Below are 115,343 nucleotides of genomic sequence, written 5' to 3'. Positions count from 1 at the left end.
TTTTGGCGTACAGTCGTCTATCAATCTACGGAGTCTATTAAAAATGGACATTATGACAAGGGTAATTCACCGTTGCTTTAATAGATTTCAAACATAGAATATCGTATCAAAGCAAAAGGAGGTGATTTCAAATGGCCATCCTTTTACCGCAACAGATTTACAATTTGGATCCAAGTGTGGGCAAGTCGTACTACGAAGATCTGACTGGAGGAACCAATGCGAGTATTACGGTTAACAACTTTGGTCCGTTCGCAGTTGACCTGGTTGTTACTCGTGTGAATGCACCGGTAATCACGTATTTGATCCCTGCAGGCAACAGCCTTACACTGTCTGTAGACTTGCTGCTCGTCGCTGCGTTATTGACTAGTGCAGCTGGTGCATCTACGGGTACGATTCAAATTGCAACATCTGATTTCTAATGATGTAATGTACTTGTTGAACCTCTGTCGGACATCTTGTCGACAGGGGTTTTTCTTTTTTTTGATGAATAAACATAGATTTAAAGTAATATGGACTGTATAAGTTCAAATAATGAACTAATTTTACTTCAAGAAAGAAGGTGAGAATCTTGGTTATGAAAGCACTCTTAAGAGGTGGAATACCATTCGTCATTATGAGCATGATTGCTCTATTACTTTATTCTCAAGGGAAGTTTTCTGATGCTAAAGGTACATTTGTTGCAAGCCTAATCGCTCTTTTTATCGGTGCTGCATCCGTTATCTATAACATAGAACATTGGAGTTTGACTAAACAAAGCGCTGTTCATTTTATGGTGATGGTTGTAACAATTTATCCTATCCTTATACTAAGTGGCTGGTTTGCGATTACATCTGTAGCCGATGCATTTATAATTTTTTTGATTTTTGTTTTTGTTGGGCTCATTCTATGGTCTGCACTGTTTGCGTTAGCCAAAATTTTTTCTTGGTCATAATAAATGCGTATTACCATTAAACTTTAGTAGTGCTTTATACAGGTTTGTTTACTTTGGCAGTTATTCGATTAATCTAAGGTATAGACGGCACACAGACTTGTGTTGGCATACAGGAGGTTAGTCGATAATGAACAGAACCATTTTATTTGAAACCGAACGGCTGGAGTGTGCGACATGGAACGAAGGGGATCGTGCACTGGCATTTGCGCTTTGGGGCGATCATGAGGTTGCCAAATGGATTAGCAGTAATGGATCGCTGAGTGAGGATGAAGTAGAAGCGAGATTAACACAGGAGATTCAAAGGCAGAAGGAATCGGGGGTGCAGTATTGGCCTTTCTTTGAGAAAGAATCGGAGGTGTTTGTTGGTTGCTGCGGTCTGCGTCCGTATTCGCCAGAAGAGGATATCTATGAACTGGGATTTCATCTAACCCGGGATCACTGGGGGAAAGGGTATGCGCAGGAAGCTGCACAGGCGGTGATTAATTATGCGTTTGACGAAAAGAACGTGAAGGCACTGTTTGCCGGACATCATCCGGATAATGAAGTGTCACGTCATATCTTGATCAAGCTGGGATTCGAGTATACAGGTGATGAACGCTATGAACCCACCGGAAATATGCATCCATCATATATGCTGCGAAAATAAGCAACCCCTGACCAATGGAGGACAGGGGTTGCTTGTTAGGCGATGCTGAATAATACGGTTTTGGTTCCCACAAGTGTAGAGCCGCTGTTCACAAAATAATAGTTGGAGGCGGTATCCAGTGTTAAAGGTCCTGTCCAGGTAATCGTCCCAAATTGACTGCTGAATATGCCTGTTGGCGGGACGTCACTCAAGGCGAGTGTAACTGTCACATTGCCATTCATTGTGGAATTGGTAATGTGAGAGTATCCTCTAACGTTAATGGTACTGTCTGACACACTGTCTACCATGCGTTGAATATTCAAACCGGTATGGACCATGGTGTTGATGCGACTGTGATACAGGTACGTGTTCAGATTGCCCATATGACCGGATTGTACGATATTACCCACGACTCGGGCATTGAGCAGTTGAAACTCAATGGTTGTGAACGGGTCAACCGGAGCAACGTTCTGAAAAATGACATCACCGCTTATAATGGCCCCGTCAGTATAGTTGGTGTGTGTGCTGACGGACGTGCCGTCATTAAACGTTCCTATGACCGTAACAGGACGAGCATCAAATGCAGGCCCTTGAACCAGATAGACATCTTCTGCAGCCTGGCTCGTTTGGATCGTGACGTTGCGGGGGATGGAAGAAGCAAAGTTGGCCAGATCAGAGTTGCCCAGTTGCCATGGACCTAGACCCAGAAGCTGCACATGCCTTGCTGGTGGAATGACAATATCCTCATTGAAGGATGAATTGCCAGCAATGAGAATAATTAGACGGGCTCTCATGCCAAAAGTAACCGCAAGTGGACTATTTGTCGCTGCATCAATAGCAGCCTGGAGAGAATTAAAGGGATCAAAAGGTGATCCGGTGCCCGGTCCTGGAGCACTCGAATCAGCCCAGTAGATCGTCTGTCCCCACTCGAAGTTGGGAGTTCCGCCTTCAGCACCAAGTAACTCAGAAGTTACCAGTCGGTGGGCAGCGACCAATTGTCCAGTGTTATTTTTACCCCACATGGAGATTTCCGTTGAGCTTTCTGCCAAGCCGCCAGTGGTGAAAATAAACTCGAAGCCATTCAGGTTGCCATAGTAGTTCCGGGTGGCAACTGCATTGGGTCCAACTGTTATAGATTCCAGTACATATAAGGTACGTGTTCCGTCCAGAACATATCCTTCGATAAGAACATTTGAGGAGTTAACTGGATCGGCATTATCAATTTTGATCGTTACTGTCTGGGTGGCCCTTTGTCCAGTAAATACAGTGTTGTCAATGGGACCAGATGATATTGTAGCCATTATAATTCCCCCTTTAGAGTAATTCCTTCAAAACAATACGATGTGCTGTCGATAGTTGCCCAGTGTTGTTCTTGCCCCACACTGAAATTTCGGTTAACGCAGCTGCATCTCCACCCGTGGTAAATACATATTCGTATCCATTCAGGTTGGCGTAATAGGTTTGGGAGAAGACTTGTCCGGGATTCAGATTGACCGATTGTTGAACATATAATGTCCGCGTTCCATTAAGAGAATAACCTTCAATGAGTATATTGGACGTATTGATAGAATCGGTGTTGACCATTTTGATGGTGACTTGTTGCGTAGGCCTGCTGCCACCAGAGAGGTTATTCTCGATTGGGCCGGTAGAAAGGACTGCCATAGGTTCATCTCCTTTTTATGAATGTCTTTTCCTGAGAAAAGCTAGAATAGCATATGCTAGAGTAGACGAAATAGTTTGGACTGAGAGACATATGTACTGAAAGTAAAGAAGGTACTGAACCCCTGTCTCAAGAGGATGTATGTTTTCATGCTTTTTTTATTTCGCTTTCAGCTTCTATTAAGGTAGCGGAGGTATGATAACTCTTGTAAACCCCTTCTCGTGTTAAATAGATGTGTGAATGACCCCGCCGGGCGCCGGTGGGGTATTTTTTTTGTTTTATTTTCAAATAAACAAAACTAAACAAAAATAAATAAAAGATTATTTCTTTGTTTGTCATTGACTGTCAAAGATAAACAAAGGTATAATGAATGTGAAAAAAAGAACTTACTATGTGCGTGGCAAGCTTATGATTTTTAATATAAGGAGAGATTGATCATGAACGTGACCCTTACCAACGACAACACACTGGCTGCAGGTTTCGTTATTCCATTTGTTCGAGAGATGGCGGAGATTACACAGCATATGTGGAAGAATGGCTGGGATGAGCGCAATGGAGGCAATGTCAGCTATCTGCTGGAGGAAGAGGAAGTAGCCCAATATATCGATATCCATCATGTGATCCGTAAGATCAAACCGGCATTTTCGGTGCAGGAGCTGGCAGGCAAGTATTTTATCGTGACGGCATCGGGCAAATATTTCAAAAATGTACTCGCTGATCCCGAGAGCAATCTGGGATTGCTGCGTGTATCGCAAGATGGGCAGGAGCTGGAAGTGCTCTGGGGATTGAAGTCGGGGGCGAATCCAACCAGTGAATTACCTACGCATTTCATGAGCCATATTGAACGTCTGAAATTAGACCCGAACCATCGGGTTGTCATGCACAACCATGCCACTCATGTATTGGCCATGACGTTTATCCACGAATTGGATGAGGCCAAATTTACGAAGACCCTCTGGCAGATGTGCACCGAGTGTGTAGTTGTATTCCCGGATGGCATTGGCATTATTCCATGGATGATTCCTGGGTCGAACGAGATAGGCCGCGAAACGGCGGAGAAAATGAAAGAATACCACGCGGTCATCTGGCCGCAACATGGCATCTTTGGAACAGGTACAACGATTGACGAGGCTTTTGGTCTGATTGAGACCATTGAGAAGGCAGCACAGGTGTATATGCTGGTTGCTGGTCACGAGATCCGGCAGAGAATTACGGATGAGCAGCTGATCACCCTGGCGCAAGCGTTTGGTGTCACTCCTCGTCCCGGCATTCTCGGCAGCTAAATATAAGCTGAATAAGGGAGCTGCACAGGTCTGGACAAGGCAGATGCAGGGAAATTACATTGCTGTACAGTCAACGCATAGATCAAGGAAGTGGTCTTTGGTTCATTGAACCGAAGGTCATTTCCTTTTTTTTGACGAGCAAACGTCATTTTGGTTCAAAAAAGTTCAAATTGCTGAACAAGAATGGCTTTGTTATCGATTATTGAATCGTAGAATGCATTATCACACGCTGGCGAAATTCGGGTGAAATGACGTATTGTCAATGGCTCTGCGATTTTGCATAATAACAATGCTTCACAGATGAGAGATGGAAGGAAGTTATGATCATGCTTGGCAAAATGAAGAGAATCTTAATAGGCAAGCCAATGAAATCGGCTGAACTGGATGGAGAAAAATTGGGGAAATGGAAGGCGCTCGCCATCCTGTCCTCGGATGCCCTATCGTCCGTTGCCTACGGTACGGAACAGATTTTGCTGGTGCTCGTTGCGGCCGGATTCGCCGCCCTGTGGTACTCTGTTCCAATTTCGATCGCCGTGCTGGGATTACTCGTCATTTTAATTTTTTCCTATCGCCAGACGATATTTGCTTATCCAACAGGGGGCGGCGCTTATATCGTAGCCAAGGATAACCTGGGTACAACATCCAGTCTGATTGCCGGAGGATCTCTGCTGGTCGATTATATTCTGACCGTTGCGGTAAGTTCGTCCGCAGGCACGGATGCGATTACGTCGGCTTTTCCTATGCTGCATGACTACAGTGTTGTGATTGCACTCATTATGATTATTTTTCTAACGATTATGAATTTACGGGGAGTGACGGAGTCGGCGTCTGTGCTGGCGATCCCCATCTATCTGTTTATCTTTTCGATTGCGGTTCTGATTATCTCGGGCGGAGTCAAGTTTCTTGCCGGGGGGATGGAAGCAGCTGCACCTGAATTCGGAACAAGTCTATCCCATGTGAGTATGTTTTTGTTATTGAAAGCATTCAGCTCCGGCTGTTCTGCCTTGACTGGCGTGGAAGCGGTAAGTAACGCGATCCCGAACTTCAAGCAGCCCGCCGAGAAAAATGCCGCGGGTACGTTACTGCTTATGGGTTGTATATTGGGAGCCATGTTTATCGGCATCACCTTACTGGCTTATGGGTACGGGGTGAAGCCTGATCCCAAAGCAACGGTCATTTCCCAGATTGCTGAAGCGACATTTGGCAGGGGCACGATGTATTTTATCATCCAGGGTGTAACAGCTCTGATCCTGTTCCTGGCAGCCAACACAGCGTATTCGGCTTTTCCGCTGTTATCCTTCATGATGGCGAAGGACAAATACATGCCACATGCATTTATGGTCAGAGGAGATCGCCTTGGTTTCTCGAACGGCATCATTTTTCTTAGTGTGATGTCTGCGTTGCTGGTGGTCGGGTTCAAAGGAAATACGGAAAGCCTGATTCCGCTCTATGCGGTAGGGGTGTTCATTCCATTTACCCTGTCACAGCTCGGTATGATGATTCGTTGGATCAAAGTCAAACCATCTGGCTGGCAGATGAAATTGCTCGTGAATACGATCGGTATGCTGACTACATTATCGATCACCCTGATCTTTATTTTCACTAAGTTCACGCAGACATGGGTCATTTTTATCTTTTTGCCGGTTGTTGTCTATGTGTTCATGCGTATTCACCGTCACTATTGCAACATTGCCGATGAGCTGCGGATTGATATCCAGGTGGATAAGCCAGCCAAAAAAGGCAATACCATCATCATTCCCGTTGCAGGCATTACCCGGGTCGTCATGAATACGATCAGTTATGCGCAGACGATGTCGGATCACGTGGTCGCGCTGTATATTGGATTCGATGATGAGGCCATACGTAAGATGGAGCAGAAGTGGGAGGAGTGGAATCCAGGTGTTCGTCTGGTCGTGATCAAATCGAGATACCGCAGTATTATGGGGCCGCTGAAGAAATTCATTGATACCGTAGAGTGGAAAACGGCCGAGACCGATCACATCACCGTATTGATTCCGCAATTCATCACCAAGCACTGGTGGCAAAATGTACTGCACAACCAGACCAGCTTCATGATCCGGGCCTATCTGATCAATTACAAAGACGTGATTGTCACCACGGTGCCATATCATCTTAATCGTTAACTCGAACGGTTCAACGCTTCACCTCGTTTGGAAGATTTACAGATTAATGTAAAATGAGTCACGTTCTTTAATAGGTATACGTTCATATTCCATTAACACATCGAACCGCAGGGATATCTCCTTAAAGGAGAGTTCATGCGGTTTTTTTGTCGTGTAATCCGGTCTGGATACCGCTTTCTAATGGATGCACATTTACGTAAAGTCCCTTGTCCATGATTAACGTTACGTTGATTCAGAATGAATTTTGCTGTGACATTCGACGCTTACACTAGATAACGTGGTGCTGAAGTGGATGTAACCTTTCACACACACTGAATGCGTGAAACAAGGGGGAAGAAAATCCGATGAGTGAGCTTGATAACCGGATCAGCTTGCCCGCGGCCAAACGGCGTGTATCCGGTACGAGTGAGCGCCGGGCAACCTCGCTGCGTGTGCAGCGAATGCGGGAGAATCTGCTGGCCTATGGTTTCCTGGCACCATCGCTGCTTTTGTTTGCAGTGTTTCTGTTTTACCCGATGTTTAAGTCCATGTACCTCAGTCTGCATTCCACAGATCCGACGGGGCAGATTGCAGCTTATGTAGGACTGGATAACTTCAAGGCGGTGTTCCAATCGGGGCTGTTTATGCAAGGCATGAAAGTGACATTACTATTTGTCCTGTTTACAGTACCTACGGGTATGCTGGCCGCTCTGATTCTGGCTGCACTGACTCACAACCGTTTCAAGGGTATGCGTGTATTCCAATTTGTGTTCTCTCTGCCCGTGGTATTATCCGTCGGTTCGTCAGCCGTGATCTGGAAGTTTCTATTCCATCCGACCCTTGGCATGCTGAATTATCTGCTTGGCAAAGTAGGCATTGACCCAATCCCCTGGCTTACCAGCCCGGATTGGGCATTGATCTCGATTTCCATCATGACAATCTGGATGAACCTTGGATTCAACTACATTATTCTATCCAGTGGTTTGGCAGGCATCCCGGATGAGATTTACGAGAGCGCCAAGATGGACGGTGCAGGACCATTGCTGACGTTTCGCAAAATCTCGATGCCGCTCCTGTCACCAACGTTATTTTTTGTTACGGTCGTATCGATCATTGGCGCTTTTCAATCGTTCGGTCAGATCAACATTCTAACCCGGGGTGGCCCGATGGAGAGTACGAATGTGTTCGTCTATTCCATCTATCAGGAAGCTTTCGTTAATTTCCGCTTTGGTACAGGTAGTGCGCAGGCACTGATCCTGTTCGTGGTGATTATGCTGCTGACCCTGATCCAGTTCAAATGGGTGGAAAGGAAAGTGCATTACCAATGAGTGCGACATGGACCAAAACGCTGTTGTATGGACTACTGACAATCTGTGCAGCACTGGTACTGTATCCGGTGATGTACACCTTTTTCATGGCTGTGATGACGCCGGAAGATGCGAGCGCTTATCCGCCGCATATCATTCCGAATTCCATCGATCTGTCCAACTTTAGCGAAGTATTCGATATTGTTCCGATCGGTCGATTTATCGGCAATACCTTTTTTGTCGCAGGACTGACTACACTTGGTCAATTGATTACAGCGAGTATGGCAGCCTATGCTTTTGCGAAAATGCAGTTCAAAGGCAAAAACGTTATTTTCAGCATGTTTGTCGCTACGATGATGATTCCATGGGAAGTGACGATGATCCCGAATTACCTCACGGTTCGCAGCTGGGGCTGGCTGGATAGTTACCAGGGGCTTACGGTTCCATTTCTGGCAACGGCGTTTGGTACATTCCTGCTCAGACAGTTCTTCATGCAGCTGCCCAAGGAGTTGTTCGAAGCAGCGAGGATCGACGGTTGTGGTCATATTCGTTATTTCATATCGCATGTTCTGCCATTGTCCCGTCCGGCACTGGGTACACTGGCAATCTATTCATTCTTAAGCATGTACAATTCGTATCTCTGGCCGCTGCTGGTGACCAATACACCGGAGATGAGAACCGCACAGATCGGGATCTCCATGCTGGAGTTCCAGGAATCCACCGCGTGGAATCTGGTATTTGCCGGAACCGCAATGGTGATTCTACCATCCTTACTACTCCTGATCTTCGGGTTGAAACAGCTTGTCCGCGGAATGGCCGCAGGCGCATTGAAGGGGTAAGGACAGAAGGTTCTGCAAGTCAATAAGTGTAATGGAAGATCTGAAGGATTTGATCTTAAGTCTTTAATCTAAAGGTTCTGAACAAAAGGTTTTGAATAAAGATTTTGATTAAACCTTGTATCTTCGTACAAGGTCAAAGAACTGGATACCAGGAGCGAATAAAAGAGGCTCGTACTTCAAATAAGATGTTGAAATGAACGACGGTAGTAGTGGAGGGGACGAAATCGAATCTGAAGAAGCGGAGCGTTCGCCTTTATCCCCGGATTTTCCCCTTGAAAGAGGAATGAAAAGAAATCCGGGGATAACAGCGATCAAAAGAACGATTCGTAACCGTAACGGCCATACCGCGTCATCCCCAAGATTTTATGATTACGCGAGCCATATAAAAGGAGAGCGATTTCGGTTGAAAAAAAGAGGAACATTTGCATTAATGCTGGCAGCACTCATGTTGGTTATCTCAGCTTGCGGAACAAAAGCGGAATCAAGCAGCCCGGCGAGTGGAGCTCAAGCAGATGCCGCCGCAGCGGAAACAACACAATTGACATGGTGGCACTCCATGTCCGGGGCTGGGGAGAAAGCCATTAATCAGCTCGCCTCTGATTTTAACGCAAGTCATCCGGACATTCAGGTGAAGCCCATCTATCAAGGGAAGTACGATGAGAGTCTGAACAAACTCAAAGCATCCATGGGCTCAGACAGCGGTCCTGACATTATCCAGGTCTACGAGATCGGCAGCAAGTTCATGATTGATTCAGGCATGATTACGCCGGTACAACAGTTCATCGACAAGGATCAGTTCGATCTGTCCCAACTGGAGCCAAACATCATCCGATACTACACGATTGATGGCAAATTGAACGCCATGCCGTTTAACACATCCAACCCGATTCTGTATTACAACAAGGATATGTTCAAAGCAGCAGGTCTGGACCCGGAGAACCCGCCAAAGACGTATGAAGAGTTTGAGCAAGCTGCAAAAGCACTCGCAAAAGACGGAAAGCCGGGTGCATCCATGGCGATCTATGGCTGGTTTATGGAACAGTTCTTTGCAAACCAGAATGCAGATTATGTAAACAATGGTAACGGAAGAACAGAAGCCGCTACAGAGTCTCTGTTGAATTCCGAAGCAGGAGTGAAGACGTTAACGTGGTGGAAAAAGATGATCGACGAGAAAACCCTCTCCAATCTGGGACGTAGCACAGACGATACAACAGCAGCATTTACAGCTCAGCAGATTGGTATGACTCTGGATTCCACGGCTGGCCTGCGTAAAATCGTAGAAGGTTCAGGTGGCAAGTTTGAACTGGGAACAGGCTTCCTGCCTCGTCCAGTGGATGCCAAAGAAGGCGGCGTTGTGGTGGGTGGAGCAAGCTTGTACATTATGAATAACAAATCAGAAGCACAACAACAAGCGGCATGGGAATTCATCAAATACTTGGCTACACCAGAGGTACAAGCGAACTGGAGCGTTGCGACAGGATACTTCCCTATTACGACAGCAGCTTACAATGAGCAAGTATTAAAGGATAATATGGCGAAGTACCCGCAATTCCAGACAGCCGTCGATCAATTACACGCTTCCGCGGATTCGACAGCAACATCCGGGGCATTAATGGGTGTATTCCCTGAAGCGCGACAACTTGTCGAAGGAGCGATTGAAACGGTTCTGAATGGACAAGGTACACCACAAGAAGCATTGGATGCAGCAGCCAAACAAATTACCGACAAAATTGCGCAGTATAACAGTACGGTGAAGAAATAATTGTAGACTAACTCAAAATAAAGATGCGGCGATCATTCCTGATCGTCGTGTCTTTATGATTTTATGAATTTGACCCTGTGAGACTTAAGTTGGATTTTTCATGATGTATGGAGTCGTATGTGTCATCACAAAATGTCGAAAGAAGATATGCTTTACACTTTGTATGTTAGTTTAAATAACGCAAATTAGTTTTTTATGCACAGGCATGGTAGATATAAGGTTCAAAAAGTCACAATTAGTACCCGTTATTAGTCCTATATGACAGAGAATGATGTGATTTTGTTTATTTTTGTAATGTATATGTTCTATTTTCTTTCATAACGAAGAAATATTATTTACACAGGTCGCTTATTCAGTTATCTTATATTTGAACTAATGTACAAGCTGTCTGAACAAATGATTGTCAAGTTGAAAACATGGGGGTAGGACGAATGAACAACAAGCAAGTGAAACGTTGGGTTCAAGGGTTTCTGGTTTTCGTTCTTGTCGTTACAGGTGCAGCACCAATAGGCGGATTAAGTAGCACCGCATATGCTGAAGAGGAAAGTGTAGTAACGGAAGAGCCACAAACAAGTGATCAGGAGATCTCCATACCAGATGCTGTCCCAACTGAAGAGTTGTCAGACCAAGAGTCACCGACCAATGAAGATGATGTTTTTGATGGATCTGAAAGTGAGGAACCAGCTGAGACGGATAACTCAGAAGTGCAGGAGGCAGACGGGACTGGAATCATATCCATTGCAGATGCGCGAATACTTGCACCAAATACAAATGTAGCCGTCTCAGGTGTCGTAACGTACAGTGAACTCTCCGGAGAATTCACAAATTATTATATCCAAGACGAAGAAGCTGGCATTGTAGTCCGAGCGAAGAATCAAGTTGAGGTGGGGGATCGAATAGAAGTGTATGGTCCAATAACCCATTACAGCGGACTCGTCCAGATCGAGAAGGATAAGTCAGGTTTCACCGAAGGATACATCAAGGTAACTGAGCAAAATGTAACAATCCCCGAACCTAAAAATATGGTGTCCACAGACTTTGTAAGACCAGCAGATCAGAGTAACAAAGGTGCAGGCGAAAAGTATGAGGGAATGTTTGTCGAAGTAAGAGATATTCAGGTAACACGTGGTAGTAGTTCGACATTCTACGCTACGGATAGTGATGGTGCTGAGATTACGATTTATGCCAAAAACTCGCCTACCGCGCTAACTGTCGGCAAAACCTACGAATATGTGCAAGGTGTTCTGACCTTCAACAGTAATTACGGTTTAGAGATTTTGCCTAGAACAGCCGCAGATGTTGTAGAAAATAGCCTGTCTGTGATGGCAAGTGTTCCATCTGGCGGGATTCCCCGAAACAATGAAGTCACATTAACCTCTCCAGCCAAGGGTGCAATTGTACATTACACAATGGATAATACAGAGCCTACTTCTTCTTCCACCGTGTATAGTAGTCCAATAGTGATTGATCAAGACATCGTAATCAAGGCCGTTGCCATTCTTAATGGACAATCCAGTGCAGTGTACACCTTTACGTATCAAGTACTTCCTGATAAAGAAAACTTGCGTATCCATGATATTCAGGGCGCAGGACATACCTCTGTTTTTAACGGATACGATGTTAAGGATATCGAAGGCATTGTTACTTCCGTCGGTACAAGCAGTTTTTACATGCAAGAGCTCCCAGGTGAGATTGACGATGATGTTCGAACCTCCGAAGCCATTCAGGTATATAAACCGAGTCATGGGGTTATTGTTGGCAACCAGGTGAAGGTATCCGGCAAAGTTACGGAATATGGGGCGGTTAACGAATTAACCACCACGCAAATTACAGCAAATACTATTGTAAAAGTGTTAGATAAGGTCGATTTACCTGCACCTGTGAAGTTGGGTGTCAATGGACGAATCATTCCAACAGTGATTGACTCGGATTCTTTTGCAGAATTTAATCCCGAGACGGATGCTATAGACTTCTATGAAAGTTTGGAAGGCATGCGTGTTGAACTGGAAAAGCCTGAAATAATAGGTCCATACTCCAGTCAACCGGGTCTGGCCGTCGTTGTGGATAATGGTGAGAATAATCCACTTCGCACGCCTAATGGTGGTGTTATTCTGACCGATAACAAGAAAGGTGTAAATGAGAGTGATCTCAATCCGCAGCGTCTGTTTATCGGCAAGAAACCTTCCAAAGCAGTAAAAACAGGCGATAAGTTGGATGGTAACGTAATTGGAGTAATGACATATTCTAGTGGTAATTTCAAAGTGAGTCCTGAAGGGAATTTGCCAGTAGTTATCCCGGGAACGACGAAGCAAGCGACTACTTCCATTGAGAAAGCAGCAGACAAACTGACCATCGCCACGTTTAATGTGGAGAATTTCAGCAAAAAAGATGCAACTCGAGCCAATAAAATCGGCAAAATCATCGTGGGTAATCTGAAAACGCCAGACATCATTGGCATTATGGAAGTTCAGGATAACGATGGCGATGCCGACACAGGTACTACAGCAGCTAATGAGAGTTTTCAGACTCTAATTGATGCAATCAAAGCGAACAACGGACCAACATATCGATACAGTGAGATATCTCCGGAAAATAACAAGGATGGCGGAGCACCAGGTGCCAATATTCGTGTAGGATTTCTGTATCAACCGACTCGTGTATCGTTGGCTACTGGTATCGGAAAAGGAAATGCGACAACAGCGATCACAGTCAAAGCAGATGGCAGTCTCTCCAATAATCCGGGTCGCATTGCACCGGGTGACGAGGCGTTCGCCAGCTCTCGCAAACCGCTTGCCGCGGAATTTGAATTCAATGGTGAACGTGTAGTGGTGATTGCCAACCACTTCAATTCCAAAGGCGGAGACCTGAAACCGTTTGGAAGCATACAGCCTGCCACTCGAAGCAGTGAAGTTCAACGTGCGAAGCAAGCTGCATTGGTGAATGGCTTTGTGAAAGATTTACTGAACAAAGACCCTGAAGTAAATGTTGCTGTTCTCGGTGATTTCAATGACTTCCAATTCTCAAATACCTTGAACATTGTTGAGGGTAATGAACTGGACAATCTGGTAAACGAACTGCCAGAAAATCAGCGCTACTCCTATATCTATGACGGTAACTCTCAGACACTGGATCACATTCTGGTGAGTAAAAACCTGACGGAAACGGCAGCCATCGAAGTGGTGCATGTGAATGCCGATTTTGAGGCAGCGGATGGACGGGTGAGTGACCATGATCCACTACTCGCACAATTAAGTATCGGAGAGCCAGTGGAAGAAGGGGACTTCAACCTGCGCGTACTGCACACGAACGATACCCATGCGCATCTGGATAACATTCCGCGCCGAGTTACGGCAATCAAGGAAGCACGCAATGATAACACGTTGGTGCTGGATGCAGGAGACGTATTCTCAGGCACATTATACTTCAATCTGTTTAATGGTCTGGCTGATCTGGAGTTCATGAACATGATCGGATACGATGCCATGACGTTTGGTAATCATGAGTTTGATAAAGGTCCGAGCGTACTGAAAGAATATATTGAGAAAGCAGAATTCCCATTTGTGAGCGCCAATATTGATTATTCAAAAGATGCGAATTTGAGTGGTTTGTACAACAATAACATCGGGAATCCGGGTGAAAAAGCCGAGATCTATCCGGCGATTATTACGGAAGTGAATGGTGAACGAGTTGGTATTTTCGGACTGACGACACCGGACACAGTATCTCTTTCTTCACCGGGAGATGACTTGAAGTTTGTAGATTATAAAGCAAGTGCAAAAGCAACTGTACAGATGCTGCAAAATGAAGGTATCAATAAAATCATTGCTTTGACTCACTTAGGCTACTCAGAGGATCTGAAATTAGCTGAGGGCGTAGAAGGAATCGATATTGTGGTAGGTGGGCATTCACATACCATTCTGAAAGAACCGATTATGGTGGGCAGCCAGGATGAGCCGACATTGGTTGTACAAACTGGTGAATATGACGTATCTCTTGGTCAATTGGATGTTACGTTTAATGAAGCAGGTATATTGAAAAAGTGGAACGGCAAATTGCTGAGTCTGGATGCCAAAGATGCTAACGACCAATTCGTCTATGCTGATGATGTGGAAGCCGCTAACAAGCTGAAAGAATATGCTCCACTGTTGGAACAATTCAAGAAAACCGTTATTGGTAAAACGAATGTCTTCCTGGATGGAGAACGTGGTACTGTGCGGAAACAGGAAACCAATCTAGGAAACCTGATGACCGACGGCATGTTGGAGAAAGTGAAATCCATTGTGCAGGAGAATGATGTCAAAGGATACGTCGCGATCCAGAACGGCGGTGGCATTCGAGCCTCATTCCAGACAGGTGACATTACGCTGGGCAATCTCCTGACTGTGATGCCATTCGGGAATAATCTGTCTGCGTTGAAAATGACGGGCAAGGAAATCACAGCCGCGCTGGAAAATGGGGTTAGCGGAGTGGAAACGGGAGAAGGGCGCTTCCCGCAAGTGGCAGGCATGCGGTTCTACTACGATTCCACGAAACCAGGCGAAAAAATTGATGCCACAACCAACACCGTAACCCAAGTCGGTCAACGTGTAGTCAAAGTTCAGATTAAAAATGCAGATGGTACGTACTCGAATATCGATCCGAACGGGTATTATATCGTTGCTACCAATTCATTCATGGCTAACGGTGGAGACTTCTATCGTGCTATGAGAACGGCGAAAGATGATAATCGGTTCTACGAATTGAATCTGGTCGATTATGAAATCTTCCACGAACATCTGGACCGTGTAGGTACAGTTAATCAAGTGACAGAGGGACGCAGTACGGATCTGAAGGGCGCGCCACTCCCCGGGGACGGAAATGGAAGCAATCCTGGTAATGGTGGCGGCAATAATGGAAGTAATCCGGGCAGTGGTAACAGTGGTGGAGGGTCTACAACACCTACTCAGCCGGTAACTCCAACCACGCCGACTACACCAACGAACCCTACGAACCCAACTACGCCAGCCGTTCCTGGCAATGGAGGAGGTACGAACCCAACCACTCCGGTCGTAGACCTGAAAGATATCGGGAATCACTGGGTTACGGCTGCCATTGAGCAAGCCATTTCCCGGGGAATTGTGAACGGGTATCAAGATGGTAACTTCCGTCCAAATGCACCAGCCACACGTGCTGAATTCATTGTTATGCTGGCAAGAGCATTTGAACTTCCGGCCAGCAATAAGGCATTGACGTTTAAGGATGCTGCTGGCATACCTACGTGGGCGCAATCCTTTATTGCTCAGGCAGTGGAGCAAGGCATCATTAGCGGGTATACGGATGATACCTTCCGTTCATCGGGCAAAGTATCCCGTGTAGAGATGACGGTTATGCTCGTCAGAGCACTCGGTCTTCCGGTACAGTCCAATCCGGCACTCAGCTTTGCGGACGCAGATAAAGTACCAACATGGGCTGTTCCATATATCGCTGCTGCTTATGATGCAGGACTGGTGAAGGGAACGGGGCAAAATAGATTTAACCCACTTGCCGAAGCAACACGTGCTGAAGTGGTGACCTTGCTGTTGTCAGCAAGTGAATTGCAAAAGCAATAAACGCATATACAGACGGTTTAGAACAGCTCGCAGGCTTCCATCTGCGAGCTATTTTTTTACTAATTAATGCCTGTTCATTTTCACCAAGTGAAGGTATAGTAGACAGGATTATATTGAAGGAGTGTTGACGAAATGCAAGAACAACCCGTATTAATCGCACTATTTGCCATCGCGGCAGGAATTTTTAGTTTGCTCGGTGGTATCAACAATTGGGACTGGTTTATGAAGAGTTTTCGAGCAGGGATTTTTGTGAAGACCATTGGACGGCAGGGCGCAAGAGTGGTATATGGTATTCTCGGTGTTGTCATGATTGTCATTGGTGTATTACTGCTACTGATTGATAAAGTGTAGGAATAGAGAAGAATAGAGAAGAATAGAAAAGAAAAAATTTGTAGAGCCTGAGTACATAATTCAGTTTCACAGTCTTTAATGTAGAAGGTAACAATTAGTACGTCTAGCTTTATGCTTGAGATTTTCGAGACTAGTTAGGGTGTGGAGATTAGCATTTTAAAATGTCTTGAGCCCAACCCTTTATAATCTGGGGAAAGGGAGCCAATTTTTCTAAGGAACTCAGGACGCCTTATTTCGCCTTCAGCTCTTCTTTTTACAATGTAAGGTCCATCAGGCACGTTATTTACTGGAATCTCTAATAAAAAGAATGCAAATGACTGTTTTATTCTGATATAGGATGTCCCAGGTTCTTTAGATTACTGGAGTCACTTGATATCCTTGAATAAGGCATCTCCGATTCGTTACTCAAAAAGACCACCGAAAAATTTCGGTGGTCTTTTTACCAAATTAAGGTTTAACCATCTCAAACTGGTTTAATTATCTTTTAAATCTTCAATAGAGTTGATGTCCATATAGGTCGGTACAACCAGACCTGTTTTGGCACCGTCCATATTCGGACCGAGATCATCGATCTGATCCTTATACTTGTTGTAATAATCGGATGAAGTAAGTGGTAACCACGCAGCTGGGGTAGCATCTACATCACCATTGGCGATTCCAGTCCACATTGGACCGATTTCAACTTGAAGAGAAGTTACGTTGTAACCGAGTTTTTCCTTCAGAACATACTCCAGCAAGTTGGTACTTGCAATTTCGGAGTCCCAAGCTACATAACTTAGTTTGATGGGGTCACCATTCACTGGAGTTAGACCTTTGGTCCACTCAGCCACCTGGTCACTATGCTTTTCTGCATAAGCGGCAGCAGCTTGCTGAGCATCTTCTCCATTTTGAATAGCGATCATTATTTCACCCATCTCATCAGCTGTCCAAGAGAAGCGATCAAGGAATTCATAAGCGACAGGTTTGTCTTCCTTTAACCCTTTACGGGCAATGGTATGAATCTGTTCGGCTTCACCGTAGACGCCTTCTGGATCCTCCAGATATTTCAGATCATATGCGTTGAACATCCAATGTGGTGTCCAGCCAGTAACGATAACCGGTTCCTTATTTTTTACTGCTTTATCCAGCGTAGCTGTCATTGCGGCTCCTGAACCTTCAACCAGTTTCCAGTCAGACAAACCATATTTCTCAATGGCGCTTGCTGTAGATCTCATAATTCCGGCACCCGGATCGATACCGATAATTTGATGATTGACCTCTTTACCTACATTGGCACTTGCCGATGGAGTGGAGGTAGAAGCAGCCCCTGTCTCCAGATCTGCAATGGAATTTACATCCGTCATGTATTTAGGAACCACGAGGCCTGTACGTACACCCGTCATGTTGGCACCCAGGTCGTCGACCTGGTCTTTATAACGTTCCCAGTAGTCAGCGTGTGTCAATGGCAACCAAGCTGCTGGAGAGGCATCTACATCGCCTGAGGCAACACCTGTCCACATTGGCCCTGCTTCTACTTGCAGAGCGTTAACTTTGTAACCAAGTTCGTTTTCCATCACATATTTCAGCAAGTTGGTACTTGCGATTTCGGAATCCCAAGCCACATAGCTTAGTTTAAATGCATCACCGTTCACGGGAGTCAGACCTTTGGTCCACTCAGCAACCTGATCAGCATGCTTCTCGGCATATGCTTTAGCTGCTTCTTCAGGAGAGGTACCTTCCTGAATGGCAGTCATCATTTCACCCATTTCATCGGATGTCCACTTAAATCGGGACAGGAATTCATACGCAACAGGGTGATCTTCTTTCAGACCTTTACGGGCGATGGTATGAATTTCTTCCGCATCACCAAAAGATTTCTCTGGATCTTCCAAATATTTCAGGTCATATTTGTTGAACATCCAGTGTGGAGTCCAACCTGTAATGATGATAGGTTCTTCATTTTTGATTGCTTTGTCCAGCGTGGCCGTCATGGCTGCACCAGAGCCTTCAATCAGAGTCCAGTCAGTCAGCTTGTAGTCTTCAATCGCTTTTGCAGCGGACTTCATGATACCCGCCCCTGGATCAATACCAATAATCTGATAATTAACTTCTTTACCCACAGCGTTGGCTGCTGAATTGTTGCCACCAGCGGAAGTTGTGCCACCAACGAAGTATTGTGAGAAACCAGCGACAAGCACAAGGAATGTTGCCGCAGCCGTGATCCATGCTTTTTGCTTTGCTGTAACGCGTGAGGTCTTTTTGCGACCTGGCATAAACAGATTTTGTGTAAAACGGTCCAATACAATCGCGAGTACAACAACGGCAAGACCGGCTTCAAAACCTTTACCGATTTGCAGTTGGGTTACCGCACGATAGACTTCCGCACCAATACCTTGTGCACCGATCATGGATGCAATAACAACCATGGACAATGACAACATGATCGTCTGGTTAATACCGGACATCACGGTAGGCAAAGCAAGTGGAAGCTGTACTTTGAACAACTTCTGCATGGAGGTTGAGCCGAATGCATCGGCTGCTTCAACCAATTCGCCAGATACTTGTCTGATACCCAGATGAGTCAAACGAATCGTTGGTGGAATCGCAAAAATAACGGATGCGATAACACCTGGAACGACACCAAGGCTAAAGAATGTAACCGCAGGCAGCAAGTAGACAAATGCAGGCATTGTCTGCATGAAGTCAAGCAGCGGTGTGATTATGCGTGCTGCAGTTTTACTGTATGCCAGCCAGATTCCGACCGGAACACCAATCAGAATGGAGATTAATCCTGAAGTGATAACCAGGCCGAGTGTGTCCATGGATTGGGACCAGTACCCAAGGTTATCTACCAGCAAGAATCCAATCACCGTAAATAGTGTCAATGGGAGGCGACCGACGAGGAACGCTAGAACACCCAGTATCGCAATGAACAGAAGTGGATGGGGCAACATGAACAGCCCGGAGAAGAATCCGACTACTGCTTGAATAACAACAGAGATTACATTAAACAATCCGGAGAGCGAGGAGCTCATCCAGTCAACGATGGATTCAATCCACGATGCTAGTGGTATTTTGGGAATCATTCACAAGTTCCTCCTTTACTGCAACTTCACCGCTAAGTGCACCCAGCAGGGCACCGCGGACGATAACACCTTGCAGACGGCCATTCTCACCAACAACAGCGAGCGGCACATGGGCTGAACTTACCATTTCGAACAATTCATGAATCAGGGTCTCAGGCGCAACTGTAGGCCCGTCCGTGATCAGAATGTCGTTTAATACTTTATTTTCGCGCATCGCACGGGTAGCATCTTCAGCTGTGATGACACCAAGCAGTTTTTTCGAACGGTCAATGACAAACAGGTTGGAAATTCCGCGTTCGCGCATTAATTCGAGGGCAACACGAGGACCACGATCAAGTGTAATCGTTTCAGGGCGACGCATTACGTGGGATGCTGTAAGGACCTTGGACAGATCCACGTCTTCGACGAAGCGGGCCACGTATGAGTTGGCCGGTTGAATCATAATTTCTTCCGGTGTACCAATCTGCACAACTGCGCCGTCTTTCATGAGGGCAATACGATCGCCGATGCGCAGCGCTTCGTCCAAGTCATGGGTAATGAAAATAATCGTCTTTTTCATTTTATCCTGAAGCTCGATCAACTCATCTTGCATATCACGACGAATCAATGGATCAAGTGCACTGAAGGCTTCATCCATTAGTAGTACTTCCGGGTCATTGGCAAGTGCACGCGCCAAGCCAACACGTTGCTGCATCCCGCCACTGAGTTCATCTGGCATTTTGTCTTCCCAGCCTTTCAGGCCAACCAGCTCAAGTGAGGTTTTTGCCTTCTCCCGGCGAACTTCCTTATCTACTTTTTGTATTTCCAATCCATACTCCACATTATCAAGAACGGTACGGTGCGGGAATAACGCAAACTTTTGAAAGACCATGCTGATCGTTTTCCGGCGCACTTCGCGCAATTGTTCTTTGTTCATCTTGCGTAGATCCTTACCATGGACCAGGATTTCTCCGGATGTTGGCTCAATCAGACGATTGAACATCCGAACCAGTGTGGATTTACCACTCCCGGACAGCCCCATAATAACGAAAATTTCGCCTTCCTTAATATCCATGTTGACCCGGTTTACACCAACCGTTATCTGTTTTTCTTTGGCCAACTTTTCTTTGCCCCAACCTTGCTCCAGTAATTGTAGACCTTGCTCGGTTTGGGGTCCAAACAATTTACTTACGTTTTTCACTTCAAGTATGGTCATGTTTTCACCCCTTCTGATGTGTTGTGCACTTCGAACGGCTTTCAGCATCCATAAGCCCATACACTTATGCGCCCAGCCACGAAATCCGGTAATTGTTGCTTCGCTTCCCGTCTTTCTGGGTAACGTTTTTAATACTAACAATACTTAACCAGTATATCAACCGAATAAACAGTACATAATGTTTGTACAGTAAAAACTGTACAAAGTTTTTCGTCCATATACTCCGTCGTTCTCCTTATTTTGGCTAATAAGGCACCTTTACATTTGACATTGCTTTTCCTACAATAGAAAATGAGCTGAATTGGAGCTTGATTTTTTGGTTAAAAGATAGTCGTAGGCAATTGTAGCCTGGTAAAGTTCCCATTTTCATACATTGGGTGAAAGAAGCCCTCTGGCATATAGGATGTCCGGCCGGATGCTTTCCCATGTAAGCAGGACTTTTAAAGGTTTGCAATGATTTTGCCAAGACTGTGGAATGTTCAGAATGGAGGTTGCAAGCATGGGCTTGGACCATTTACAAGAGGAACAGCAAGCAACCGTGCTGAAGATTCGGAAACGCGTCATTGAAGCCATCGGACGTAATATGGATCTTTACGGTGTTACGCTGTCTACGGGACACTTATATGGATTGCTATTTTTTGCAGACAAACCAATGACCCTTGACGATATGGGACGGGAAATGGAAATGAGCAAAACGAGTATGAGTACAGGTGTACGAACACTGCTGGATTTGAAAATGGTAAACAAAGTGTGGAGCAAAGGCTCCAGAAAAGACCTATATGAAGTGGAATATGACTGGCATCAGACGTTTACGGATTATTTTGCGATCAAATGGAAAAAAGCCGTGGAGAGTAACCTTCAGATTCTGCGAAAATCAATTGAAGAAATGAATCGGTTAGTCGAAGATCTGGATGAACAGGCAGATGCAGAACTGATCCACATCCTGATGGAAGACAAACATAAGATTTTGCAAGCGGAAGCATACTACAAATGGTTGGATCGATTGATTGATACCATGGAAAATGAAGAGATATACAAACTTGTTCCGAAGGAAGAGATCCAGGAACATTCATAATTACATGCAAAGGGCCCTTTCCGATACAGGAGGGGCCCTTTGGTTTGTTATATATTCTTTCTATATATAAATGAAAGAATGCGATGGAAAAACTACACTCCACATCGTTTCAAGCTGATATTCACATTTAATGTCCAATCAGACCTGCATGAGGAAAGGCTACAGGCTGCTGTGAAATCTGTTGCAGTTCATTCAGTATCTGCATTTGGCCAGCCGGAGTCCAGCATAACTGTTGCCAATTCGAGATATCATGAACGCTACCTTGTAACACGGCAGGGGAACGATTCCAGGAAGCTGTTTGCTTCATGCGCCTGAACACCTTTTCACTGGCAGGCTCAAGCGAAGCACGGTGAATCAACAGGTAATCCGTGTCCAGCACGGGGATACTATCTGCTGCATAATCATACCGGGAGATGTCGGGAGATATAAGCTGGGCAGGGTGCAGTCCCAATTCTGCATACAACAAGTGATTTAATGGATGCTCGCCAGTTCCTTGTAAGCGAATGAACTGATTCGTGACCTCCATCAGAGCCAATCGTTTTTGTCCGAAATAGGATTGTAGGTTCAGGCTTGCTTCAAGCTTGCGAAACTCAAGTTCCTTGAAATTCAGCAACGCTTGTTTCTCGCGTCCGACCAGTTCGGCTATGCGAATATGGTTCTCCTTCCAGTCATCCGTGGATTCCAAGATGACGGTGGGAGCAATATTTTTCAGTCGATCGTAATAGGGCTTGTGGTAAAAGTCACTGATGATCAGGTCTGTCTTCGCCTGCCGAAGTTGATCTACTTGTCTGGTTAATCGGCGTTCATGTTCATATTCATCCGATTCCCGGTCAAAAACTCCTTCCAGCACAGCTACAGGACGCAATCCAAGCGAAGTCAGATTCTGATCGAATCCCATGATGGATGCCGTAGCTACGCGAAGTTGATCTCTTTTCATATATACGCTGGGAGCAATCCCCAAGGTTTGTTTGAATTTGCGGCTAAAATAATACTCGTTGCCATACCCGACAGATATCGCGACGTCTTTAAGGACACAATTTTCCGCTGTTAGCTGTTTTTTGGCTTCGTCTATACGTAAGCGATTCAGGTAATCGGTCGGCGACATGCCTTTGGCTTTCTTGAAGCTGCGTGAATAGGAGCTGGGTGTAAGACCGGCAATCTTGGCAAGCTGGTCCATGCTGATTCCTTCACTCATGTAGCGTCGCATATATATAATGCTGCGTTCCAAGGCAGGGTCCACTTTCTCATGATTGACTTCCAGCCGGTTCTCCGAGAGGAACTGCAGTAGTTCATGCAGCTGGCTATGTATGCTGATAAAGTGATCTGGCTGACGGCCGCGATAGGTTTCGTACAGTTGTTCCACTCGTGATACAGCATGCTGCTCGTGACGAACTAGCAACCTGCCTGTTTGCCAATCCAGCGGAAAGCCAGGTGAAGAGGTCATTTTCCACTCGCCTCTCACTTGCTGCAAACGAACGGTATCCATGCTTAGCAAAATACATTCGGTCACCTTCGAGCGAGCAGCGGCCTCGATAGTTGTACCTGGCTTCAGTACATATATGCTGCCCGCTTGAGCCGGATAGGCTGTATCATTCAGGACCAGAACACCGTCTCCTTGTAAAATAAGACAGAGCATGGGCCGGGACACCGTCTTACCTTGCACACGGAAATTCTCCCCGCGACGCATACGGCACATGGAGGAGAGGAGTGGTAAAGATGAGGTTTCAGCAATGAAGGGAAACTGTTCAGTCATACGGACCATCCTTTTGTCTTATTTTTCTTAATGATAACAATTATCATTCTCATATGGAAGATGTTTTTTCCAAATAGTTTTCGACAACCAAAAAAGGATTACCATGAGCCACTAGGGCTGCAGGGTAATCCTTTTTGTTATGGACAAGTCCGTAGAATGAGCTACATGCTTGAATCAACAGGATATATTAGTACGGTGTCACCAATAGAATATTGTCCAGGAAAACGTCACTCATGACTTTTTTGCCTGTTCCGCCCGTTTGCACATGATACAAGCGATACTGATCTTTGGCATTGATGTAGAACAGGCCTGTAACATCATCTCTGATATGGAATGCATCCCATTCGTCACTGGTAAGTTTGGTTACCTTGAGAGCAGTGTTGACTGAATAGAGACCGTTGTTGCCCGAGATGTAAGCAGCCGTAGGTGTGCCGTTGGTCAATTGATTCGCAACATACGTTACATTGTTCAGGTTCAGGTTGGCGGACTTGGTTACTTTGTTGCCGGAGACCGTTTTGGCATAAGCCTTCTTGTCTGCATCAATAAGGACAACCTTGTCTGTACCTAGAGCACTTACTTCCCGAACGCTTTTACTATGAAGCTGAAGTGTTTTGGCTGAAGTTGTTAACGCAAACGCTTTGCCTTTGGCATAATTGTAATCCTTGTTGCTGTCGAGCTCGATTCCTTTGTTATACACGTATAGATTGTTTCCCCAACCACCGGAATATACTGCATTCACATCCAGTTTGGCTTTGGGATTTACCGCAGAGGCCTTGCCCGTGTTGTAATTCACCTTATACATGACAACAGCATTGGTAGAGTAGTACTGCTCATATGGGTCTGTATTGACCATGAGTTGCAGTTCGTTTTTGGCCAGATTCGTAAAATAACGACCTTCCACTGCACCTGCGGCAATTCTCTGCACAGCTCCAGAACCGTTGGATGTTTTGGACACGATCCACGTGTTTCCATTAACCAGTGCGTTATAGTAAACCCGCCCTTTGGTTACCACGAGAAACGGAAAGTCGGTATCAGCCTTGTCCGCAATCTTGGTAACAGCTGAAGTGTCACTATTGCCATTAGCGCGATATATCGTGCCTGTAGCATCCAGATAATAGATGAATCCATTATCCGTATAATAGCTGAGCACATCTGTTGCAAATGTCTCTGCTTCATCGCTGGAACCGTCATTCGGAACCCGAAGCAATGTTGTGGAAGAAGCAGTCTGGGTGTAGTAGAGATAATAACCTGCCGCGAGCAAGTCCACCCCTTGGAAATCAATTAATACTTCTGTTGTATTGCTTCCATCCGCGGATACTTTGTACAAAACGCCGTCGGACTCATAATACACAGTGGATTGGCTAAGTGAAGCTGCCTGGGCTTCGCCCCCGCCTCCGAATGTCATTCCTGCAATGAGTATAAATAACAGCAATGTACAGATGATGCGTTGTAAATATGTATGCCCTGTTTTCATGCTTTCCTCGTCCCCTTCGTTCTATATGTATGTCGTTAATTTCTTATGTTATATCGGTAAACTATGGAAGATATGTTAGATCTCAAACATGAAAAAAGAAGCGAATGAAATTGAATTTCATACACATTCAACCCTGAAATGGAATTGCGAATGATGCTGCCAATTCAGCTCCAAAGCATTCTCCGCCTGACTTGATCGTGATAACATAACATTCAATCAGCGAAGAGAGTCAACTGACTAATCAACGACAGGAGCGAAACGATATGATGAACATAGCTACGATTGGTACAGGGTCCATTGTTGATGCCATTTTAGCCGCGATTAGTGAACTGGATGATGTCAATTGTACCGCGATGTACTCCCGGAAGAGAGAAACAGCAGAGGCGCTTGCAGGCAAACACGGAGTAAGTACAATCTATACGGACCTGGAATCCCTATTTTCAGATGAGAAAGTAGATCTCATATATATTGCTTCACCGAACAGCATGCATTACGAACAAGCCTATCAGGCACTTCAACACGGCAAACATGTCGTCTGTGAAAAACCGTTCACGTCCACACCTCAGGATGCCGAAACCCTGATTGCACTTGCAAAAGAAAAAAATCTGTTGCTGTTTGAAGCCATCTCAAATATTCATTTGCCCAATATTAAAGTCATACAGGAGCAGCTGCCAAAGCTTGGCCCGATCAAACTCATCCAATGTAACTACAGTCAATACTCACGCAAATACAATGATCTGCTTGCAGGGGGAACACCGAATGTTTTTAATCCACAATTCTCTGGCGGAGCGCTGATGGATATTAATATATATAATCTTCATCTAGTCATGAATCTGTTCGGCAGTCCGAATACCGTATCGTATACTGCGAACCAGCATGCAAACGGCATTGATACGTCAGGGGTTGTCGTTCTCCAATATCCGGAGTTTATTGCGGAATGTGTGGGTGCCAAAGATACAAGCAGCATGAACTTTGTGCTTATTCAGGGAGAGAAAGGGTATCTTCAGGTTGTCGGGGGAGCAAACGGTTGCCGGGAGATCAAGCTTCAGATCGGGAATGAGTCTGCTGAGGCGTATAATGCCCAGACCAAATCCAATTGGCTCTACTATGAGTGGGAAGTGTTCAGGGACATCCATGCAGGTGGGGATTACAACCGGTGTTACGAACTGCTCGAACACAGCCAGTCTGTGATGAGTGCACTCATGCGTGCGCGTAAGGATGCGGGGATTGTATTTGCAGCGGATCTGCGTTAATCATTAATACGTGTCATTAATACTCCCCATGTATAACATATCGAAAATATAAAGTACCGAAACCATCGAAGACATTTTGGACAGCCTTAATTGCTCGTTGTAACCGTAAGCCAGTAACGTTTCATCGCAATGTCTCGACAGGGTTGAATGGTTGTTGCCTGTAACTGCGATGACTTTCATCTGTTTGTTGCTCAGCACTATGGCAGCTTCAATCATCGATTGGTTCTCACCTGTGTGCGAGATAACAAAAGACAGTGTATTGCTATTGGGATTCATCGTATTCATGTAATGCATGTTGGGACTATTGTGAGCAATCGCAGATATGCCGAGTTCATTCCATTTGGCACAAGCCTGTTGAGCCAGATAATAATTCATATCACTGCCATAGATATCGATACGTCCGGATGCTTTGACCCAGTTCGCGATTCGTAGCAAAACGGGAGCCTTTAATGTCTGGCGGGTATCCTCCAGCGCCTGCTGATACAGGTAAGGAACCGAGTCGATGGCAGCAAGCACATTGCCTTGTTCTGCAATTGGACAATCCTGCGTCTGCAACGTGGAAGGCATCTGTTGATATTCAAGAGCAAGCTTTAGCTGAAAGTCTGGGTACCCCTTGGTACCCAGCTTTTTGCATAAGCGAACAATGGTGGATGAGCTTGTATAGGTCTGCTGAGCCAGTTCATGGGCTGTAGAATCAAATACAACTTCGGGATTGTTCAGGATATAGTCCACAATATGCTTCTCCTGTGCCGTTAATTGTGAAGCATATTTTAATTTTTGAAGCAGTTTGGATTCCATGTGGTTGTTCCATTCCTCTCTATAATCATCCCAAAGCATATATCTCCACATCATAACCTGCGTTTATTGATTTCTCAATCTGCACATCTCAGATCTGACTTTCCGCGAGTTGCTGACGACTATTCCATTGGGTGACGAAACGAAGAAGAACCATACTTATGAGTAGGAGCAATGCACCAATCAAGAGTAACATCCAAGGACCGATCAGCAGCATGCCACTGGCTTGACCAGCCACTAAGGCGATCAGGGGAAGGACAATCAATCCGCCGAGCTGATAGGCTTCCTGGAATCCGCGAACCTTGGCCGAGATTAATACGTTTAATAGAATGACCATAAGACTGCAAGCTGGAACAACCCACACCACAAGTATGATCCAGTTCAGATTGGGAAACATCAACGTTCCAAACATAGGGTACATCAGAATATTGGCAATGATTCCATAGAACAGGAAAGTAACCCAGGATAATAGAAGGGAAGGAATTAGGGCAGCCAACACTTTGCCTTTGAAAAGTGTGTCCATGCTGATCGGTGTGAATAATAAACCTTCCAGTGTCTTGCGCTCCTTCTCACCAGCGAAACTATTGGCCGTCAGAATACTGGAGGCCATTACCGGAATGATGAGAAACAAGGGCGCGAACATATACATGGCTAAATAATAGACAATACGATGATTATCTGAAGGCATGGAAGCAAGCTGAGGAATCTGTCCACCATGGGTTAATGCATCCAATGATTCGAGCAAAAAGCTGATGTTGCCCAGAGAACGAAGTTCCATTCTGGAGGCCGCCCACAGAAGGGCAGAGGGCATGATGATTCCGATAATCAATGGAACGATTAACATGGGCAACCAGAGCTGAACGCTGGCTGTGACGGACCGGATATCTTTACGGATCAGTGCACGTATGGCTTGGCGATTATTCATGGTGGTGTGCCTCCCGTATGGCAAAATAGATACTCTCCAGATCACTGCCCGTGATGCGGGCCTGATAGACTTGACCATGCTCCGTTAATTGCCTTAGCAGTAATGGAATATCTTCACGAGATGTAAGCTGAAATGTCGCTTGATGTGCAGAGATTATTTCAGGTGTGTAGTCAGTTGCTGTGTTCCATCCATCGGGCATGTCGGCTTCAACTTCGAGTTTCGGAGTGGACAGGTACCGGCTAACAATCTCCTGTTCCGTGCCTTCCTCAACGATGCGCCCCTTTTCCAGGAAAATATAACGATCACAGACGGCTGACAGTTGGGACAACACGTGGGATGAGACCAGAATCGTCATCTTTTCTTCCTGATTTAATTGACGGATGATACGCAGTACCATCTGAATTCCATCCGGATCCAGGCCATTGGTGGGCTCATCCAGAAACAGGATGGAAGGACGATGCAGGAGTACTCGTGCAAGGCCCAGGCGTTTCTTCATGCCTGTGCTATAAGTGCCGACCTTTCGATGCTGATAATCTTGCAGCTCGAACAGAGTTACAAGCTCGTCGATACGTTCCTGGGCATGCTTCAGGCCAAAAACATCTGCGAAGAAAGTCAGATTGTCACGGCCACTCATATTTTCATATAGTCCACTTTGTTCGGTAAGGGTGCCACATATGGCCAGTACTTTCTCGGCCTCACGAGCGGTGTCCAATCCGTTAATGGTTACCTGTCCACTGGAAGCACCCAAGACACCATTCATGATGCGGATCAGTGTGGTTTTGCCCGAACCGTTAGGTCCAATTAACCCGGTGACACTGCCTTGTTGAACTGTGAAACTGACATCATGCAGTGCTTGATGTACCTTGAATTGCTTGGATATGTTGCGTGCTTCAATCATCTATATTCACCATCCGATCTGAGTTTGGAGATTATACGTGCAGTAGGCTGATATCGTTCAAATGGACGACAAAAAAGATCTATTCCTGCTTCAATAGTCCCGAATGTAGGGTGCATATTTACCCTGAAGTCTGTCTGAAATCGGGTCTCAGGTTTGTTTTCACTATGGCGTGTAACATGTATCCTTATTTTAGGGTAGAACATCCGTTTCATTGCTATTCGTAATGTGGTAATGAATTGAATTACATATGAATTCGTCTAACACATCCATATGAATACATCATATGAGTACATATTGTGTTCTGGACGTAGAGGAAGGTGAGTGACTCATGGCAGCATCCAATGAATATCGTTTTCAAGTGAACCTGAGCGGGATGATTCAGATTTTATCCAACCATCTATATAGTAGTCCCAAGGTGTTCTTGCGTGAACTCATGCAAAATGCAACAGATGCGATCACGGCACGCAAGGAAGTGGAGCCGGGATATCAGGGCGAAGCAAGGATTGAGCTGACAGGAACCGGTGATCAATTGACGATGATGGTGGAGGACAACGGAGTTGGCCTGACCGAAGCGGACATCCACGAGTTTCTGGCGATGATTGGACAATCCTCGAAGCGGGGGCAGCAGGCACTGCTGGATGGCGAGACATCGTTTATTGGGCGTTTCGGTATTGGTCTGCTCAGCTGTTTCATGGTAAGTCATGAGATCGTTATGCTGACTCAATCGATTAAGGGTGGTCCCTCGATGGAGTGGAGAGGTAAGCCGGATGGTACATATACGATTAGACAATTGGACACACAGTTGTCTCCCGGAACGAAAGTATATCTGCGTTGTACACCGGATGCAGCACATTATTTTGAAGCGGAGTATGTGAAAGAAGCTTTATTTTACTACGGCGCTCTGCTTCCTTATCCAGTCACGTTGATACATGATGGGGTGCAGTCTGTTGTCAATCAGGATTCTCCGATCTGGCTAACACGCCCGGAGCTTGCCCGTTCTTGCCGAGCGGAAGTGCTTGCTTTTGGTGAACGTCTGCTTGGGGAGAAGTTCCAGGATTTCATCACGTTGACAACGGCTACGGGCCGTACGGGAGGCATTGCATATGTGCTGCCACATGCAGTGAATCTGAATGCCAAGCGTTCTCACCGAGTGTACCTGAAGCGAATGCTGATCTCGGAGAAAGCCGAGAACATTTTGCCGGAGTGGGCGTTCTTCGTGAAATGTCTGATCTGGACCGATGAGCTTCAACCAACGGCATCAAGAGAACATTTCTATGAAAATGAAAAACTGGAAGAAGTGCGCTCCGAGCTTGGAGATGCTCTGCGTACGGGGCTGGCTGACATGGCTGAGAATCAGACCGAACGCTTGCAGAAGCTGATTCGCCTGCATGCCCTTTCGATGAAAGCATTGGCCGTTCAGGATCAGGCGTTCTACGCGATGATTCACCGCTGGCTGCCTTTCGAGACGACGAGAGGACACCGGGAACTGGGTGAACTGATTGATGAAGGGGATACGCTGTATTATACCGGCTCCATTGATGAATATCGTCAGATACATCATGTGGCTTCAGCACAGTCCATGCTGGTCGTCAACGCAGGTTATATCTACGATAAAGAACTGATGGCGATGCTGCCTGTCATACTGAACCATGTACAGACCGAGCGAATTGAGCCAGATGAAGTATCGATGACATTCACGGATATTGCACCAGCTGAACGTAACCAGTACTATGATGCGCTACGGTTGGCAGATTCGGCATTACAACGTTTCCGCTGCCGGGCTGAAGTGAAAGGGTTCAAGCCATCGGATCTGCCGGTGTTGTTTACCCTTTCGCAGGAATCATCCACGCTGCGTGCGTTGGAAAAAGCAAGCGAAGAGAGCACTGACTTATTCTCCTCTGTTCTAGGTTCGTTGTCGGCAGGCATTAATTCGGCAGGGTACTCGACGTTGTATCTGAATGTAAACAATCCCATCATTAAACGGGTGCTGACTTCACCGGATAATCAGATGACACCGATTGCTATAGAAATGTTGTATGTCAACGCACTGATGATGGGCCATTACGCCATGAACAAGCAGGAACTTGAAGTGTTGAATCAGGGGATTGTAAGGTTTATTGATTGGGGTTTACGTGCAAATATGAACTATGAAGGAGATGCCTGATGAAGACAGAGCTGAATTTTGAAGACTTGATGGAAGAGGCCTATCAACTGCCTAGTGGTCCTGCGAAGCTCGGTTTTTTGGAAGAAGCAGCGCGGGTAGCCGATGTCAATGGTATGGTTGAGGAGGCGTACGAAGCACGCTCCGAGATTGTGGATGTAGCCACCTTCTGTGGATATCCGATGAAAGCTTTGATTGCTTTTTCCTGGCAACTGGGCAAGTTCGATCAGCAACCAGAGCTGTATGATGAAGAGACGTTATTGTGGTCATATAAATGGATTCTCGGTAAAATGCCCGATTTCCCTGAAATCTCACGCGAGAAGATTATGGAGCTGTTGGAGGACTTCGGAGCACGGTTCAAGTCTTATGGTTACAGTGAGCGTTCTTACTGGTACTATCGTTTCCGCATCTTTATGGATTTTGGAGAGCTGGAGGAATCAGGACGCAGTTATGACAAGTTCAGAACATTGGACCGCGACTTCATGAGTGACTGTGAGGCATGTGAGCAGGATGAGGTTATGCGTTATTTTATGTTAAAAGGAGACGACGAGAAGGTGCTGGAATTGGCCAAGCCTATTCTCAAAGGACGCATGAGCTGTGCGGAGATTCCGCATCTAACGTTGTCGGAAATTCTGATGCCGCTATATCGTCTGGGGCGGACGGAGGAAGCCGATAAATATCAGGTCAAGGGATACCGCTTGATCAAAGGTGAGAACGATTTTGTGCAGAGTTTTTCCGAGCAGATGGAGTATCTCACACTTACGAATCCGGCCAAAGGCATTGATGTCCTCGAAGAAACACTGGTACTCGCAGCCGATCATGAAGATGCATATGCCAAAATGTTGTATTATGCGAAGGCAGCCCCGTTATTGCGGCGTTGGGCTGAAGAAAAAGAGTCGGATGGGTATCGCCTGCGCTTGCCAGCATCCTTCCCGTATGAAGGCGATCCCGGCGACTTGCTCAAGTTGGCTGATTACTTTGCGGAGCATGCTCAGACCGTTGCAGCCAAGTTTGATCAGCGTAATGGAAACACACATGTATCCTCGTTGATCGCATAGAGACGGTTATTACTCCGTAACATATAATAACGTAAGAAAAGTAACGAAACAGGCTTGTTCAAGAAGGTTTGTATCCTTCAGAACAAGCCTGTTTTTCTCATTTATAAGCATGATAATTCTTATCAATATGAAGATACTTTGTTTTTATTGTGCCGATACTTCAGAAGGGACCGTCGCTGGTGAAGGAACCGGTGCAATTTCTGATGTATCTTCTGCAGGCTCTGCTCCTTCAGCAGGTTCGGCTTGCGGCTGCTGAGCAGCCATTAACTCAGCGACGATGCGATCTGTCGGCTGTGTGATTAAAGCATACATGATAGCAGCCTCTTCTTGACGAATCAGAGGTTTGCGAGAAAGAAGATCAATGGAACCGTCCTCCATCACCCTAGCCTCAGGTCCATGGATACCAAGCTTCGCCATCATCTGAACAGCAGGTACAGCCCATGGATCTGTGTGCCCTGCAAGTTTCACATCATTGAAAAGTTCGCTAGGATATTGCAATTGCATAATTCTCCACATCATGACCATGGCTTCCTGTCGGATAATCACTTGATCCGGCTTAAACTGCTGTTCGTCCGTGCCCGTAATCATACCCAATTCATATCCAAGTTGAATATATCCGGCTGCTGCATGGTCTGCCCAGTCGGTGCCCGCAGGTGGCGTTGTTTTGCTGGGCTTCAATCCACTGAGTTTAAGCGTATTTTCAATGAATTCAGCTCGTGTCACAGCTGTCTTCGGTTGGAAAGACTTGTTGGCATCATTCTCATAATATCCAAGAGATTGTATGGCATAGATTGCTTCAGCATAGGGACTATTCTCACGAACATCCCGGAAGCCAGCAGCTTGTTGTCCTTTTTTGGCATACCCAAATGGGTTGAGATAGGGTTCTCTCATGTAAGTTGTGCCATCTTCGTATGTTTTGAACGCCGTGAACTGTCCGGTTAATTCATCTTTGAACAGATTATCTTCCAGTTGACTCAGCTTACGTTCGCCAATGAACGGATCACTAATGCTGAGCGCACTGGACGTTTCGCCGCCAGCTTGCAACTTGCTAATGATGGTGCTGATGCGAAGGTCAGCATACAATCCGTTAAAACGCTTCAACTCTTCCGCAGTTTGCGGTGTGTATTCCTTGAACTGCACTGGCTCTGCATATTGCGGGAAGAAATTCTGGATGAATGCCGGGTAGAACAGATTACGAAGTGCTCCATTTTGATTATAGGTCAGGAAGACGCCTGTGTTTTGCTCAGGAATAAAAAATAGATAAGAGCTGAATCCTGTCAGGTCGCCTGCTTTGGTAATCACGCTGGAACTGCTTCCTGCCCCAGGAAGCTGAAACGGTGCTTCGAACCCGTAAGTGGTATCGGGCAGTAATGGATGAATGGAGGAACGGTACTGTTCCATGCTTTTCACTGTAGATTCCTTGAGAATACGTGTGTTGTCCTTCACGCCATCATTCAGGAACGCAATCATGAACTTCCCGATGTCCTCAGCGGTAGACAGCATGCCACCTTGAGGCATTGGTGATGGAGAGAGGGTATACAGATCAAGCGGGTTGTGTGCCGCATCATAGCCTACAGCAAGTTGCTTTTGGAACTTTTCGTCCAACATGAAACTGCTGTTATTCATTCCTAGTGGTTTGAAGATATGCTGCTGCATATAGGATTCAAAGGGCTCTCCACTAACATTCTCCACAATCATACCGAGCAGCAAAAACGAGAAATTATCGTACATGTAGGCGCTGCCAGGCTCTCGAACGACGGGAGGCATGTGTTGCTGAGCGTAATCCTCCATCGTTATGTATTTGTCAAAATCAGTATGGATGTCTTCCTGCTGCGGATCACGGATCTCGAAGCCGGTCGTGTGTGTGAGCAGGTTCTCCACAGTTACAGGTTTGTCAAAAGGATTATCGAATTCGAGCCCTTTCACATAGGTTTGAAAATCAGCTTGCAGGTCAACTTTGCCTTGCTCCACCAGCTGCATCACGGCTGCTGCCGTGAATGTTTTGGAGACAGAGGCTACACGGAAGGCCGTATTTTTCGGATCAATAGGCGTTTTGTTCTCCTGATCAGCATAGCCGTATCCTTTTTCCGCCAGTACTTTACCATCCTTCACAACAACAACGGAGGCTCCAACATAATGAGCTTTTGCCTCAGCGGAATCAAAGAATGAGTCGAGAAATGCTGTAGCTGATTCGCCTGTCAGCGCTCTCGTCTTCCCCTGTTCAGCAGCTACTGGAGTCGCGGTCTCCGCCTGAACTGCGGGTACCCATAGACTAAGAGACAGAACAACAGCCATGAAAGCTCCGATTAGGGAGGTGAACCTGACGCGGGTCTTTCGTTCGGAAAGATACATGCAAACACTCCTTTTATGAAAATATTTACAAAATAGTTACTTATCCATGTATTACTGATTACTCGCACGATAGGTTTCACGATAATAGATTCCAATGTTGACAATCCAGATGACGGAGAGCATTACAATTGGGAATGGAGCAAAGCTAAAGAGGGCTGAATATAACACCATGGAGACCATGCCGATCCCAAGCAAAATGTTCATCATCAGGAAAGAACGATAGGCTGCACGGTATACGATCCATTTCTCACCTTCATCCAGTTTCTCGAAATGATCCTTCTTCATGTTGCGTGAATTCAGATCCAGTGCGCGATCAGGGAAATAGCGATTGTATCGTTTCACAGTCAGTGTTTGCAGTATAACGACGATGATAATAGAGATACACGCAGCAAAGAGATTCATGAGGTTAAACAGTTCGGGAAAATTCGGCATGTTTCTGTTGGAAGCGTTTAAGGACAGAGCAAGTGCGATCCAGGTAAACGCAACAATAACGCTCAATCCGCTGAGAATCATCGCTTTTCCGAGGGAACGCTCAGCGGGAGAGATGAGTGAGTCAGAATCTCCATACACCTCATCTTCCGTTGGAGGCACAGATGGCGTACGAACAAGACTGAGCGTGTTCCACAACATCATAACCACCACTGAAGCAGCCAGTAATGCAAATAAAAGATCATAGTCATAGTAAACGGACAACGTCCAATTCAAATTAGATGGAATTTTGTTGATTCCGCTGGCTCCGAGAAAACCGACTACAGCACCACCTGCCGCATACAACGGAAGACGCATCTTGTTCTTTTTGGACGGGGAAGTTGTTCTGTTCATCTTAATCTCCACCTTTCAATTCAAAGATTTTTTCGACAGGTTCACGAAAGACATGGGCTATTTTTAATGCCAGGACGACCGATGGGGAGTAATCTCCGCGTTCAATCAGGGCAATGGTTTGACGGGATGCGCCGATGAGTTTGGCTAATTCCGCTTGGGACAACCGGTCTCTGGCCCGTAACTCCCTAACATGATTGTGCAATTCTTCCACTTGCTCACCTCCATGAATAAAATGTACATGATATTTTACTGAATGTAAACTATAATATACAAAATGTTAATAATAATTTACTTGTATAGGTTGAGTTTGGACATGAAAAAGAGAGCCTGCCATGGCTCTCTTAGTGATTATGTTGTTGCCGAAAAAGTAATATCATGATGCCTCTGCACACGCCAGATGTTGATGCTGTTCCTCTGTCTTCGGAAGTGACATTCGGAAAAAGACGAGTGCTGCAAGCCCCATGAGTACATACAGAACAGCCATTACGTATGAGGGCAGGAAGGCTCCGATGGTTAACCCGATACTTCCGAGTAATGCAGCCACGTTATAGCTCAACCCGTCAGCGGCCATGTAGGCAGCCCGGTCCAAATCTGGGATCATACCGGCTAGCATGACCTGACGAACAGGGGCGTACATCAATTCTCCAATGGTTAGCAATATAGCGGATGATATAAGTAGCCAAGCCCAGTTGCTGAAAGCAAGAACGGCGAAACCTGCGGTATACAGGCACATACCGACAGCCATGATCGCTCGGGACTGGAAGCGGCCCATCCATCTAGAGAATGGGATTGCAACCAATGCAACCAGTACAGTGTTGATGATCATAATCAGGCTGAACATACGCAGACCAGAGATATCTGAGCCGAACAGTTGGGCGGTGAATTCACTTTTTAGACGAACCGCAATATATTTATCCAACTGGAATTCCAGGGAAACGGCAAGGACCGTAGCCGTGAAAAATACCATGAAACGTTTGTCCTGAAAGACCGCCCGGTACGTTTTCAGTATGTTCCTCTGGAAGGGAGCATCGGATTCTAATATTCTGGTGGATGGACCGGAATGATTGGATTGATCTCCATGATTAATCGCGCGTTTTTCTATTGTTTCCCGAATCATAAAGACTAATATAAACAGGGTAACCATACTTTCCAGGCATACCAGACTGAATAATAAGAAACGAAATGATTCGAAAAATAGCCCGCCCAACAGTGCGCCAAAGGTTACAGCAACGTTTGTTGTCCAATATTGTAACCCATATACATAATGACGTTCATGTTCACTGCTCACGTCGACAATCATGGCATTCGCAATCGGCACTGTGATCCCTGAACTTAGATTGCTGAGCAGAAACATGAGACAAGTGACGATGATCGAATCCATCCACGGCGAGTTGACGATAGCCAAACAAAGTAGAGCCACGACCTGCAAAGTTTGTGCAATCACCATTAATTTCTTCCGTCCCATTCGATCCGACCAATATCCTGCCCACAGACCCACAATCATGGAAGCCGCAATATTGACCGTCAGCAATAACCCTGCCACTCCTGCGCCAATCTGAACACTCAGATAGATCGCCATGAATGGAATGATGGACTTCTGAGTCAGATCGGTGAAAAAATCTGTAATGATACGTATTCGGATGTTAGGGTGCAGATCGGCGTATTTCATAAATTGTTCTTCTTCCTTCCCACTGGTCATGTTGATGTTACTGAGTATAATGGAGGAAAACATGAAGAAAAACTGTAGAAGCATCCGGGTGGATTTCGTATTTTAGAATGAGAAGAAGGAAGGGCATATATGGACGTATCAGAACATTACATTCAACTGCGGTTGAACTTCCCGCATGTGCATGATGAACAAGAAGTACATACAACGGTAAGTGAACTCGCTGATCTTTTATGTTGCACCATGCGTAATATGAACCTCATTATGAACAAATTCAAGAAGAACGGATGGGTCAGGTGGAACCCACAGCGTGGCAGAGGCAAAAAATCGATGCTGTTATTTTGTGTCCCTTTGCTTACTGTGGCGCGTGAACGGTTCGACGATTTACTGAATGGCAACAGGATGGAGGATGCCTATGAACTGGCAGCCACCTTGCCAATACCGATGCGAGAACATTTGATGCAGCAAATGCAGACTCAATTCGGCCTGCTTTCGAATGAAGGAGACAGAGGCCGGGTGGATACATTGCGGATTCCGCAGAATACACCTTTTAAGACTCTCGACCCTACGCAGACGGGGATGTGGGGAGAAGTATTCATTATTACAGAGGTCTTTGATCGTTTGGTTCGTTATAATGGGGAACGCCAAGTCTGCGAACCGAGTCTGGCTATGGCATGGGAGAGTGATGCGGATGGAAGGGAATGGACCTTTTATCTGCACAAAGGCATACCTTTTCATCATGGAAGGATCCTGGATGCAGAGGACGTCAAGTTTACCTTTGATCGCATTATCTCTAATAAGAGTAACCCGTGCAGGCCGCTGTTTGGTTCCATTGAGAGCATAGAAGCGTATGACCTGTTGACTGTACGTTTTGTGTTGAATAAGCCCAACTTCATGTTCCCGGATCTGATGAGCAGTATGTGTGCATCTATCCTGCCTAGAGATGTGGAGATGAACCCGCTTCATCCGATTGGAACAGGACCTTATCGATTGACTCGTCATGATTCGAAGCTGCTTGTACTTGAGGTGTTTCTGGCCTATTTCAGAGGGCGTGCTTATGTAGATCGCGTTGAAGTATGGCAGCTTCCCCACTCGGCAAAGGCGGAGTCCATCATCAAGCATGATTTATTTCCGGATGCGGAGCCTCGTGCAGTGCAGCATGAGATACAGGGTGGTGTGTATATGACGTTTAATATGCAAAAGGAAGGGCCGCAGCATGATGTGAATTTTCGCCGGGCTGTTCAACAGTTATTGAATGCACATGAGCTGTCGGAAGCGCTCGGGAGCACAAACACACAGGCTGCTTATAGTTTGATTCGAGGACGAGTACAGGAACAGCAACCAACAGGGGGTGCGGATCAAGGGGAGTTATGGAAAAAGCATTCGGAACAATCGAATTTCTCTGTCACACCTATACCCGCACTTTCCGTGGAGACCTCACTGGCGAAGGCCGCGGCATTATTACGTCGTAGCTCATACCAAGGGCAGAGTTTAAGTCTATGGGTGGAAGAAGGAGAGAAGATGGAGGCAGACATGGTCTGGTTTGCAGAGAGATGTAAACAGATCGGCCTACATATCAACATTATGCCGGGAGATCCGGTCCATGCAGTCTATCAAGATGGGTTCAGGGACTGTGATCTGATCTATACAGGAGAAGTCTTCAATGATCATGTCATGCTGAGCCTCGTGACGATGTATACCTTCCGGAACACGTTATTCCTGATTGCGATGAATGATTACTGGAGACATGAACTGGAACAGGAATGCGGACGTGTGGTGATGATTCAAGAACCTGCTGAGCGGTTGGGAAGATTGATTCAGCTGGAAGATCGACTGATACAGGAGGCGCTGCTTCTGCCCGCGTACAGCTTCAGGGAAGAACATGCCCATCATGATTCGCTGCGAGATTATCGTGTTGCGGGGTATGGTCTGCCTGATCTGCGCAGACTGTGGGTGAAAAGAAAGCCTGGTGCCGAGCAAGAGGATGGGAGTTATCCGGTGTATATTCCGTTGTGGTAGGTATGGATGGTTACCTACCACAACGGAGAGGACAGAAATAACCTGAGGAAGCAGAGCGTTCGCCTGAAAGCTTTCTAAGAGAAAGCTACATCGGAAGCATACGCTTATCCCCGATTTTCGCCTTAATGAAAAGGAATCAAAAAAATCTGGGGATAACAGCGATCAGAAGGTTGTTCTGTCATCGGAGTGACCAGTGTAAATACATTCATTAGTTCAATGTATATAGGCACAGATCATTTACGAAACCCTGTTGAATTCAATCGGTTTTGTACCCGGCTCAAGCAACAAAGGAATGGAGATGGATTGAGCAACTTCTGATGATTCGTTTAGGGTGAACGTATATGTGACCTTCAGACCGAATGTGACCAGTTCGACAGAGAACGTATCTTTTCCGGTGTATTCCATGGGCATTTCGAGGGCGTTAAAGGTTGCCTGCAACCCGTTCGTTGTTTCCTGAATAGACATCTCGCCATAACCAGGATGCGTGTAAATACCCGCATAAGCGGTGTAAGGTCGATCACAAGGTATGATGAGAGGTTCTTCCATTTTTTCCTCAACGGTAGTTTCTGCCTGAATAGGTACTTCCAAAGGATTCTCCGGATTAACCTCCGTTTCTTCTGATTCTTGCCCCATTAATTTGCTTAATTTGGAACTCCAGTTGACAGGCTCAAGTCCAAGCAGTCGGTCCATGATATGAAAAGCAACCGTATACGGAATTATACTTCCGTTGGTATTGCTCAGAACCACGATTCCAATCTGCTCCTCTGGCAAAAAGGCAACTTGTGATGCAAAGCCATCAATAGCCCCACCATGATGAATCATGGCATGTCCACGATAAGGCTCAATCATCCAACCGAGACCATATGTACTCACAGGTAGCTCTTGGCTTATGAACGGCGAATCACTAGTCATCTGAGGACTATGCATAATCTTCATCTGTTCCTTAGAGATCAGTGACGCTCCTTCCCATTGACCTTGATTCAATTGGAATTGAAGCCATGCGCTCATATCGACTAGATTACTGTTAATGGAACCAGCAGGTCCTATGGCATCAATGATACGAAATGGTATTCTCGTATTCTGCCCCTCTTTCTCTAGGTAAGGGTAAGCATAGTCTGACTGGAGTTGCATTTCATCAACAGAGAACAGACTTGAGTTCATACCGAGCGGATTAAATAGGGAATTCTGGACCATCTGCTCCCACGAAGTTTCATTGAGCTGTCCAACAAGGTAACCGGCTGTCATGTACATCAGGTTTTGATACTGCCATTTGTTACGGAAATCTTGATTTGGCTCCAGATACTGTAATGCGTGTACAAGTTCTTCTCTTGTACGTGGGGAGTTGTACCATACCAACTCATGCCGTGGAAGACCGGAACGATGGCACAACATGTCGCGAATAGTTAGACGTTCTGTTGCGACCGGATCGAACATTTTGAAGTCTTTCATGTACGACTTCACGGGGGCATCCCAATCCAGTATATCTTGATCAACCAGGAGAGCAGCGGTTGCTGCGGTAAAGGCTTTGGTACTTGAACCGATGGCAAACAACGTATTAGGGGTAACTTCAAGTTTGGATTCCAGGTCACGATAACCGTAACCTTTTTGCCAGATGACCTCATCCTTATGGATCACAGCCACCGCTGTACCGACACCATTCCATAGTCGAAGTTGATCATCAATGAACTCATCCAGTCCTTCCAGTGATGTGCGAAGCTTTGTACTTGTCATACCCTTCCCTCCCCATAGTCAATAAAATGAATAATTTCCTACAATTCACTATGCCTTTTCTGGATAAAGTTAACATCCTACCCGAGACTGATTTTGCGTACCAATGCCGTATTAACCGACTTCACCGATTGCTTGTCAAACTAGTCCGCATATATCGAACAAGTCCCTCATAACATGTACTAATCAAGTAGGGGTTCTGCTGCAAGCAGAATCCTGAAGTGAAAACATGTGCTAAAGGGGATGATGTCATGCGCCGAATATCATGGATGCTTGCCATGGTATTGGTCTTATCGGCCTTACTTGCCGCCTGCGGGAAGAAGGATGCGGCAGCTGTGGTCAAAGATCTGAACGAAGTCGTAGGAGAGATGGAAAGTTACCAGGGGGCAGGCGTGATGACGCTGCATACCGGAGATGCGCCGCAGCAGTACAAGGTCGAGGTATGGCATCAGAAGCCTTCCTATTATCGTATTGCATTAACGAATGCCAAAAAGGATGTAACACAGATTGTACTGCGTAACGATGAAGGCGTGTTTGTTTTGACACCTAGCCAGAACAAAAGCTTCCGTTTTCAGAGCAATTGGCCGGATAATCAAGGACAGGTCTATCTCTATGAAACATTGATTCGGAGCATTACGGGGGATACAACCCGCCAGTTTGCGGATGAGAAGGAGAGCTATGTATTTGATGTAGCTGCCAATTATAATACACATGCACTTGTCAGACAGAAAATCTGGCTGAACAAAAGTGATTATGCACCTAAACAGGTGGAGGTATCCGACTCCAATGCCAATGTTGTGGTCGATGTGAAATTTGACTCCTTCAAATTCGGAACTGAATTTGAGAAAGATGCCTTTGACATGCAACGTAACATGACAGCCGGTACTGAAGAAGGCGGCAAGACAGGAACCGACTCCGGTGTGACTCCTGTGGAGCAAACCGGTAATGAGGGCGGCAAAGAACCAGCCAATCCTCAGACTGCGCCTGAACCAGAAGGAGCTGTTACTGATGGACAGACGGGTGTGGGTGGGGACACAGAGCAGCAAGGTACAGAGGGGGCCGCAACAGGTCAGGAAGGCGAAGAGCCAACACTTGCTGAACCGGAAGGGGCAGACAGCTTCGGGGTGATTCAACCAACCTATGCACCGGAAGGCGTACAGCTCAAGGATGATCAGATCCTGGAAGAGGCAGGAGACTATTCGGTCATGCTTCGTTATGAAGGAACCTATAATTACACGATATTCGAAGCCAGACCTCAGGATCGAGCTGTATCGCTTGCTCCATCCAGTGTAGTGGATCTTGGATTCACATTGGGAATGATCAGCGGAGATGCATTGAAGACTCTGACATGGATGACAGATGGCATAGAATATCGGATCACCAGTGCGGACCTTCCTCAGAATGAAATGGTACGCATTGCAACATCCATGCAGGAAGAGTCAGGCAAATGATTTTTGCACAAAAGAACGAATAGTAGCATAAACATAAGGAATGCTAAGAAGCATCGGAGACCCGTTCTCCGGTGCTTTGTTTGATGAGAGATAGGTATTCATCTGGAACCATTTCTCCTGCTCCATCATCCAATAATGCAAAATGCGCTTCTATGCAGAGGGAACCGGGTAAATAATCGATATAAGCAGCTCTTTGATGGGGTGAAAAGTGAAATTATACCCTGTCAATCTCGCTTATCGGTCTTCTTCTGTATTCACATTGGTTCCTCAAACGGCGCGCCTTGCACCTGTTTTTGAATGTGAAACTTCGGTTCATTTGACAGTCACATGCAGGAGCATTACGATGGAGTCTGACGTGAGCCGGATTAAGATGATTAGAGAAGGTGACTTAACGTGCAAGGACAATATCGGCCGACCCAAGCGGACATCAATTTGGATCATTTGTGTACTAACGTAGAAGCTTTCCGCAAGGCATTGCCTCAGGGCATGAAATTCCTCGCCTGTGTGAAGGCCAATGCTTATGGGCACGGAGCGGTGGAGATGGCCAGAGAACTGGAACGAGTGGATGTGGATTACTTAAGTGTTGCTTTTCTTGACGAAGCGCTGGAACTGCGACAACATGGGATTACGATTCCAATTCTGGTGTTGGGTTATACGCCGCCTGAAGGGATCGCTGCTGCATGGAAACATGATGTGACCATCACGCTGTTCAGCAGGGAAGTGCTTGACGCCATTCGACATCTGGATGCGAGCACATTCGCTAACAAACTGAAGGTTCATATTAAAATTGACAGCGGTATGGGCCGATTAGGTCTGTTACCTGGCGATGAGGCATTGGCTTTCATCCAGGAAGTAGCTTCACTTAATCAGGTGATGCTGGAAGGCATGTTTACCCATTTTGCCAGAGCGGATGAAGAAGACAAAACCTATACACTGGAGCAGTATCGACGGTTCCAAGGCGTGGTTCATGCGCTCAGGGATCAGGGATGTTCCATCCCGATTATACATACGGCGAACAGCGCCGCTGCCATTGATACACCTGAATTGTCTTATGATATGGTACGTGTGGGAATAAGCCTGTACGGACTGTATCCTTCGGCTGAGGTGAATCATCAGGTGGTGAAGCTGTCCCCGGTATTGACGCTGAAGACGAAAGCGGTTCTGGTCAAAACACTGCCACCCCATTGGGGGATCAGTTACGGAACCCGTTATTTTACGCAAGGGTACGAACGAATAGCGACCCTGCCAATCGGATATGCAGACGGATACTCAAGAATGCTGACAGGTAAAGCACAAGTGCTTGTACGCGGCAGCCGCGTCCCTGTCGTCGGTACAATCTGCATGGATCAGTGTATGGTGTCGTTACAATCTTTCGCAGAAGAAGCGGAAGAAATTCAAGTCGGCGAAGAGGTTGTCCTCATCGGTCATCAGTCTGGTGGCGTTATAACCGCAGACGAGGTGGCATCCCAGCTCGGTACGATTGCTTATGAAGTGATCTGCATGATGGCGCACCGCATTCCACGGGTATATACCCGTGGGGGAGCAGTAGTCGCCAAAATTAATCCACTTTTGACATCCTGACAGGTAAACTGGACGTCATTACCAATAAACTTTTTTTCAGAACAGAAGGAAAACTGTCGGAGCATCTCGAATGTTGTATGACAGTGAGGATTTAATTCCTGAATTGAGATGTTTGGTCTGTACGAATATTGTTCCCCGTGTTTATAATGGAGTACAGCATACTTGATATACTCGGGGCATATATATTCCTTTGTATAAAAGTTCTGGAAAAACGTAATACTGGTTCACAATGGCGAAAGGTTTGTGGGGGTGGAAGAAAGGTGGCCAACTTGCAGAACACCAAGCGGATCATGATCAGTTTACCTGATTATCTTTTGCAGGAAGTGGATGGCATCGTAGCGCTGGAGAATTCCAACCGCAGCGAATTGATTAGGCAGGCTATGAAGCTGTATTTAACGGAGCGTAAGAAACGTTACATCCGTGAAACGATGCAGCGAGGGTACATGGAGATGGCAAAAATTAATCTGACCATGGCATCCGAAGCCTTTCATGCGGAGGAAGATGCGGACAGCACTCTGGACCGCTTAGTTAGCGGGGTGTAGACATTGATCGTAAAACGTGGTGACGTTTTTTTTGCGGATCTTTCTCCCGTTGTCGGTTCCGAGCAAGGTGGAGTCAGGCCGGTTCTGGTAATCCAGAATGATATCGGCAACCGGTTTAGTCCAACTTGTATTGTGGCGGCTATCACCGCCCAGATCCAGAAGGCAAAGCTGCCAACGCATGTTGAAATTGATGCGGCGGCTCATGGCTTTGACCGGGACTCGGTTATTTTGCTCGAACAAATACGGACGATCGATAAGCAGAGGCTGACTGACAAGATTACCCATCTGGACGAGGAGACCATGAAATTGGTCAACGAAGCCTTGCAGATCAGCCTGGGATTAATCGATTTTTAGGCAATAACCAGCGTCTTGTACGCTGATTTGCTGTCCGTTGGCAATGGATGTTCCTGTAAGGGAACACACTGAATTCAGACTGTAACCAAAAGAGCGTATGACATCCTTCGGGCTGTTGTACGCTCTTTTGATTAAAGCTTGATGAAAGCGTAGAACATTGGCGATCTTTTCGCTATAATGAAACCTGAGAAACTGTTTACCCGAAAGACCTATATATAGAGGTGGAGGAGACATATGAGCATTTACATCAATCAGGAGAAACTTCAATTTCATTTACAGACCCGTGAGGCCAGTTACGTATTTCAGGTACTGCCTTCAGGATATTTGGTGCATTTGTATTATGGCAAAAAATTACGCGACACCGATCTGAGCTGGCTGCATGTACGGACAGAACGAGCGTCCTTTAGCCCTAACCCGGTGCCAGAGGATCGTACGATCTCATTCGATACGTTGCCAGTGGAATTGCCAGTGTATGGCACGAGTGATTTCCGTAACCCTGCAATCCAATTGGAACTTGAGAATGGCTCAACGGTTTCGGAGTTTACGTATACAGGTCATCGATTGGTCAAAGGAAAGGCAGCGCTTACCGGACTGCCAGCAACATACGTTGAATCCGATGACGAAGCAGAAACGCTGGTTATTGAGCTGGAAGACCGCGTCGCTGGTATCAAGATCGAGCTTTCTTATACAGCCTTTACGGCATTTAATGCGATTACACGTTCCATGCGTATCGTGAATGAGAGCGCTACCGCTGTGAATGTGGTGCGTGCGCTCAGTTCTTCTGTCGATTTCCCGCATGCGGATTATGAATTGTTGCAATTGTCAGGGGCTTGGACACGGGAACGTGATATCGTGCGCAGACCGCTTGCGTCAGGCCTGCAAGGCATCGAGAGTCGTCGCGGTTCAAGCAGTCACCAGCAAAATCCATTTATTGCGCTGATGACACCAGGTACGGACGAAGATCAGGGTGAAGTCTACGGATTCAGTCTCGTCTACAGCGGCAGCTTCACCGCACAGGCTGAAGTGGATCAGTTCCACACCACCCGTGTATCGCTTGGGATCAACCCGTTCGAGTTCAGCTGGAAGCTTGAGCCACAGGAAACGTTCCAGACACCTGAGACCGTAATGGTGTATTCGGCTGCAGGTTTGGACGGCATGTCACAGTCCTACCACGAATTGTATCGGGAGCGTCTGGCACGCGGGAAATTCCGCAATGCAGAGCGTCCGGTGTTGGTCAATAACTGGGAAGCGACTTACTTTGGTTTCAACGCAGACAAGATTGAACAGATCGCTCGCGCCGGACAGAAGCTGGGTATTGAGCTGTTTGTTCTGGATGATGGCTGGTTTGGACACCGGGACAGTGACAATTCCTCGTTGGGCGACTGGATTGTAGATAAGAACAAATTGCCACAGGGTCTGGATGATCTGGCTAACCGCGTAACCAGTCTGGACATGCAGTTCGGGTTGTGGTTTGAGCCTGAGATGATCTCACCAGACAGTGAGTTGTACCGCGCGCATCCGGACTGGTGTCTGCATGTGCCTGATCGTCGCCGGACAGAAGGGCGTCAACAATTGGTACTCGATTTCTCTCGTCAGGATGTTCGTGATGAGATCGTGCGCATGTTAACAGACGTACTTGGTTCTGCACCAATTACTTATGTGAAATGGGATATGAACCGGAATATGACGGAAGTGGGTTCCGCATTGCTTCCGGCAGACAGACAGCGTGAGACTGCGCACCGTTACATGTTGGGGTTATATGACGTTATGGAACGAATCACTTCGGCGTTCCCGAATATTCTGTTCGAGAGTTGTTCAGGTGGTGGTGGCCGCTTCGATCCAGGGATGCTCTATTACATGCCACAGACGTGGACAAGTGATAACACAGATGCGATATCCCGTTTGCGGATTCAGTACGGTACCAGTCTTGTGTACCCGGTGAGCTCCATGGGATCACATATCTCAGCGGTACCGAACCATCAGGTGAACCGGATCACTTCTCTTGAGATTCGGGGACATGTGGCGATGTCGGGCAACTTCGGGTATGAGCTGGACCTGACGAAATTCACGGAGGAAGAGAACGACATCGTGAAAGCCCAGGTTGAGCTGTACAAGGAGATCCGTGGAACGGTGCAATATGGAACGTTCCGTCGCTTGCTCAGTCCGTTTGAAGGCAATGAGACGGCGTGGATGTTTATTGCACCAGACGGAAGCGAAGCGGTTGTATTCTACTTCCGTGTGCTCTCTGAGCCTAATGCGCCACTTCAGCGCCTGAAGCTGAAAGGATTGGACCCGAATGCGGATTATCGTCTGAAAGGCGGATCAGAGACCTTTACCGGCGATGCCTTGATGTATGGCGGTATTTCGGTAGGCAGTGCATCAGGAGACTATCTGAGCGAACTGTTCCGCTTTGAACGCGTTTAGACTGCAAAGTGATATAGAGTTTTAAAAAAAGGAGGACCGAGGAGCGTCGTGATGACGTTTTTCGGTCTTTTTTTGCCGTAATGGGGAAGGCTGGAGGATGACATCATTCTGTCAGAACTTGTATGCTTGCGGATTGATGGAAATCTGGATGTGATTTTGTGATAATATAGGATAGAGTGGAAAAAACAAATGGTTCAACTATACTGTAATTACAGCAGCAAAGCTGCCCTGAAATGATTGTAACGAACGATTCAGATTCAGGAAGGAAAGAGGGATTTATTTTGTCTGAACAGGAAACGGTTCTGGAACCCAATGAAGAAACAATAAAGGCAGAACGCCATGAACGAATCATCAAACAGGTAGCCAAGGAACTGTCACTGTCCTTGAAGCAGGTCCGTACAACGTCGGAGCTTCTGGACGAAGGCAATACGATTCCATTTATCGCCCGCTACCGTAAAGAAATGACTGGAGAGCTGGATGAAAACCAGCTGCGATTGATTGAAGAACGCATTGTCTATCTGCGCAATCTTGAGGATCGCAAATTGGAAGTCATCCGTATTATAGAGGAACAGGGCAAGCTGACCGGAGAACTGAAGAATTCCATTACCCAGGCTGTGAAGCTGCAGGAAGTGGAAGATTTGTATCGTCCGTTCCGTCAGAAACGGAAAACGCGTGCAAGCGTGGCTAAGGAAAAAGGTCTTGAGCCCCTTGCTGTATGGATCTGGGGTCAACCGAAGCAAGGCAATGTACTCCAGGAAGCTGCGAAATATATCAATGCTGAACTGGGCGTAGAAGATGCGGAGTCGGCACTTCAGGGAGCCAAAGACATTCTCGCTGAGAACATCGCAGACGATGCTGCCATTCGTGCATGGATTCGTCGGTACACCTTGGATCACGGAATGCTGACTTCAGAAGCGAAGGATGCTCAAGAGGAGTCCGTGTACGAGAATTATTATGATTACCGCGAACTAGCCAAAAAGATGCCTCCACACCGAATTCTCGCGATTAATCGCGGGGAACGTGAGAATATTCTGAAAGTTGGCCTGGACGTACAGGCAGAACCGGCCCATCGTCATATGGAAGGACAGATCATTCGTGGTGCTTCTGCCGTGCAGGATATCCTGCGTGATGTGATTGAAGATGCATACAAGCGGCTTATTGCGCCTTCCATCGAGCGTGAAGTTCGTGGAGAACTGATGGAAAAAGGCGAAAATCAGGCCATCTCGGTATTCTCGGCCAATCTGCGTAATCTGTTGCTTCAACCACCGATTCATGGCAAACGCGTGCTGGGTGTCGATCCTGCCTATCGTACGGGCTGTAAACTGGCTGTCGTAGATGATACGGGCAAGCTGCTGGAAGTGGCTGTGACCTATCCAACACCACCACACAACAAGAAACGTGAAGCTGCGGAAGTGTTCCACCGCATGATCAAGCAATATGATATCGGACTGATCGTCATTGGTAATGGTACCGGATCGCGTGAAACGGAGCAGTTTGTTGCCGAGATCATTCAGGAGAACGGTGATGAAAGTCTGGTGTATCTGATTGTTAACGAAGCAGGGGCGAGTGTGTATTCTGCATCCAAACTGGCCCAGGAAGAGTTCCCGGATCTGGATGTTGCGGAGCGCAGTGCAGCTTCCATTGCACGCCGGGTACAAGATCCGCTTGCGGAGTTGGTTAAGATTGATCCAAAAGCTATTGGTGTGGGGCAATATCAGCATGACGTTTCCCAGAAGGTTCTGGAAGAAAGCCTGAAGGCTGTCGTCGAATCTGCAGTTAACCATGTCGGTGTGGACGTGAATACGGCTTCACCTTCGTTGCTGTCATATGTGGCTGGGGTTAACGCTACGATTGCCAAGAACATTGTGAAGTACCGTGAAGAGAATGGCCGGTTTACGAACCGCCGTCAGCTTCAGAAGGTGCCCCGTCTGGGTGCCAAAACCTATGAGCAGTGCGTAGGCTTTATGCGTATTGGTGAGGGTGAGAATCCATTGGATCGTACACCAATTCACCCGGAGTCCTACAAGGTTGTGGATCAGCTGTTCAAGGAGCTTCAGGTTGCACTGGACAAGCTCGGCAGCAAGGAACTGTCGGTGTTACTGTCCGAGCAACAGCCCGAGCAACTGGCTGTGAAACTGAACGTAGGTGTGCCTACATTGCGTGACATTCTGGACAGCTTGCAGCGTCCGGGTCGTGACCCGCGTGAGGAGATGCCGTTGCCAATCTTCCGTACAGATGTATTGAAAATTGAGGATCTGGTAGAAGGTATGGAGCTGCAAGGTACGGTTCGGAACGTAATTGATTTTGGGGCCTTTGTTGATATTGGAATTAAGAGTGATGGGCTTGTCCATATTTCACAGCTCAGCAACGGATATGTTAAACACCCGATGGATGTTGTATCTGTCGGGGATAATGTAACGGTCTGGGTTATGAATGTGGATACCAAAAAAGGCCGTGTCGGCCTTACGATGAAGAAGCCTGCTTCTGCGCAACAGTCTTAATAAGCAACAGAATTGGAGAACAGCCTTCCCTGAACAGGGAAGGCTGTTTGTTGTCAACAGGAATAGTCTCGTTGTCCGTTCTAATTCCTCTGGTAAGTACGGTGGGAATATGTGCATTTTCTTAAAGTGCGTGTTCTAAAGGCCATCCTTCGTAATCCAAAGCAGACTTTTAGGAACAGCCTCCTAAAGTTCGCTCTCCGCACTGCGTGGTGTGCCATTTGCTGGTTTGTTGCGATAAAAGAACCAGCATTCGTTCAGCAACTTGATTTGGCGGCTATCCTTTTTGTGAAATGCACGCATCAGTTGATTGCAAAGCCATTGAGGCAAGGGTATCTCCTCCTCTTGCATAATTCATCTGTACGTTAGCATATGTGGCAATAGCCTGGACTGTGCGGCTTAAGTGAGGAGCCCCGCCAAATCATTATCTTAATCGCCAAAAAGCACAATTCCCAATGCTGGGAGTTGCGCTTCTTGGACTTGTCATTTTAAAATGATACCTCAGATAAATTAGAGAGCTTCCATCTCTTCTTCATACCATTGTTCCAATTGAGCTTGGAGCGCCCGGATTTCAGTAAGCAAGGAAATCAAGGGATAATGGCTCTCACGTAGTACTGCAAAAGATTCTTCAAGCGCATTGATATAATCAAGGCCGCCGATGATGGTAAGATTTTCGTTCAGAAGATCGAGGTTGTCACATTCGGCGATTGCCCAAGGCAGGACAGGGACATCTGCTGCCGTGAGTTTATCTATCTCCTTGTGAAGGCGCAGATTGAGCGCGCTAAGTTGATAGGCGTAATCCGCCGGCATTTCCACGAACTGCAGTTGTTGTTCCTGCTGCAGGATGACATAGCGCATTGTAGGCATAACGAGTAATAATCTCCCCTCATACATTCTACTTGACAGTGTAGCCTACGAAACGGTTAAAATTCAAGTATTATGCCGGAAAAACAAATGCTCCGAGGGGGTGCAAGGAGAGGACACCGATGGAAAATGAGGAGTTGCAACAGTGGATTGAACAGGTATCAATGGATCATTTCGGAGTACCGTTCACCCATGAAGCGTTGTTTAACAGTCGTCTGACCACGACGGGAGGGCGTTATATGCTCAAAAGTCACCGGATTGAGATCAATCCGCATCAACTCGAAGCCTACGGGCGAGATGAGGTTGAAAAAATTATCAAGCATGAGCTGTGCCACTATCATCTGCATATTCGTGGACGCGGCTATCAGCATCGTGACCCGGAATTCAAGGCTTTATTGCAGAAGGTGGGCGGTTCGCGTTACTGTCAATCTCTGCCTGATGGCAAAGGCAGAAAGCCGCTGCCTTATCGTTATAAGCTGGTGTGCAAGAGCTGTGGTACGGAATATTTGCGCAAACGGAAAATAGATCCGAAGCGTTACCGCTGTGGTCGTTGCGCGGGAAAGCTGGGCCTTCAGAATATCTGATGTGAGTATCACTCAATGTATTGGAGAAAGTGATGGAAGGCATGTTGACTTGGATTATTAATCATGATAAATTAATCTTATTCAAGTTAATTTTCCCTGATAGCTCAGTTGGTAGAGCACTCGACTGTTAATCGAGTTGTCACAGGTTCGAGCCCTGTTCGGGGAGCCATTTCTTGGAGAGATACCCAAGTGGCTATAAGGGGACCCTCTGCTAAGGGGTTAGACTGCGTAAGCGGTGCGAGGGTTCGAATCCCTCTCTCTCCGTTCGGTAATAACTTCTCTGCAAAGGGATGAGAACCCTAAAGGTTCGTCGGAGCATAAGCTTCGTTAGCAATACTCCGCAGTCTCGAACGAAGTGAGAGTAACCCTCTCTCTCCGTTCTGATTCAACCCAAAATCCCCTTCACATTTGACTGGTTAACGGTCACTGTGAAGGGGATTTTTTGCGTTTACTGATCTTTAGTTATCCCTCGTGTACGCTTCTGCTTAAAGTGAAATATCCAGCACCTCGTATAAACCTTTCTTGCCTGCTTCCGTTACTTCGACAGAGCGACTTCCTGTTTTTTGACGAATCCAGTCCAGTTCCGATAATCGATGTCTGAGTTGTTCCCCAAGCATGCCTGAGAGATGATGACGGCGTTCGCTCCAATCCAGACATTTACGAGCGATGGCCCGGCGTGATTCGGGCTTCACTTGAAGTTCAATACCGAACGTAGTGAACCACTGCGTTCCTTTCTCTGTAACTTGATAATCCTTGCTGAGTGCTTCTTTGGGCTCTGCAAGATAACCCTTCTGTAGTAAGGCTTCACAGAGCGAAATTCCCAATTTCCCGGCTAGATGCCCATAACAGGTGCGTGCATAACTCAGTTGTTGAAGCTGATCGGATTGTTTGAGAGAGCGGATCTGTACAGGCGGAGCAATACTGGCCATGGTTTCAATCAGATTAGCAATTTCCTTGTTTGCAAGACGGTAGTATCGGTGACGGCCTTGCTGTTCAACTTCCAGTAATCCTCCCTCTACGAGTTTGGCGAGATGACTGCTTGCCGTCTGGGGCGTGACACCTGCCATATGAGCAAGCTCTCCTGCGGGCAACGCCCGGCCATCCAGTAAGGATGACAGAAAAATGGAGCGACTTGGATCAGCGATTAACGACGCAATAACAGTGATATTCGGGTATACATTCATACTTCGATCATATCTGAACTATTACTGTATTACAATTCGGTTGTAACGTCCCATACGAAGTCAGGCGAAGCTTATAAACGAATGGATTGGAACAGGAGAGGTACAAAATGAACAAGATAATGAAACCGGAGGCTGCTACTGGGCAGCTGAACAAAAATTCCACAGTGGTACGACATGAAACGATGAATCCCAGTATTTTGTATTATGGTACCCCTGTATTGCTGCTAAGTACATTAAACGAGGATGGGTCAACCAACTTGTCTCCACTGTCCTCATCCTGGGCGCTGGGGGACTGTCTGGTGCTAGGTATAGGTACACAGGGCAAAGCCTATGAAAATCTGATTCGATATCCGGAGTGTGTGATTAATTTACCAGATGCGACCATGTGGAGACAGGTTGAGGCATTAGGCCGTTATACGGGAGTTAACCCGGTACCTGAGGAGAAAAGGCAGATGGGCTATGAATATTGTCGTGATAAATTCACTGTAGCCGGACTGACATCCGAATGCTCGGTTCAGGTTGCTCCAGATAAAATAGTTGAATGTCCGCTTCAGATTGAAGCGGCTGTACAGCACATCCGCATTCCCGAACATACACCGTTCATGGCGATTGTGGAAGTGAAAGCGTTGAAGGTGCATGCGCACACCAGACTAATATCTGGACCGAACAAGATTAATCCAGAAGAATGGCATCCGCTGATATATAATTTCAGACATTATTACGGCTTGGGACAGAGACAAGGGAGCAATTTTCGGTCAGAGAATTGACCAGAGTAAAGGCCTTTTATTGTATAAGATGAATTAATCATTTACACGATATCGGAGAGGACAGAAAAAACCTGAAGAAGCGAAGCGTTCGCCTAAAAGCTTCTGAAAGAAAGCTACATCGGAAGCATACGCTATCACCGGATTTTCCCTTTAGAAAAGGGAATCGAAAAAATCTGGGGATAACAGCGATTGGAAGGTTATTCTGTCATCGGAGTGCCAGTGTAAATAATCTTTAGTTCAACTTAAGTAGTCAGGGAAAGATTGGGTAATAGTAAAGATACACATGTAAGCATATACATAGTGAAAGAGGTGATGTGCATGGAAGTGGAATATTTGATGCGTGTACTCATAGCTGGAATATGCGGTGTGCTGATCGGATATGAGCGCAAGAACCGAATGAAAGAGGCGGGGATTCGTACTCATTTTGTGGTTGCTGTCGGCGCTGCCCTGATGATGATTGTGTCGAAGTACGGATTCCAGGATCAGGCTGGCTGGGTCAATCTGTCTCTGGATCCGTCAAGGATCGCTGCACAAGTCGTTAGCGGTGTAGGTTTCATTGGAGCAGGCATGATCTTCACACAACGGCATACGGTCAGGGGATTGACCACAGCGGCTGGCATATGGGCTACGGCAGGCATGGGACTTGCTGTGGGTTCCGGTCTGTATTGGACAGGTACAGGCGTAACACTGCTTATTGTCGTGGCACAGATGTTGCTGCATAGGCCCACACGCTGGCTGGTATCCGCTCGAACAGAGACGTTAACCCTCCATCTGCAAAAGGAGGGAGAGGCCCTGAAGCGTGTTCTGGCACTGCTGGGACAGGAGAAGATATTGGTCATCGGATTTAAGACAGAACAGCAAACAAGCACAGACTTCGTAGAAGAGACGGTGCTTGAGTTCACGTTGCAACTGCCGGGTTCATACCGGGGCGAGCAACTGATTATTTTGTTACAGGACGTGCCTCATGTTCGATCTGCTGAGTTAAAATGAAGAAAACCTGCATGGCTCAATAGGCCACCATGCAGGTTTGGTGTTTAATTCCGTATAGGTTCGATTACTGACCTTCTCCGACAATCGTTTCCGGACGGGACACCGGTTTGCCTTCGAGCAAGCACTCAATGGCATGGGCGACACCGTGCTCGACATTGGTCAGTGTGATGGCTTGGGCCAGTGCCTGAATTTCGGGTTCACCATTACCCATGGCGATGCCGAGTCCTGCCATTTGTAACATGGAGACATCGTTGAAGTTATCCCCGATCGCTGCTGTATCTTCCATGGAAATGTTCAGGTGAGCCGCCAGTTTGGTAAGGGCATTACCTTTGGATACGTCGGGGTGCTGCATTTCGAAGTTGTGCTCAAAGGATACAACCATGGCGACATCGGATCGGGAAGCGAAGTATTCTCGTCCTGTTTTTACTTTGTCCGGATTCATGGAGAAGGCCATAATATTATAGATGTAGGCTTCTGTCGGAATTTCGAGGTGGCTGTTTACACGGTGGTAGTCTTTTTTGTCATAGTGTTTCTTAATGCCACGAATCATGCGTTCAATGTCCTCACCAGGGTTCGAACCCAGAACACGTTCCATCTCGGCGAGCAAGGTCTCATGACTGCTAAGTGGGGCATAGATGCCTTGTTGCGTTGAAGCTTCATAATAGACATCATGATCTTCCAGCCACTGCATAACGGAAGCGGCTGTGTCGCGCTCAAGCGGAAGATGGAATAGACGTTCACCGTCTGCATCATGAATCGTAGCTCCGTTAGAGCCGATAATTGGGGTTTTGATCCCGCCTTCGCGGCTGATGGTCACCACATCGGAATAGACGCGTCCTGTAGCAATGGTAACTTTCATACCGGATTGCTGGGCCTTTTGGATGGCTGCGGCATTCTCCGGGCTAATCTGGCTATCTCTGTTCAACAAAGTTCCATCTAAATCTGTGGCAAATAATTTCATATATTTACAACTCCTTATCATCTGTAGGTTCAGGAATGAGAATCTCAACGTGTTGTTCGGCTAGAAAAACAAGCCATTCTTGGGTTGGCCATTGATCCGTAATCAATACATCCACCAATGACCAGTCAGCAAAACGATAACCATATCGTTTATCAAACTTGGATTGATCTGCAAGAACAATGACTTTCTTGGCAGCTTTCATCATTTGGTGTTTAATTTTACCTTCCTCTTCGGAAGCACTGAAGCCGTCCATAGTGATACCGCCAATTCCGATAAAGGCTTTATCTACATAATAGTGGGAAAGTGTCTCGATCACAGAGGTACCATGGACATAACGTTGTTCCTTATCCACTTTGCCACCGAGCAAACGAATCTGGACAGCCGTGTGATTGGAGAGAAGATCAGCGGAATGAATCGAATTGGTAATGACGGTACAGGATTTGCCGTTCAAATTCTCGGCACAAGCCTGCACGGTCGTGGAAGAATCCAGAATAATGATCTCGCCTTGTCTTACTATAGCGGCAGCGAGTTTGCCAATGGCTCTTTTTTCCTCAGATACATCGAGTAAACGGTCTTTGTAGGATCTGAACTTTTGCGGAGGAGGGGGGAGAATTGCACCGCCACGTGTTCGAATGATGGCATCCTGTTCCTCAAGCTTGATCAGATCCCTGCGAGCAGTATCCCGTGATACATCAAACAAAGTGACAATATCATCAGCTGAGATGCGATTGTGTTTGTGAAGATGTTCAACAATGAGCTGCATTCGTTCTTCTTGAAACAAACATGTCACCTCCAAGGGTATGGATGACCGTACTTATCATGATACTTTAATTATAAGTATTCCTAATGCGATTTGCAATATTATAAGTCAACGTAAGGTTTTGTAAGTTTTTTGATGAGGAATTTACTTTTTCCCCGTGCAGGTGTGACATTGGCGTGCATGTGGAGGTCGACTAAAATGCTCTATGAAGAACAGTTTGAAATGGACAAAAAAGCCTGAAAAATAAATTTTAAAAAAAGTATTGCAAGTTTAAATTGTCCTGTGGTATACTCATTCTTGTCGCCAAGAAAGACAACTTGTTATTAAGGCCCGTTGGTCAAGGGGTTAAGACACCTCCCTTTCACGGAGGTAACAGGGGTTCGAATCCCCTACGGGTCATATCTTCACCACCTCATGAGATTTATATTTTCGATGAGAAATCCTCAAAGTCATTGCTCTTATAAACAAGAATGAAGCATGGCACATCCGGTGAAGTTTACAGCAAGAGCCATTAGCTCAGTTGGTAGAGCACCTGACTTTTAATCAGGGTGTCGAAGGTTCGAGCCCTTCATGGCTCACCATTTTTACAATTGAATATGCGGTCGTGGTGGAATGGCAGACACGCTATCTTGAGGGGGTAGTGGGTGTATACCCGTGGAGGTTCGAGTCCTCTCGACCGCATACATATTTGTTTTTTGCATAAAAAACCTTTTTCAGGGATTATTATTTCTGGAAAAGGTTTTTTTTTCTTACGTAAAATGAAGCGTGAGATTGTAATGGAAAAGTCATGGAATCTGGAAAAGCGAGGGTTCAAATAGTGAAGGATTAAATGAGGATGGTGTTGCAATTGCTCCGAAAAAGACTATCTGCCTGCTGGAATGTTGATACATTTATTCTACTCTCCTGAAATAATTGGTACCTTTCAAATCTTATAGCAAATCATTGATATTTTTATTGAAATCCCTTTGAAGAGAGGGTTGTGGATTAGTTTTAAAGTTCTGTAATTCATGAGCGTCTCCTGTCAATGTCAGAGGGGGACTGTACTGAATCACCAAAGGGTTTCGAAGCAAGTGCAGACTGTTTAGAACTGGATAGCATAAACGATTAGCCCTTGCTTTCTCTTTTTACTGGGGATAAATGTACTTAGTTCATCTTAGGTAAAATTCTACAGGATTAGGATCAGGTTTTCTCTTTCTGTGAAAATCAAAACGTTTGTATGATCGTGCTTCGTCTTTAAGCCCTATGATTAGGAACAATGAAGTTGTCTGTATTGTTAAGTTAGTTTGCGGACGAGATTGCTTTAGTGTCGTCTTCCATATAGCTTGTTTTTTTTAAGTGTGTGGTAAGTAATAACTAGACTCTTTCTTTCTGTTGCGATACTTTCCTTTTATTATCTATTCGAGAAAGAAATCCCTAAAAACTTCTTATATGGATTGGTGTTTTGGGAGTGAGCGATTGCCCGAGCATCTTCACTTCTTAAGGGAACTTTTGCATGAAAATTACCTTTTACAATTTTTGTGCTTTTTTTACCCACACTTTTGTGGCTTACGGATGCATCACTTTCCCATGTGGAAAGATACTCGACGGAAGGAAAATGATCCATATCCACACCAACTCGGCAATGAGTGTAGCGGCCGTAATTGGGTTCATTCTGGGGAACATTTGCGGTAATTCATATACATGCCGATAGCTTTGCAGGTATTCGACTATTTTAGAGTCCCCAAGCTGTCATGGATTTCTCCAAAAACTCAATATGTTCTCAGCTATACCTAATCAGCTCCAATTGGAGTGGGTAATCCTTCCTGACTTGACCTTGCTAGCTTCCATATATTTTTAATGCGGTACTTTTTTTGCTGTAAGGCTGCCCACACACTTTTTGCGTAATCGGCAATAGATATCTTTGCTTTCCGAGTTCGTATTCAGCGTACAGACGAAAATTGTTTTCTGATAACACCCGTGCTTACATAGTTGTCAAGCAATACATCCATGTTTCAAACCCTCCATTTAGGCTATTATACATGGTGATGGATCGACTGGATCTTTAGTATTTTTCTGTTTATCGTCTTAGGATGGGTCCCTCTGAGCAGCAGTGGTTTGTGCACAGAGCCTATCCTTATGGTTTATTTGACCGAGTTATCCCGCCATAAAAGTAACGCACTCGTTCACCATGTTACTACTAATGTTTCTATCTCGCACAAACCTTTTCTACCATTTCACTAGGTTTGCAAACGAGAGAGCATGGGGGGTATTTAGTGCAGTGTGCCGAACTTGGTTTTATAAACCGTCAATTATTTGACGTTTAATTCGTTTGATATGCCTTCTTCATAATCGGTCATGTATCTGAATCCCTCGAATATCTGGAATATTTTATTTTCTTTATTTAAAACAAATAATTTATAATCCATATTGTTTTTAATTAATTTTAGTTGTTCAGTGGTGAGTTCTTTTTCAACTGAGGTTTTAATGGTTGTTTCATAGTTTAAACGCCCATTTGATTCGAACTGGCCTTCTGCGATTGATGTAGCGGATACTCCTATTATATTTTCAATCTCTTGGGGGAAACCGATCATAAATGAGTATTCATTGCTATTTTTTAAGATTTGGTAGAGTTCTAAATTGAATGTGTATTTTAAATTAAAAAGAAGTGTTTTATCTTTATAAGAAATTACAATTTCTGTTACTTGGAAATTGGGAGGAAAAAATTTTTTTTCTATTCCTTCTAAGTTATCATGATTCGATTTTTCTGGTGACTTACTTTCTTCGTTTATCACGGGGGGGGGATTCGATGAGTTGTTTTCATGAGTTGAAGTACTATTTGAACAACCTATCAGACTCGATATTATTAAAAGTATTATCAAAGATTTCATTATAATTTTCACCGCCTACTGATTAGGATTCAAATCCTTCTCTATTATTTCAAGAAGGATTTGAATCCTTGATAGTATTACATTGGTTGTTTATCACTATATGGTTGGAATGTGTAATCAATTGTTAAGGGTTGGGAATTGATTAATTTACCTGAAATCATGTAATCTTTTGAGCCAACAACTTTATTGAACTTAGAACCAGCAGATAATCTCCATTTCCCTTTTGGAACTAACCAGGTAATGGAAACCGTTTCAGTAGTATCTACCCCGAATGAGGCGTTGGCTGAATAAGTGGCTTTTGCAATTAGGCCCTTGAATTCTGCTTCTCCACCAATTGATATGTTTGCACTTTTTTTAACAGAAACTGCATAATTAACGGTATCCGTTACATTAGCGGTATTATTGTGCTCTAAAGACCATGTTTCCACTTTGCGCACAGTCTCACTATTTTTAGTGTAAACATACCCGTCGAAAAATGGGGTAACTATGTCATGATCGGGTTTGTTATAAATTCGGGGATTTATGTAATTTTCATCGTAAGTAGAGGACCCCTCAGACAAAGGTGCTGCAGATGCAATTGACGAAGAGAGAGCTAGAGCACAAAAAGAAATAATGGCAATTTTTTTTATTTTCATTAATTTTCTCCTTTTTTTTAATTTTTTTTACAATTATATTTTTATACAAAAAAATATGAAAGTCAATGTTTTTCTGTAAATATCAGTAAAAGAATTCGTGATTGGTTTGTAAGATAGAACGCTTGCAACAGCATTTTAGTTGTGTGTTTTCTAAAAAAATAAGTTGAATACTAGGATGAAAAGATAATGATTCAAGATATACTCACAGATTCTATCTCAAAGATTTTGAGGTCTATGAGTAATTCATGGGGATCTTGTCCTAAGTTGATAGTGATTTGAGTGAAATCGTACCTTTTGTAGAAATTGCTCAGCGAGTTGGCGCTGTTCCCCGTTAAAACGCTGTTATCAAGAAGGTGAAAGCAGAGAAATGGATGTTAAGCGGCAGGGCGTTACCCCATAAGAAAATGGATTAAAAGGCTGATTATCTAGGCAGATTATGGTACAATTATGTATATTGTTGGCTTCGGGGGATTCGTTGAGGACAAGGAATGGTTTGAATTATTACGGTTGGAAGGCGGTTCTTGTATGCAGTCGATCTATGAGCGAATTGAACACCTGATTGCCGAACGAGGAATGACCAAGAAGGCTTTCTGCCAACAGCTGAAGATTAGCACAGGCAATCTGGGTGACTGGAAACGTGGCAAGTCTATTCCGAGTACGAATAAATGTATTGAGATTGCTTCGTTTTTTGATGTGAGCCTTGACTGGCTCATGATTGGTCGTCCATCGAAGGAAGCGATGGTTCGGGAAAAACGGGAGGATTATTTTTTTGACGTTTTGCGGCAATTGAATTGCCAGGAAAGTGAATTATCGACTGTGGAACAGTCTTTTATCAGCGAATATATTGAATTCACCCGTTACCGCAAATCCAAGGAAAGCAAAGACGCAGGAGACTATCGTTATAAGTCTGAGAACAGATCAGAGATTAATTCTGAAGAGAACGAAGCGTAACTGATATGAGCAGCATCCATGGACTGAATGAACAAAAACCTCTGGACTAATCCGAACATACTCGGAGATAGTTCAGAGGTTTTTTTGTATTAACCATGCATGTTTCATGCCCTTATTTACGAAAGACAAGAGTTTCTTTGCCTAGCAGTTGGGGGCGGAGTGTGTTCCAGATCTGAAGGCACTGTTCCTGAAGCTCCCAAGCGGCCATGCCAAGGAGTCGAACGCCGATGCCTCCCGTTGCCAGTAAACTTGCACCTGCGAGCATCCGTCCATCGGGTGGCAGCGCGGATCTGACTTGTTCCAACTCCGCAGTACCAAGCCCCGGAGCGATTATCCACAATGCAGCGGTATGTGTGTAGTGAAGGAGAGATGCTGAGTGTTTGGGGTCATCGGTTGCCGGTTCGAGTCCGAAACGATCCCAGACAGCCAGTTGCTTACCTTGCCATATCTCCGTCAAGCTGCGGTAGCGTTCGAACTGGAACGCTTCTCCCCGGTGAATCCGTCCGGCAGACCAGATATCTGCATAGGCAAGAATGGCCTGTTCATCCAGCTCAAAGGTTACTGCGAGTGAAGAAGAACTCCCTTTGAAGGGAATGACGCATTCCGGGAAGTATTCCAGCGTAGCTCCTTTTCCCAACCGAAAGTGATGATTAACGGATGAGGGAATGGAAGGTGTGGGATGAAGTCTGGTCGCTGATGTGCTGCTCAGCATGACATGTGTGCCTTCACCTAATTCCCACTCGGAATGATAATGATCCCCGTTAAGGACTCCGGGAGAGACGTCTGACGTGTACACGCATAACTCGGTTCCGCCTCCGGGAGGCCGAAAGGATCGGCTAAACCGGAGAGGGGCGCTGTAATAACGATCGGTCATAACCGTCCGCTCGCCTTGAAAGGCAAAGGTGGCCCGAAGCTCGCTGCGGCGCGTGACAGGCTCACCTGTACTTTCGTTCCGATTCATCTCTGTCCCGGTGGGCACAGGAGGTGAATTAATGTGAGTGAGTGCCGTGTTCATGGCTGTGTGAATGCAGATGTGCAGCGGAAGCATCGTCATCCATATATTGATGTTCGAGCCAGTGGACAATCTCGGATACACCTTCACCGCTCATTAGATTAGACATGACATAAGGGCGGCCTTCGCGTACCCGCTCGGTATCATTTTTCATCACTTCCAGGCTTGCTCCAACGTAAGGGGCGAGGTCCGTTTTGTTGATTAACAACAGGTCTGAACGCGTGATGCCAGGTCCGCCTTTGCGCGGGAGTTTCTCTCCTTGGGCAACGTCGATAATGTAGATGAATACATCAGCGAGTTCTGGACTGAATGCAGCGGAGAGATTGTCACCACCGCTCTCGATAAAGATCAGTTGCAGATCCGGGAAACGTTCAATCAACTCGTCAACTGCTTCGAAATTCATGGAAGCATCCTCACGAATAGCCGTGTGCGGGCATCCGCCTGTCTCTACACCGATAATACGCTCTGGTGCCAGTGCATTCTGACGCAGCAAGATCTCGGCATCTTCCTTCGTATAAATGTCATTGGTGATGACAGCAAGGCTATAACGTGTACGCAGTGCCTTGGACAGCTTCTCGACAAGGGCTGTTTTGCCTGAACCTACCGGTCCGCCAATGCCAATTCGCATCGGACGACTCCGATCAAATGCCTTACGTTCCCACTCCGGATGATGCGTATGATTAGCTCCTCCACACATAACAATTCCTCCTAAGTTAGATAAAAGTTGTAGTTAAGACATAAACAGCCGTGCGGGTAAGGTCTCGTGCCGCATAGCATAGATTTCCTGGGCGATTCCGAAGCTGTGCATATCTTCCGGGTCATTTTCCCGAATGAGTGCCCATTCTGCTTCGATATCATCGAGCAGCTTCTGAATCAACATCTGCGCCTCGGTTTGACCGATGGGCAGAAGGCGAAGTGCACTGTTTACATAAGCGTTAACTGAGGTATACAGATGCCCGGTGACAGCCTCATCCAATGCAATCTCCAATTGATAGTTGATATAACCGTGAATGGTCGTGATACCGCAATACGCGCCGTGTTCCCGTATGGCCTCATCAATCAGGGTGAAGTCCATCCATGGATAGAGTGAACGGGCGAGTTTAAGTAGTCGCTTTCCCATTTTGTGGCCGCTTTCCCTGAGTTCACGAGGGGAGCGCTGGGCGTGGACACGTTTGTCATACAGGGCAAGTAGAGCGGCATCCTGCTGATGTATTGCCTGATAGACGCTTTTGATGGCAAGACCATCTAGTCGCACAAGACTGGAATGAAGCTGACTGCGAATAAACTGTTCGAGCTGCGCAGTATTTTGTACCGTGCCATCATGTGTATAAGCCTCCAGACCGAAGGAATGGGAGAACCCGCCGATGGGCAGGGCTGAATCCAACAGCTGAACGTAACGGAGCAGCTTCGTGCCACTATTCATCATGAGTGCCCCCCTTATCAGCTAATCCGTATTCAGATCAAAACATAAAGTAGCGCTGTGCCATAGGTAACTCGTCTGCAGGTTCACAGGTGAGCAGTTCGCCGTCGGCGCGTACCTCATAGGTTTCGGGATCGACCTCAATGACAGGGGTGACGTCATTGTGGATCATGTCTTTTTTGCTTACCGAGCGGCAGCCTTTAACAGGTTCAACCCGCTTTTTCAGCCCTAATGTCTCTTTGATTCCCGCATCTGCTGCGGCTTGGGAGACAAAGGTGATCGATCCGCTGGCAATGGCGCTTCCATAGGCTCCGAACATCGGTCTGCCAAATACCGGCTGAGGGGTTGGAATGGATGCATTGGGATCACCCATCTGGGCGAATGTAATCATGCCGCCCTTGATGACAATCTCGGGTTTAACACCAAAGTAGGCCGGTTTCCATATGGTTAGATCTGCCAGCTTGCCGACTTCCACCGAACCGACGAGATGTCCGATTCCATGGGCGATCGCCGGATTGATGGTGTATTTGGCGACATATCTCTTGATTCGATCGTTATCGGAAGGTGAGTCTGGGTTGAGTTCAAGTTTGCCGCGCTGTTTTTTCATTTTGTCGGCTGTCTGCCAAGTGCGTATAATGACTTCGCCCACTCGGCCCATGGCCTGTGAATCGGAACTAATGATGCTGAACACGCCAAGATCATGCAAAATGTCTTCGGCCGCAATGGTTTCGGGACGAATCCGCGAATCTGCAAAAGCGACATCTTCCGGGATGGAAGGGTCCAGGTGATGGCACACCATCAACATATCCAGGTGCTCTTCTACAGTGTTGCGTGTGTAAGGTCGTGTTGGGTTGGTGGATGAGGGGATAACGTAGGACTCCCCAGCGGCCCGAATAATGTCCGGTGCATGTCCGCCACCAGCGCCTTCCGTATGGTATGTGTGGATTGTCCGGCCATTGATCGCGGCCAGTGTGTTTTCGAGAAATCCGGTTTCATTCAGTGTATCGGTATGGATAGCGACTTGAACATCATGTTCACCGGCGGCAGTCAGGCAGGCATCGATAGCGCTCGGAGTGGTACCCCAATCCTCGTGTAGCTTCAGACCGATTACACCCGCTTCAATCTGTTCGATTAAAGGTGCGGTGCTGGAGCTGTTGCCTTTGCCGAGGTAACCGATGTTCATGGGAAAAGCTTCTGCGGACTCCAGCATCCGGTGAATGTGCCAGGCCCCTGGTGTGCAGGTGGTGGCTTTGGTTCCTGTTGCTGGTCCTGTTCCACCGCCAATCATGGTTGTTACCCCGGAGGATAATGCAGTCTGAATCTGCTGTGGACAGATGAAATGAATATGGGTATCAATGCCGCCAGCGGTTACAATCATGCCTTCACCAGCAATGATTTCGGTGGAAGCGCCGATGACCAGCGCGGGGTGAACCCCATCCATTGTATCCGGATTACCGGATTTGCCAATGGCGCAGATATGACCATCCCGAATACCGATGTCTGCTTTTACAATGCCCCAATGATCAATGATGATGGCGTTGGTAATAACGGTATCAGGAGTACCGTCACTGCGCAGGGCAGAGGTGGACTGGCCCATCCCGTCGCGGATGACTTTGCCACCCCCGAACTTGCTCTCATCTCCGTACACAGCATAGTCATGTTCGATCTCTGCCCATAGTTCGGTATCTGCGAGTCTTACGGCATCACCGGTTGTGGGTCCGAACATCGAAGCATATTGCTCGCGACTCATTCGTTTCATGAGGACTCACCTCCATCCTGTATGGGAGGGGAGAACGTCTTCAGGAATGCCTCCAGTTTCTGTGGATCGGGTTGTTGATCCGCTGAGCCTTCCGTTAATCCATTGAATCCGTGAATCTGGCGTTTGCCGCCAAAGGTCGTGAGTTCGACGGGTTTCTCTTCACCGGGTTCGAAACGGACGGCGGTGCCTGCCGGAATATGCAGACGATGTCCAAAAGCTGACGTGCGATCAAAGTCCAGTGCGGCATTAACTTCATAGAAGTGAACGTGAGAGCCGACCTGGACGGGACGGTCGCCACGGTTCAGGACAATCAGGCGTAGAGTTGGGCGATCCGGATGACAGATGATATCGTCATCTGGCTTCAAGCGATATTCACCAGGAATCATGGTTTCTCCTGCCTTTCTCAGCGTATAGGTTCATGTACAGTAACCAGTTTGGTACCGTCAGGAAATGTGGCTTCTACCTGTACTTCAGGGATCATATCAGGAACGCCATCCATACAGTCTTCGCGTGTCAGGATGGTGCCTCCGTGTCTCATTAAATCGGCAACACTCATTCCATCCCGTGCCCGTTCCATGAGTTCGGAGGTCAATAAAGCAATGGCTTCGGGAACATTTAACTTGAGTCCGCGTGCTCTGCGTTCACGGGCGAGGTTAGCGGCCACGGTAATCAGGAGTTTTTCCTTTTCCTGTTCAGTCCAGTGCAAGGCAATCCGACCTTTCGCTTATAGTGTCTGATAAGTTCATAATTCAAGTGATATGTTAAATATACTCACACAGGGTGAATCCTTTGTCAATAAGCTTCAAAGCTTATTAGCAGTATGCATGAAACAGATAGGCATGAAATAAAATTATGTAAGCTATATTGACATGAAGAGTGTAACACTCCATAATTTGGATCAACGAACATTTCAGGTGCAAATGACCTTAATGTTCGGCAATAGACTAAAAAAAGGGAGTGTAGGCTATTGAAGAAGAGGTCGGTCAAGTTATGGAGTGTTTTGCTAGGTGCGGTCATTGTCATGACGGGATGTGTGGAGGGTGCTGCGCCGCCTGAAGCTTCAGGTTCGGGTGGTACAGGAGAGCCGGCTGCATCCAGTGATACGATTAAAGTTGGTATTCTTCACTCCCTCAGCGGAACGATGGCAATCAGTGAGGTATCTGTTAAAGATGCCGAGATGCTTGCTATTGAAGAGATTAACGCCGCGGGCGGAGTTTTGGGTAAGCAGATCGAGCCAGTAATTGAGGATGGCGCTTCGGATTGGCCTACTTTTGCGGAGAAGGCTGGAAAGTTGCTGCAACAGGATAAGGTCGCTGCAGTATTTGGTGGATGGACCTCTGCAAGTCGGAAGGCTATGCTCCCGGTGTTCGAACAGAACAAAGGTCTATTGTTTTACCCGGTGCAATATGAAGGATTGGAATCGTCGCCAAATATTTTTTATACAGGAGCAACAACGAATCAGCAGATCGTTCCATCCGTAACCTGGTTACTGGAGAACAGGGGAAAGACGTTTTATCTGCTCGGTTCAGATTATGTATTCCCAAAAACGGCCAATCAGGTCATCAAGGCACAACTCGCAGCAGAGGGCGGCGAAGTGGTGGGTGAGGAATACACACCGCTGGGACATACGGACTACAGTACCATCATTAGTAAAATCAAGGCTGCGAAGCCGGATATTGTATACAATACACTGAACGGGGATAGCAATGTGGCCTTCTTCAAACAATTGAAGGACGCAGGAATCTCATCGGATCAGATGACAACCCTATCGGTAAGTGTAGCGGAGGAAGAAATCCGTGGTATTGGCGCAGACGTATTGAAGGGGCATCTCGCTTCGTGGAATTATTATCAGACAACGGATACACCTGAAAATGCCACATTTGTTGCCAAGTACAAAGAAAAATACGGTGCTGATCGGGTGACAGCAGATCCGATTGAAGCGGGATATGTGGCAGTTTATCTCTGGAAGGCAGCGGTGGAAAAAGCAGGATCAACCGACGTGGAGAAGGTTAAGGCAGCTGCGAAGGGTCTGGAGTTTGATGCACCGGAAGGTAAGGTGACTGTGGATGGAGAGAATCAGCATATCTACAAAACCGTACGGATCGGTGAGGTACAGGAAGATGGACAGTTCAAGGAATTGTGGAATTCTGGTGCGCCTGTCAAGCCGGACCCTTATCTGAAAACGTATGAATGGGGAGCTTCCCTTAGCGCCAAATAACATAGAAACCCCGTAATAAACATAGATAACTCGCTTCAAAGCAGCCGAAACAGAAACGAGGGTGTGACAACACATCCTCTAACCGTATCGCGGTAAAGCGTTGATGTGATGAGTGTATGTATTGGATGTGTAGTGACTGAGACGGATTGAAGTCATGCACATTAGCGAGAGTCACGGTATGGAGGAGGGGATTGCGATGGATATGTTTATCCTGCAGATGTTCAATGGTCTGAGTATCAGTTCAATTCTATTGTTGATTGCACTCGGTCTGGCGGTAACGTTTGGGTTGATGAATGTCATCAATATGGCTCACGGTGAACTGATCATGATCGGTGCATATGCCACATATGTAACACAGAATCTGTTCATGTCCTATGCTCCAGCGGCGTGGTTTGGTGCCTACTTTGTTGTGGCTTTGCCGATTGCGTTCATTGTAGCTGCTCTGATTGGCTGGCTGCTAGAAGTCTTACTGATCAGGCATCTATATGGTAGACCGCTGGACAGTCTGCTTGCGACATGGGGCGTAGGGATGATGCTGCAACAGCTGGCCCGCACGATATTCGGAGCGCCGAATGTGGGGGTATCCAGTCCGGCTTGGCTCAATGGGGGATTGGCGATCTCGGATGGCATTGTATTTCCATACAAGCGAATTTTCATTATCGCATTGGTTGCGGTTGTGCTGTTGTGTATGTATCTCTATATCTATCGAACATCATCCGGAAGACGAATGAGAGCTGTGATGCAGAATCGGAGTATGGCAGGATGCCTTGGAATTTCGACTCGGCGGGTGGATGGCATGACCTTTGCCATTGGTTCGGGCATCGCGGGAATTGCTGGCTGTGCATTAACGCTCATTGGTCCGATTGGCCCTTCCCTTGGCACGTATTATATTGTGGATGCATTCATGGTCGTTGTTCTGGGTGGCGTAGGGAAATTGGTCGGAACCGTGTGTGGTGCACTGGGAATTGGTATGTTCAACACGCTGTTCGAAACGTATACCTCTGCCTCCATTGGCAAGGTGCTGGTATTTGTGTGTATCGTTGCTTTTCTGCAATGGAAACCACGTGGCCTGGTTGCAATGCGTACACGGAGTCTCGATTAACGTGAAGAAGGGGGTTAGTTCATGTCGGCATTACTCAAGACTGGCAGTCTGAAAATGAGGATCATCTGGGCGGTTGTGCTCATCATGATGTGTCTTGCTCCACTGATCTCCACGGAGTTTCGTCTGAGTCTGTTAGCCAAGTTTTTGGCGCTGGCGATCCTGGCCATTGGTCTCGATCTGATCTGGGGATATGGGGGTGTGCTGAGTTTAGGGCACGGCGTGTTCTTTGGGCTGGGTGGGTACGCGATGGCAATGTATCTGAAGCTCCAGGCCAGTGGAACAACGCTTCCTGACTTCATGGGATGGAGTGGTCTCAGTGGTCTGCCGTGGTTCTGGGAACCGTTTCGCTCTTTCCCCGTGGCCTTGTTATTGGGAATAGCCCTTCCGGCATTGCTCGCCTTTGCCCTGGGGTGGTTTACGTTCCGTAACCGGATCACCGGTGTTTATTTTACCATCCTGACTCAGGCTTTGGTTCTGATCACAGTGACATTATTTGTTGGTAAACAGGAATGGACGGGTGGGACGAATGGCATTACCGGTTATAATTCAATCTTTGGTTTTACACTTCATTCGGCAGGAACCACCATTGCTCTCTACTATATAACCCTTGCTGTTCTGGTGATTGCTTATGTGCTCTGTCGTCGAATGGTGAACAGTCGGTTCGGCCAAGTGCTCGAAGCTGCGCGTGATGGAGAGAATCGGGTGCGATTCCTCGGATATGATCCGGCAGGATATAAAACGCTGGCTTTTGCTTTTTCCGGTGCGCTTGCAGGCATCGCGGGCATGTTGTTTGTTCTTCAGGTCGGTATTATCTCGCCATCCATGATGGGGATTGTGCCCTCCATTGAGATGGTTCTGTGGGTTGCGTTGGGTGGTCGCGGTACGCTTATCGGTGCGGTCATCGGAGCGGTGGTACTGAATGCAGCCAAAACAGGTATAAGCGAGGCTTATCCTGAAGGATGGTTGTTTGTCATTGGTGGGCTCTTTGTAACGGTAGTTTTGTTCATGCCAAACGGTATTGTGGGTGTGTATCGTCATGTTGTTCGCTTGCTGAAGCGGAGAGGAGAGAGTGCGCATGTCCAAGTCACTCGGGAAAAACCTGAAGTCTACTAAGGATTCGGCAGTCCTGGTAGCTGAGGATATTACAGTGGCCTTTGGCGGGTTCGTTGCTGTCAAAGGCATGAATCTGAAGCTGCATGAGCATGATCTGCATTTTCTGATTGGACCGAATGGTGCGGGGAAAACGACGATGCTGGATGTGATCTGTGGTAAAACCAAACCGTTGTCCGGCTCGGTGAAGATGGGGGATGGCGTGGACTTGACGAGACTGAGAGAACACCAGATTGTTCGCAAAGGTGTAGGACGCAAATTTCAGGCGCCATCAATCTTCGCGGGTCTGACGGTGCAGGAAAATCTGACGCTGGCAGCGGAGACTCGACGTTCCCCTTTGCAAGCCATCGGTATTCGTCGATATGGGAAAATGAGTGCTGCGATGGAGCGTGTTACGCTACAGATTGGTCTGCAAGATCGCGTTGAGACTCGTGCAGGAGCGTTATCACATGGGGAGAAGCAGTGGCTGGAGATCGGCATGTTGCTTCTGCAGGAGCCACGTGTGTTGTTGCTGGACGAACCAGCCGCAGGCATGACGGATGAAGAAACGCACAAGACAGGGCGACTCTTGCAAGAGATTGCGCGTGAACGCTCGGTTGTGGTGGTGGAGCATGATATGGAGTTTGTGCGAGAGTTCGCAGCCAAGGTAACGGTAATGCATGAAGGGAAACTGCTGAAGGAAGGTACGATGGCGGAGGTACAGGCAGACCCGAAAGTGGCAGAAGTGTATCTGGGCAAAAGGAGGGATGACCATGCTGTCGCTGCAACGAATTGAATCCGGCTACGGGGAGAGCAATGTGCTTCGTGGTGTGAATCTGGACGTACAGCCTGGACAGGTGGTGTGTCTGATGGGGCGTAACGGTGTGGGTAAAACCACGTTGATGAAAACATTAATGGGGCTGCTCAAAACACGCAAGGGCAGTATTCGGTGGCAAAATCAGGAGTTATGCACCTTGGACACAGCCAAGCGGGCAAGGGCAGGGATCGGTTATGTACCGCAGGGGCGGGAGATTTTCCCGCAGCTTACGGTGAAAGAAAACCTGTTGCTTGGTCTGGAGACAAGTGCTCCGGGATTAAAAACGTTCCCGGAGGATGTGCTGGCGATGTTCCCGGTGCTTGCTACGATGTATGGACGGCAGGGCGGGGATCTGAGTGGTGGACAGCAGCAACAATTGGCATTCGCCCGGGCGTTGGCTTCCCATCCGGGGTTGTTACTGCTTGATGAGCCGACAGAAGGCATCCAGCCTTCTATCGTGGAGGACATTCGGCAGGTTATTTTGCAGCTCAAGGCAAAGGGAGACCTCTCGGTTCTGCTGGTAGAGCAGAGTATTGATTTTGTAAGGAGTGCCGCCGATTATATCTATATCATGGACAAAGGGGCCATCACCCTGCATGGGACACCGCAAGAACTGGATATGTCGCAGTTTGAACATCATCTGTCCGTGTAGTTGCAGTAAGCGTGTTGAGTGGAGAGTGGTTTCAGGAACGCTTGTCCAGGATATTCGAGTATTTCGGATATAACCGCCGGATGCATTCCGGGCAGATGTCGTGGGTGAATTCGGCGTGGGTATGCTTCTCCAGATAACTCTCAACGGAGGTCCAGTGTTCCTCTTCGTCCTTGATTTGTTTGCAGACAGCGCAAATAGGCAGCAGTCCGCGCAATGTGCGCACTTCAGACAATGCCTTCTTCAATTGGCGTTCTGTCTTCCTCTGTTCTGTAATATCCATGTGTGCAATCAAAGCGAGATCGGTATCCAGAATTGAATTCGTGTGAGACAGAGGGGTGAGTTCCACACGAAACCACCTCTCTTCGTTGTATATAGTATACACGCAGATGTCATATGTATGATTTCGATTAAAGGGTATTCCGCGTTCTTTCAAATTCTGTGCGACATGTGCCATGTTTGCGTTCTTGCTTCGTATTGCCCAGGCTTCCGTCAGATGCAGGTAATGTGCATGATTAATATTCGCATCCGGGTGTGGTGGTGATTGGCCGAGCCCCTGTTGCCAGGCGCGGTTACAACTGTGAATGATCCAATTATGATCAACGATGATGAGTTGGTGACGTATGGACTGGAACGACAGTCTCTCCAGATCGGATGTAACATGTCTCATGGATGGGGCCCTCCTTTGACAGAATTCTTATCTCAGTTCATCTGGAATATCCAAAATATCAGCGACCATGTGCCTGAATCGGGTTGCTTTGCGTGTGCCGTGGATGAGATTGGATAAACGGTAGGGTGGGATGCCGTGCTGTTCACAAAAGGTCTTCTGGTCCACTTGTAGTTCGGTTAGCCGTCGTTTGATGGCCCATCCGAACGGAGTGACTGGTTTTTTCTTGTTCTTGTTCAAAAGGGTTCACCCCTGGTTAGAATGTAGTATTCAGTCGCCCTTTCTTCATGTAGAATATATAGAAATGCGAGCTGTATATTTCATTATATACGTAAATCCGTCATCTAACAATTAAAAAAGACGGAAAAAAAGTGTATTTTGTGATGTTAAATGGCGTAAATACGTTAAATAAACAAATAAAATGACAAAAAACACGTCGGCAAGGAGGTTGCCGGCGTGTTTTTTAGTTTGTTTGATGAAGGGAAGGGGACGGGTTTGTGGAGCAAGAGGACTAGGCTCTGTAGGCATGAAGTCCAGCTCCAAGCATATGGAAACTGGGGAAAAATGATTTCATGGACATTGAGGTTGGCTGTGCCAGTCCATCCGCAGCCGAGGCGCTTACGGTATTCCATTCAGTCTCCAGATCTGTGGCCAGGCGTACCATCAGATCTTTGGTTATATCGTTGTTCAGGGGAATGACTTTGGAGGCTTCGGTTATGCAGGCATTCATGGCTGAATGCAGGTAACCAAGGACCGCTTCCTCGACCGGGATGTCGAGGTGGTGGTTAATCCAGGCGTGAACAGTGGAGAGGCAGCCAACCGAATCATATTTGGCGAAGATCTGTTCGAGCGGGCTAAAATCAATCCAGGGGTGCAGAGCGCGTGCCAGTCTGATCAATCGTTTTCCCATGGCGGCAGCTTGTTCTCTGAGATCTCCAGGAGTTCGCTGAACATGGACCAGTTTATCGATCAGTGCTATCCGCCATGTATCCTTGTGATCTGCTGCGGTATAGATGCCTTTGATGGCCATGCCTTCTAGACGAACAATGCTGGGATGCAACTGACAACGCATGAATGATTCGAGATCTTCAGCATTACGAATGGTACCCTCCCTGATATGGATATCCATGCCGAAGGAATGGGTGAATCCTCCAACCTGAATAGAGGAATCAAGCAGTTTGACATAATCGAGCAGCTTATTCCCACGGTTCACAATCATTCGCCTCCTGTGTTCGTTAAATGTCACGTTAAATGACATTTATATTCCTTTTTGTTAACTTTATGTTTGAAAATCCGAATTATATGATAGTTATCTTCCCATAAATGTCCGCTTTTTGTCAATAGTATCCGTTGAATTTAATGAATAGAATCTGATATTTAATATTTGTGTTATTTTATATAACTTATTGTGTTATTTATTTGGTGAAGTGCAGAGAGGACTATATATAAGGAAGGACTATATATAAATGAATCAACAAGATCGGCTCTTACCGAAAAAGAGGGGATCAAATCTAATAATATGCAGTTCATGGGTAAACATGACGAGAATATGCGTTTTTTGAGGAAAATGCCTAGCTAAAAAGAAGGTTTAAAAAATGCTTTACTTTTATTTCTGAACCCTGTATAATCAATTCTGTTGCCGATTATTTACGACATGCGGTCGTGGTGGAATGGCAGACACGCTATCTTGAGGGGGTAGTGGGCGTATGCCCGTGGAGGTTCGAGTCCTCTCGACCGCATCATATGAACGATGAAGAAGAAGCTTTCCATTAATGGAAAGCTTCTTTTTTTGCCTTTTTGAACAGTCTGGTATCCAGAAGTTGAAAAAGGCCATCCATTACCGGGGGTAATGGTGCTCTACCTTCCGGCTACGGGTGGCCGATGTACTATTTTTGCAGCAAGTTCTTGATATCTTCTTCAATCTTGTCAGGTGTTGTTTTGGGAGCATAACGTTTAACTACCTGTCCGTTCTGATCCACAAGGAATTTGGTGAAGTTCCATTTGATTGCTTTGGAGCCAAGCAGGCCGGGTGCTTCTTTGCTAAGGTGTTGGAAGAGCGGGTGAGCACTTGAGCCATTCACATCAATTTTCTCAAACATAGGGAAGCTCACGCCATAATTCATCTGACAGAACTCGGCGATATCGTCGGAAGAACCTTTTTCCTGGGCAAACTGGTTGCTTGGAAATCCAAGGACTTCAAATGGCGCATCCTGGAACTTGTCTTGCAGTTCTTGCAAACCTTTGAATTGAGGTGTAAGTCCGCATGAGCTTGCCGTATTCACAATCAGTAACACTTTATCACGGTAGTCGGACATTTCAACTTCTTGACCGCGAAGGGTATTCACTTTGTAATCGTAGACTGTCATCTCAATCGCCTCCATGATATCATCTGATACCTTTCATTATATTGGTTACAATTAAATAATGCAAAACTAATATGGTGTTAAAAGAATCAAAACTGGTAAGTTGTGCAAAATGCGTGAATGAATTGCGAAGTGATTTACGCGAGAGTGAGAATTAGATAGCTTTGACGAGGTGAATAGCGTATAACCGTATTGTAAGCGTTATTATATATGAATAATGGCGAAAATCTCCCGATTCGGTGATCTGTCCGGACTTTACACCGCCATGGCACGGGTGTATGATTCATATCGTAATTTCAATTTAAAACTAAATTGTACCTGAAAAACGAAACAAACGATAATATCGCTCAATCTTAACTTAAGATATACGAACGATGTTTTAATCGCTGAGTTTCCATTCATTCATGAGTGGGAAACGGGGGAACCAACGGAATGCGCTGTCCAGGACAGTAGGCATTCATGGGGTGAATTTTCCGGTGACAGCCGGAAATAGGGCGACTCTCGCGCCCGAATCCGTCAGCTAACCTCGTAAGCGTTAAAGGGAGAGGCAACAAGCCGTACGCTGGTTCATGGCGTTTTCGCCATGGATTCTTTAAGAAGCGTTCGGGAGGCCTTGGTCCCCCACGCTTCTTTTTTGTTGTCTTTTCACGCCAAGGGAGGAACGAATGATGGATACTGAGATGATCTTAGTGACTGCTCCTAATGAAGCAGGACGCAAATTTATCAAATTGCTGATGTACAAAAAAATGCCGTTTGCCGTTCTAACCAACAGTGCAGGGGAAGAGCGCAGACTCCGTAGAATCGGAGTAGAACATGTCATTCGCATGAATACGGCTGCAGCTCAAAAATGGTTTTTGCCGCAGGCAAGCGTTGGTAACGTATTTATTTTCGAGAACAGCCTGAATCTGACCTGTCGTTATTTACAGATCTGTCGATCGTGGACATCGAAATCCCTATGCGTCATTACGGAGCAAAGCCATCCGAAGGGGATCTATCGGGGAATGGGTGCAGACCGGATTGTATATTCACTCAATGGGGAAGTCGGCTTTCTCCTCAATGGGTAATGTCATAGCTTGAGATTGCTCAGGTGTAAGGTGCCTGTTATAATTGATTGTATTAGAATCAATTTCAGAATCGACTCAAGGTATTATGGATTTGATTCATTGATAAACGGAAATTTGAGGAGACTCGTGCATGATGGTGAGTCTTCTTTTTTTATGGTTACAAGGAGGAATTGGCGTGCCGGATGTGGGTGGATTGAAGTGGTTGTTTTTTGATGTTGGAGATACGCTAGTGGATGAATGGGACCCGGTTGATGATATTATCGGACAGTTCGTTCGCGAAGCCGGTGCTTTGGGGTATCCGGTGAAGATTGAGGCGGTACGTGAACTGTTCGCGAACTGTTATCAGAAATATGAACAATGGCCCATGAGAGTGGCAATTCGCACATTCATTGAAGATGAAGGACATCAGAAACAGATTCAGGACAAGCTGAAGTTTAAAAAAGATCTTGAACGACCTTTTCCTTCAGCGGATTCCGTTCTTCAGCAGTTGTCGCGGTATTATCGCATTGGCATTATCGCCAATCAGAGTCCTGGAACGGAAGAAAGACTGGAGAGTTACGGACTGCGAAAGTATGTTGATGTTCTGGCATGCTCGGCTGAAGAAGGGGTGTCCAAGCCAGATCCAGAGCTGTACGCTGTAGCCCTGAAACAGGCGGGTTGTGCACCGGAGGAAGCCGTCATGATCGGGGATCGGATTGATAACGATATCATTCCTGCCCGGAAGCTGGGCATGCGTACGATTCGAATTATGCAGGGGTACGGAAGATTCCAGCCAGACCGATCGGATGACGAACGCGCGGATTGGACTGTGGATTCATTGGATGAACTCCTGCCTTTACTGGTGCCGGATCAGGAATAGATGATTATTTGTTAGAGCTCGGAGTTTTACTACAAAAGAAACACCTCGCTGTACTGCAATAATAAAGGCTGATCAACTTGGTATTGAATACCGGAGTTGATCAGCCTTTTTAATGTTTAGTCGATAAGACGAGATTAGAATAACCGGATCGTCTGAATGATCAGATATACATTCAGCACAACGATAATTGCGGCAATGACCCATGAGATGATTTTGAGCCACAATTTGTTAGCGAATGCACCCATGCTTTTTTTATCACTCGTGAACATGACCAGAGGGATTACCGCAAAGGGTAATTGAAGAGACAGTACAACCTGACTCAAAATGAGCAGTTCTTCTGTGCCGTGTTCTCCTGCAATTGCTGTGACAATTACTGCCGGGATGATGGCGATCAGACGTGTGACCAGTCTGCGCAGCCAAGCCGGAATCCGAATGTTGAGGAAACCTTCCATAACAATCTGCCCTGCGAGTGTACCTGTAAGGGTAGAATTCTGGCCTGATGCTAACAGCGCCACACCGAACAGGATACTTGCGATTGTAGTCCCTAATAGGGGTGTGAGCAAGTGGTAGGCATCGGAGATCTCGGCAACCTGCGTCATGCCGGCACTATGGAATACAGCAGCTGATACAATCAGGATGGCCGCATTGATGAACAAGGCGAGTGTTAGCGCGATTGTAGAGTCCATGGTCGAATAACGAATCGCTTCTTTTTTGCCCTGTGGTGTCTGTTCGATCTGACGCGTCTGCACAATGGAAGAATGCAGATACAGATTATGCGGCATCACGGTTGCTCCTATAATACCAATGGCAATATAGAGCATGGCAGGGTTCTGCAGGATCTCCACATTGGGGACAAAACCATGGAGAACACCGCCCATATCCGGTTTTGCCAGGAACAGGTCAATCCCGAAGCAGAGGGCAATGGTGGCCATCAGCACGATGACGAGTGTTTCCAAGGCGCGGAAGCCTTTGTTTTGCAGTACAAGAATCAGGAGTACATCAACAGCAGTGATGATAACTCCGTACAACATGGGAATGTTAAATAAGAGCTTTAATGCGATGGCAGAACCGATGACCTCAGCCAGATCGGTAGCTGCAATGGCCAGTTCACACAGAATCCATAACATGACGACAACGGGCATGCTGAAACGTTCGCGGCAGGCTTGGGCCAGATCCCGTCCAGTGACGATGCCAAGCTTTCCTGCCAACGATTGAAGTACAACGGCCATCATGTTCGAGAGCAGGATGACGGATAACAAAGTATACCCGAACTGCGATCCGCCTGCGATATCTGTTGCCCAGTTGCCGGGGTCCATGTAACCTACGGCCACGAGATACCCTGGCCCTACAAAAGCGAGAAATTTCTTCCACCATGCCGCATTCTGCGGTACTTTCATGGAACTATGTGCTTCTCCGAGTGAAGGGGCCATGCCTGCAGTAGACAATGATTCACTTGAAGGAGCGTTGAATGGATTTTTTTTACTCATACGTTTATCACCTGACTCTTTGGAATAGTGATGCGGGACGAACCGCTCAAGATATATCTAAATTTTTATGTTTATTGTTACATTGTACTCCTTCAATAATTTTTGTCTAGTGCAACTTTTATGTATTAACACAAAAATTATGTTCTAATTTGAAATTGCTCTTTTGTATATTACCCAACCCCGGAAAAAATACAGATATGTGGATAAGATGCATGAAAATAATAAAGATGTAAAAGCTGATAAAGAACTAAAATGCGTTTCAAATTGAGCCAGAAGTTTAAATTGAATTGAAGGCATTTAAAACTATACGGATAAGGGAGAGATTCTTAATGGAAGCTTTATATACAGCAGTAGCGACAGTTAAAGGTGGACGTACAGGTTCGGTGACTTCTTCGGATGGCATGCTTAAACATGATCTGAAAATGCCCAAAGAGCTTGGAGGTTCCGGTGGTGAAGGTACCAACCCTGAACAGCTCTTCGCCGCTGGATATGGAGCATGTTATGAAAGTGCCCTTGCCAATGTAGCACGCAAAGCAGGCGTGAAATTGGAGGATGTGGTCGTTACAAGTAACGTATCCATTGGTAAAGACCCTATGGATGACGGTTTCCAGTTATCTGTTCGTTTGGACGTGAGTATGCCTGGTGTGGATCACAGTCAAGCAGAAGAGCTGGCTCGCAAGGCACATGATTTCTGTCCATATTCCAAAGCGACACGTGGCAATATTGATGTTGTATTAAACGTAGTCTAAGATTTGACTCCCCAATCAAAGGGGAACATATAGAGCAGGGTATCCCAGATACCTGATGTTCGTTCGTTTGAGTACAAAGCCCTGCTGGTCATCGGCAGGGTTTTGTGTTGATTATAATATAAGGGCAGGATGCAGGAGATCAGATGTCCAATCGCGTACTTTTTACATAATTGCACTCCCACTTCATGCTACACATTCCATAAAGGGGGAACGAAGATGAGTATTGAAGAGATGATCGAGCGCCGATTTGTATGTACAAAATGCAGGGGCACGGATTGTAACATTAAGGAAGTTTCCATGTCAGGAGCAGGCCTGAGCAAGATGTTCGATATACAGCATAACCACTACCTGTTCGTGGCTTGTGCTTCCTGCGGCTATGTTGAAGTATTTGATCCGGATGTTTTGAAAGGTAAAAAACAAGGGCAGGTAGGGACGATTCTGGATATTCTGTTTGGCGGGTAGACATGCGCGAGTTGACATTGAACTGAATTTTCTTTAATATAACTTAGTACTGAGTAGTGTCATTGCATGAACCAAATTTGAATTAAACAGGTGATATCCATGTCTTATAGACCGCGTATTGCAGATTTAGAACTAGCTTATGGTAACAAGGAAGACGGATTGTACGAATTCAAAATGAATTTGGTAGACGGTACAAAATGCCGTGTATTCTACTCCCGTTCTCCGGAATGGAAGATGACCAATATCAGCCGTCTGCAGAAAACGCCTTGTCCAGTATGTCGCAAAGATTTCATTTGCAAATGTATGGACCAGTGGGCAAGTGACCTGCATCAACAAATGATCGATGACCAATGGATGGAAAAGGCAATTGCTGAGTAATTGTCGGACAAGATACGAGCGTGGGCACAATGCCTGCGCTCTTTTTCTTATATTTCCTAACAATGCGTGTTCAAAAGTGGACTTTTTGAACCACCTCTATAATTAAATTTTAGAATTAGGAAACAAGATGGCTCAGATTGGGTAAGTTACTCTAACCGCAACAATAGGAGGCAGCCAATATGACAGCAAATCAAACGGATGTGCATCAGGGACATCCCATCGTACTGGTGGATGGCGTCTGTCACTTCTGCCAGGGCTTAACCAAATGGATTCTCAAACGTGACCCGGAAGGGAAATATCATTTTGCTTCGCTCCAATCGGATGTGGCCAAGGAACTGCTGGTAAAGGGTAATCTGTCGACAGACAGTATGGATACTTTTGTTCTGATTGAAAATGGAAAATACTACACACGTTCAACGGCCGCACTGCGATTGGCTAAAGGTCTGAAGTTTCCTTATCCATTGTTATATGTGTTCATTATTGTACCGAAATTTATTCGCAATGCAGTCTATAACTGGGTTGCTCGCAACCGTTATCGCTGGTTTGGCAAGGATGAAGCATGCATGTTGCCTACCCCGGAGATCAAAGATCGATTTTTATGATTAATAACGGAAATAATTGGGTAATGACTACAGATCATATCTAATTTGGGAGGACAACAACTTGAAGAAGTGGACTACATTATTTATCGGGGCATTATTAGCAGTAAGCTTGGCAGCATGCGGTAACGACACAGATAATACAGCAACGCCGCCAGCCACTAACAACGAAACATCCAACGAGGGCAATACACCTGCGGAGCAGGAAACAAAGATCCCTACCTTGGACGAACTGATTACCAAAACCAATGCAGCAACGAAAGAAATGAAAAGCTTCACAACTGAAGCAAACATTGATCAGAATCTGAAACTGGATGCGGGTGAACAGTCCCAGGATCAACAGGTTAAAACATCGCTCAAGATGGATATTATCAAAGATCCAATGATGATCTATCAAGAGATGAAAATGGAAATGTCGGGACAGGAAGCTCAGAACGTGAAGCAGTATATCACTTCGGATAAAATCTACTCCCAGGTTGGGGACCAATGGGTTGCGATTCCTGAAGCTCAAACTGCTGCATTAATTGAGCAGATGAAAGCAAGCATGAATCCGGAAGGTGAATTGGAGCAATTCAAAAAGATCCAAGAAGATACTGAAGTAACCGAAGAAGGCGACAATTATGTGATTAACGCTGACGTATCCGGTGATAATGTAAAAGAGTTGGCCAAATCCGTAATGGAGCAAAACGGCTCGGATGCCCAGATGCAAGCGATGCTGGATCAGATGAATATCACCAGCATGAAGATGAAATACATGATCAACAAAGAAACGTATTTGCCGGCAGGTACGGATGTAGCCATGGTCATGGAGATGGAACAGAATGAACAGAAAATGACGATGGACATGAAGATGACCAGTACATTCTCCAACCATGATCAAGTGGAAGAGATCAAGATTCCACAAGAAGCATTGGATAGCGCGAAGTAAATTGGCTGGCACAATTGCCCAAATGAAATGCTGAAGAACATAAGAAGTGATGGACGTACATCGTTGTGTACCGTTTACGCGCACCTCTGAATTAGATCTGTGTGAGCCAAGAGGTTCACCGGATTCAAACAGGGGTGTTTTCTTTTTAGCGGAGATTATGGTCAGGGTTCAAGGTGTTATAGTATAGTCATAATGAAGCAGAGAGGGGAGACAAAAGATGATCGAATATGCACACATTCACCATGTTAGTCTGGCTGTACGAGATCTGGAAGTCGCGAAAAAATTCTATTCGGGGTTACTGGGAATGCAGGAGATTGAACGTCCGGCTTTTCGCTCCACAGGTACATGGTATGCCATCGGTAGCCAGCAGCTTCATCTGTTACAGCACCCGGAGGGTCACACGTTACGTGAGGCTGGGATTGATACAACGGACGGCCACTTTGCGATCTGGGTGACCAGTTATTCAGGGACTATCGCTTGGCTGGAGCAGCAGGGAATTGAGTATGAAGCCAGACCTGATAGTGTAGCGGGATTCGCGCAGATTTTTGTACTTGATCCCGACCGTAACATTATTGAGTTCGATTCACCCTATGAATCCTAAGGATGAAGGGTTAGAATAAATCCCTTGCTCCACCAGAAATTGTATGCTATATTATCCATACATTCATAGCACGTGACGGAAGCACCGTCCATATACTGCATATTCATGCGGTTATTGGGCGGTGCTTTTTTGTGCTTTCTGACAGGGAGGGAAGGGGAATTTGATTGTACTGAAGGTTGTTCTGGTTTCGAAGGATAGAGATTACATTAGCGCATGGCTGGATTATGTGCAGGGGAGCTCGTCTGGTCTTCATGTTCGTTTCACGGCATTCTCCCAGGGGGATTCCTTCAGGGAGCATATGAATGAGCAAGAAGGTCGGGAATTACCGGATCTGGTTATTGCGGAACCGGAGTTTCTGAATGACTGGCTGAATAACGGGGGAGAAGGATCGGGTGTACCTTGGCTGATGCTTAGTGAAGGCATGGAAGAGGTGGATGAGGCCAAGCGGCTGTTGAAATACCAACCTCTGCCTGCTTTGCTGGATGCTGTGATGCATGCCTGCCGGCAACCACGCCGTAAGAAGGTGCATCTTCCGGGACAGGAAACTCTCTCCATCGGTGTAGTATCCGCTTCGGGTGGAAGTGGCAAAACGGCGGTAGCCCTGCATATGGCGAAGCAACTGGGACTTGCAGGATATGCTGTTCTTTATCTGAATCTGGAGACGTTGGACAGTACGCTCCCTTTTCTGGAAAAGGGACTAATTAGAAGTGGGCAGCGCCAGCCTGATGCGGAGACGGGATTGTCACGCCTGTTATACGATCTGAAGGTGGGCAGAAAGGAATCCGCCAAGCAGTTACAGGCGCTATCGAAGGACGTGGATGGATATGTGGTCCGGCATGAAGCATTGAAATCCGATGTGTTCTGGCCATTATCGAATCGTAAAGAATTGTTGCAAATGACTCGTGAGGATACGTCGAATCTGCTTCGTTATTTAACCGATAGCGGACAATATGACATGCTGATTCTGGATGGGGATTCCGGTTGGGATGGGCGCAGTGAAGGGGTGCTGGATACAGCAGATGCATTTGTCTGGTTGGTTGAGGATGACATATCTGCCATGCATCGATGGGGACAATGGTTGCAGCATGCTGAGCGAACGAAGCCGGAGGTGTACGAAAGTATCATGGACCGATCACGTTTTGTAGTTAACAAATATCGGGACAATGTTATCAATGCACTTCCACGTCCTGATCTGCATCTGGATGCAGTGTTGCCCTATATCCCTTCTTGGAAACAACTCAGTCAGGAGGAAGTCCTGCTTAGTTCACCGATCTTCCAACGTGAAGTGAAGAGATTATGTGCCATGCTGGTACAAGATGGCGAAGAAGAATTGAAGCAGACGGGACGAATTCAGAAGCAGGATCGGTGGGCGCTATGACGGATTCAACCCATAGAATACTGGATCGTGAAGAACAGTTTCAGATGATGCGCAGGGAAGTCAGGGCTGGGCTCGATTTAACCTCTTCAGCAGGAGATGATGAACTGTGGCAGGGGATAGAACGTAAAGTTCTCACCGACCCGAAGCTGGATGATCTGACCTCAGGTGAGCGTCATACGCTGGTACAGCGATTGTTTGATTCCTTTCGTGGATTGGATATTTTGCAGCCGCTCGTGGACCATCCCGATATTACAGAGATTATGATTAATAGTCACAAGGAGATCTTTGTGGAGCAGGAAGGTGAAGTCAGCCAGATCCCCCTTGAATTTGAGTCCAGGGAACGGCTTGAGGATATTATCCAGATGATTGTGTCCGGGGTAAACCGGATTGTGAATGAGTCTTCTCCGATTGTAGATGCCCGTTTAAAGGATGGTTCACGGGTCAATATCGTGTTGCCTCCTATTGCCCTGAAAGGCCCCACGATGACGATTCGTAAATTTCCCAGTGAACCGATGAAGATGTCCGATCTGATTGAAAAGGGAGCCCTGCATGAGGAAGCGGCAGAATTATTGCAGCAGTTGGTACGGAGCAAATATAACATCTTCATTGGAGGGGGAACCGGATCAGGAAAAACAACATTTCTGAACGCATTATCCCAGTTTATCCCTTCCGATGAGCGGATTATTACCATTGAGGATTCGGCTGAGCTACAGGTTGTTACGGTACCGAATCTGGTATCACTGGAAACGCGGAATGCCAATACCGAAGGTAAAGGACAGATATCCATTCGGGATCTGATCAAGTCTTCCTTACGGATGCGTCCAAACCGAATTGTAATTGGTGAGGTAAGGGGTGCAGAAGCGCTGGATATGTTACAGGCCATGAACACAGGTCATGATGGCTCTTTATCAACTGGGCATGCGAATACCATCTCGGACATGATCAGCAGACTGGAAACGATGGTACTCAGTGGTGCGGATCTTCCCATTGCGGTTGTAAGGCAGCAGATTAGTTCAGCAATCGATATTTTTGTACATCTGTCCCGGTTACGAGATCGCTCACGGCGGGTGACAGAGATCAGTGAAGTGATTGGCATGCAGAACGGTGAGGTTTTGCTGAATCCATTGTTTCGTTTCCAGGAACAAGAAGAGCGTGAAGGCAAAATAATTGGTGGACTAATACAGGTCGGAAAGTTGAATCAGGTGGATAAAATTCAGATGGCTGGGCTTGGGGAATGGCTGGATGCATACATAGAACAATATAGTGTTGAAAAAGATTCATCGGATAACAACGTGAATTAAAGTTATTGGAAGGTGATTACTGTTGGGTGAAGCCAGACAGATGTTGACGGATTACACCGTATATACGCTTTCCCGGAGACAACGAATGGTCTGTATGCTGATTAGCGGTTTGCTGTTTTTTGGCATCGGAATACTGTTCTACCATCACTGGTTGGCTGGGGCAATCCTGGCTGCGGGCTGTATATGGGTACCGAAACATTGGACCAAAGTGCTGCTGGAACGAAAAAGAATGACACTTAGTTTACATTTTAAGCAAGCGTTATATGCATTATCTTCGGCACTTGCCGCAGGAAAATCTGTGGAAAATGGATTCAAGGAGTCCGTGGAGGATCTGCGGATGTTGAACCCGGAAGCGGATACCGATCTGATTCGTGAGTTCACGATATTGCGAACACGGATGGAGTATGGACAAAACATTGAAGAGGCACTAGAAGACTTTTCGGATCGGGCGCAGATCGAGGACATTACGAACTTTGCAGATGTGTTTATTACATGTAAACGAACGGGCGGAGATCTGGTTGAAGTTGTTCGCCGTACCTCGGCTGTTATAGGAGAAAAGCTGGATATTCAGCAGGATATTATGGTCGCAGTTGCACAGAAAAAATTTGAATCGAAGGTGATGTTTGCCGCCCCTTTTATTTTTCTGATTTTTCTGAATTTGACTGCCAAGGACTTTATGGAGCCGTTATACAGCGGGATGGGGTATCTCATCTCTACGGGTGCACTTGCAGTGCTGGCCTGCTGTTATCTGTGGATTAATCGCATTATGGATATCAAAGTGTAAGGAGCTGAAGCGATGCTGCTTCCTGTTATAGTCGCAGGGATGCTTGGAGCGGGATGGCTTGTGTTGGATCGAACCCGGGGGCAGACCTACCGGCATCTGCGCAAGCTGGATATGGAAGGATTACGAATGAAGAAATTGCATGGTCCCTTCCTGTTTATATTGGACAAGTTCGAGATTGGACGCAGATTGCCTGTGCTCATGTTTCGGATGCAGCATGCCATTCAGAAAATGTATGGCATTCAGCACAGTGGGGAGAAAACGATGCTCTATTGCGCTGAAATGTTGACCTATACGTGGCTCATGCTGCTGGTGGGCTGCCTGTTGGCACTCGTTGGAGATATGGGTATCGGAGGGATGGTGGGTGGACTCGCGTTAGGAATAGCTTTACCTTTTGCACTCTATAAAGACCTCAATACCAAGGTCCAGCGGAGAGATCAGGATATCCTTATGGAGCTACCGGAGCTGTTAAATCGAATTGTTCTGCTGGTTGGTGCAGGCGAAACCGTTCAACGTGCCATCGTCCACTGTGTGACAAGCCAGGGTGAACGGGATCATCCGTTATACAACGAACTCAGAAAGACCGTGGGAGATTGGAATAATGGTTACTCGTTTCAACAATCATTTGAACAGTTCAGTCGCCGCTGCGGTGTACAGGAAGTGACGATTTTTACGACAACAGTGCTGCTGAATTTCCGGCGTGGGGGAGGTGACTTTGTATTGGCGCTGCGGGATCTGTCACATGTGTTGTGGGAGAAACGCAAGGCTGTCAGTCGGGCGAAGGGAGAACAGGCTTCTTCCAAACTGGTGTTTCCGATGGTACTTATCTTTTTTACGATTGTGGTTATGATCGGTGCACCTGCTTTTATGATGATGAATATGTAGGAGGAATTGGGATGATGGAAGTATTGAAGGACAAGGTCAACGCATTTTGGAAGGAAGAGGACGGACTTGGCACGTTGGAGCTGATTCTGATCATCGGGGTTATTATCATTATTGCGCTGTTATTTAGAACGGAAATAGAGAGAATAGTGGGAAATTTACTTAAAAAAGTGGACACGAAGAGTGATCAATTTTTTCCGGGTTAACAGGCTGAAAAAGGAAGAAGGGAGCTTCACCGTTGAAGCCTCCCTGATCTTCCCTGTCGTGTTGTTTATTCTGGTGTTACTGCTCTTCTTCACCATGTATATGTATCAAAAAACATTCCTGAATCAACATGCCTATGCAGCTTCCGAACGTGCAGCCTATAGCTGGGACAACAGTCACAAACAGGCGATGACGGGTGAATTTGTCGCCGGAGAACATGACAATCTGTACTGGAGACTGACGGATGATCGGATGCTTGGAGCGCTGTTTGGCTGGGCGGGAGCAGACAATCAGGTTAGCGTCTCAATACCTGCCGGAGAAGGGGGAAGTCTCTCGGAACAGAAATTGGCCCAAGCGGTTCAACATATGCCCTCAGCCATGAAAGGAACGATTGAGTATCAAAATTCTCTGATTCAGCGGAAAGTAACAACCAAGCTGGAACAAGTGATTTCTTTGCCTCTTCCTTCTTTTTTGTTCGATTCAGGTAAACGGGTTCTAACTCAAGGATCGTCCGCAGTTGTTGAACCGGTTGAATTCATTCGAACGGTAGATTTGGTCCGTTATTACGCCGCCAAGTTTAAAGGCAAGGGTGGTGCGGCGACCAGTACAGCGGCAGAGGCCGGACAGGTTGTGCAGCATTTTGGCAAAAGCAAAAAATGAGAAAAGGAGAGGGCGGAGCTGTTTAGAAAAAAAGACGGTGAGTTGGGCGCCGTAACCCTTTTTTTTATATTAATATTGGCGGGAGTTTATATGTTTGTCGCGATATTCATTGATTATGCTCGTATTGCTGCCTTTAAGGTGCAGACTGAACGAATGACTCATGCTGCGATGCGATCGGTCATGTCAGCCTATGACACCTCACTAAGGGAGTATGGTTTGTTCGGGTATGGTGACAGCAGTGGGGATGCGATTATGGCGAAAGTGCTGAATGATAGTGTGAAGCCTTCGGCCGTAAAAGACAGATTCCCCATTCTGGACATCCAGTGGGATACAACTTCGCTGAGAATGGAGCGTGAACTGGGCAGATACGATATATTTAATCGCCAGATTCAGGAGGATATGAAGTATCGGGCTCCCGTTGATTTTACCCTTGAAGTAATCAATCGGTTCAAACCGATGTCGGATGAGATGAAGGAAGCTGCCCACACGGTAGACTTGCTGAAGAAATTACAAAAGTTATATGACAAACGTGAAGAGTTGTTGGATGGGGCCATTGCCAATCAGACGGAATCCGCCGAGAAGCTGAAGAATCTACCGAAGTTGATCATGGACCCGCCTTCACAGGCCATCTACGATGAGATGCTGGAAGATACACCAGAGACGGCTGCCGAGGCAGCGGCACGTTATGCAGATTATCTGAACAAGAAACAGGCGGATGAGGGATTACCGTTGAGAGAGCAACAATACATATTGGAACTGGCTCGTTATCGGACGGGAGTTGGGAATGTGGTGACAGGCATCAGCATGATCATTCAGCCCGCTTTACAGGCCCATCAAACGAAGCTGGAGGAAGCGCAGTCCCAGATCGAGGAAGCACGCAAGATCAATGAGGAAATGAAACGTGTGATCGCGGAGGGGGAGAATCGTTCGGAGAATGCCAGCTACGACAACGTGGGCAATTCGAGTCTGCCTGGAACGAGTCCTGCATCTACAGGATCAGGCACTGATGCCAAAAGTACGCGTTCTCTTGCTTCGGAGCTTGTGAGGGCAGATAGCCTTTTTGATCAGTTGAAGGCACGAGTGATTTCCCAGAATTCGGACTTCTCTAACGTTAGAAGAGACAACATGGAATTGAATACACAGCTTCGCAGTGTCACGGGTATGAGCGGTGTTCCGATTAAACCCGCAGTTAGACAGGCAAGCCAGATAACAGAACGATACATGGATACTTATGTACGCAGCGGCCCTGCCAACCTCATCGAACAGAGTAAGCAACAGCTGGAGAGTGGTCGTGGGTCCGATGCCCAGCGCAAAGCGAATGATAAGGAATCCAAAGGAAAATTAAAGGAAGTTAAACGAATCTTGTCGCAGATTCAGAATGGAAGTTCAGGTTCCATGGACGCTTTCAAAGAGCTCGAGGAATATTACAACGCTAATATTGCTTTTAACGAGGCTAGTCGTGAGGAGGCCAAAAAAGCAGAGATTGCTGGTGATCCCTATGACTCTGGTGGCGATGCCATGAAGGGAATGGACAGTTTGTTTGGCGGGATGTCAGGTCTCCTGGATAGCCTGGGTGATGAATTGTTCCAAAATGAATACGCTCTAGCCTATTTCAATTCCATGGATTTTGGTCAGCTATTTACCTGGACTGAAGGTGGTGGAGATGCGGGTGATGTTTTCAAATTGGAGAATCAGGAACTGGAGTATATCGTATACGGGTTTCATAATCCATCGGGTAACATCGCTGCGGCATATGCGGAAATCTTCGGGATGCGCCTCGCTATTCGAACCGCAGAAGGATTAATTGAACACAGCAAGCTGGGAAATCCACTTTTGGTGTTATCAGCAGCCATCTTATATGGAATTACAAACGCTATTGCGGATATGGTGAAACTTGCAAAAGAGGGCAGTGTGGAACTGTCCAAATATATCAAAGTCAAATTGACGTATAGGGACCACCTCCGCTTGTTTCTCTTGATGCACAGCAACAATGAACGCAAAATGTCCAGAATGCTGGCGTTAATTAGATTGAATACGGGTGTGAATCCGGATGAGAAACAGACGTACGCTTCGGGTAACATGCGCAGCAGCATCAAGCTGTGGTTTTTGCCAGGGGTGGTTAGAAGCATAGGTGCAGTTATGGGTAGTGAGGATCAGGTTGAAGGTGAGCGATTTTTCATTGAGCGGAAGGCGGATTATTCCTATTGAGTGATCAGGATCGTTTCGGTGGAGGGATTATGGATAAGCAGCAACAATATGAAAAAGAAAACGCACAATTACAGATTCGGTTAACCAGAATAATCAGATTGCAACGTTTGAAGTCTTTGAATAATCAGATATGTTCTCCGAAAAAGGAACAGGGCAGTATGGTTCTAGAAGCATCACTGGTATTGCCAGTTTTTCTGTTCTTTATCATGTTTCTCATCTTCATTGTGCAAATGACTCTAATCTCCACAGCGCTACAGAGCACAGCAGGGGAAGCGGTGAAGCAGTTATCAACGAAAATATATCCTGTTTCCCTTGCATTCACACCTTCTGATTCTGCCGGTGGTGAAGGCTCTGGAGGTGGGTGGAAGATACCGGAGTTGTCTCTGACGGAATGGGCAGAAGGTTATGCTTCTTCTCTGCCCGAGCCATTAAGTGATTGGGTACGTTCAGCAGCGGCCAGTGGTGAACAACCACTACAGGAAATCCAGACATCCGTCTTGGAAACCGTGCTTGATCCCACGGTAAAACCACTGCTTCAACCCTTTATCGAGCCAACTCTGCTGAATATGGAACGGGTTCATGTGAATGGGATTTCCATACCTGATCTCAAAAACAAAACAAATCCATATTTCCGACTGGAACTGAGTTATGAATTGCCGGTAAAAGTCCCCTTTCTCAGTAAACCGCTTCGGATTCAGGCTGCTGCGGCAGAACGGGTATGGATTGGAGATACCGGAGAAGGGGCAGATGGCAGCGCAGGGAGCGGGGATACTGCCGGTTCAGCAACGGTATTGTCTAAGCCTGACCCGGCTTACATAGGCAACAATGCAACGATCAAGGTGAAGGTAGAACCAGGAGCGAGCGCCAATTTAACGATATTTTACAAGTCAGGTGAAAGTTCTGCGAAGCACATCGGATGGGCCACCGCAGATGAGAATGGAATAATTGAATGGACCTGGTTTGTTGGCACTCGGACAACAGAAGGGACATGGAGTTTTGTAGTCGAGACAGGGGACGGTACCAAGACAGAGACTACGTTTACCGTGGCTTCCAGAAAATAAGGAAGGGGATGATAGAGTGGAGTGGTTCTACATTGCCTGTGGCATATACATTATTGCAGCTTTTATTACTGACATACGATCCATGAAAATTCCAAATCGATTAACTTTACCCGTGACTGTTGCAGGTGTACTGGCCCATATCATATGGGGAGGTTGGGAGGGGTTTTTATTCTCGGCTGCTGGATTTGCAGCAGGTTTTGGTATTTTGTTTCTGATGTATGTCATTGGCGCAGTAGGGGCAGGAGATGTGAAATTGTTTGGTGCGATTGGCGCATGGACGGGATTTGCTTTTGGTATTCATGTGATTATTTACTCCGTTTTGTATGCGGGAGCCATTGGTTTAGTGATACTTCTATTCCGGAAGGACTCAGCCAAACGGATACGAGGCATGGCAGGCAATCTTGCCGGGTTCTTCATGCTGGGTTCCCTCAAGTTGCTGAATACAGAGAAGACATTAAAGTTTCCATTTATGCTGGCCGTATTGCCTGGATTTATCACGGTGCTTATTTCAGGACTTTTCCCTTGAGTGAAGGAGTAAAGAAGTTATGAAAGTAACAGTGATAGAAGATGGCACTACAATAAGAGTGGCAGAGTGTAACATATTGTAACTAAAACTTATATCAACTAAACTTTTTACACTTTCTTTAGTTGATCCTATATAACAATGGAAAGAGAGGATTGGCATGTATGGATTAACGAGAGATTTTATTCGTAACGGCGGAGCGTTTATGGTTTTGGAGAAAGAGGACGGATTACGAATGGAGGAGTTGAGCCGGGTACAGATGGGTATGCTGTCCTCCAATCAGATTCCGCGACTTCTTCCTGTTCATATTCGGGAAGTAGATCGAAATGTAACTTTGCAGTACGACATATCGGGGTATAAGATGTTATCCCAGATGTTAAAGTCAAGTAAAATCAAATTGCGTGTTCTGTACGGTCTGTTGTACCAATTAGCCGATGCCTTCACGGAATGCCGACAATATATGCTGGAGCCTCGTAAATTATTGATCCAAGAAGAATACTTGTTCATCAACGGTTCATTCGAACAGGGTGAGCTTGGCATGGTCTATGTACCAATCATGGATAAGGTTGAAGTTGATCCAACGCCTCAGCAATTCCGAGAGCTGGTAATCAGGCTGATGGCCCATGTACAGGAACTGCAGGGAGAAGGAATTCAGCGTGTTCTGCAATTATGTGACAATGAACGCTGGGATATCAGACAGTTGCGAGAGCTCTTGCTGGAATTGTACGCGGACGAGCAAGAGAATGGAGGAAGTGCAGCATTTCTCTCGTCCAGAACATCGGAAAACGTCGATGATCTACGAGGTAATTCTCATTCGTTAATTACTGGGCGGGATAGCAGGCAATCCACTGGTTATTCTCGTCCAGATCAACCTGGTGCGCCTGTTCAAAAGGCTGCTGTGGAGCCCGTGCTAAATTTCCGTCAGACACAGAAAACGAATGAATGCGAGGTTGAAGACTTTCCGATGAGATCTCGGGCCTTTTCAGGCAGGCGCTCACCTGGACAATCTTCATTGGAGAGTTCAAACCGCATGGATAAGAGACGAAGTAACCCGCATAATTCTGATTCGCTAGAGCCCGTTGATATGGAAGTAGAGGAAAAGCCTGCAACCTCCAAAATAACCTATGTCATATTGGGCTGCATGGTAGCCATGGCATTGGTATGGAGATTCATATACATGGAGCAATCGGGACAGACGCAGATGATCCTGTGCATGGTACTGAGTCTTGGTTTGCTTGGTGTAGCAGGATGGACTTGGAAGCGTAAGGGAATCCCACATAATGAACCAGAAAATAAGCGGTCTTTTTCATTCAATTTAGGTAAGAACAAAGGGAAGCAAACGGAAGATGAAGAGGAACCGTTTCAGGAAAGTTGGCGATGGAATACAGCTGAAAGGCCGGTGGAACGCATAAACCAAACGATTGCATCCGCCTCAGAAGGTGGTAGTGAGCATTCCCAATATCAAAGCCTGCATATGACACCTGAACACTCTGATCCACCGTTTGTTCAGCGCCATGTGGAATCGGTAGCTTCAACTTCAGAGCTAATTCGACAGGACGCAGTTGCGGAGGCAACCGTGAATTTGCAGAATCTGAGTGGGGGTAATGTTACAGGGGTAGGCCCGGTGAAGGCGTCTTATTATCTTGAACGAAGATCGGGAAGCAGTGACCAACATGAACGGATGGATGTGCAAGGAGCATCTTTTGTCATCGGAAGATCAGCCGACATGGTTCAGTGGGTCGATACAGCGACCGGTGTGTCCCGTGCTCATGTGGAATTGAGCCGGAACAAATCGGGCTATGTCATTAAGGATCTGGGTTCAGTGAATGGAACTATTCTTCAGGGTAATATTCTTGCTCCTTATAAGGAGTATCCCTTGGCGGATGGAGATACATTTACATTGGCGGAGTCTGTCTACATTTATCGGTCGGTTGGATAAGCAACGATCAGTCCCACATTTGTATTAATCAGATAATCCACGATGTTTCAAGTCTTCCAGCGCTTGAGTTAACGTAGGGAAGGTGAATTGGAATCCGTGGTCGAGTGCTTTTTGCGGAATGACTCTCTGCCCTTGAAGCAAAACAACGGATAGTTCACCAACTAAGGTTTTAATTAAGAAACTGGGTACGGGGAACCAGTGAGGGCGATGATATACCTTGCCCACCGTGCGACCGAATTCATCATTGGTGACAGGGTTCGGGGAGGAAGCATTGACCGGACCTGACACTTGTTTATTTTGAATGCTAAAATCAATGAGTCTTACGATATCCATAATGTGAATCCAGCTAGTCCACTGTCTGCCACTGCCGATCTTGCCGCCAAAACCCAGCATATAAGGAAGTTTCATCAATGGAAAAGCCCCTTTTTTATGACCGAGAACCAGACTCACCCGGATTTTAACGAGTCTTACATTTTTGATTGCATCTGCAGCAACTTCCCACTGTTCCGAGACCCGGGACGGGAAATTCATGGATTTTTGCGGACTGCTTTCGTCAAAGGTTTCGTTCGGTGAGGTTCCATAGATGGCCATGGCAGAAGCCTGAACAACCACTTCCGGCTTTTGTTCCAGGGTTTCTACCAATCGGGCTACCCGCGCTACGGTCGTTACTCGGGATTCAACAATCTCCAGCTTTGCCTTGGTTGTCCAGCGTTGATTCAGCGTTTCTCCAGCAAGGTTAACGAGAGCGTCCATACCTTCCAGCAAGTGAGGTTGTTCTTCGACTTGCTCCCATGATATATATGTAAGATTTTTACTTGGATTATGCAGGTCAGGCAGTTTTCGTGTAATAACTTTCACATGGTGCCCGGCTTGCAGCCAGTAATCTACAAGTGCTCCTCCCACAAATCCGGTACCACCACAAATGGCAATTTTCATATCAAACATCCTCTCTACATTTCACTGCCCTGATATACACCCATGAATCGACAAACAGCCCCGTACGGTAAGCAATGCTTATTGGGAACGACTTACCTGACGGAGCATATCTGTACATTAACCAAATCTATATATGGCTTAACTTATCTTTGTACTTTATTTAATCAAATGTTGATAAGGGGAATAATCGATTTTGTTTTTCTCCAAGAATTTTACCAAAAACTTATTATCCCGCTTCGGGGTGGCAATAATGTATCCTTTGATACAATGATCTCTCGATACTTCCGTGGCGTTGTCTTCAACTGCAATTTTACCGATCTCTGCAGCAATGGAATGTTTGGCGATGTCACGAAATGGCCCAGGTACAGGCTCGACGAGCTGATCCAAAAAAGCTTTGGCTTCATCCGTCCATAAGTGACGGCTGGTTTCCACCCAATAATTTTGCCAATCCAGTTTGGACTTTCCGTCTGCTTTGGGTAGCACTTTCAAAAACTTGCGCATCATGAAAAATCCACCGATACACATGCTGCCAAGCAATAAAAAAGTCCAGAATGCGATCGTATTCATAAACCAGTTGCTGGGGGAACTGCTGGTCAGTATCATCGTGTAGGAGTCGAAAATCATTGCGGAGTCACCTCGGTTCATTGATTTTCACGGAAAGACGGATTCCGCCTACCCATGTTCCATAAATTTGCTGTCAAAAATAGCCTCTATCCCGAATTATAGCGCATTTCTAGATTTATTTCGATAATCGCGTTAGAATAAGGGATAATTCAGATTAAGGGGGATCAATAATGCTGAAAATCGGCTCCCACGTGTCCTTTTCGGACAAGGGATTATTGAGTGCAACGAAGGAAGCGTCCTCGTACGGTTCCAGTTCGTTTATGATATATACGGGTGCACCACAGAATACACGTCGCAAGCCAATTGAATCCATGTATATTGAAGAAGGCAAGCTTGCCATGCAAGAGGGTGGAATGGAAGATATCGTTGTCCATGCACCGTACATTATCAATCTTGGCTCATACAAAGACAACACGTATAGACTCGCTGTAGATTTCCTACAGGAAGAGATCCGTCGTACACATGCCATTGGTGTCAAAAACATCGTATTACATCCCGGCGCTTTTACAGATAAAGATGCCCACTATGGGATTGGACGGATCGCAGAAGGGTTGAATGAAGTGCTGGAAGGTGTGAAAGAGACAGATGTGAACATCGCTCTGGAAACCATGGCTGGCAAAGGTACGGAGATGGGTCGCAGTTTTGAAGAGATCGCCCAGATTATCGAGAAAGTAACGTATAACGAGCGCCTGACAGTGTGTATGGATACGTGCCATATTCATGATGCCGGATACGATATCGTTAACGATCTTGACGGTGTATTGGAACAATTCGATCGCACGGTAGGACTTGACCGCATTGCCGTAATGCATATTAATGATAGTAAGAATGCTGTGGGTGCGCACAAGGACCGTCATACTCCAATTGGCTCCGGCTGGATTGGGTTTGAAGCGATTAACCGCATTGTTAACCATGAGAAGCTTCAAGGACGTCCATTTATTCTGGAGACACCTTGGATTGGCAAAGAGTCCAAAACACAGCGCCCAATGTATGAGGTGGAGATTGCGTTGCTTCGTGGGGATGTTGCCGGTCGATTCGGCCAGGAATTCCTGACAGAAGTAGAACAATTGCAACACTTTTTCAAAGGTAAAGAGATTGAGTCCCGTTCCTATATTCTGGATGTGTGGACGCTGCTCAAAAATGATGCCAAAGCCAAAAAGGCAGACCCGCGTGAACCGCTGGAACGCCTCTATGACATGGTGACTGAAGCTGCGTTGTTCCCACATTTGAATGAAGAACAACTGAATCATCGCTTGATTGCATGGCTTGCGGGTTAACCCCGCAGGTCATGGCTTATATTGAAGGAGGAAGAATAACCCGATGGAGATCCACGCTAAACAAGTACGCCCTGATTCTAAAAACCGCGCCGATCGTGCGCGCATGCTCATTTCCTGTCCGGATGGTCCAGGAATTGTAGCTGCGGTATCTCATTTCCTGCATCAGCATGGAGCAAATATTGTTCAGTCGGACCAGTACACCATGGACCCTGCTGGCGGCATGTTCTTTATGCGAATTGAGTTTGACCTTCCGCAATTGCTCCACAACCTGCCGAAACTGGAAGCAGACTTTGCAGAAGTGGCAAGCCGTTTCCAGATGGAATGGACGTTATCTGCGGTCAGCCGCAAGAAGAAACTGGCTATCTTTGTATCCAAAGAAGATCACTGTCTGGTTGAATTATTGTGGCAATGGCAGGCAGGCGACCTGGATGCCGATATTGCGCTTGTGGTCAGCAACCATCTGGACATGAAGGATTATGTAGAATCATTTGGCATTCCATATCATCATATTCCGGTTACAGCGGATACCAAGAAAGAAGCAGAACAGCGTCAACTGGACGTCATTGGCAATGATGTGGATGTGATCATTCTGGCTCGTTACATGCAGATCATCTCTCCCATGTTCATTGAGCACTATCGTAATCGAATCATTAATATCCACCATTCGTTCCTGCCAGCCTTTGTGGGTGGTAAACCGTATGCGCAGGCGTACAACCGTGGTGTCAAAATTATTGGTGCGACAGCGCACTATGTTACGGAAGAACTGGATGGCGGCCCGATTATTGAACAGGATGTGCAGCGTGTAAGCCACGGGGACGATGTAACCGAGTTGAAGCGTATTGGACGTACCATTGAGCGTGTTGTGCTTGCACGTGCCGTGAAATGGCATGTCGAAGACCGTGTTCTTGTTCATGAAAATAAAACCGTTGTATTTTAAGCTCATGCTTTAATACTGTGCAAGGTTGATTCGGAACCACATAATAGACTAACAAAAAGGCGACCCCAATTCGTTTACGAAGCGGGAGTCGCTTTTTTTGCATTCATAATATACTTTCCGCACAAGCCAAGCACGATACCAAACAGCAGATGACCAACAATCCAGTAGAGGATGGCGGACACATCGTACAGGTCTGGCACACGTGATGACAATTGAGAGAGTGGAATGTATAGCAGGGATGAAGCGGCACCGAGTAAGACTCCTTTGAACATGGGATGCCCTGTGCGCCGTATACACCACACATAGAAGATGCCGATCAAAACGGACACAACTAGATGCAGAGAAAATTCAATCCATTCGGGCAAGGTTGGTGGAAGAACAGGGACAAAATCGATATTCAGCAGCAGGGTATACACTTGTTCACCTGTGTTGGCCTGAATCACTTTAAGGAAAAATCCCAGGATAATTCCCGAGAGAACCCCCGTTAAAATACCGGATATCCAGGGTAATGAGTGTTTTACCGATGTTGATGGGTGAGCTGCAGGATCTGGCATGATCGCAACCTCCTATGATTGACGTATGTACATCTGAAAAGTAAACCATAGCCCAACTTTCGAATCCATATTCAGGAACATTATATGTGAATTGAGGATGAATATCTAAAAAATGCATGGTTTTCAGGTTAAAGGTTATACTTCATGCGATGGATTTGTGAGGCTCCTTAAGTCTGCTTTTGGAATTTAGTACCTTTTAAAGTACGATTTTTGCTTGATCGGCCAAGGATTATTCATCACAAACAACCGATTTTTCATGAACTTCTCAAAGAAGGTTATGGAAAAGCTTCACGCCAAGTGATACAATACAAAAGTGAATAAGTCAAAATGAAACACTCAAGCGGATTCACTTATTGTGAAATTCGGTTTGCTTGTATGATGAGAGGGATTCGCTTGCGCACCCGACTTATCTAAAGACATGAGGAGGACAAACCATGACTGACAAGAACGAAGCGATTCAAAAGGATGAAAATACTACAATCGACAACCTGTCGATTACGACCGTACGTACTTTGGCGATTGATGCAATTGAGAAGGCAAATTCCGGACATCCGGGTATGCCTATGGGCTCCGCTCCAATGGGGTACCAACTTTTTGCAAAAACGATGACTCATAACCCGGACCACCCAACTTGGGTTAACCGGGACCGTTTTGTCCTGTCTGCAGGACACGGCTCCATGTTGCTGTACAGCTTGCTGCACCTGAGCGGATATGATCTTCCAATGGAAGAACTGAAACAGTTCCGTCAATGGGGAAGCAAAACACCGGGTCACCCGGAATTCGGACATACTGCAGGTGTTGATGCAACTACAGGCCCACTGGGTCAAGGTATTGCAATGGCTGTAGGTATGGCGATGGCTGAAGCTCAACTGGGCGCAACTTACAATAAAGATAAGTTCAACGTAGTTGACCACTACACTTACGCAATCTGTGGTGATGGTGACTTGATGGAAGGCGTATCGCATGAATCAGCTTCCCTGGCTGGACGTTTGCACCTGGGCAAACTGATCATGTTGTTCGACTCCAATGACATCACACTTGATGGTAAATTGGATCTGTCTTCTTCCGAAAGCATCGCGAAGCGTTTTGAAGCTTATGGCTGGCAAGTGCTGCGCGTTGAAGATGGTAACGATCTGCCTGCAATCGAAAAAGCAATTCAGGAAGGTCAAGCAGATACACTGCGTCCTACACTGATCGAAGTTAAAACGGTTATCGGTTATGGTAGCCCGAACAAACAAGGTAAAGGCGGCCACGGCGGTACTCACGGATCTCCACTGGGTGCAGACGAAGCCAAATTGACTAAAGAGTATTACAAATGGGTTTACGAAGAAAACTTCCACGTACCAGCTGAAGTTCGCGATCACTTTGCACAAGTGAAAGATCGTGGTATCTCTGCTAATAAAGCTTGGGACGAGAAATTTGCCGAATACAAAAAAGCATACCCTGAGCTGGCAGCTCAATTCGAAACAGCGATTAACGGCGACCTTCCAGAAGGTTGGGACCGTGATCTTCCTAAATATGCAGCAACAGACAAAGCGCTTTCCACGCGTGTAGCATCCGGTAACGCTCTGAACGGTCTGGCACATAACGTGCCACAACTGACAGGTGGATCTGCTGACTTGGAAAGCTCCACAATGACTCACTTGAACAACCTGGAGAACTTCACACCTGAAGATTACTCCGGCCGTAACATCTACTTCGGTATCCGTGAATTCGGTATGGCTGGAGCAATGAACGGTATGGCACTGCACAGTGGTGTGAAAGTATTCGGAGGTACGTTCTTCGTATTTACCGATTACCTTCGTCCGGCTGTTCGTCTGGCTGCCCTGATGGGATTGCCTGTAACGTATGTTCTGACTCACGACAGTATTGCTGTTGGTGAAGACGGTCCTACGCACGAACCGATCGAGCAACTGGCATCCCTGCGTATCATTCCTAACCTGACGGTTATTCGTCCGGCGGACGGTAATGAAACTTCGGCTGCTTGGGCTTACGCGCTTGAGAACAAGAGCAATCCGGTTGCACTCGTACTCACTCGTCAAAACCTGCCGATCCTCGAAGGTACCGTTGAAGGTTCACGTGAGAACGTGAAACGTGGTGCTTATGTTGTGTCTGATGCAAAAGATGGCAAACCGGTAGCACAAATCATCGCTACAGGTTCTGAAGTGCAATTGGCTGTTAAAGCTCAAGCAGCACTTGCAGAGCAAGGCATCCAAGTTCGCGTAATCAGCATGCCAAGCTGGGATCTGTTCGAGAAACAGGACAAAGCTTACAGAGAGTCCGTTCTTCTTCCGGATGTTAAAGCTCGTCTTGCAATTGAAATGGCTTATCCAATGGGCTGGGAGAAATATGTTGGAGATCAAGGTGACATTCTCGGAATCAGCACATTCGGTGCTTCCGCGCCTGGCGACCGTGTGATCCAAGAGTATGGCTTTACAGTGGACAACGTGGTTAGCCGCGTAAAAGCATTGCTGTAATAGCTTCAGAAGCGCTGCTATGGTCGGAGGGCACCATGCTCTCCTGATCCATGGCAGTAAGTTATTTCCGCAGAACATGGGCGGTAACTCATTATCGCCCTGATCTGTTTTGCCTTTTGTTTTCATTAACTTCAGGGGAGCGGGTACGCATGTCACAATTCGATCAAGTCAGTGTAGTGAAAGAGGCCAACATTTATTATGAAGGTCAGGTAACCAGCAGAACGGTTATTTTGGGGGATGGCAGCAAAGTGACTCTGGGCATCATGCTTCCAGGCAGTTATGAATTCGGTACGGATTCCCGTGAAATTATGGAGATTCTGTCCGGAGATCTGAAAGTATTGCTTCCCGGAGAAGAAGAGTGGCAAGAGATTCAAGGCCAAGCTACGTTCCACGTGCCTGCCGAATCCAAATTTAAACTGGAGATACGCAGCGTTACTGACTACGTCTGCTCGTACCCGGCGGAATAACATAAGAAGGGTAAGCAGAACCGCAACCTGCGGATTCGGTTTACCCTTTTTGCTTCTTGAATACGAACGACAAAGTTCGAGCGGCAAGCTTGTCAGCCCCGTGGATTTGAAGTATCCTTAAGGCAAGTTGTTTAGAATGGAATACGGAAAACACGCACTATAACCGAAATCAGGAGGTATTTGAGATCATGGCAAAAAAAGTGACATTTGACTATAGCACGGCATTGCAATTTGTAAATCAGCACGAAGTGGATTATTTCGCAGAACCAATTCGTTTGGCTCACGAGCAGCTCCACAACGGAACAGGAACAGGGTCGGACTATCTGGGCTGGATTGACCTGCCAACGGCTTATGACAAAGAAGAGTTCGCCCGCATTCAAAAAGCAGCTGCCAAAATCCAAAGCGACTCCGAAGTACTGATTGTTATCGGTATTGGTGGATCTTACCTGGGTGCACGTGCAGCGATTGAAATGTTGACACATTCTTTCTATAACAATCTGCCAAAAGACAAACGCAAAACGCCTGAAATCTATTTTGCAGGAAACAATATCAGTTCCACATATGTAACTCATTTGCTGGATCTGGTTGAAGGCAAAGATTTCTCCGTAAACGTCATCTCCAAATCCGGTACAACAACAGAGCCGGCTATTGCTTTCCGTATCTTCCGTGCAGCTCTGGAAGAGAAATATGGCAAAGAAGAAGCTCGTAAACGCATCTATGCTACAACTGACAAAGCACGTGGTGCACTGAAAGAATTGGCGAATGCCGAAGGATATGAATCTTTCATTATCCCGGATGATGTAGGTGGACGTTACTCCGTTCTGACGGCTGTAGGTTTGCTGCCAATCGCAGCAGCGGGTATCAGCATTGAAGAAATGATGCAAGGTGCGGCTGACGCATCCAAGGAATACAGCAACCCGAACGTAGCTGAGAATGAAGCATATCAATATGCTGCTGTTCGTAACGCATTGTATCGCAAAGGCAAAGGAACTGAGATTCTTGTAAACTATGAGCCTTCCCTGCACTTCGTGTCCGAGTGGTGGAAACAGTTATTCGGAGAGAGTGAAGGTAAAGACTACAAAGGGATCTATCCTGCATCTGTTGATTTCTCTACAGACTTGCACTCCATGGGTCAATTCATTCAGGAAGGTAGCCGGAATATCTTCGAAACGGTTATCCAGGTTACTGAAGTTGCAGAGCATATTTCGATCAAATCCGATCCGGACGATCTGGATGGTTTGAACTTCCTTGAAGGCAAAACCATGGACTTTGTAAACAAAAAAGCGTTCCAAGGAACACTGCTTGCACATACAGATGGTCAAGTACCAAACCTGATTGTGAACATTCCAGATATGACTCCATATTCTTTCGGATATCTGGTATACTTCTTTGAAAAAGCATGCGGCATCAGTGGCTACCTGCTGGGTGTCAATCCATTTGACCAACCGGGCGTGGAAGCGTACAAGAAAAATATGTTTGCATTGCTGGGCAAACCAGGCTTTGAAGAAGAGAAAGCAGCGCTTGAAGCGAGACTTTCCGAATAATTCATCGGTCTGCTCATATAGTTAAATAAGCTAATGTAAATCTATCCGGGGATGACTGTTGAGTGTAATGCAGGGTTCCCGGATATAGATAACCAAGGCAGTTCGTCCGCGTTCACGCGGGGAACTGCTTTCTTGTAAAATGGGACTCAGGAAAAGATTAGAAAGTTGGATTTGGGATGATTGAACGTTATCGCACGGTTCGAGGACCGGGCAATCTGGAAATTGTAATCAAGAAGTCGCGATTTATCGGACATATTATGCCGGTCACGACAGAGGAAGAGGCCGTTGCCTTTATTGATGATATCAAGAAAAAACATTGGAATGCGACTCATAACTGCTCTGCGTACATGATTGGGGAGCGGGATGAGATCCAGAAGCAATCCGATGACGGGGAGCCTAGCGGAACAGCAGGGAAACCCATTCTTGAAGTAATTAAAAATCAGAAATTAAAAAATGTGGCAATTGTGGTTACACGATACTTTGGGGGAATCATGCTTGGAGCCGGTGGGTTAATTCGGGCTTATACGGATGGAGCTGTAGCAGCCATTGAAGCCGGAGAAGCCATTACCAACGTGCTGCATCGTGAAGTGTTTGTTGAACTGGATTATACATGGTTGGGTAAAGTGGAAAATGAGTTAAGGAGTCGGGAAGTCCGTACAGGTGAAACTGGATTCACCGATAAAGTTACGTTGACTTGTCTTCCGCCGGATAGTGAAACCGAGGCTTTTGTAGCCTGGATCACGGATTTGACGCAAGGGCAATCCCGGATCACGGAGGGACAGCGGCTTTATTTTATTGAAGGGGAATAAAATATATGGCTAGAAGAGCAGTCGAACAGGAGTTGTCGAGGGAGCGGATACTGGAGGCGGCGAGGCACCTTTTTATTACCAAAGGATACCGCGCCATTTCGATGCGAAGCATCGGCCAGCATCTAGGCTATAGTCATGGGTCGCTGTATTATCACTTTAAGGAAAAGGCAGAGCTGTTCTATGCCATCGTGGTTGAAGATTTCAATTATCTGGGGCATTTGCTGCTGCAAGCTATGGTCAGGCCGGTTCGTGATGATGTGAGCAAGGTAGAGCACATTATGATGGAGTTTATTCGTTTTGGTCTGGAGAATCCCTATCAATACGAGATTATGTTTATGATCAGGGACGAGGAACTGTTGTCTTATTGTCGTACCGAACAGGGACGCTGCTTCGAATTATTTGCATCGATTATAAGGCAGTATATGAACGAAGCGAACTGTACGGAAGAGGATATTCAAAGGGTACCGCGTACGCTATTTTTGGCTATGCACGGATTCATTTCTTATTACATTCAGGACCGTTTAACGTTTGAGGAGATTGAATCGTCTGCGCTGTCTCATGTCAAAGTGCTGTGCCGCAATCTGGGTCAGCAGCCTGAGTCTGGCGTCCAATAATGGCGCAATTGTTGCACCCCTACACTTCAGGGCGGTGATTTGTCATAACTTTAATTCTTTATAACGTTATCTCGCGAAAGTTAATACGCGCCAAAGACCAAGTCAGGCGGCTCCGACCCGAAATGAGGGTGGACCGCCTGTTTGTGTTTGCAAAAAATGAATGAGTAAGTAGGCATCTATTGAACTGACGTTAGCCTTCCATGATTTTGAGAAAGTACTCCCGCTCACGTGGTCCATCGAATTCGCAAAAATAAATGCCTTGCCAGCGGCCAAGCAGCAGCCTGCCTTCGTGAATAATCACCGTCTGTGATGGCCCTGTTGTGATCGATTTGAGGTGAGAGGCTGTATTGCCTTCGGCATGTCGGTACTTGGGATGCTCCCAAGGATACACTTCGTCCAGACGTAACAAGACATCATGTTTTACATCCGGGTCTGCATTCTCGTTGATGGCGATACCCGCGGTTGAATGTGGGCAGTAGATGAGCACCGTCCCGTTCTGCACACCGCTACTCTGGACAACCTGCTTCACGTCCCGTGTGATATCCTTCATTTCATCTCGTGTGGAAGTGGATATATTCTTCGTATATAACATGTTAGATCACTCCTTATCATCTCTGTTCTTACCCTCGATTGTACCTTAACCACTACATACCAAACAAACCACATATGTAAGGTGAAAAAAGAAAATCGCCTCATAACGGAGAGGACAGAAATAACCTGAAGAAGCGGAAGCTAAAAGCTTTCTGTAAGAAAGCTGCTTCGGGAGCATAAGCTTCACCTTTATCAACGGATTTCCCCTTTAATAAAGGGGATTAAAGAAATCTGGGGATAAAGGTGATCGGAAGGTTGTTGTGGACTCGCAGTGTACAGGTGCGATTTTAATTAATTGATCTTATATCTGGCCTAATTATATTCAATAAAAGCATTGACGATTAGCACTGCAAACTGGTAAAGTATCAGAAAAGCAAAACCAAGTAGACTAATGGGAATAATAATAAAGTAATATCATCCAACTTAGGAAAATGTCGTATTGAAGCCAGGAAGACTGCCGACCGGAGCTAAAGCCGGAGGCTGGGAGGGAACGCAGCAATGAATACCGTTCTTCGTCATAAGGGATGGACTTGGGGATTCCGCAGTACCGTATTGTTATATTTTATCGTACTTATTGTACTTCCAATCATCGGTGTGTACGTCAATTCCTTCTCTGAAGGATGGAGCAACTTTGTTCAGAGCATTATGGACCCCATCGCGTGGAAAGCCGTACTGCTGACGATTCGGTTGGCCGTGATTGCTACGCTGATTAATGTGGTTCTGGGCACAATGATTGCCTGGGTGCTGACAAGGTATCGCTTTGTAGGCCGATCGTTTCTTAACAGTCTGGTTGATCTCCCGTTTGCACTGCCAACAGCGGTGGGCGGTTTGATGATTATGCTGCTATTGGGTCCGGTCAGTGCCATCGGGAAACTGGCAGAATCCATGGGGTTTGAAATTGTATTTCACCAGCCCGCAATTGTTATCGCGATGACTTTTGTCACGTTTCCGTTTGTGATCCGTGCGGTGCAGCCTTTGCTGGAAGAAATCGATCCTTCTGAGGAAGAAGCCTCGTACACAATGGGGGCATCCAAGGCTCGCACGTTCATGCAGGTTATCCTGCCATCCATGGCACCTGGCATGATCAGTGGAGGGATGCTCGCTTTCTCCAGAGGACTGGCTGAATTCGGGGCTGTTGTGCTGGTGGCTGGTAACATTCCGGGAAGAACACTGACTGCTTCCGTATTTATTTACGGGGAGATTGAAAGTGATAATCCAACGGGAGCCGCTGCTGTGTCCGTGTTGCTCCTGACGCTCTCCTTCCTGATTCTCTGGCTGATCAATCTGGTGCAGATGCGGGGGAGAAGACGATGAGACGACTCTTAATCGGATTGACGTTTGCGGTATTCATCATACTGCTGATCATCCCGCTTGGACGCATTTTTATTGGTGCATTTGAAGACGGGGCAGATGGATTCCTGAAAGGGCTGATGCGCCCTGAGGCGTTACATGCTTTGATGATGACCGGACTGGTGGTCCTGGTGGTCACCCTGTTAAATACATTGTTTGGCATCATGATGGCTCTGTATCTGGTTCGTGCCGGATGGTTGAGTGAACGGATAAAAGGGCTGCTGAACAGCATTGTAGATCTGCCTTATGCCGTATCTCCTGTCATTGGCGGTTTGATGATTGTATTGATGTTGGGACCTAACAGCATTATGGGCGCTTTTTTTGAAGGGATTGGATTCAATGTGGTCTATGCCTTCCCTGGTATGGTGATCGCAACGTTATTTGTTACTTTTCCGCTGATGGTCAGAGAGGTTATGCCTGTCCTGCAGGAACTCGGTTCTCAACAAGAGGAGGCTGCTTCTACACTGGGCGCCTACGGCTGGAGAACGTTCTGGAGTGTGACATGGCCTTCGATCCGCTGGGCGGTAGTGTATGGTCTGGTCTTGACGGTTGCGCGCTCACTTGGGGAATTCGGTGCAGTACTGGTTGTATCCGGTAATATTATGAACAAAACGCAGACAGCAACAACCCTGGTGTATCAGGATGTTGAGAATTTTAATGTGGCTGCCGCAAATGGTGTTGCATTGGTGCTGGTCACCTTCTCCGCCCTGCTGCTGCTCATGATGGAATGGGCCAAAAAGCGAAAGGAAGTGCATTGATATGCATGTAGAAGTCCGTGATCTGAACAAACATTTCGGTGATTTTCATGCGGTAAAAGATGTCTCATTCGATATTGCCAAAGGCCATCTGATCGGTCTGCTTGGACCCAGCGGAGGCGGGAAGACGTCCATTCTTCGGATGCTTGCGGGTCTGGAGAATCCGGGTTCCGGAGAGATACGCTTTCATGGGAAGGTCGTGAACCATCTGCCTCCACAAGAGCGTGGGATCGGATTTGTATTCCAGAACTATGCCTTGTTCAAACATATGACAGTATTTGAGAATATTGCCTTTGGACTCAAGGTCAAGAAGACACCGAAGGCCCAGATCCGGGATAGGGTTATGGAACTTGTTGAACTGACCGGGTTAAAAGGTTTCGAACAGCGCTATCCACATCAGTTGTCTGGTGGGCAGCGTCAACGTGTGGCTTTTGCCAGAGCACTCGCCCCGGAGCCGCAGCTGTTATTGCTGGACGAACCGTTCGCGGCCATTGATGCAAAAATCCGTCAGGAACTGCGTTCATGGTTGCGGGAGCTCATCGAGCGAGTGGGAATCACTTCGATCTTTGTAACGCATGACCAGGATGAAGCAATTGAAGTGGCGGACGAGATCATGATTATCAGCCAGGGGCGTCTGGAACAGAAGGGCACACCTTGGGATATCTACAAAAACCCGCAGACACCGTTTGTTGCTACATTTATCGGGGAGTCTACGGTTGTGGAGGATGCTTCTCAGTTGAAAGGATTCGAACATGCCGTCGAGGGTGAACACACCAAAGCGCTAATTCGACCGGAGTATATTGAGATCGGCTTGAAAAACGAGTTCACCATGTTGTCAGCAACGGAAAAAGGTACAGTCAAACATCTTCATTTCCGCGGCAGTGAATGGATGGTAGAGGTGGACGTAAAGGGGCACAAGTTAATCACCTATCGTTCCCTGGAGAAAACGACATTGGAGATTGGTCAACAAATTCGCGTCCTTGTACACCGTGCATACCTGTTCAATGACTCCAACAGTTGGGTGGTTGAGAACCGACTGAAGGAAGATCCGATGCCGGTGATGATTTAGATCAAGTGGAAGAAGGGGGCTGCCCATGCAGACGAGGAAGAAGAAAGTCATGCTTTTATATGTTGCCCTCATGCTTTTGCTCGTCTGCATGACCGCTGGATGCAGCAAGCAGGAGGAGTCAAGCGAACAGAATGAGCCCGCTGGTGCCGATTCATCCAATACGCTAGTGATCGGTGCTTATAGTGTAGCAAAAGACGCTGTAGGCGAGTTGCTGCCCAAGTTCCAGGAAGAGTGGAAGGCAAAGACCGGACAGACGATTAACTTCCAGGAGTCCTATGAAGCTTCGGGTACACAGGCAAGAGCCATCGTGGGTGGATTCGAGGCGGATGTGGCCTTGCTCGCGATGGAGAGTGATATCGACAAGCTGGTCAAAGCCGATCTGGTTAGCCCCGATTGGAAACAGACCCCTCATGAGGGCATGATCACCCGTTCGATTGTTGTTCTGGGCACCAGAGCTGGCAACCCGCTTGGAATTCATGATTTTCAGGATTTAACCAAGCCGGGAGTGAAGGTACTTTACCCTAATCCAAAGACATCCGGGGGCGCACAATGGGACATTAATGCCATTTACGGTGCCGGATTGAAGCTGTCGGAGGAGCAAGAGGGAAAGAAAGATCCTGCCGAAGCCAAAGCTTTTCTCGAACAGGTACATCGTAACGTTGAGTCATTGGACAAGAGTGGGCGTTCTTCGATGGCTGCATTCGAATATGGGGTGGGTGATGTAATCGTCACATATGAAAATGAATTGCTTGCCCGGATCGCCAAAGGTGTAGATTACGACATCGTTATTCCGAAAAATACGATCCTCATTGAGAACCCGGCAGTTGTGGTGAATAAGTATGCCGACAAACATGGGAATCGTGAACTGGCAGAAGCTTTTGTCGCATATCTGCGTACACCAGAAGCACAGCGCATTTTTGCCAAGCATGGTTTTCGTTCAGTAGATCCGGATGTATTTGCACAGACCGAGTCCACATTCCCAACGCCTGAAGGACTATTTGATATTAACTATCTGGGTGGATGGGACGAGGTCCGCAGTACGCTGTATTCCAAACGCGGCGTATGGTATCAAGTGCTCGCAGGAATATGATATGAGTATTGCTGAAGCAATCGAAAAGGTAACCGAACATGTGGATACTAAACCTTCATTTCAATGGAAGTAGAGATGAAGGTTTTTTACTGCCAATAGGATATAATAGAGGTATACTGAATCATGATTGTTACATAGTACTAGTAGGAAGGCGTGAATTGGATGAGTTCAGAGATTAAATTATCCCAAAGTACAGCGATTCGACTGGAGCAGGCCCGCGGTAAGGGGATGTCCGAGGAAGATATTCTAAAAGCCATTCAAGCCAAAGACGTTTCCGCTTTTGACGCAGTGTCTGAAGAGGAATACCGATATAATGAATTTTTCTCGTATGCGGACGAGCACGGTGAAAATCTGGAGACAGCTGTGAAAGAAGGCTACCGGATTACATTTAACACGCGTGGTGGGCTCGGAATTTGGTTGGAAAAGGCCTTTAAGGTGCAGCCGGAGAAAGACTTCACGGTGGGTGAAGGTATAGTAACCGGATTACAGTTGAAACCGGAGCAGGCAGAGGTGCTGGCGAAGCGACTTGCGTCGAACTGGGTGATTACGGAGTCGAAGGATGTACCTGCGGGTAAGGAATTGACATTGAAGCTGCGGGCACTGGTGTAGTTCGAGCATTGAATTCATATGAGTTGAACGCTCCCGAATGAAGCGAAGCATGGAGATGAAGTCTGACGGTGAACAGTCAGACCACGGACTGTCCCGAATTGCAGTGAGAACTGCAGCGGGATGGTCTTTTTTTTTGCAAAAACAGAGGTGCACGATTACAATTTACATATCTTGAATTCAGGGGGGAATGCAGATTGAATCAGCTAACATTTCTGGGCACTGGCGATGCGATGGGCGTTCCACGTGTGTATTGCGATTGCGAAGTATGTACAGAGGCGAGGCTTACGGGAGAGAATAAACGGAAACGTTCTTCCGTTCTGATTGACTATGATGGCGATGGTGCAAGTGAACAATTCATGATCGACTGCGGGCCGGACTGGAGATCACAGATGGAGGATCAGGGATTACGTATGGTGCATACGCTACTCATCACGCATGCCCATTTTGACCATATTGGAGGATTGCCAGAATGGGCAGATGCGTGCCGCTGGTTGGGTGTAAAGGGACGTTTGTATGCACCACGTGAAGTGATATCCACCATTCAGGGACAGTTTCCTTGGTTGGGTCGTCATATGGACTTTCTGGAAACGGATGATGATATTGAACTTGGCGGCTGGAAGGTGCATTCCTGGAAAGTATGCCATGGACATAACGGATATTCGTACGCATATCGATTGGATCGAGGTGGGTATAGCTGGGCGTACTGTTCAGATGCCATTGACCTGAAGCCATCCGAGAAAGAGCCGCTACACGGATTGGATATGCTGGTGCTTGGAACGAGCTTTGTACATGAACATGCGGAATTCTCCACACGTTCCGTGTACGATATGCGCGAGGCACAGGAGCTGCTGCGGGAACTGAAACCGGGTCATACCTATTTTACACATATGTCTCATGACGTTGATGTACGCCAGAATTATAATCTGGATCAAGGCATTACGATTGCTCTTACCGGGATGAAAGTGCCGCTTGGAACCCTTTGAACTTAAAAATGGGAGCAGGGAAAAAATGATTTTAGAAGAGCGTATCCTTTGGAGGAGGTTCTTCGTTTACATAGTGTGAGTCACAATAATCAGGAACCAGCAAAGGGGGGCCCCCAATATGGCCTTTGTGAAGTCCGTGAATTGCCGCATGAACAGACCACAAGAGGATGAACTAAAAAATAAACCTGATCTTGAATCCGGTGATATCGCCCGACATCTAGTTAACCAGGACATTCATGCCGTCTTAACCGACCTGATGGGTCCTTTATATGCGTATTGTTTATCCCTGACCAGATCTGTACCCGAGACCGAGGACTTGGTTCAGGATACCTGTCTCAAAGTATTGTCGTCCACGGCGGTGCAATCTTCCGAGACGACGAAAGAGATGAACTGGGAGGCTTATCTGATCCGAATTGCTCGCAACAGCTGGATTGATATGCTTCGGAAGCAACAGAGATTGCATTCCATATTGGATGGCTTGAAGCCTGTTATGCGAGAGTTCGCAGAGGAAGAGCATTTTGAAGAGCTAGAATCTGCTGTTCAGTTATTAATTAGCGAATTACCACCCTGGCAGCGAGTGATATATGTTTTACGTGAATTAATGGGTTATAAGGCGGCAGAGACTGCGGATATGCTGGAGACGACAGAAGGCGCTGTGAAAGCAGCATTAAGTCGTGCCCGTTCAGCCATAGCTGAGGTGAGGCACAGGTTGGAACAATCGGACGCTGAATTGAAGTATGAAGAGGGCGCAATGGAGGACAATCAGCAGGAGCTGCGCAGCTATCTGCTGGCATTCCGCTCGGGAGATACCGCGCGCATCATTGATCTGTGCCTGAATCGGACCGATGATCCGATGGCTGTGGCCGGCAGCATTTTGCAGCAGACTCTGCCGTCTCCATCCATGCAGCCAGTGATGTACGGGTACGCCGCTTCCGGAACGAATGCGATGTCGTATGGAGGTGGGTACACGGTCAACATGGTTGCCTAAACCAAGGAGGCGACACACATGAATGTAGTACCCTATGTAGTGGAACAGAGCGCTCGTGGTGAGCGGAGTTATGATATTTATTCACGTTTGCTCAAAGACCGAATTATTATGGTTTCCGGGGAGATTGAAGATCAGATGGCAAATGCCATTGTGGCTCAGCTGTTATTTTTGACCGCCGAGGATCCGGAGAAAGATATTCAGATGTACATTAACAGCCCTGGTGGGTCGGTGACCGCGGGATTTTCGATCTATGACACGATGCAATTCGTGAAGCCGGATATCTCCACGATCTGTACAGGTATGGCGGCAAGTTTTGGTACGATATTGTTGGTGGGTGGAACAAAAGGTAAGCGTATGGCGTTGCCCAACAGTGAGATCATGATCCATCAGCCACATGGCGGTACGCGAGGGCAGGCGTCGGATATGCTGATTCATGCTAACCGCATCATTCAACATCGTCAACGTCTTAACAAGCTGTTAGCCGATCATACAGGACAGTCGATTGAGCGGATTGAGAAGGACTCAGATCGAGACTATTTCCTGACCGCTGCTGAAGCAGTCGAATATGGATTGGTGGATAAAGTCATATCCAGCTCATAACAGTAGCCTGAAGGGTCATGTGACCTTTCGGGCTTGATTAACCAAGAGGACGAACAGGAAACTGACGTCCTCTTTTTTGTCGTCCAGATTTGCCATCCCATGTCTATGGATCGAATCAGAATTGAGAATAATGTGAAAAAAGATTGACCATCGGTAGGTATAGTGTATATATTATATATATACACTATACCTACCGAAAACTATTCAACATCAATGAGGTGAGGGAAGATTAACATTTTAATATCGAACGCATCGAGCGATCCGATCTATATGCAGATTTTAACTCAGATCAGACAGAGCATCCTGAGCGGAGAATTGGTTGCTGGAGATAGTCTTCCTTCCATTAGGCAGCTCGCCAAGGATCTGCAAGTCAGTGTTATTACAACTAAACGTGTCTATGAAGAGCTGGAGAAGGAGAAGCTGATCGATTCAGTTGTAGGAAAAGGTAGCTTCGTATCTGGAGTAAATCAGGACTTTATTCGGGAGCGACGGATGAAACAATTAGAAGAGAAAATGCTCGAAGTAATTGGGGAAAGCAAAAAACTGGGCATGAGTGCACAGGATGTAATCCAACACTTTACATTGTTGTATGAGGAGGAGTAAGCATGATGAACGCCATCGAATTACGTAATGTAACCAAAACGTATCCCTTATTTAAAGTGGATAATGTGTCTCTGGATGTCAAAAAAGGATATATCACAGGACTCATTGGCCCCAATGGGGCGGGAAAGAGTACAATTATCAAAATGATCACGGGGCTGATTGGTCCCGATAAGGGAAGTGTCCGAACATTGGGCAGCGAGATGTCCAATCATGAAGTTACCATCAAGCAACGCCTTGGCATTGTGTCTGATGAATGTTTTTACTATGAGCATCTAACAATCCGTGAAATGACACAAATGATCGCTCCTTTCTACACTAAATGGGACGATAAAGCGTTTAATGGCTATCTGGATCAGTTCGAACTGTCTCCCAAAAAGAAGATCCAGGATCTTTCCAAAGGCATGAAGATAAAATTTTCTCTTGCCGTAGCTTTGTCACATGAAGCAGATCTGCTGATTATGGATGAACCAACATCCGGGCTTGATCCTGTATTTAGGCGGGAACTGCTTGACCTTCTTGCGGATATGATACAGGACGAGACAAGGTCCATTATTTTCTCTACGCATATTACGACCGATCTGGAACGTATTGCAGACTACATTACGTTTATTCATCAAGGAAAACTGGTGTTCAATGAAGCCAAAGATGATGTGTTGGAAAGATATACGATTGTAAAAGGGGATACGGATCTGCTTGATTCCGACATTCGCAAACATTTCATTGGAATACGTGAGACAGCCGTTGGTTTTGAAGCATTGTCTGATCATAAGGCAGAGGCCGAACAGTTATTTGGCAGGCTTGCCCTCTTACAAAGACCTACGCTGGAAGACCTCATTTATTTCACGGCGAAGGGAGGACGCAAATATGCTTAACCTACTTCGTAAAGATTTCATTGTACTAAAAAGTTCACTTTGGATCATTGCATTATATCTGGTTGTATTCAGTCTTGCATTTATACCGCAGAGTGAAATGTCGATGTATTTTGTAGGAATCTATACCGCATTTGGTTCGGTCATCCTTGCAACTATGATTGATATCAGAAACCATAATCATAATTTTCTGGTCACACTTCCGATTAGTCGCAAGCAGATTGTGAAAGCAAAGTACCTTTCCGCTATCTTATATACGTTTTTTGGAGTTCTTGCTTCATATGGGATTCACTGGCTCGTGAAATTGAATTATTCTGAGCTGAATAAGCCGAACTACTCTATAGTCGATATTCTGTTTGCAGTAGGCATAGTGTTTGTTCTGGTTTCAATCTATATGCCTCTGTTTTATTCACTTAGCAAGAAGGGAGCTGCCATTATCAATGCAGTATTCATGACCTCTCTCATCATCCTTGCGCAACCAGTTGCTGTGCTCTTGAATATAGTGAACGAGAAAGGCAGGATTGGTGTGCCATTAATAATTTTAATTTCAATGGGCATCTTGTTATTGCTCTTTGTATCTTATGTTGTTACAGTTCGCCTATTTTCCAGGAAGGACTTGTAGAACACAGGGGAAATCGCTATAAGAGTCGCCACATGGCGACTCTTCGTGTTAACTGAGGTTGTATTTAAAAGAATAGCTTTATCCCATCTTCTTGGTACTGAAAAGCGGACTGAACACGCACTTATATACTTTTAGCCAGCGTAATAAGCCTGTTCATGCCTTCCCGAATCTGCTGCTCATGTGCATAAGAGAAGGACAAACGCAGCTTGCGACTGGCTGAATGATCCGAAGAATCGAATACGGTTCCGGGTACAAAGGCAACGGATTGTTCCATGCATCGGTGAAGCAGTCTTCCGGTATCCACGCCCTTCGGAAGCTCCACCCAAAAGTTGAGTCCGCCCTCGGGTCGGGTCCACTTCCAGTCCGTTTCCAGGAGATATTGTTCCATCACTTCCATACGCAGCTGGATGGCGGTCCGCAGCTTGGACAGATGCTGATGCATACGTTCTGACTGAAAATAACGGAGAAAAAGCTTCTGATTCAGGAGAGGCGATCCGTTATCTGTCAGTGATTTTACGGCCTGTAGGCCTGGCATGAAACGCTGACGGCATATGATGGCTGCAATCCGCAGCCCGGGTGCAACATACTTGCTATAACTGCGAATGTACAAGGTGTGTCCGGTGGTGTCATAGGTGAAAATGGGTGCAGGAGGTTTCTCCTTAAAATAGATATCATAGGTGCTGTCGTCCTCGAGCAGGAAACATCCATACTGTTCTGCAAGTTCGGGTAAGTGTTTGCGCTGTTCTACTGGAACATTCATGCCGGTTGGATTCTGAAAGGTCGGTGTCATATAAAAGAGGCGTGGCTTTTCACTCTTCATCAGATGTTCGATCTGCTCCAGATCATAACCCTCGGGATGAATGTCGGTGAAGATGAGCCGGGCACCTTGTTTGCGGAAAATTTCCATTGCCGGTCCATACGTAGGCCGTTCCATCAGGACCCGATCCCCGGGCTTGACCAGCGTCCGCGAGATGACGTCAATCGCTTGCTGGGCACCCGATGTAATTAACACCTCGTCTGCGGAGAGGTAGAAGCGTTCCTTGGTTGTCAGATGGCTTGCCATCGCACTGCGCAACTCCAGATCTCCCTGAATCGTGGAGTACGTTCCGAGCAGACGTGGATATTGATCCAGCAGATCACGCATCAGTTCTCCCCAATACCGATTGGGAAGCAGGGCGGGATCAATCAATGATTTGGAAAACTGGAATTCGGCTTCGAGCGATTGTACACGTGCGAGGGAGTCCCAGTGCAGCCAAGCAGACACGGCGGGATCATCAGCCTGATCGGTTACTGAGAATGGAGTTGCCGGGCTGACATAATAGCCGGACTTGTCTTTCACATAAACATTCCCGCGCTCCTTTAACTCCTGATAGGCTTTGAAAACGGTCAGCCGATGTACGCCGAGCAGCTCGGACAGGCTTCGTACAGATGGCAGTTTTTCATGTTCAGCCCACTCTCCCGCTTCAATACGCACAACGAGATAATGGATGACTTGCTCATATAATTTCAGACTGTTATCTGTCATCATCAAGGTTTTGCCCATCCGGCTCACACTCCTTTTGAACTCTATTGTAACAGCTAATAGGCGATAACTGTTCTGTTTTGTTCATTCTGTTCTGTAGACCATGAGATATGATGAAGAACAGATAAAGGAGTGGTATTCATGGTGGGTATTGCATTTACGGTCATGTGTCTTATTTTCGGTACAACGTTTCTGGCTATCAAAATTGGAGTGGAGGCTGGCATGCCGCCTTTTCTGTCAGCCGGACTGCGTTTTGTAATCGCGGGAGCGCTGATGTTTGCATGGATGTGGATGAAGGGCAAAGTGAGCTGGTCCCTACTGTTCCGCAAGGAGATGTTGTTGACGGGAGCGGGTCTGACCTTCGGCACCTTTGCCACATTATATTGGGCTGAACAGCATGTGAGCTCGGGTGTGGGTGCCATTTTGTCAGCGACAGGGCCACTGATGATTATGCTGATGCAGACGGCGCTGTTACGGCAAAAAACATCTGCTCGTATGATGGTGGGCTGCCTAATCGGGTTCACCGGTGTGGTTCTGGTTGTGCTGCCAGGTGTATCGCTTGGTGCAGGTTCCCTGTTCATGTGGGGCTGTATTGCGGTATTGGTGGGGGAAGTCTGTTATTCTGCAGGCGCATTGTACTCCAAAAAGGTCATTCATCAGTTCAAGGAGGCTAGTCCTGTAGCCATTAATGCGGTGCAGATGATGTACGGGGGATTGCTGCTAACTCTGCTCTCTGCTGGAACGGAATCGTGGAATATGTCTGTTCTGGACTGGGTGCCTGCTGTCTCGTCGGTGATCTATCTGACGGTCATCGGCTCGATGGTGGGGCATAGTCTGTTCTACTGGATTATGTCGCGTACCAATCCGTTATTCCCGGCAACCTGGTTATACATCTCACCCCCCATCGCCGTTGGGCTTGGCGCTGTTGTCTATGGTGAGCATGTCAGCTGGGTTACGTGGATCGGTGTGGTGCTGGTCGTTTCGGGTCTGCTGGCGATGAATGAGAAGGTGATGGGTTGGATTTGGAAAAAAAGCCGTTCCAATTCGGTAGTTCAAACCTCTAAACCCGTGGTGAAGTAGGGCTACGTATTACCACTGGAATGAAAGAAACTAAAACTCTCGCGTTACTTCATCGTAAGATGTCGTAAACGGGAGTTTTTTGTTGAGACGAATTAAATATAGGTTATAAGAAGAAGCTGGATATGATATAGTATGGGATGCGCTTAACAATGTAGAGAGGAGAAACTTATACCCGACGAAGTATTTTAACTTAGCATGTGGGAGAAAAGATTAATTAAGTTCAATCTATGCAAAACAACCAGACTGTCATTAGGGAGCTGCATTATTGTGGAAGATGAATTTCATGTGATTTCAATTATTTTAGGTTTTGTTGCTTTTTTAGTGTATCTCTTTTTTGCATTTAGTCATCGTTATCTAGCTTTCTATGGCTATTTTATCATCTGGGGTGGACTTTTGTTTCTAAGTATTAAGTTCGATATGGATTTTTATTGGGTGAATCAGGCGGTTCCAAGTATGGTGGGTAGTATGATTGGGATGCTCTGGGGATTCTTTAGCAGTGCTGGAGAAGATGCAAGTCACTACCGGGCTGAGAAGAGGGAACAACGAGAGCGTGCTGTTAGAGCACTAGAGAAAATGGCCAATAAAAAATGAGTTTTTAGAAAATGGATACATACTTATAATAAAAGCCCTGCACAAGCGAGATATCGCTGTGGAGGGCTTTTTGTTTTGTTTTCTGACATAACACATTATGCAAAATGCGCTTTTCTGAAATGCTTACTCTGCGTTCAGCACAAACTTCTCAATAACCTCTTTTACGCCGTCTTCGTTATTGCTCGCCGTAATGTAATCAGCCAGCTCTTTAAGAGCGGGGATGGCATTCCCCATCGCTACACCAAGACCGGCAACTTCGAGCATCTCATGGTCGTTCCAGGAGTCGCCGATGGCAATACACTCGCTGAGCTGGTGACCAAAGTGGTCTGCCAGGAAAGTAAGGGCGTGGCCTTTGGTTCCTTCATTGTGCATGATCTCCAGGAAGTAAGGTTTGGACTTGGTGATATGCACTTGAGGTCCGAGCAATTCACGCAGGTCAACGGCAACCTTATCCAAGTAGTCCGGCTCATCGATAATAAGCAGTTTCGGTGTTTTTTGTTC

The 115,343-nt window shown here is 46.5% G+C and carries 106 protein-coding genes, 6 tRNA genes and 1 riboswitch (1 of these 113 cut by a window edge); of the genes, 74 read left to right on the top strand and 38 right to left on the bottom strand.

Annotated elements, in window-relative coordinates; translation table 11 throughout:
* Positions 1-131: 131 nt before the first annotated feature.
* The 3 genes from MKY73_RS22950 to MKY73_RS22940 all read left to right on the top strand — a co-directional run bounded on the left by MKY73_RS22950 (position 132) and on the right by MKY73_RS22940 (position 1,577).
* The gene (locus tag MKY73_RS22950; RefSeq protein WP_339240332.1) at positions 132-419 is read left to right on the top strand and encodes a hypothetical protein; all 288 of its coding nucleotides are present in this window, start codon (positions 132-134) and stop codon (positions 417-419) included.
* A 155-nt stretch (positions 420-574) separates the two neighbouring features.
* Positions 575-931, top strand: coding sequence for a DUF3021 family protein (locus tag MKY73_RS22945; RefSeq protein ID WP_339308704.1), 357 nt, complete (start codon positions 575-577; stop codon positions 929-931).
* Positions 932-1,058: 127 nt separating this feature from the next.
* The gene (locus tag MKY73_RS22940; protein WP_339303599.1) at positions 1,059-1,577 is read left to right on the top strand and encodes a GNAT family N-acetyltransferase; all 519 of its coding nucleotides are present in this window, start codon (positions 1,059-1,061) and stop codon (positions 1,575-1,577) included.
* A gap of 35 nt (positions 1,578-1,612) precedes the next feature.
* On the opposite strand, the gene MKY73_RS22935 is transcribed toward MKY73_RS22940, so the two are convergent.
* On the bottom strand, positions 1,613-2,857 hold the full coding sequence (locus tag MKY73_RS22935) for a hypothetical protein (protein ID WP_339303598.1): 1,245 nt from the start codon (positions 2,855-2,857) through the stop codon (positions 1,613-1,615).
* Positions 2,858-2,870: 13 nt separating this feature from the next.
* Positions 2,871-3,218: a hypothetical protein gene (locus MKY73_RS22930; protein WP_339303597.1), complete on the bottom strand. Its 348-nt coding sequence runs from the start codon at positions 3,216-3,218 to the stop codon at positions 2,871-2,873.
* 435 nt (positions 3,219-3,653) lie between these two features.
* On the opposite strand from MKY73_RS22930, the gene rhaD reads away from it, so the two are divergent.
* The 7 genes from rhaD to MKY73_RS22895 all read left to right on the top strand — a co-directional run bounded on the left by rhaD (position 3,654) and on the right by MKY73_RS22895 (position 16,469).
* The gene (gene rhaD, locus MKY73_RS22925; RefSeq protein ID WP_339303596.1) at positions 3,654-4,499 is read left to right on the top strand and encodes a rhamnulose-1-phosphate aldolase; all 846 of its coding nucleotides are present in this window, start codon (positions 3,654-3,656) and stop codon (positions 4,497-4,499) included.
* A gap of 326 nt (positions 4,500-4,825) precedes the next feature.
* Positions 4,826-6,643, top strand: a complete 1,818-nt coding sequence (locus MKY73_RS22920) for an APC family permease (RefSeq protein ID WP_339303595.1) — start codon at positions 4,826-4,828, stop codon at positions 6,641-6,643.
* A 344-nt stretch (positions 6,644-6,987) separates the two neighbouring features.
* Entirely contained in the window at positions 6,988-7,950 is a 963-nt protein-coding gene (locus MKY73_RS22915) for a sugar ABC transporter permease (protein WP_339303594.1), read from the top strand.
* A complete protein-coding gene (locus MKY73_RS22910; RefSeq protein WP_339303593.1) occupies positions 7,947-8,768 on the top strand; it encodes a carbohydrate ABC transporter permease in 822 nt (273 codons plus the stop codon). The genes MKY73_RS22915 and MKY73_RS22910 overlap by 4 nt, the downstream gene beginning before the upstream one ends.
* 403 nt (positions 8,769-9,171) lie before the next feature.
* The gene (locus MKY73_RS22905; RefSeq protein WP_339303592.1) at positions 9,172-10,530 is read left to right on the top strand and encodes an ABC transporter substrate-binding protein; all 1,359 of its coding nucleotides are present in this window, start codon (positions 9,172-9,174) and stop codon (positions 10,528-10,530) included.
* 431 nt (positions 10,531-10,961) lie between these two features.
* Entirely contained in the window at positions 10,962-16,118 is a 5,157-nt protein-coding gene (locus MKY73_RS22900; RefSeq protein ID WP_339303591.1) for a 5'-nucleotidase C-terminal domain-containing protein, read from the top strand.
* 132 nt (positions 16,119-16,250) lie between these two features.
* Positions 16,251-16,469 carry an immunity 17 family protein gene (locus MKY73_RS22895; protein ID WP_339240345.1) on the top strand — a complete coding sequence of 73 codons (219 nt, stop codon included), beginning with the start codon at positions 16,251-16,253 and terminating at the stop codon, positions 16,467-16,469.
* Positions 16,470-16,942: 473 nt separating this feature from the next.
* Here the strand turns inward: MKY73_RS22895 and MKY73_RS22890 are convergent, their stop codons facing one another.
* Both MKY73_RS22890 and MKY73_RS22885 read right to left on the bottom strand, forming a co-directional pair.
* A complete protein-coding gene (locus MKY73_RS22890; protein WP_339303590.1) occupies positions 16,943-19,534 on the bottom strand; it encodes a glycine betaine ABC transporter substrate-binding protein in 2,592 nt (863 codons plus the stop codon).
* Entirely contained in the window at positions 19,500-20,729 is a 1,230-nt protein-coding gene (locus MKY73_RS22885) for a glycine betaine/L-proline ABC transporter ATP-binding protein (RefSeq protein ID WP_339240348.1), read from the bottom strand. The genes MKY73_RS22890 and MKY73_RS22885 overlap by 35 nt, the downstream gene beginning before the upstream one ends.
* Before the next feature lie 499 nt (positions 20,730-21,228).
* On the opposite strand from MKY73_RS22885, the gene MKY73_RS22880 reads away from it, so the two are divergent.
* The gene (locus tag MKY73_RS22880) at positions 21,229-21,804 is read left to right on the top strand and encodes a GbsR/MarR family transcriptional regulator (RefSeq protein WP_339303589.1); all 576 of its coding nucleotides are present in this window, start codon (positions 21,229-21,231) and stop codon (positions 21,802-21,804) included.
* 127 nt (positions 21,805-21,931) lie between these two features.
* Here the strand turns inward: MKY73_RS22880 and MKY73_RS22875 are convergent, their stop codons facing one another.
* Together MKY73_RS22875 and MKY73_RS22870 are read right to left on the bottom strand one after the other, a co-directional pair.
* Positions 21,932-23,557, bottom strand: a complete 1,626-nt coding sequence (locus MKY73_RS22875; RefSeq protein WP_339303588.1) for a helix-turn-helix domain-containing protein — start codon at positions 23,555-23,557, stop codon at positions 21,932-21,934.
* Between the two features lie 187 nt (positions 23,558-23,744).
* Complete coding sequence (locus tag MKY73_RS22870) at positions 23,745-25,031, bottom strand: DUF5050 domain-containing protein (RefSeq protein ID WP_339303587.1); 1,287 nt, start codon at positions 25,029-25,031, stop codon at positions 23,745-23,747.
* Positions 25,032-25,297: 266 nt separating this feature from the next.
* On the opposite strand from MKY73_RS22870, the gene MKY73_RS22865 reads away from it, so the two are divergent.
* The gene (locus tag MKY73_RS22865; RefSeq protein ID WP_339308703.1) at positions 25,298-26,284 is read left to right on the top strand and encodes a Gfo/Idh/MocA family oxidoreductase; all 987 of its coding nucleotides are present in this window, start codon (positions 25,298-25,300) and stop codon (positions 26,282-26,284) included.
* A 3-nt stretch (positions 26,285-26,287) separates the two neighbouring features.
* Here MKY73_RS22865 and MKY73_RS22860 read toward each other — a convergent pair whose 3' ends face one another.
* The 3 genes from MKY73_RS22860 to MKY73_RS22850 all read right to left on the bottom strand — a co-directional run bounded on the left by MKY73_RS22860 (position 26,288) and on the right by MKY73_RS22850 (position 28,902).
* Complete coding sequence (locus tag MKY73_RS22860; protein WP_339303586.1) at positions 26,288-27,082, bottom strand: MurR/RpiR family transcriptional regulator; 795 nt, start codon at positions 27,080-27,082, stop codon at positions 26,288-26,290.
* An 88-nt stretch (positions 27,083-27,170) separates the two neighbouring features.
* Positions 27,171-28,004 carry an ABC transporter permease gene (locus tag MKY73_RS22855; RefSeq protein ID WP_339303585.1) on the bottom strand — a complete coding sequence of 278 codons (834 nt, stop codon included), beginning with the start codon at positions 28,002-28,004 and terminating at the stop codon, positions 27,171-27,173.
* Positions 27,997-28,902, bottom strand: coding sequence for an ABC transporter ATP-binding protein (locus MKY73_RS22850; protein ID WP_339303584.1), 906 nt, complete (start codon positions 28,900-28,902; stop codon positions 27,997-27,999). The genes MKY73_RS22855 and MKY73_RS22850 overlap by 8 nt, the downstream gene beginning before the upstream one ends.
* A 328-nt stretch (positions 28,903-29,230) precedes the next feature.
* Between MKY73_RS22850 and MKY73_RS22845 the strand changes: the two genes are divergently transcribed.
* Positions 29,231-31,066, top strand: coding sequence for an HSP90 family protein (locus MKY73_RS22845; RefSeq protein WP_339303583.1), 1,836 nt, complete (start codon positions 29,231-29,233; stop codon positions 31,064-31,066).
* On the top strand, positions 31,066-32,121 hold the full coding sequence (locus MKY73_RS22840; protein ID WP_339303582.1) for a hypothetical protein: 1,056 nt from the start codon (positions 31,066-31,068) through the stop codon (positions 32,119-32,121). The genes MKY73_RS22845 and MKY73_RS22840 overlap by 1 nt, the downstream gene beginning before the upstream one ends.
* 144 nt (positions 32,122-32,265) lie before the next feature.
* Here MKY73_RS22840 and MKY73_RS22835 read toward each other — a convergent pair whose 3' ends face one another.
* The 4 genes from MKY73_RS22835 to MKY73_RS22820 all read right to left on the bottom strand — a co-directional run bounded on the left by MKY73_RS22835 (position 32,266) and on the right by MKY73_RS22820 (position 36,964).
* Positions 32,266-34,473: a serine hydrolase gene (locus tag MKY73_RS22835; RefSeq protein WP_339303581.1), complete on the bottom strand. Its 2,208-nt coding sequence runs from the start codon at positions 34,471-34,473 to the stop codon at positions 32,266-32,268.
* Between the two features lie 51 nt (positions 34,474-34,524).
* Positions 34,525-35,295, bottom strand: a complete 771-nt coding sequence (locus tag MKY73_RS22830; RefSeq protein ID WP_339240360.1) for a DUF3169 family protein — start codon at positions 35,293-35,295, stop codon at positions 34,525-34,527.
* A gap of 1 nt (position 35,296) precedes the next feature.
* The gene (locus tag MKY73_RS22825) at positions 35,297-35,506 is read right to left on the bottom strand and encodes a helix-turn-helix transcriptional regulator (protein WP_017690042.1); all 210 of its coding nucleotides are present in this window, start codon (positions 35,504-35,506) and stop codon (positions 35,297-35,299) included.
* A gap of 162 nt (positions 35,507-35,668) precedes the next feature.
* Positions 35,669-36,964: an MFS transporter gene (locus MKY73_RS22820; protein ID WP_339303580.1), complete on the bottom strand. Its 1,296-nt coding sequence runs from the start codon at positions 36,962-36,964 to the stop codon at positions 35,669-35,671.
* A 129-nt stretch (positions 36,965-37,093) separates the two neighbouring features.
* Between MKY73_RS22820 and MKY73_RS22815 the strand changes: the two genes are divergently transcribed.
* Positions 37,094-38,980 (top strand): ABC transporter substrate-binding protein, encoded by a 1,887-nt coding sequence (locus MKY73_RS22815; RefSeq protein WP_339303579.1) that lies wholly within the window; start codon positions 37,094-37,096, stop codon positions 38,978-38,980.
* A 237-nt stretch (positions 38,981-39,217) separates the two neighbouring features.
* On the opposite strand, the gene MKY73_RS22810 is transcribed toward MKY73_RS22815, so the two are convergent.
* The gene (locus tag MKY73_RS22810) at positions 39,218-40,711 is read right to left on the bottom strand and encodes a serine hydrolase (RefSeq protein ID WP_339303578.1); all 1,494 of its coding nucleotides are present in this window, start codon (positions 40,709-40,711) and stop codon (positions 39,218-39,220) included.
* A 248-nt stretch (positions 40,712-40,959) separates the two neighbouring features.
* Here MKY73_RS22810 and MKY73_RS22805 point away from each other — a divergent pair, with 248 nt between their 5' ends.
* The 6 genes from MKY73_RS22805 (at position 40,960) to MKY73_RS22780 (ending at position 49,561) form a co-directional block, all read left to right on the top strand.
* Complete coding sequence (locus MKY73_RS22805; RefSeq protein WP_339240365.1) at positions 40,960-42,159, top strand: DUF4367 domain-containing protein; 1,200 nt, start codon at positions 40,960-40,962, stop codon at positions 42,157-42,159.
* 393 nt (positions 42,160-42,552) lie between these two features.
* On the top strand, positions 42,553-43,740 hold the full coding sequence (gene alr / locus MKY73_RS22800) for an alanine racemase (RefSeq protein WP_339303577.1): 1,188 nt from the start codon (positions 42,553-42,555) through the stop codon (positions 43,738-43,740).
* 260 nt (positions 43,741-44,000) lie between these two features.
* Positions 44,001-44,282, top strand: coding sequence for a ribbon-helix-helix protein, CopG family (locus MKY73_RS22795; RefSeq protein WP_017690037.1), 282 nt, complete (start codon positions 44,001-44,003; stop codon positions 44,280-44,282).
* A 3-nt stretch (positions 44,283-44,285) separates the two neighbouring features.
* Positions 44,286-44,636 (top strand): type II toxin-antitoxin system PemK/MazF family toxin, encoded by a 351-nt coding sequence (locus MKY73_RS22790; protein WP_024630714.1) that lies wholly within the window; start codon positions 44,286-44,288, stop codon positions 44,634-44,636.
* A gap of 234 nt (positions 44,637-44,870) precedes the next feature.
* Complete coding sequence (locus MKY73_RS22785; RefSeq protein WP_339303576.1) at positions 44,871-47,060, top strand: alpha-galactosidase; 2,190 nt, start codon at positions 44,871-44,873, stop codon at positions 47,058-47,060.
* A 281-nt stretch (positions 47,061-47,341) separates the two neighbouring features.
* Positions 47,342-49,561 carry a Tex family protein gene (locus MKY73_RS22780; RefSeq protein ID WP_339303575.1) on the top strand — a complete coding sequence of 740 codons (2,220 nt, stop codon included), beginning with the start codon at positions 47,342-47,344 and terminating at the stop codon, positions 49,559-49,561.
* A 183-nt stretch (positions 49,562-49,744) separates the two neighbouring features.
* Here the strand turns inward: MKY73_RS22780 and cmpA are convergent, their stop codons facing one another.
* The gene (gene cmpA / locus MKY73_RS22775) at positions 49,745-49,888 is read right to left on the bottom strand and encodes a cortex morphogenetic protein CmpA (RefSeq protein WP_339303574.1); all 144 of its coding nucleotides are present in this window, start codon (positions 49,886-49,888) and stop codon (positions 49,745-49,747) included.
* Positions 49,889-50,068: 180 nt separating this feature from the next.
* A complete protein-coding gene (locus tag MKY73_RS22770) occupies positions 50,069-50,425 on the bottom strand; it encodes a hydrolase/acyltransferase (protein WP_339240370.1) in 357 nt (118 codons plus the stop codon).
* Between the two features lie 119 nt (positions 50,426-50,544).
* On the opposite strand from MKY73_RS22770, the gene MKY73_RS22765 reads away from it, so the two are divergent.
* The 3 genes from MKY73_RS22765 to MKY73_RS22755 all read left to right on the top strand — a co-directional run bounded on the left by MKY73_RS22765 (position 50,545) and on the right by MKY73_RS22755 (position 51,270).
* Positions 50,545-51,006 (top strand): SprT family protein, encoded by a 462-nt coding sequence (locus MKY73_RS22765; RefSeq protein ID WP_339303573.1) that lies wholly within the window; start codon positions 50,545-50,547, stop codon positions 51,004-51,006.
* 93 nt (positions 51,007-51,099) lie between these two features.
* Positions 51,100-51,175: transfer RNA gene (locus MKY73_RS22760), tRNA-Asn, on the top strand.
* A 6-nt stretch (positions 51,176-51,181) separates the two neighbouring features.
* A tRNA-Ser gene (locus MKY73_RS22755) sits at positions 51,182-51,270 on the top strand.
* 221 nt (positions 51,271-51,491) lie between these two features.
* On the opposite strand, the gene MKY73_RS22750 is transcribed toward MKY73_RS22755, so the two are convergent.
* Positions 51,492-52,190: a helix-turn-helix domain-containing protein gene (locus MKY73_RS22750; RefSeq protein ID WP_339303572.1), complete on the bottom strand. Its 699-nt coding sequence runs from the start codon at positions 52,188-52,190 to the stop codon at positions 51,492-51,494.
* Positions 52,191-52,297: 107 nt separating this feature from the next.
* Between MKY73_RS22750 and MKY73_RS22745 the strand changes: the two genes are divergently transcribed.
* Together MKY73_RS22745 and MKY73_RS22740 are read left to right on the top strand one after the other, a co-directional pair.
* Positions 52,298-52,957: a flavin reductase family protein gene (locus MKY73_RS22745; protein WP_339303571.1), complete on the top strand. Its 660-nt coding sequence runs from the start codon at positions 52,298-52,300 to the stop codon at positions 52,955-52,957.
* 318 nt (positions 52,958-53,275) lie between these two features.
* Positions 53,276-53,947 carry an MgtC/SapB family protein gene (locus tag MKY73_RS22740; protein ID WP_339303570.1) on the top strand — a complete coding sequence of 224 codons (672 nt, stop codon included), beginning with the start codon at positions 53,276-53,278 and terminating at the stop codon, positions 53,945-53,947.
* 64 nt (positions 53,948-54,011) lie between these two features.
* Here the strand turns inward: MKY73_RS22740 and MKY73_RS22735 are convergent, their stop codons facing one another.
* A complete protein-coding gene (locus tag MKY73_RS22735) occupies positions 54,012-54,908 on the bottom strand; it encodes a Cof-type HAD-IIB family hydrolase (RefSeq protein WP_339303569.1) in 897 nt (298 codons plus the stop codon).
* A 4-nt stretch (positions 54,909-54,912) separates the two neighbouring features.
* Positions 54,913-55,698 carry a DeoR/GlpR family DNA-binding transcription regulator gene (locus MKY73_RS22730; protein ID WP_339308701.1) on the bottom strand — a complete coding sequence of 262 codons (786 nt, stop codon included), beginning with the start codon at positions 55,696-55,698 and terminating at the stop codon, positions 54,913-54,915.
* 297 nt (positions 55,699-55,995) lie between these two features.
* Between MKY73_RS22730 and MKY73_RS22725 the strand changes: the two genes are divergently transcribed.
* The 3 genes from MKY73_RS22725 (at position 55,996) to MKY73_RS22715 (ending at position 56,349) form a co-directional block, all read left to right on the top strand.
* Positions 55,996-56,067 (top strand) — tRNA-Glu (locus MKY73_RS22725).
* A gap of 106 nt (positions 56,068-56,173) precedes the next feature.
* Positions 56,174-56,249, top strand: a tRNA-Lys gene (locus tag MKY73_RS22720).
* 17 nt (positions 56,250-56,266) lie between these two features.
* Positions 56,267-56,349 (top strand) — tRNA-Leu (locus MKY73_RS22715).
* Positions 56,350-57,956: 1,607 nt separating this feature from the next.
* Here the strand turns inward: MKY73_RS22715 and MKY73_RS22710 are convergent.
* Together MKY73_RS22710 and MKY73_RS22705 are read right to left on the bottom strand one after the other, a co-directional pair.
* Positions 57,957-58,535, bottom strand: a complete 579-nt coding sequence (locus MKY73_RS22710) for a hypothetical protein (RefSeq protein ID WP_339303568.1) — start codon at positions 58,533-58,535, stop codon at positions 57,957-57,959.
* 77 nt (positions 58,536-58,612) lie between these two features.
* The gene (locus MKY73_RS22705; RefSeq protein WP_339303567.1) at positions 58,613-59,170 is read right to left on the bottom strand and encodes a hypothetical protein; all 558 of its coding nucleotides are present in this window, start codon (positions 59,168-59,170) and stop codon (positions 58,613-58,615) included.
* A 525-nt stretch (positions 59,171-59,695) separates the two neighbouring features.
* Here MKY73_RS22705 and MKY73_RS22700 point away from each other — a divergent pair.
* Entirely contained in the window at positions 59,696-60,121 is a 426-nt protein-coding gene (locus MKY73_RS22700; RefSeq protein ID WP_339303566.1) for a helix-turn-helix domain-containing protein, read from the top strand.
* Between the two features lie 112 nt (positions 60,122-60,233).
* On the opposite strand, the gene MKY73_RS22695 is transcribed toward MKY73_RS22700, so the two are convergent.
* Genes MKY73_RS22695 through MKY73_RS22670 form a run of 6 tightly spaced genes read right to left on the bottom strand, consistent with a single transcriptional unit; the run spans position 60,234 to position 65,018 of the window.
* Positions 60,234-61,205 (bottom strand): urease accessory protein UreD, encoded by a 972-nt coding sequence (locus tag MKY73_RS22695; protein WP_339303565.1) that lies wholly within the window; start codon positions 61,203-61,205, stop codon positions 60,234-60,236.
* A complete protein-coding gene (ureG, locus tag MKY73_RS22690) occupies positions 61,111-61,830 on the bottom strand; it encodes an urease accessory protein UreG (RefSeq protein WP_017690021.1) in 720 nt (239 codons plus the stop codon). Before ureG ends, MKY73_RS22695 begins: the two co-directional genes overlap by 95 nt.
* A gap of 33 nt (positions 61,831-61,863) precedes the next feature.
* Positions 61,864-62,559, bottom strand: coding sequence for an urease accessory UreF family protein (locus MKY73_RS22685; RefSeq protein WP_339303564.1), 696 nt, complete (start codon positions 62,557-62,559; stop codon positions 61,864-61,866).
* A gap of 34 nt (positions 62,560-62,593) precedes the next feature.
* The gene (ureC, locus tag MKY73_RS22680; protein ID WP_339240379.1) at positions 62,594-64,312 is read right to left on the bottom strand and encodes an urease subunit alpha; all 1,719 of its coding nucleotides are present in this window, start codon (positions 64,310-64,312) and stop codon (positions 62,594-62,596) included.
* Positions 64,309-64,698 carry an urease subunit beta gene (locus tag MKY73_RS22675; RefSeq protein ID WP_339303563.1) on the bottom strand — a complete coding sequence of 130 codons (390 nt, stop codon included), beginning with the start codon at positions 64,696-64,698 and terminating at the stop codon, positions 64,309-64,311. Before MKY73_RS22675 ends, ureC begins: the two co-directional genes overlap by 4 nt.
* A 17-nt stretch (positions 64,699-64,715) precedes the next feature.
* Positions 64,716-65,018, bottom strand: coding sequence for an urease subunit gamma (locus tag MKY73_RS22670; RefSeq protein WP_253431836.1), 303 nt, complete (start codon positions 65,016-65,018; stop codon positions 64,716-64,718).
* A 261-nt stretch (positions 65,019-65,279) separates the two neighbouring features.
* Between MKY73_RS22670 and urtA the strand changes: the two genes are divergently transcribed.
* From urtA to urtE, 5 genes are all read left to right on the top strand, one after another.
* A complete protein-coding gene (gene urtA / locus MKY73_RS22665; RefSeq protein WP_339240381.1) occupies positions 65,280-66,530 on the top strand; it encodes an urea ABC transporter substrate-binding protein in 1,251 nt (416 codons plus the stop codon).
* A 196-nt stretch (positions 66,531-66,726) separates the two neighbouring features.
* Positions 66,727-67,632 (top strand): urea ABC transporter permease subunit UrtB, encoded by a 906-nt coding sequence (gene urtB, locus MKY73_RS22660; protein ID WP_339303562.1) that lies wholly within the window; start codon positions 66,727-66,729, stop codon positions 67,630-67,632.
* A gap of 21 nt (positions 67,633-67,653) precedes the next feature.
* Complete coding sequence (gene urtC, locus MKY73_RS22655; protein WP_339303561.1) at positions 67,654-68,745, top strand: urea ABC transporter permease subunit UrtC; 1,092 nt, start codon at positions 67,654-67,656, stop codon at positions 68,743-68,745.
* Positions 68,708-69,517, top strand: a complete 810-nt coding sequence (urtD, locus tag MKY73_RS22650) for an urea ABC transporter ATP-binding protein UrtD (RefSeq protein WP_339303560.1) — start codon at positions 68,708-68,710, stop codon at positions 69,515-69,517. The genes urtC and urtD overlap by 38 nt, the downstream gene beginning before the upstream one ends.
* Positions 69,495-70,190, top strand: a complete 696-nt coding sequence (gene urtE, locus MKY73_RS22645; protein WP_339303559.1) for an urea ABC transporter ATP-binding subunit UrtE — start codon at positions 69,495-69,497, stop codon at positions 70,188-70,190. The genes urtD and urtE overlap by 23 nt, the downstream gene beginning before the upstream one ends.
* Before the next feature lie 31 nt (positions 70,191-70,221).
* Here urtE and MKY73_RS22640 read toward each other — a convergent pair whose 3' ends face one another.
* The 3 genes from MKY73_RS22640 to MKY73_RS22630 all read right to left on the bottom strand — a co-directional run bounded on the left by MKY73_RS22640 (position 70,222) and on the right by MKY73_RS22630 (position 72,067).
* Positions 70,222-70,857 carry a hypothetical protein gene (locus MKY73_RS22640; RefSeq protein ID WP_339303558.1) on the bottom strand — a complete coding sequence of 212 codons (636 nt, stop codon included), beginning with the start codon at positions 70,855-70,857 and terminating at the stop codon, positions 70,222-70,224.
* A gap of 27 nt (positions 70,858-70,884) precedes the next feature.
* Entirely contained in the window at positions 70,885-71,094 is a 210-nt protein-coding gene (locus MKY73_RS22635) for an XRE family transcriptional regulator (RefSeq protein WP_253431853.1), read from the bottom strand.
* Between the two features lie 271 nt (positions 71,095-71,365).
* Positions 71,366-72,067: an urease accessory UreF family protein gene (locus tag MKY73_RS22630; protein ID WP_339303557.1), complete on the bottom strand. Its 702-nt coding sequence runs from the start codon at positions 72,065-72,067 to the stop codon at positions 71,366-71,368.
* A gap of 443 nt (positions 72,068-72,510) precedes the next feature.
* On the opposite strand from MKY73_RS22630, the gene MKY73_RS22625 reads away from it, so the two are divergent.
* Positions 72,511-72,593, top strand: a tRNA-Leu gene (locus MKY73_RS22625).
* A 147-nt stretch (positions 72,594-72,740) separates the two neighbouring features.
* Here the strand turns inward: MKY73_RS22625 and MKY73_RS22620 are convergent.
* A complete protein-coding gene (locus MKY73_RS22620; protein ID WP_215076520.1) occupies positions 72,741-73,220 on the bottom strand; it encodes a glutathione peroxidase in 480 nt (159 codons plus the stop codon).
* Between the two features lie 371 nt (positions 73,221-73,591).
* Positions 73,592-73,767, top strand: a riboswitch (cyclic di-AMP (ydaO/yuaA leader).
* A 115-nt stretch (positions 73,768-73,882) separates the two neighbouring features.
* Between MKY73_RS22620 and MKY73_RS22615 the strand changes: the two genes are divergently transcribed.
* Together MKY73_RS22615 and MKY73_RS22610 are read left to right on the top strand one after the other, a co-directional pair.
* Positions 73,883-74,281 (top strand): hypothetical protein, encoded by a 399-nt coding sequence (locus MKY73_RS22615; protein WP_339240389.1) that lies wholly within the window; start codon positions 73,883-73,885, stop codon positions 74,279-74,281.
* Positions 74,282-74,411: 130 nt separating this feature from the next.
* On the top strand, positions 74,412-75,140 hold the full coding sequence (locus tag MKY73_RS22610) for an HAD family hydrolase (RefSeq protein ID WP_339303556.1): 729 nt from the start codon (positions 74,412-74,414) through the stop codon (positions 75,138-75,140).
* A gap of 134 nt (positions 75,141-75,274) precedes the next feature.
* Here MKY73_RS22610 and MKY73_RS22605 read toward each other — a convergent pair whose 3' ends face one another.
* Positions 75,275-76,570 (bottom strand): Nramp family divalent metal transporter, encoded by a 1,296-nt coding sequence (locus tag MKY73_RS22605; RefSeq protein ID WP_339308699.1) that lies wholly within the window; start codon positions 76,568-76,570, stop codon positions 75,275-75,277.
* Positions 76,571-76,956: 386 nt separating this feature from the next.
* On the opposite strand from MKY73_RS22605, the gene MKY73_RS22600 reads away from it, so the two are divergent.
* From MKY73_RS22600 to MKY73_RS22525, 16 genes are all read left to right on the top strand, one after another.
* Positions 76,957-77,376, top strand: a complete 420-nt coding sequence (locus tag MKY73_RS22600) for an organic hydroperoxide resistance protein (RefSeq protein WP_339303555.1) — start codon at positions 76,957-76,959, stop codon at positions 77,374-77,376.
* A gap of 216 nt (positions 77,377-77,592) precedes the next feature.
* Positions 77,593-77,838, top strand: coding sequence for a zinc ribbon domain-containing protein (locus tag MKY73_RS22595; RefSeq protein ID WP_036610816.1), 246 nt, complete (start codon positions 77,593-77,595; stop codon positions 77,836-77,838).
* A 99-nt stretch (positions 77,839-77,937) separates the two neighbouring features.
* Positions 77,938-78,216 carry a hypothetical protein gene (locus MKY73_RS22590; protein WP_253431871.1) on the top strand — a complete coding sequence of 93 codons (279 nt, stop codon included), beginning with the start codon at positions 77,938-77,940 and terminating at the stop codon, positions 78,214-78,216.
* Positions 78,217-78,395: 179 nt separating this feature from the next.
* Positions 78,396-78,818: a thiol-disulfide oxidoreductase DCC family protein gene (locus MKY73_RS22585; RefSeq protein ID WP_339303554.1), complete on the top strand. Its 423-nt coding sequence runs from the start codon at positions 78,396-78,398 to the stop codon at positions 78,816-78,818.
* A 61-nt stretch (positions 78,819-78,879) separates the two neighbouring features.
* Positions 78,880-79,743 carry a DUF6612 family protein gene (locus MKY73_RS22580; protein ID WP_339259512.1) on the top strand — a complete coding sequence of 288 codons (864 nt, stop codon included), beginning with the start codon at positions 78,880-78,882 and terminating at the stop codon, positions 79,741-79,743.
* A 217-nt stretch (positions 79,744-79,960) separates the two neighbouring features.
* Positions 79,961-80,344 carry a VOC family protein gene (locus MKY73_RS22575; RefSeq protein ID WP_339240396.1) on the top strand — a complete coding sequence of 128 codons (384 nt, stop codon included), beginning with the start codon at positions 79,961-79,963 and terminating at the stop codon, positions 80,342-80,344.
* A 160-nt stretch (positions 80,345-80,504) separates the two neighbouring features.
* Complete coding sequence (locus MKY73_RS22570) at positions 80,505-81,722, top strand: ParA family protein (RefSeq protein WP_339303553.1); 1,218 nt, start codon at positions 80,505-80,507, stop codon at positions 81,720-81,722.
* Positions 81,719-83,023 (top strand): ATPase, T2SS/T4P/T4SS family, encoded by a 1,305-nt coding sequence (locus tag MKY73_RS22565; RefSeq protein WP_339303552.1) that lies wholly within the window; start codon positions 81,719-81,721, stop codon positions 83,021-83,023. Before MKY73_RS22570 ends, MKY73_RS22565 begins: the two co-directional genes overlap by 4 nt.
* Positions 83,024-83,063: 40 nt before the next feature.
* Positions 83,064-83,807: a type II secretion system F family protein gene (locus tag MKY73_RS22560; protein WP_339308698.1), complete on the top strand. Its 744-nt coding sequence runs from the start codon at positions 83,064-83,066 to the stop codon at positions 83,805-83,807.
* 12 nt (positions 83,808-83,819) lie between these two features.
* Positions 83,820-84,689 (top strand): type II secretion system F family protein, encoded by an 870-nt coding sequence (locus tag MKY73_RS22555; protein WP_339303551.1) that lies wholly within the window; start codon positions 83,820-83,822, stop codon positions 84,687-84,689.
* 11 nt (positions 84,690-84,700) lie between these two features.
* Positions 84,701-84,892 (top strand): Flp1 family type IVb pilin, encoded by a 192-nt coding sequence (locus tag MKY73_RS22550; RefSeq protein ID WP_339303550.1) that lies wholly within the window; start codon positions 84,701-84,703, stop codon positions 84,890-84,892.
* The gene (locus MKY73_RS22545) at positions 84,870-85,550 is read left to right on the top strand and encodes a TadE/TadG family type IV pilus assembly protein (protein ID WP_339303549.1); all 681 of its coding nucleotides are present in this window, start codon (positions 84,870-84,872) and stop codon (positions 85,548-85,550) included. Before MKY73_RS22550 ends, MKY73_RS22545 begins: the two co-directional genes overlap by 23 nt.
* Positions 85,551-85,640: 90 nt before the next feature.
* On the top strand, positions 85,641-87,758 hold the full coding sequence (locus MKY73_RS22540) for a hypothetical protein (RefSeq protein WP_339303548.1): 2,118 nt from the start codon (positions 85,641-85,643) through the stop codon (positions 87,756-87,758).
* Positions 87,755-88,819 (top strand): pilus assembly protein, encoded by a 1,065-nt coding sequence (locus MKY73_RS22535; RefSeq protein WP_339303547.1) that lies wholly within the window; start codon positions 87,755-87,757, stop codon positions 88,817-88,819. Before MKY73_RS22540 ends, MKY73_RS22535 begins: the two co-directional genes overlap by 4 nt.
* Before the next feature lie 16 nt (positions 88,820-88,835).
* Positions 88,836-89,345 carry a prepilin peptidase gene (locus tag MKY73_RS22530; RefSeq protein WP_339303546.1) on the top strand — a complete coding sequence of 170 codons (510 nt, stop codon included), beginning with the start codon at positions 88,836-88,838 and terminating at the stop codon, positions 89,343-89,345.
* Positions 89,346-89,502: 157 nt separating this feature from the next.
* Entirely contained in the window at positions 89,503-91,281 is a 1,779-nt protein-coding gene (locus tag MKY73_RS22525; RefSeq protein ID WP_339303545.1) for a DUF6382 domain-containing protein, read from the top strand.
* 24 nt (positions 91,282-91,305) lie between these two features.
* On the opposite strand, the gene MKY73_RS22520 is transcribed toward MKY73_RS22525, so the two are convergent.
* Positions 91,306-92,217: a TIGR01777 family oxidoreductase gene (locus MKY73_RS22520; RefSeq protein WP_339303544.1), complete on the bottom strand. Its 912-nt coding sequence runs from the start codon at positions 92,215-92,217 to the stop codon at positions 91,306-91,308.
* A 156-nt stretch (positions 92,218-92,373) separates the two neighbouring features.
* Positions 92,374-92,841, bottom strand: a complete 468-nt coding sequence (locus tag MKY73_RS22515) for a DUF2621 domain-containing protein (protein WP_339259632.1) — start codon at positions 92,839-92,841, stop codon at positions 92,374-92,376.
* 170 nt (positions 92,842-93,011) lie between these two features.
* On the opposite strand from MKY73_RS22515, the gene MKY73_RS22510 reads away from it, so the two are divergent.
* Both MKY73_RS22510 and purU read left to right on the top strand, forming a co-directional pair.
* A complete protein-coding gene (locus tag MKY73_RS22510; RefSeq protein ID WP_339303543.1) occupies positions 93,012-94,118 on the top strand; it encodes a deoxyribonuclease IV in 1,107 nt (368 codons plus the stop codon).
* Between the two features lie 43 nt (positions 94,119-94,161).
* Complete coding sequence (purU, locus tag MKY73_RS22505; RefSeq protein ID WP_339303542.1) at positions 94,162-95,055, top strand: formyltetrahydrofolate deformylase; 894 nt, start codon at positions 94,162-94,164, stop codon at positions 95,053-95,055.
* Positions 95,056-95,129: 74 nt separating this feature from the next.
* Here the strand turns inward: purU and MKY73_RS22500 are convergent, their stop codons facing one another.
* Positions 95,130-95,609, bottom strand: a complete 480-nt coding sequence (locus MKY73_RS22500; RefSeq protein ID WP_339303541.1) for a hypothetical protein — start codon at positions 95,607-95,609, stop codon at positions 95,130-95,132.
* Between the two features lie 434 nt (positions 95,610-96,043).
* On the opposite strand from MKY73_RS22500, the gene tkt reads away from it, so the two are divergent.
* From tkt to MKY73_RS22475, 5 genes are all read left to right on the top strand, one after another.
* Positions 96,044-98,086 carry a transketolase gene (gene tkt / locus MKY73_RS22495; protein WP_339240415.1) on the top strand — a complete coding sequence of 681 codons (2,043 nt, stop codon included), beginning with the start codon at positions 96,044-96,046 and terminating at the stop codon, positions 98,084-98,086.
* A gap of 149 nt (positions 98,087-98,235) precedes the next feature.
* Entirely contained in the window at positions 98,236-98,553 is a 318-nt protein-coding gene (locus MKY73_RS22490; protein WP_105408176.1) for a pyrimidine/purine nucleoside phosphorylase, read from the top strand.
* Between the two features lie 188 nt (positions 98,554-98,741).
* A complete protein-coding gene (locus tag MKY73_RS22485) occupies positions 98,742-100,097 on the top strand; it encodes a glucose-6-phosphate isomerase (RefSeq protein ID WP_017689982.1) in 1,356 nt (451 codons plus the stop codon).
* A gap of 176 nt (positions 100,098-100,273) precedes the next feature.
* Positions 100,274-100,906, top strand: coding sequence for a YigZ family protein (locus MKY73_RS22480; RefSeq protein ID WP_253431918.1), 633 nt, complete (start codon positions 100,274-100,276; stop codon positions 100,904-100,906).
* 5 nt (positions 100,907-100,911) lie between these two features.
* Positions 100,912-101,520 carry a TetR/AcrR family transcriptional regulator gene (locus tag MKY73_RS22475; protein WP_339240417.1) on the top strand — a complete coding sequence of 203 codons (609 nt, stop codon included), beginning with the start codon at positions 100,912-100,914 and terminating at the stop codon, positions 101,518-101,520.
* Positions 101,521-101,710: 190 nt separating this feature from the next.
* Here the strand turns inward: MKY73_RS22475 and MKY73_RS22470 are convergent, their stop codons facing one another.
* Positions 101,711-102,112 (bottom strand): secondary thiamine-phosphate synthase enzyme YjbQ, encoded by a 402-nt coding sequence (locus tag MKY73_RS22470; RefSeq protein ID WP_339303540.1) that lies wholly within the window; start codon positions 102,110-102,112, stop codon positions 101,711-101,713.
* A gap of 497 nt (positions 102,113-102,609) precedes the next feature.
* On the opposite strand from MKY73_RS22470, the gene cysT reads away from it, so the two are divergent.
* The 11 genes from cysT to MKY73_RS22415 all read left to right on the top strand — a co-directional run bounded on the left by cysT (position 102,610) and on the right by MKY73_RS22415 (position 111,649).
* Entirely contained in the window at positions 102,610-103,425 is an 816-nt protein-coding gene (cysT, locus tag MKY73_RS22465) for a sulfate ABC transporter permease subunit CysT (protein ID WP_017689978.1), read from the top strand.
* Positions 103,422-104,219 carry a sulfate ABC transporter permease subunit gene (locus tag MKY73_RS22460; RefSeq protein WP_339303539.1) on the top strand — a complete coding sequence of 266 codons (798 nt, stop codon included), beginning with the start codon at positions 103,422-103,424 and terminating at the stop codon, positions 104,217-104,219. The genes cysT and MKY73_RS22460 overlap by 4 nt, the downstream gene beginning before the upstream one ends.
* Position 104,220: 1 nt before the next feature.
* Positions 104,221-105,285 carry an ABC transporter ATP-binding protein gene (locus tag MKY73_RS22455; protein WP_339303538.1) on the top strand — a complete coding sequence of 355 codons (1,065 nt, stop codon included), beginning with the start codon at positions 104,221-104,223 and terminating at the stop codon, positions 105,283-105,285.
* A 25-nt stretch (positions 105,286-105,310) separates the two neighbouring features.
* Entirely contained in the window at positions 105,311-106,375 is a 1,065-nt protein-coding gene (locus MKY73_RS22450; protein ID WP_339303537.1) for a sulfate ABC transporter substrate-binding protein, read from the top strand.
* A gap of 162 nt (positions 106,376-106,537) precedes the next feature.
* Positions 106,538-106,984 (top strand): hypothetical protein, encoded by a 447-nt coding sequence (locus MKY73_RS22445; protein WP_339303536.1) that lies wholly within the window; start codon positions 106,538-106,540, stop codon positions 106,982-106,984.
* 194 nt (positions 106,985-107,178) lie between these two features.
* Positions 107,179-107,967: an MBL fold metallo-hydrolase gene (locus MKY73_RS22440; RefSeq protein ID WP_339303535.1), complete on the top strand. Its 789-nt coding sequence runs from the start codon at positions 107,179-107,181 to the stop codon at positions 107,965-107,967.
* 118 nt (positions 107,968-108,085) lie between these two features.
* Entirely contained in the window at positions 108,086-108,955 is an 870-nt protein-coding gene (locus tag MKY73_RS22435; RefSeq protein WP_339303534.1) for an RNA polymerase sigma factor, read from the top strand.
* 18 nt (positions 108,956-108,973) lie between these two features.
* Complete coding sequence (gene clpP / locus MKY73_RS22430; RefSeq protein ID WP_339303533.1) at positions 108,974-109,555, top strand: ATP-dependent Clp endopeptidase proteolytic subunit ClpP; 582 nt, start codon at positions 108,974-108,976, stop codon at positions 109,553-109,555.
* 228 nt (positions 109,556-109,783) lie between these two features.
* Positions 109,784-110,158: a GntR family transcriptional regulator gene (locus MKY73_RS22425; RefSeq protein WP_339242960.1), complete on the top strand. Its 375-nt coding sequence runs from the start codon at positions 109,784-109,786 to the stop codon at positions 110,156-110,158.
* Positions 110,159-110,163: 5 nt separating this feature from the next.
* Complete coding sequence (locus MKY73_RS22420; RefSeq protein WP_339308696.1) at positions 110,164-111,030, top strand: ABC transporter ATP-binding protein; 867 nt, start codon at positions 110,164-110,166, stop codon at positions 111,028-111,030.
* Positions 111,023-111,649 carry an ABC-2 transporter permease gene (locus MKY73_RS22415; protein ID WP_339303532.1) on the top strand — a complete coding sequence of 209 codons (627 nt, stop codon included), beginning with the start codon at positions 111,023-111,025 and terminating at the stop codon, positions 111,647-111,649. The genes MKY73_RS22420 and MKY73_RS22415 overlap by 8 nt, the downstream gene beginning before the upstream one ends.
* Positions 111,650-111,770: 121 nt before the next feature.
* Here the strand turns inward: MKY73_RS22415 and MKY73_RS22410 are convergent, their stop codons facing one another.
* Positions 111,771-113,192 (bottom strand): PLP-dependent aminotransferase family protein, encoded by a 1,422-nt coding sequence (locus tag MKY73_RS22410; RefSeq protein WP_339303531.1) that lies wholly within the window; start codon positions 113,190-113,192, stop codon positions 111,771-111,773.
* A gap of 120 nt (positions 113,193-113,312) precedes the next feature.
* Between MKY73_RS22410 and MKY73_RS22405 the strand changes: the two genes are divergently transcribed.
* Complete coding sequence (locus MKY73_RS22405; protein ID WP_339303530.1) at positions 113,313-114,251, top strand: EamA family transporter; 939 nt, start codon at positions 113,313-113,315, stop codon at positions 114,249-114,251.
* Between the two features lie 267 nt (positions 114,252-114,518).
* Complete coding sequence (locus tag MKY73_RS22400) at positions 114,519-114,842, top strand: hypothetical protein (protein WP_339303529.1); 324 nt, start codon at positions 114,519-114,521, stop codon at positions 114,840-114,842.
* Positions 114,843-114,965: 123 nt separating this feature from the next.
* On the opposite strand, the gene MKY73_RS22395 is transcribed toward MKY73_RS22400, so the two are convergent.
* Positions 114,966-115,343 carry the end of a Cof-type HAD-IIB family hydrolase gene (locus tag MKY73_RS22395; RefSeq protein ID WP_036610742.1) on the bottom strand. The gene runs 426 nt beyond the window's last position, so 378 of the gene's 804 nt are visible here — the last part of the coding sequence; its start codon lies off the right edge, out of view — the gene reads right to left on this strand; the stop codon is at positions 114,966-114,968.

The organism is Paenibacillus sp. FSL R5-0519, assembly GCF_037974275.1.
Lineage (GTDB): Bacteria > Bacillota > Bacilli > Paenibacillales > Paenibacillaceae > Paenibacillus.
This window is presented reverse-complemented; position numbering and strand designations above follow the sequence as displayed.

Coding starts and splice junctions, on each gene's coding strand:
- MKY73_RS22615 (WP_339240389.1), top strand. CDS start 73,883: ATGATGGATACTGAGATGATCTTAGTGACTGCTCCTAATGAAGCAGGA.
- MKY73_RS22830 (WP_339240360.1), bottom strand. CDS start 35,295: ATGAACAGAACAACTTCCCCGTCCAAAAAGAACAAGATGCGTCTTCCG.
- MKY73_RS22930 (WP_339303597.1), bottom strand. CDS start 3,218: ATGGCAGTCCTTTCTACCGGCCCAATCGAGAATAACCTCTCTGGTGGC.
- MKY73_RS22940 (WP_339303599.1), top strand. CDS start 1,059: ATGAACAGAACCATTTTATTTGAAACCGAACGGCTGGAGTGTGCGACA.
- MKY73_RS22700 (WP_339303566.1), top strand. CDS start 59,696: ATGCAGTCGATCTATGAGCGAATTGAACACCTGATTGCCGAACGAGGA.
- MKY73_RS22945 (WP_339308704.1), top strand. CDS start 575: ATGAAAGCACTCTTAAGAGGTGGAATACCATTCGTCATTATGAGCATG.
- MKY73_RS22685 (WP_339303564.1), bottom strand. CDS start 62,559: ATGATGAATAGTGGCACGAAGCTGCTCCGTTACGTTCAGCTGTTGGAT.
- MKY73_RS22605 (WP_339308699.1), bottom strand. CDS start 76,570: ATGGCCCCTTCACTCGGAGAAGCACATAGTTCCATGAAAGTACCGCAG.
- MKY73_RS22765 (WP_339303573.1), top strand. CDS start 50,545: ATGGAAAATGAGGAGTTGCAACAGTGGATTGAACAGGTATCAATGGAT.
- MKY73_RS22450 (WP_339303537.1), top strand. CDS start 105,311: ATGCAGACGAGGAAGAAGAAAGTCATGCTTTTATATGTTGCCCTCATG.
- MKY73_RS22835 (WP_339303581.1), bottom strand. CDS start 34,473: ATGTATCTTTCCGAACGAAAGACCCGCGTCAGGTTCACCTCCCTAATC.
- MKY73_RS22820 (WP_339303580.1), bottom strand. CDS start 36,964: ATGAAATACGCCGATCTGCACCCTAACATCCGAATACGTATCATTACA.
- MKY73_RS22595 (WP_036610816.1), top strand. CDS start 77,593: ATGAGTATTGAAGAGATGATCGAGCGCCGATTTGTATGTACAAAATGC.
- MKY73_RS22420 (WP_339308696.1), top strand. CDS start 110,164: ATGAACGCCATCGAATTACGTAATGTAACCAAAACGTATCCCTTATTT.
- MKY73_RS22610 (WP_339303556.1), top strand. CDS start 74,412: ATGATGGTGAGTCTTCTTTTTTTATGGTTACAAGGAGGAATTGGCGTG.
- MKY73_RS22880 (WP_339303589.1), top strand. CDS start 21,229: ATGGGCTTGGACCATTTACAAGAGGAACAGCAAGCAACCGTGCTGAAG.
- MKY73_RS22785 (WP_339303576.1), top strand. CDS start 44,871: ATGAGCATTTACATCAATCAGGAGAAACTTCAATTTCATTTACAGACC.
- MKY73_RS22540 (WP_339303548.1), top strand. CDS start 85,641: ATGTTTGTCGCGATATTCATTGATTATGCTCGTATTGCTGCCTTTAAG.
- MKY73_RS22810 (WP_339303578.1), bottom strand. CDS start 40,711: ATGACAAGTACAAAGCTTCGCACATCACTGGAAGGACTGGATGAGTTC.
- MKY73_RS22435 (WP_339303534.1), top strand. CDS start 108,086: ATGGCCTTTGTGAAGTCCGTGAATTGCCGCATGAACAGACCACAAGAG.
- MKY73_RS22405 (WP_339303530.1), top strand. CDS start 113,313: ATGGTGGGTATTGCATTTACGGTCATGTGTCTTATTTTCGGTACAACG.
- MKY73_RS22865 (WP_339308703.1), top strand. CDS start 25,298: ATGAACATAGCTACGATTGGTACAGGGTCCATTGTTGATGCCATTTTA.
- MKY73_RS22815 (WP_339303579.1), top strand. CDS start 37,094: ATGGACGTATCAGAACATTACATTCAACTGCGGTTGAACTTCCCGCAT.
- MKY73_RS22875 (WP_339303588.1), bottom strand. CDS start 23,557: ATGACTGAACAGTTTCCCTTCATTGCTGAAACCTCATCTTTACCACTC.
- MKY73_RS22600 (WP_339303555.1), top strand. CDS start 76,957: ATGGAAGCTTTATATACAGCAGTAGCGACAGTTAAAGGTGGACGTACA.
- MKY73_RS22550 (WP_339303550.1), top strand. CDS start 84,701: ATGATGGAAGTATTGAAGGACAAGGTCAACGCATTTTGGAAGGAAGAG.
- MKY73_RS22860 (WP_339303586.1), bottom strand. CDS start 27,082: ATGGAATCCAAACTGCTTCAAAAATTAAAATATGCTTCACAATTAACG.
- MKY73_RS22490 (WP_105408176.1), top strand. CDS start 98,236: ATGTCACAATTCGATCAAGTCAGTGTAGTGAAAGAGGCCAACATTTAT.
- MKY73_RS22415 (WP_339303532.1), top strand. CDS start 111,023: ATGCTTAACCTACTTCGTAAAGATTTCATTGTACTAAAAAGTTCACTT.
- MKY73_RS22585 (WP_339303554.1), top strand. CDS start 78,396: ATGACAGCAAATCAAACGGATGTGCATCAGGGACATCCCATCGTACTG.
- MKY73_RS22445 (WP_339303536.1), top strand. CDS start 106,538: ATGAGTTCAGAGATTAAATTATCCCAAAGTACAGCGATTCGACTGGAG.
- purU (WP_339303542.1), top strand. CDS start 94,162: ATGGAGATCCACGCTAAACAAGTACGCCCTGATTCTAAAAACCGCGCC.
- MKY73_RS22675 (WP_339303563.1), bottom strand. CDS start 64,698: ATGATTCCTGGTGAATATCGCTTGAAGCCAGATGACGATATCATCTGT.
- MKY73_RS22460 (WP_339303539.1), top strand. CDS start 103,422: ATGAGACGACTCTTAATCGGATTGACGTTTGCGGTATTCATCATACTG.
- MKY73_RS22475 (WP_339240417.1), top strand. CDS start 100,912: ATGGCTAGAAGAGCAGTCGAACAGGAGTTGTCGAGGGAGCGGATACTG.
- MKY73_RS22710 (WP_339303568.1), bottom strand. CDS start 58,535: ATGAAATCTTTGATAATACTTTTAATAATATCGAGTCTGATAGGTTGT.
- rhaD (WP_339303596.1), top strand. CDS start 3,654: ATGAACGTGACCCTTACCAACGACAACACACTGGCTGCAGGTTTCGTT.
- MKY73_RS22520 (WP_339303544.1), bottom strand. CDS start 92,217: ATGAAAATTGCCATTTGTGGTGGTACCGGATTTGTGGGAGGAGCACTT.
- MKY73_RS22480 (WP_253431918.1), top strand. CDS start 100,274: ATGATTGAACGTTATCGCACGGTTCGAGGACCGGGCAATCTGGAAATT.
- MKY73_RS22575 (WP_339240396.1), top strand. CDS start 79,961: ATGATCGAATATGCACACATTCACCATGTTAGTCTGGCTGTACGAGAT.
- MKY73_RS22920 (WP_339303595.1), top strand. CDS start 4,826: ATGCTTGGCAAAATGAAGAGAATCTTAATAGGCAAGCCAATGAAATCG.
- MKY73_RS22935 (WP_339303598.1), bottom strand. CDS start 2,857: ATGGCTACAATATCATCTGGTCCCATTGACAACACTGTATTTACTGGA.
- MKY73_RS22870 (WP_339303587.1), bottom strand. CDS start 25,031: ATGAAAACAGGGCATACATATTTACAACGCATCATCTGTACATTGCTG.
- MKY73_RS22525 (WP_339303545.1), top strand. CDS start 89,503: ATGTATGGATTAACGAGAGATTTTATTCGTAACGGCGGAGCGTTTATG.
- MKY73_RS22885 (WP_339240348.1), bottom strand. CDS start 20,729: ATGACCATACTTGAAGTGAAAAACGTAAGTAAATTGTTTGGACCCCAA.
- MKY73_RS22640 (WP_339303558.1), bottom strand. CDS start 70,857: ATGAGACATGTTACATCCGATCTGGAGAGACTGTCGTTCCAGTCCATA.
- MKY73_RS22620 (WP_215076520.1), bottom strand. CDS start 73,220: ATGACAGTCTACGATTACAAAGTGAATACCCTTCGCGGTCAAGAAGTT.
- urtC (WP_339303561.1), top strand. CDS start 67,654: ATGTCGGCATTACTCAAGACTGGCAGTCTGAAAATGAGGATCATCTGG.
- MKY73_RS22910 (WP_339303593.1), top strand. CDS start 7,947: ATGAGTGCGACATGGACCAAAACGCTGTTGTATGGACTACTGACAATC.
- MKY73_RS22915 (WP_339303594.1), top strand. CDS start 6,988: ATGAGTGAGCTTGATAACCGGATCAGCTTGCCCGCGGCCAAACGGCGT.
- MKY73_RS22560 (WP_339308698.1), top strand. CDS start 83,064: ATGTTGACGGATTACACCGTATATACGCTTTCCCGGAGACAACGAATG.
- ureC (WP_339240379.1), bottom strand. CDS start 64,312: ATGAAACGAATGAGTCGCGAGCAATATGCTTCGATGTTCGGACCCACA.
- MKY73_RS22950 (WP_339240332.1), top strand. CDS start 132: ATGGCCATCCTTTTACCGCAACAGATTTACAATTTGGATCCAAGTGTG.
- MKY73_RS22900 (WP_339303591.1), top strand. CDS start 10,962: ATGAACAACAAGCAAGTGAAACGTTGGGTTCAAGGGTTTCTGGTTTTC.
- MKY73_RS22510 (WP_339303543.1), top strand. CDS start 93,012: ATGCTGAAAATCGGCTCCCACGTGTCCTTTTCGGACAAGGGATTATTG.
- MKY73_RS22840 (WP_339303582.1), top strand. CDS start 31,066: ATGAAGACAGAGCTGAATTTTGAAGACTTGATGGAAGAGGCCTATCAA.
- urtE (WP_339303559.1), top strand. CDS start 69,495: ATGCTGTCGCTGCAACGAATTGAATCCGGCTACGGGGAGAGCAATGTG.
- MKY73_RS22470 (WP_339303540.1), bottom strand. CDS start 102,112: ATGTTATATACGAAGAATATATCCACTTCCACACGAGATGAAATGAAG.
- MKY73_RS22850 (WP_339303584.1), bottom strand. CDS start 28,902: ATGATTGAAGCACGCAACATATCCAAGCAATTCAAGGTACATCAAGCA.
- MKY73_RS22750 (WP_339303572.1), bottom strand. CDS start 52,190: ATGAATGTATACCCGAATATCACTGTTATTGCGTCGTTAATCGCTGAT.
- MKY73_RS22705 (WP_339303567.1), bottom strand. CDS start 59,170: ATGAAAATAAAAAAAATTGCCATTATTTCTTTTTGTGCTCTAGCTCTC.
- MKY73_RS22410 (WP_339303531.1), bottom strand. CDS start 113,192: ATGGGCAAAACCTTGATGATGACAGATAACAGTCTGAAATTATATGAG.
- MKY73_RS22455 (WP_339303538.1), top strand. CDS start 104,221: ATGCATGTAGAAGTCCGTGATCTGAACAAACATTTCGGTGATTTTCAT.
- MKY73_RS22500 (WP_339303541.1), bottom strand. CDS start 95,609: ATGCCAGATCCTGCAGCTCACCCATCAACATCGGTAAAACACTCATTA.
- MKY73_RS22565 (WP_339303552.1), top strand. CDS start 81,719: ATGACGGATTCAACCCATAGAATACTGGATCGTGAAGAACAGTTTCAG.
- clpP (WP_339303533.1), top strand. CDS start 108,974: ATGAATGTAGTACCCTATGTAGTGGAACAGAGCGCTCGTGGTGAGCGG.
- ureG (WP_017690021.1), bottom strand. CDS start 61,830: ATGTGTGGAGGAGCTAATCATACGCATCATCCGGAGTGGGAACGTAAG.
- MKY73_RS22485 (WP_017689982.1), top strand. CDS start 98,742: ATGGCAAAAAAAGTGACATTTGACTATAGCACGGCATTGCAATTTGTA.
- MKY73_RS22890 (WP_339303590.1), bottom strand. CDS start 19,534: ATGATTCCCAAAATACCACTAGCATCGTGGATTGAATCCATCGTTGAC.
- cysT (WP_017689978.1), top strand. CDS start 102,610: ATGAATACCGTTCTTCGTCATAAGGGATGGACTTGGGGATTCCGCAGT.
- urtB (WP_339303562.1), top strand. CDS start 66,727: ATGGATATGTTTATCCTGCAGATGTTCAATGGTCTGAGTATCAGTTCA.
- MKY73_RS22895 (WP_339240345.1), top strand. CDS start 16,251: ATGCAAGAACAACCCGTATTAATCGCACTATTTGCCATCGCGGCAGGA.
- MKY73_RS22855 (WP_339303585.1), bottom strand. CDS start 28,004: ATGAATAATCGCCAAGCCATACGTGCACTGATCCGTAAAGATATCCGG.
- tkt (WP_339240415.1), top strand. CDS start 96,044: ATGACTGACAAGAACGAAGCGATTCAAAAGGATGAAAATACTACAATC.
- MKY73_RS22590 (WP_253431871.1), top strand. CDS start 77,938: ATGTCTTATAGACCGCGTATTGCAGATTTAGAACTAGCTTATGGTAAC.
- MKY73_RS22745 (WP_339303571.1), top strand. CDS start 52,298: ATGAACAAGATAATGAAACCGGAGGCTGCTACTGGGCAGCTGAACAAA.
- MKY73_RS22555 (WP_339303551.1), top strand. CDS start 83,820: ATGCTGCTTCCTGTTATAGTCGCAGGGATGCTTGGAGCGGGATGGCTT.
- MKY73_RS22735 (WP_339303569.1), bottom strand. CDS start 54,908: ATGAAATTATTTGCCACAGATTTAGATGGAACTTTGTTGAACAGAGAT.
- MKY73_RS22845 (WP_339303583.1), top strand. CDS start 29,231: ATGGCAGCATCCAATGAATATCGTTTTCAAGTGAACCTGAGCGGGATG.
- MKY73_RS22740 (WP_339303570.1), top strand. CDS start 53,276: ATGGAAGTGGAATATTTGATGCGTGTACTCATAGCTGGAATATGCGGT.
- MKY73_RS22515 (WP_339259632.1), bottom strand. CDS start 92,841: ATGATTTTCGACTCCTACACGATGATACTGACCAGCAGTTCCCCCAGC.
- urtD (WP_339303560.1), top strand. CDS start 68,708: ATGTCCAAGTCACTCGGGAAAAACCTGAAGTCTACTAAGGATTCGGCA.
- MKY73_RS22805 (WP_339240365.1), top strand. CDS start 40,960: ATGCGCCGAATATCATGGATGCTTGCCATGGTATTGGTCTTATCGGCC.
- MKY73_RS22770 (WP_339240370.1), bottom strand. CDS start 50,425: ATGCCTACAATGCGCTATGTCATCCTGCAGCAGGAACAACAACTGCAG.